At 54.4% G+C, this 97,589-nt stretch carries 81 protein-coding genes (1 of these 81 running past the window's edge); 34 read left to right on the plus strand and 47 right to left on the minus strand.

Annotation, left to right across the window (positions count from 1 at the left end):
- Positions 1 to 2,441 carry the 3' portion of an RNA polymerase-associated protein RapA gene (gene rapA / locus J7J49_RS03225; RefSeq protein WP_215090088.1) on the plus strand. 505 nt of this gene lie to the left of the window's left edge, so the window shows 2,441 of its 2,946 coding nt (coding positions 506-2,946); its start codon lies off the left edge, out of view; its stop codon occupies positions 2,439 to 2,441.
- Between the two features lie 11 nt (positions 2,442 to 2,452).
- On the opposite strand, the gene J7J49_RS03230 is transcribed toward rapA, so the two are convergent.
- The gene (locus tag J7J49_RS03230; protein WP_215090090.1) at positions 2,453 to 3,355 is read right to left on the minus strand and encodes a TIGR01777 family oxidoreductase; all 903 of its coding nucleotides are present in this window, start codon (positions 3,353 to 3,355) and stop codon (positions 2,453 to 2,455) included.
- Between the two features lie 184 nt (positions 3,356 to 3,539).
- On the opposite strand from J7J49_RS03230, the gene J7J49_RS03235 reads away from it, so the two are divergent.
- The 9 genes from J7J49_RS03235 (at position 3,540) to J7J49_RS03275 (ending at position 12,480) form a co-directional block, all read left to right on the plus strand.
- Positions 3,540 to 4,598, plus strand: a complete 1,059-nt coding sequence (locus J7J49_RS03235; protein WP_215090092.1) for an NAD(P)/FAD-dependent oxidoreductase — start codon at positions 3,540 to 3,542, stop codon at positions 4,596 to 4,598.
- 206 nt (positions 4,599 to 4,804) lie between these two features.
- Positions 4,805 to 5,725, plus strand: a complete 921-nt coding sequence (locus tag J7J49_RS03240) for a MerR family transcriptional regulator (RefSeq protein WP_215090261.1) — start codon at positions 4,805 to 4,807, stop codon at positions 5,723 to 5,725.
- A 100-nt stretch (positions 5,726 to 5,825) separates the two neighbouring features.
- Complete coding sequence (gene phrB / locus J7J49_RS03245; protein ID WP_215090263.1) at positions 5,826 to 7,238, plus strand: deoxyribodipyrimidine photo-lyase; 1,413 nt, start codon at positions 5,826 to 5,828, stop codon at positions 7,236 to 7,238.
- Positions 7,239 to 7,277: 39 nt separating this feature from the next.
- A complete protein-coding gene (locus J7J49_RS03250) occupies positions 7,278 to 7,709 on the plus strand; it encodes a nuclear transport factor 2 family protein (protein ID WP_215090094.1) in 432 nt (143 codons plus the stop codon).
- 61 nt (positions 7,710 to 7,770) lie between these two features.
- Positions 7,771 to 8,556 (plus strand): SDR family NAD(P)-dependent oxidoreductase, encoded by a 786-nt coding sequence (locus J7J49_RS03255; protein ID WP_215090096.1) that lies wholly within the window; start codon positions 7,771 to 7,773, stop codon positions 8,554 to 8,556.
- Positions 8,553 to 9,920 carry an NAD(P)/FAD-dependent oxidoreductase gene (locus J7J49_RS03260; protein WP_215090098.1) on the plus strand — a complete coding sequence of 456 codons (1,368 nt, stop codon included), beginning with the start codon at positions 8,553 to 8,555 and terminating at the stop codon, positions 9,918 to 9,920. The genes J7J49_RS03255 and J7J49_RS03260 overlap by 4 nt, the downstream gene beginning before the upstream one ends.
- On the plus strand, positions 9,920 to 10,717 hold the full coding sequence (locus tag J7J49_RS03265) for a DUF1365 domain-containing protein (RefSeq protein WP_251048110.1): 798 nt from the start codon (positions 9,920 to 9,922) through the stop codon (positions 10,715 to 10,717). The genes J7J49_RS03260 and J7J49_RS03265 overlap by 1 nt, the downstream gene beginning before the upstream one ends.
- Entirely contained in the window at positions 10,714 to 11,982 is a 1,269-nt protein-coding gene (locus J7J49_RS03270) for a class I SAM-dependent methyltransferase (protein ID WP_215090100.1), read from the plus strand. The genes J7J49_RS03265 and J7J49_RS03270 overlap by 4 nt, the downstream gene beginning before the upstream one ends.
- A gap of 3 nt (positions 11,983 to 11,985) precedes the next feature.
- Complete coding sequence (locus J7J49_RS03275) at positions 11,986 to 12,480, plus strand: DUF2878 domain-containing protein (RefSeq protein ID WP_215090102.1); 495 nt, start codon at positions 11,986 to 11,988, stop codon at positions 12,478 to 12,480.
- Here the strand turns inward: J7J49_RS03275 and J7J49_RS03280 are convergent.
- Complete coding sequence (locus J7J49_RS03280; protein ID WP_215090104.1) at positions 12,477 to 14,318, minus strand: putative bifunctional diguanylate cyclase/phosphodiesterase; 1,842 nt, start codon at positions 14,316 to 14,318, stop codon at positions 12,477 to 12,479. The genes J7J49_RS03275 and J7J49_RS03280 overlap by 4 nt on opposite strands.
- Positions 14,319 to 14,598: 280 nt before the next feature.
- Here J7J49_RS03280 and fabA point away from each other — a divergent pair, with 280 nt between their 5' ends.
- Both fabA and fabB read left to right on the plus strand, forming a co-directional pair.
- A complete protein-coding gene (gene fabA / locus J7J49_RS03285; protein ID WP_215090106.1) occupies positions 14,599 to 15,114 on the plus strand; it encodes a 3-hydroxyacyl-[acyl-carrier-protein] dehydratase FabA in 516 nt (171 codons plus the stop codon).
- A gap of 13 nt (positions 15,115 to 15,127) precedes the next feature.
- Positions 15,128 to 16,345 carry a beta-ketoacyl-ACP synthase I gene (fabB, locus tag J7J49_RS03290; RefSeq protein WP_215090107.1) on the plus strand — a complete coding sequence of 406 codons (1,218 nt, stop codon included), beginning with the start codon at positions 15,128 to 15,130 and terminating at the stop codon, positions 16,343 to 16,345.
- Between the two features lie 90 nt (positions 16,346 to 16,435).
- Here the strand turns inward: fabB and J7J49_RS03295 are convergent, their stop codons facing one another.
- Both J7J49_RS03295 and J7J49_RS03300 read right to left on the minus strand, forming a co-directional pair.
- On the minus strand, positions 16,436 to 17,170 hold the full coding sequence (locus J7J49_RS03295; protein ID WP_022520897.1) for a lysophospholipid acyltransferase family protein: 735 nt from the start codon (positions 17,168 to 17,170) through the stop codon (positions 16,436 to 16,438).
- The gene (locus J7J49_RS03300) at positions 17,167 to 18,057 is read right to left on the minus strand and encodes a sugar nucleotide-binding protein (RefSeq protein ID WP_215090110.1); all 891 of its coding nucleotides are present in this window, start codon (positions 18,055 to 18,057) and stop codon (positions 17,167 to 17,169) included. The genes J7J49_RS03295 and J7J49_RS03300 overlap by 4 nt, the downstream gene beginning before the upstream one ends.
- A gap of 733 nt (positions 18,058 to 18,790) precedes the next feature.
- Here J7J49_RS03300 and J7J49_RS03305 point away from each other — a divergent pair.
- Positions 18,791 to 31,141 (plus strand): carbohydrate-binding protein, encoded by a 12,351-nt coding sequence (locus tag J7J49_RS03305; protein WP_215090112.1) that lies wholly within the window; start codon positions 18,791 to 18,793, stop codon positions 31,139 to 31,141.
- Between the two features lie 87 nt (positions 31,142 to 31,228).
- Here the strand turns inward: J7J49_RS03305 and J7J49_RS03310 are convergent, their stop codons facing one another.
- The gene (locus tag J7J49_RS03310; RefSeq protein WP_215090114.1) at positions 31,229 to 31,876 is read right to left on the minus strand and encodes a single-stranded DNA-binding protein; all 648 of its coding nucleotides are present in this window, start codon (positions 31,874 to 31,876) and stop codon (positions 31,229 to 31,231) included.
- Between the two features lie 72 nt (positions 31,877 to 31,948).
- The gene (locus J7J49_RS03315; RefSeq protein ID WP_215090116.1) at positions 31,949 to 33,328 is read right to left on the minus strand and encodes an MFS transporter; all 1,380 of its coding nucleotides are present in this window, start codon (positions 33,326 to 33,328) and stop codon (positions 31,949 to 31,951) included.
- 193 nt (positions 33,329 to 33,521) lie between these two features.
- Here J7J49_RS03315 and uvrA point away from each other — a divergent pair, with 193 nt between their 5' ends.
- A complete protein-coding gene (gene uvrA / locus J7J49_RS03320; RefSeq protein WP_215090118.1) occupies positions 33,522 to 36,368 on the plus strand; it encodes an excinuclease ABC subunit UvrA in 2,847 nt (948 codons plus the stop codon).
- A gap of 154 nt (positions 36,369 to 36,522) precedes the next feature.
- On the plus strand, positions 36,523 to 37,266 hold the full coding sequence (locus J7J49_RS03325) for a Crp/Fnr family transcriptional regulator (protein WP_215090120.1): 744 nt from the start codon (positions 36,523 to 36,525) through the stop codon (positions 37,264 to 37,266).
- 3 nt (positions 37,267 to 37,269) lie between these two features.
- Here J7J49_RS03325 and J7J49_RS03330 read toward each other — a convergent pair whose 3' ends face one another.
- Together J7J49_RS03330 and J7J49_RS03335 are read right to left on the minus strand one after the other, a co-directional pair.
- Entirely contained in the window at positions 37,270 to 38,055 is a 786-nt protein-coding gene (locus J7J49_RS03330; RefSeq protein ID WP_215090122.1) for a ribonucleoside-diphosphate reductase, read from the minus strand.
- Between the two features lie 60 nt (positions 38,056 to 38,115).
- Entirely contained in the window at positions 38,116 to 40,227 is a 2,112-nt protein-coding gene (locus tag J7J49_RS03335) for an adenosylcobalamin-dependent ribonucleoside-diphosphate reductase (RefSeq protein WP_215090124.1), read from the minus strand.
- Positions 40,228 to 40,497: 270 nt separating this feature from the next.
- Here J7J49_RS03335 and J7J49_RS03340 point away from each other — a divergent pair, with 270 nt between their 5' ends.
- Positions 40,498 to 41,052, plus strand: a complete 555-nt coding sequence (locus J7J49_RS03340; protein WP_502793502.1) for a hypothetical protein — start codon at positions 40,498 to 40,500, stop codon at positions 41,050 to 41,052.
- 11 nt (positions 41,053 to 41,063) lie between these two features.
- Here the strand turns inward: J7J49_RS03340 and J7J49_RS03345 are convergent, their stop codons facing one another.
- The 27 genes from J7J49_RS03345 to J7J49_RS03475 all read right to left on the minus strand — a co-directional run bounded on the left by J7J49_RS03345 (position 41,064) and on the right by J7J49_RS03475 (position 70,805).
- On the minus strand, positions 41,064 to 43,067 hold the full coding sequence (locus tag J7J49_RS03345) for a sensor domain-containing diguanylate cyclase (RefSeq protein WP_251048111.1): 2,004 nt from the start codon (positions 43,065 to 43,067) through the stop codon (positions 41,064 to 41,066).
- A gap of 23 nt (positions 43,068 to 43,090) precedes the next feature.
- A complete protein-coding gene (locus J7J49_RS03350) occupies positions 43,091 to 43,765 on the minus strand; it encodes an OmpA/MotB family protein (RefSeq protein WP_215090131.1) in 675 nt (224 codons plus the stop codon).
- Between the two features lie 5 nt (positions 43,766 to 43,770).
- Positions 43,771 to 44,592, minus strand: coding sequence for a motility protein A (locus J7J49_RS03355; RefSeq protein WP_215090133.1), 822 nt, complete (start codon positions 44,590 to 44,592; stop codon positions 43,771 to 43,773).
- Positions 44,593 to 44,633: 41 nt separating this feature from the next.
- Positions 44,634 to 45,335 (minus strand): RNA polymerase sigma factor FliA, encoded by a 702-nt coding sequence (locus J7J49_RS03360; protein WP_215090135.1) that lies wholly within the window; start codon positions 45,333 to 45,335, stop codon positions 44,634 to 44,636.
- 26 nt (positions 45,336 to 45,361) lie between these two features.
- Entirely contained in the window at positions 45,362 to 45,793 is a 432-nt protein-coding gene (locus tag J7J49_RS03365; protein ID WP_215090137.1) for a flagellar protein FlhE, read from the minus strand.
- A gap of 25 nt (positions 45,794 to 45,818) precedes the next feature.
- Entirely contained in the window at positions 45,819 to 46,385 is a 567-nt protein-coding gene (locus tag J7J49_RS03370; RefSeq protein WP_215090139.1) for a C15 family peptidase, read from the minus strand.
- Positions 46,382 to 48,565, minus strand: a complete 2,184-nt coding sequence (gene flhF / locus J7J49_RS03375) for a flagellar biosynthesis GTPase FlhF (protein WP_215090141.1) — start codon at positions 48,563 to 48,565, stop codon at positions 46,382 to 46,384. Before flhF ends, J7J49_RS03370 begins: the two co-directional genes overlap by 4 nt.
- A 59-nt stretch (positions 48,566 to 48,624) precedes the next feature.
- A complete protein-coding gene (gene flhA / locus J7J49_RS03380; protein ID WP_215090143.1) occupies positions 48,625 to 50,712 on the minus strand; it encodes a flagellar biosynthesis protein FlhA in 2,088 nt (695 codons plus the stop codon).
- Entirely contained in the window at positions 50,709 to 51,875 is a 1,167-nt protein-coding gene (flhB, locus tag J7J49_RS03385) for a flagellar biosynthesis protein FlhB (RefSeq protein ID WP_215090145.1), read from the minus strand. The genes flhA and flhB overlap by 4 nt, the downstream gene beginning before the upstream one ends.
- 104 nt (positions 51,876 to 51,979) lie before the next feature.
- Entirely contained in the window at positions 51,980 to 52,687 is a 708-nt protein-coding gene (gene cheZ, locus J7J49_RS03390) for a protein phosphatase CheZ (protein WP_215090147.1), read from the minus strand.
- Between the two features lie 41 nt (positions 52,688 to 52,728).
- The gene (gene cheY, locus J7J49_RS03395) at positions 52,729 to 53,118 is read right to left on the minus strand and encodes a chemotaxis response regulator CheY (protein WP_215090149.1); all 390 of its coding nucleotides are present in this window, start codon (positions 53,116 to 53,118) and stop codon (positions 52,729 to 52,731) included.
- A 99-nt stretch (positions 53,119 to 53,217) separates the two neighbouring features.
- On the minus strand, positions 53,218 to 54,921 hold the full coding sequence (locus J7J49_RS03400) for a methyl-accepting chemotaxis protein (protein WP_215090151.1): 1,704 nt from the start codon (positions 54,919 to 54,921) through the stop codon (positions 53,218 to 53,220).
- Between the two features lie 59 nt (positions 54,922 to 54,980).
- Positions 54,981 to 56,042: a protein-glutamate methylesterase/protein-glutamine glutaminase gene (locus J7J49_RS03405; RefSeq protein ID WP_215090153.1), complete on the minus strand. Its 1,062-nt coding sequence runs from the start codon at positions 56,040 to 56,042 to the stop codon at positions 54,981 to 54,983.
- A gap of 91 nt (positions 56,043 to 56,133) precedes the next feature.
- Positions 56,134 to 57,006, minus strand: a complete 873-nt coding sequence (locus J7J49_RS03410; RefSeq protein WP_215090155.1) for a CheR family methyltransferase — start codon at positions 57,004 to 57,006, stop codon at positions 56,134 to 56,136.
- Positions 57,003 to 59,153 carry a methyl-accepting chemotaxis protein gene (locus J7J49_RS03415; protein WP_215090157.1) on the minus strand — a complete coding sequence of 717 codons (2,151 nt, stop codon included), beginning with the start codon at positions 59,151 to 59,153 and terminating at the stop codon, positions 57,003 to 57,005. The genes J7J49_RS03410 and J7J49_RS03415 overlap by 4 nt, the downstream gene beginning before the upstream one ends.
- Positions 59,154 to 59,214: 61 nt before the next feature.
- A complete protein-coding gene (locus J7J49_RS03420; RefSeq protein WP_251048112.1) occupies positions 59,215 to 60,486 on the minus strand; it encodes a methyl-accepting chemotaxis protein in 1,272 nt (423 codons plus the stop codon).
- Positions 60,487 to 60,619: 133 nt separating this feature from the next.
- On the minus strand, positions 60,620 to 61,117 hold the full coding sequence (gene cheW, locus J7J49_RS03425; protein ID WP_215090160.1) for a chemotaxis protein CheW: 498 nt from the start codon (positions 61,115 to 61,117) through the stop codon (positions 60,620 to 60,622).
- The gene (gene cheA, locus J7J49_RS03430; RefSeq protein ID WP_215090162.1) at positions 61,114 to 63,198 is read right to left on the minus strand and encodes a chemotaxis protein CheA; all 2,085 of its coding nucleotides are present in this window, start codon (positions 63,196 to 63,198) and stop codon (positions 61,114 to 61,116) included. The genes cheW and cheA overlap by 4 nt, the downstream gene beginning before the upstream one ends.
- A 53-nt stretch (positions 63,199 to 63,251) precedes the next feature.
- Positions 63,252 to 64,199: a flagellar motor protein MotB gene (gene motB / locus J7J49_RS03435; RefSeq protein WP_215090164.1), complete on the minus strand. Its 948-nt coding sequence runs from the start codon at positions 64,197 to 64,199 to the stop codon at positions 63,252 to 63,254.
- Positions 64,196 to 65,065 carry a flagellar motor stator protein MotA gene (gene motA / locus J7J49_RS03440; RefSeq protein ID WP_007112075.1) on the minus strand — a complete coding sequence of 290 codons (870 nt, stop codon included), beginning with the start codon at positions 65,063 to 65,065 and terminating at the stop codon, positions 64,196 to 64,198. The genes motB and motA overlap by 4 nt, the downstream gene beginning before the upstream one ends.
- Before the next feature lie 254 nt (positions 65,066 to 65,319).
- Positions 65,320 to 65,862, minus strand: a complete 543-nt coding sequence (gene flhC, locus J7J49_RS03445; protein ID WP_215090166.1) for a flagellar transcriptional regulator FlhC — start codon at positions 65,860 to 65,862, stop codon at positions 65,320 to 65,322.
- Complete coding sequence (gene flhD, locus J7J49_RS03450; protein WP_215090168.1) at positions 65,859 to 66,191, minus strand: flagellar transcriptional regulator FlhD; 333 nt, start codon at positions 66,189 to 66,191, stop codon at positions 65,859 to 65,861. The genes flhC and flhD overlap by 4 nt, the downstream gene beginning before the upstream one ends.
- A gap of 106 nt (positions 66,192 to 66,297) precedes the next feature.
- The gene (locus tag J7J49_RS03455) at positions 66,298 to 66,591 is read right to left on the minus strand and encodes an EscU/YscU/HrcU family type III secretion system export apparatus switch protein (protein WP_215090170.1); all 294 of its coding nucleotides are present in this window, start codon (positions 66,589 to 66,591) and stop codon (positions 66,298 to 66,300) included.
- Complete coding sequence (gene fliK / locus J7J49_RS22405) at positions 66,575 to 68,083, minus strand: flagellar hook-length control protein FliK (RefSeq protein ID WP_353048330.1); 1,509 nt, start codon at positions 68,081 to 68,083, stop codon at positions 66,575 to 66,577. Before fliK ends, J7J49_RS03455 begins: the two co-directional genes overlap by 17 nt.
- The gene (gene fliT / locus J7J49_RS03465; RefSeq protein WP_215090172.1) at positions 68,080 to 68,490 is read right to left on the minus strand and encodes a flagellar protein FliT; all 411 of its coding nucleotides are present in this window, start codon (positions 68,488 to 68,490) and stop codon (positions 68,080 to 68,082) included. Before fliT ends, fliK begins: the two co-directional genes overlap by 4 nt.
- A gap of 7 nt (positions 68,491 to 68,497) precedes the next feature.
- Complete coding sequence (fliS, locus tag J7J49_RS03470) at positions 68,498 to 68,914, minus strand: flagellar export chaperone FliS (RefSeq protein WP_215090174.1); 417 nt, start codon at positions 68,912 to 68,914, stop codon at positions 68,498 to 68,500.
- A gap of 202 nt (positions 68,915 to 69,116) precedes the next feature.
- On the minus strand, positions 69,117 to 70,805 hold the full coding sequence (locus J7J49_RS03475; protein WP_215090271.1) for an HD domain-containing phosphohydrolase: 1,689 nt from the start codon (positions 70,803 to 70,805) through the stop codon (positions 69,117 to 69,119).
- 345 nt (positions 70,806 to 71,150) lie between these two features.
- On the opposite strand from J7J49_RS03475, the gene J7J49_RS03480 reads away from it, so the two are divergent.
- Entirely contained in the window at positions 71,151 to 71,516 is a 366-nt protein-coding gene (locus J7J49_RS03480; RefSeq protein ID WP_215090175.1) for a flagellar protein FlaG, read from the plus strand.
- A 17-nt stretch (positions 71,517 to 71,533) separates the two neighbouring features.
- On the opposite strand, the gene fliE is transcribed toward J7J49_RS03480, so the two are convergent.
- On the minus strand, positions 71,534 to 71,866 hold the full coding sequence (fliE, locus tag J7J49_RS03485; RefSeq protein WP_215090177.1) for a flagellar hook-basal body complex protein FliE: 333 nt from the start codon (positions 71,864 to 71,866) through the stop codon (positions 71,534 to 71,536).
- A gap of 255 nt (positions 71,867 to 72,121) precedes the next feature.
- On the opposite strand from fliE, the gene fliF reads away from it, so the two are divergent.
- The 13 genes from fliF (at position 72,122) to fliR (ending at position 84,007) form a co-directional block, all read left to right on the plus strand.
- On the plus strand, positions 72,122 to 73,894 hold the full coding sequence (gene fliF / locus J7J49_RS03490; RefSeq protein WP_215090180.1) for a flagellar basal-body MS-ring/collar protein FliF: 1,773 nt from the start codon (positions 72,122 to 72,124) through the stop codon (positions 73,892 to 73,894).
- The gene (gene fliG, locus J7J49_RS03495) at positions 73,887 to 74,894 is read left to right on the plus strand and encodes a flagellar motor switch protein FliG (protein ID WP_215090182.1); all 1,008 of its coding nucleotides are present in this window, start codon (positions 73,887 to 73,889) and stop codon (positions 74,892 to 74,894) included. Before fliF ends, fliG begins: the two co-directional genes overlap by 8 nt.
- Positions 74,887 to 75,660 (plus strand): flagellar assembly protein FliH, encoded by a 774-nt coding sequence (locus tag J7J49_RS03500; protein WP_215090184.1) that lies wholly within the window; start codon positions 74,887 to 74,889, stop codon positions 75,658 to 75,660. Before fliG ends, J7J49_RS03500 begins: the two co-directional genes overlap by 8 nt.
- An 11-nt stretch (positions 75,661 to 75,671) precedes the next feature.
- A complete protein-coding gene (gene fliI, locus J7J49_RS03505; RefSeq protein ID WP_251048113.1) occupies positions 75,672 to 77,066 on the plus strand; it encodes a flagellar protein export ATPase FliI in 1,395 nt (464 codons plus the stop codon).
- Entirely contained in the window at positions 77,063 to 77,518 is a 456-nt protein-coding gene (gene fliJ / locus J7J49_RS03510) for a flagellar export protein FliJ (RefSeq protein WP_215090186.1), read from the plus strand. The genes fliI and fliJ overlap by 4 nt, the downstream gene beginning before the upstream one ends.
- A gap of 19 nt (positions 77,519 to 77,537) precedes the next feature.
- Positions 77,538 to 79,256, plus strand: a complete 1,719-nt coding sequence (locus J7J49_RS03515; RefSeq protein WP_215090187.1) for a flagellar hook-length control protein FliK — start codon at positions 77,538 to 77,540, stop codon at positions 79,254 to 79,256.
- Positions 79,257 to 79,417: 161 nt separating this feature from the next.
- Complete coding sequence (gene fliL, locus J7J49_RS03520; protein WP_215090189.1) at positions 79,418 to 79,894, plus strand: flagellar basal body-associated protein FliL; 477 nt, start codon at positions 79,418 to 79,420, stop codon at positions 79,892 to 79,894.
- 21 nt (positions 79,895 to 79,915) lie between these two features.
- On the plus strand, positions 79,916 to 80,971 hold the full coding sequence (gene fliM, locus J7J49_RS03525; RefSeq protein WP_215090191.1) for a flagellar motor switch protein FliM: 1,056 nt from the start codon (positions 79,916 to 79,918) through the stop codon (positions 80,969 to 80,971).
- Positions 80,968 to 81,549, plus strand: coding sequence for a flagellar motor switch protein FliN (fliN, locus tag J7J49_RS03530; protein WP_215090209.1), 582 nt, complete (start codon positions 80,968 to 80,970; stop codon positions 81,547 to 81,549). Before fliM ends, fliN begins: the two co-directional genes overlap by 4 nt.
- The gene (gene fliO, locus J7J49_RS03535; protein WP_215090211.1) at positions 81,546 to 81,986 is read left to right on the plus strand and encodes a flagellar biosynthetic protein FliO; all 441 of its coding nucleotides are present in this window, start codon (positions 81,546 to 81,548) and stop codon (positions 81,984 to 81,986) included. The genes fliN and fliO overlap by 4 nt, the downstream gene beginning before the upstream one ends.
- Before the next feature lie 146 nt (positions 81,987 to 82,132).
- A complete protein-coding gene (gene fliP / locus J7J49_RS03540; RefSeq protein WP_251040840.1) occupies positions 82,133 to 82,873 on the plus strand; it encodes a flagellar type III secretion system pore protein FliP in 741 nt (246 codons plus the stop codon).
- A gap of 68 nt (positions 82,874 to 82,941) precedes the next feature.
- On the plus strand, positions 82,942 to 83,211 hold the full coding sequence (gene fliQ / locus J7J49_RS03545) for a flagellar biosynthesis protein FliQ (protein WP_007112097.1): 270 nt from the start codon (positions 82,942 to 82,944) through the stop codon (positions 83,209 to 83,211).
- 4 nt (positions 83,212 to 83,215) lie between these two features.
- Complete coding sequence (gene fliR, locus J7J49_RS03550) at positions 83,216 to 84,007, plus strand: flagellar biosynthetic protein FliR (RefSeq protein ID WP_211594815.1); 792 nt, start codon at positions 83,216 to 83,218, stop codon at positions 84,005 to 84,007.
- Between the two features lie 63 nt (positions 84,008 to 84,070).
- Here the strand turns inward: fliR and flgL are convergent, their stop codons facing one another.
- The 11 genes from flgL to flgB all read right to left on the minus strand — a co-directional run bounded on the left by flgL (position 84,071) and on the right by flgB (position 94,822).
- A complete protein-coding gene (gene flgL / locus J7J49_RS03555) occupies positions 84,071 to 85,339 on the minus strand; it encodes a flagellar hook-associated protein FlgL (RefSeq protein WP_215090215.1) in 1,269 nt (422 codons plus the stop codon).
- A 16-nt stretch (positions 85,340 to 85,355) separates the two neighbouring features.
- Complete coding sequence (gene flgK, locus J7J49_RS03560) at positions 85,356 to 87,257, minus strand: flagellar hook-associated protein FlgK (protein WP_215090217.1); 1,902 nt, start codon at positions 87,255 to 87,257, stop codon at positions 85,356 to 85,358.
- A 73-nt stretch (positions 87,258 to 87,330) separates the two neighbouring features.
- Positions 87,331 to 88,359, minus strand: a complete 1,029-nt coding sequence (flgJ, locus tag J7J49_RS03565; RefSeq protein ID WP_215090220.1) for a flagellar assembly peptidoglycan hydrolase FlgJ — start codon at positions 88,357 to 88,359, stop codon at positions 87,331 to 87,333.
- Complete coding sequence (locus J7J49_RS03570; RefSeq protein WP_502793503.1) at positions 88,359 to 89,468, minus strand: flagellar basal body P-ring protein FlgI; 1,110 nt, start codon at positions 89,466 to 89,468, stop codon at positions 88,359 to 88,361. The genes flgJ and J7J49_RS03570 overlap by 1 nt, the downstream gene beginning before the upstream one ends.
- A gap of 141 nt (positions 89,469 to 89,609) precedes the next feature.
- Positions 89,610 to 90,299: a flagellar basal body L-ring protein FlgH gene (locus tag J7J49_RS03575; protein WP_215090222.1), complete on the minus strand. Its 690-nt coding sequence runs from the start codon at positions 90,297 to 90,299 to the stop codon at positions 89,610 to 89,612.
- Positions 90,300 to 90,337: 38 nt separating this feature from the next.
- Complete coding sequence (flgG, locus tag J7J49_RS03580; protein WP_007112104.1) at positions 90,338 to 91,120, minus strand: flagellar basal-body rod protein FlgG; 783 nt, start codon at positions 91,118 to 91,120, stop codon at positions 90,338 to 90,340.
- 50 nt (positions 91,121 to 91,170) lie between these two features.
- The gene (gene flgF, locus J7J49_RS03585; RefSeq protein ID WP_215090224.1) at positions 91,171 to 91,929 is read right to left on the minus strand and encodes a flagellar basal-body rod protein FlgF; all 759 of its coding nucleotides are present in this window, start codon (positions 91,927 to 91,929) and stop codon (positions 91,171 to 91,173) included.
- A gap of 31 nt (positions 91,930 to 91,960) precedes the next feature.
- The gene (gene flgE / locus J7J49_RS03590; protein ID WP_215090226.1) at positions 91,961 to 93,226 is read right to left on the minus strand and encodes a flagellar hook protein FlgE; all 1,266 of its coding nucleotides are present in this window, start codon (positions 93,224 to 93,226) and stop codon (positions 91,961 to 91,963) included.
- Between the two features lie 22 nt (positions 93,227 to 93,248).
- Positions 93,249 to 93,941 carry a flagellar hook assembly protein FlgD gene (locus J7J49_RS03595; RefSeq protein ID WP_215090228.1) on the minus strand — a complete coding sequence of 231 codons (693 nt, stop codon included), beginning with the start codon at positions 93,939 to 93,941 and terminating at the stop codon, positions 93,249 to 93,251.
- Positions 93,942 to 93,944: 3 nt separating this feature from the next.
- Complete coding sequence (flgC, locus tag J7J49_RS03600; protein ID WP_215090231.1) at positions 93,945 to 94,355, minus strand: flagellar basal body rod protein FlgC; 411 nt, start codon at positions 94,353 to 94,355, stop codon at positions 93,945 to 93,947.
- A gap of 32 nt (positions 94,356 to 94,387) precedes the next feature.
- Positions 94,388 to 94,822: a flagellar basal body rod protein FlgB gene (flgB, locus tag J7J49_RS03605; protein WP_215090233.1), complete on the minus strand. Its 435-nt coding sequence runs from the start codon at positions 94,820 to 94,822 to the stop codon at positions 94,388 to 94,390.
- 201 nt (positions 94,823 to 95,023) lie between these two features.
- Between flgB and flgA the strand changes: the two genes are divergently transcribed.
- From flgA to J7J49_RS03625, 4 genes are all read left to right on the plus strand, one after another.
- Positions 95,024 to 95,740, plus strand: a complete 717-nt coding sequence (gene flgA / locus J7J49_RS03610; RefSeq protein ID WP_215090235.1) for a flagellar basal body P-ring formation chaperone FlgA — start codon at positions 95,024 to 95,026, stop codon at positions 95,738 to 95,740.
- A 98-nt stretch (positions 95,741 to 95,838) separates the two neighbouring features.
- Positions 95,839 to 96,105 (plus strand): flagellar biosynthesis anti-sigma factor FlgM, encoded by a 267-nt coding sequence (gene flgM, locus J7J49_RS03615; RefSeq protein ID WP_215090237.1) that lies wholly within the window; start codon positions 95,839 to 95,841, stop codon positions 96,103 to 96,105.
- 15 nt (positions 96,106 to 96,120) lie between these two features.
- Complete coding sequence (locus tag J7J49_RS03620; RefSeq protein WP_215090239.1) at positions 96,121 to 96,570, plus strand: flagella synthesis protein FlgN; 450 nt, start codon at positions 96,121 to 96,123, stop codon at positions 96,568 to 96,570.
- A gap of 70 nt (positions 96,571 to 96,640) precedes the next feature.
- A complete protein-coding gene (locus J7J49_RS03625) occupies positions 96,641 to 97,381 on the plus strand; it encodes an SDR family NAD(P)-dependent oxidoreductase (RefSeq protein WP_215090241.1) in 741 nt (246 codons plus the stop codon).
- The last annotated feature ends 208 nt before the right edge of the window (positions 97,382 to 97,589 follow it).

A 97,589-nucleotide genomic window follows, 5' to 3' on the forward strand; every position in this document is an offset into this window, starting at 1 on the left:
CGCCCCGCGTGCTGCTGGCGGATGAAGTCGGCCTGGGTAAAACCATCGAAGCCGGGCTGATTCTGCACCGCCTACTTCTCAATGGCCGCGTGGAGCGGGCGCTGATTCTGGTACCCGACAGCCTCACCCACCAGTGGCTGGTCGAACTGCTGCGGCGCTTCTCACTCAACGTCTCGCTACTGGATGAAACCCAGAGCCAGGCCCACGGCAGTGAAAACCCCTTTGAGAGTGCCCAGTTGGTGCTGGCGAGCCAGGGCTGGCTATTTGCCAACCCCCAGCGTCAAGAGCAGGCGCTGGCCAGCCAGTTCGACCTGCTGATTGTGGACGAAGCACACCACCTCGACTGGAGCGAAGAGGGCAGCGGCCCCGGCTACCGCTGTGTCGAACAACTCTCGGCGGTGATTCCCGGCCTGCTGCTGCTCACCGCCACCCCCGAGCAGATGGGCATTAAGAGCCACTTTGCCCGCCTGCGGCTGCTGGATGGCGAGCGCTACCACGACCTGGAACGCTTTAAAGCCGAAGAGAGTCACTACACCGAGGTGGCCCGCGCCATTGATGCCCTGGAGGCGCTGCCCGGCAACCCGGATGCTCGCGGCCACGTTTCTGCCATTGCTGATGACCGCGACAGCCAAGCGCTGTTGGCCATCCTGTGTAACGAAGAAGCCGACAAAACGCAGCAAGACGCCGCGCGCGCTCAGCTCAGTGAAGCGTTGCTTGATCGCCACGGCACCGGGCGGGTGATGTTCCGCAATAGCCGCCGCCACGTAGGCGGCTTCCCGGAACGGCGTCTAAACCTCGCGCCGTTAGCGCTACCCTCGGCCTACCGCCGGGTGGTGCGCCGCCTGGAGCGCGACGACGACTACCTCGACGAGCTGCTTATCGAGACCGGCATGGATCACCCCGATGTGCTGATCTATCCTGATGCGGCCTACCGCGAGCTCAGCAATGATCCGCTCAACGGCGAAGACTGGTGGCACATCGACCCGCGGGTAAACTGGCTGTTGGAAAAGCTTAGCGACGACAGCGAGAGCGGTTTTGCCAACGAAAAAGTGCTGGTGATTGCCCACCACCGGGAAACCGCCGAAGGCCTTGCCGAAGGGCTGCGGGTGCTGGGCGGCTACCACGCGCCGGTGTTCCACGAAGACCTCTCGCTGATCGAGCGTGACCGCGCGGCGGCGGCCTTTGCCGATGAAGACGAAGGCGTACAGGTACTGGTGTGCTCGGAAATTGGCTCGGAGGGGCGCAACTTCCAGTTCTGCCGCCACCTGGTGATGTTCGATATGCCCCAGCACCCGGATCAGCTCGAACAGCGCATCGGCCGCCTGGATCGCATCGGCCAGCGCCACGCCATTGAGCTGCATATCCCCACCTTTGAAGGCAGCCCCGGCGAGCGTCTGCTGCGCTGGTACCACGAAGGTATGGATGCGTTCAGCGCCCCCCACGGGGTCGGCAACGACCTGTTTGATGCCTTTGGCGACGCCCTGGCTGACGCCCTGCTGGATGACGAGGCTCTTGAAGAGATCATCGCCGAAACCCGTACCATGTTTAGCGCCAAGCTGGCGGAACACGATGCGGGCCGCAACCGGCTGCTGGAGCTCAACGCCTGCCGTCCCGCTCGCGCTCAACAGGTGATCGATGCGGTGCGCGAACTCGATGAAGACGCCGCCCTGCCACGCTACCTGGAACGGGCGCTGGACATCTTCGGCGTGGATAGCCAGGAGATTGGCAAGGGCTTAATGCACCTGCAGCCCAGCCAACATATGCTCGATGGCCTGCCCGGCCTGGTCAAAGGCGAAGAGGGCTTTACCGCCACCTACAGCCGCGCCCAGGCGCTGGCCCGTGACGACGTCCAACGGCTCTCCTGGGAGCACCCGCTGCTGCGCGAGATGATGGGCCGCGTGCTGGATGGCACCATGGGCAATTCGGCGCTGGCCCTGCTGCGTCACGACGCCATTCCCAGCGGCCGTTTGATGGCCGAACTGGTGTTCCGCACCCACTGCCCAGCGCCCAAGAAACTGCACCTTAACCGCTTCTTGCCGCCTACCGCCGTGCGAATTTTGCTGGATGAATCGGGCGCCAACCTGACCAGCAAGATCTCCTTCACCGGCTTGGGCAAGAACCTGCAAAAGGTGAATAAATCACTGGCCCGGGATTTGATCAAAAGCCGCCACGACCAGCTGCGTGAGTTGCTCACTCAAGGTGAGGGCGAGGCCGAGCGCCAGCTGCCCAGCATTGTCGAAAACGCCGAAGCGCGCATGCGCGCCCAGCTGGATGCCGAGATTGCCCGCTTAACGGCACTTGCCGAGCACAACCCAGCGGTACGCAGTGCAGAAATCGACGCCTTGAAAGATGAACGCAAGGGGCTCAGCGAAGCGATTGAGAACACCCGCCTGCGGCTTGATTCCGTGCGGGTGATTATCACCGTTGATGCTGACCGCTAAGCTATTGTTGCTTAAAGTATGGCCTCAAGCGCCTTGTCGAGGGTGGGGTATTGGAAGCTGAATCCTGCCTCTTCCAGGCGCGCGGGGCGCATATCGGCCCCGGTCAGCAGTAGCCGCGACATTTCCCCGAAGCCCGCTTTTAAAACAAAAGCGGGTACTGGGAAAATGGCCGGACGATTGAGGTGGCTGGCCAAGGTTTTGCTAAAAGTGGCATTGGTCACCGGATGCGGGGCGCTGCCATTGAAGGCACCGCTCAACCCCTCTTGATCAATAAGAAACAGGATCGCCGCGACTAAATCGTCGCGGTGAATCCATGGCATAAACTGCTCCCCACTGCCAAAACGGCCACCTAACCCTAGCTTAAACGGTGGCAGCATCTTCTCCAGGCTACCACCGCCCGCCTCCAGCACCAGCCCAATGCGCACAATCGCCAACCGCACGCCCATGGCCTCAATCGGTCGGGCAGCTGCCTCCCACTGTTTGCACAAACGATGAGCGAACTCGTCGTTGGGCATTGTCTCCTCGCTCACCACCCGCTTACCCTGATCGCCGTAGTAACCCATCGCTGACCCCGAGACCATCACCTTGGGCAAAGGTTGACCGTTAGCTTTCAACTGCTCGCAAAGCGCCACCAACTGCTCAGTCGCCGCGACCCGGGAGTTAATCAGCTTGGCTTTCTGCTCATCGCTCCAGCGCTTGGCGGCAATCGGCTCACCGGCCAAGTTAACCAGGGCATCCGGCGGCGACTCAATAAACGCCTGGGCGCTATCACGAATGTCGCAATTGCTCGGCAAACGATCCCGCACCTGGTGCGGCGAGCGGGAAACCACCTGCACCTCGTGGCCTAATTCGACTAACTGCCGACACAGCCGCTGGCCGACAAAACCACTGCCTCCGGTGATTAATACGCGCATGGGGGTTTGCTCCTAGTTAGGTGACATCGTTTAGGTGACATCGTTGAAAGCCTTCATGGCGACGCGAACAGCATCGCAGCTTAATCAATAAAATGATGACTAAATTGTACGGCATTTATACACAACTGCTACAATGCGCTTATATAACACTTAATTCGACCTTTATTACCCGCCGCGAGGGTTCATGGCCAAACCGCTACCGCCGCTTTCCGCCCATCACTCGATCGCTATCATCGGCGCAGGCATCGCAGGACTTGCCTGCGGGCAGGTACTGGCCAGAAGCGGCGCCAGCGTTACCCTATTCGATAAAGCCCGCGGCCCCGGCGGCCGTATGTCGAGTAAACGCAGGCCCAATGCGACGCTTGATTTAGGCGCCCAGGCATTCAGCGTGCGCGATGCGGATTTTCAACGCGCCGTTGATGGGTGGATAGCCGCAGGCTGCCTAGCCGCCTGGCCGACATGTACTTATCAGGCTAGTTCACGCGGCTGGCAGGCGCACGATGATGGCCAAAAACGCTACACTGGCACCCCCAGAATGAGCGCTTTGACGCGGCATATGGCGGATGCGTTAACGGCCCTACCCAATACCGAGCTGTATACCGGCACGCCCATCGCGGCGCTTGAGCCCTCAACCAACGGTTGGCTGCTACTAGCGGCTGACGGGTCGCGCCACGGGCCTTATGGCCAGGTCGTTATTAGCGCCCCGCCGCCTCAGGCTCACCCGCTGGTCAAGCCTTGGGACGACGCTTTAGCGGTGGCGTGCCAGTCCCTCGAACAGCGGGCCTGCTGGGCGGGCTGGGCGATTTTTGACGGGCCGCTTCCGGCAATATCCGGTGTTGACCCGCAATGGCAGATGGCCCGTCTAGCCGATCCTGCCCTTAATATCGTATCGCGCAATCAAACCAAACCTGGCCGCGAAGCGCAGCCTGAAAGCATTAGTTTGCTAGCCCAACTTGATTGGAGCGAGGCCCATTTAGAGCAGCCTGCAGACGTCGTGGCTGAGCAACTTTTAAGCGCATTTAAACGCGTTTTGCCTTCTTCAGCAGTGTTGCCCCCATTAATTGAAATAGGCGCGCACCGCTGGCGCTATGCGCAACCGTCAACCCGTAGCGAACATGATTACTTATACAGTGCGAACGGGCTAGCGCTTTGCGGCGACAGCTTTCGCGACGGCCGAATTGAAGATGCCTGGCTATCCGGCCAGCGTTTAGGAGAGGCACTAATAGGTCGGTCGGTTCAATAAGCACGGAGCTTAAATGATTAAGAAGGATTCTTATAAAGGTTGTACCGGGTAGCGACAAGTTGTACAAATGGGCATACAGTATCGTGCTAATGTTTAGTTTTTAAATCAGGCAATCTTTAAATGGAACATGAATCACCTTGGCCGCGGCGAACAACGTCAGCTCCCTGCAGCGCCGCGCTGCAGCTAACGAAGAGGTACTGGCGCCCATGAGTCTTAAGGCGACCCACCCACCTGATACGCCACTCTATCCGATACGCGAGGTGTCTCGCTTAACAGGGGTGAATTCGGTCACGCTGCGCGCCTGGGAAAGACGCTACGGGCTCATTCGCCCCCAGCGCACGCCAAAAGGTCACCGTCTATACGCCCAGGACGACATCACCCGCATCGAACGCATTCTGCAGTGGCTCAATCGTGGTGTGCCGGTCAGTCAAGTCGCCGACTTGCTTGACCAGCCAGAAACAATTGAGACGCCGACGCCGGATGCTGGTGATTGGGCGAGCCAGCGCCAGCAGTTGCAGGCCATTATCGAAGCCTTGGATCTTGCCAAACTGGAGGCGTTTTATCACCAGAGCTTGGCCCTCTACCCACTAAGCATTGCTATCAACGAGCTCTGGCAGCCGGTTATCTTAACCTTAGAGGCCAAGTGGGCTGTTCAGGCAGATCAGCTAGTTCGCCGCACCTTGGAAGCGTTTCTACGCAGCCAGGTAGGCATTCGTTTGCACTATGCCAACCAGGCTACTCGGGGCCCGCTGATTCTGCTCAACGCCATGCCCGATGATCCCGGCCCGTTGTGGGTGCTGATGTCGGCGCTGATGGCCAGCGAACAGGGCTATCGGGTGCAGATGCTTGACCACTCGCTGCCGCTGGAGGATCTCCCCCAGGCCGTGGCGCGTCTGCACTCATCGATGGTGCTGCTCTCTAGCGGTCAGCGGGAAAGCGATAGCTATATTAACCAAGCGCTGCCTAAGGCGGCCGAGATGCTTAATGTACCCATCGGCGTATGCGGTGAGGTGGCGCGTCTGCGCGAAAGCGACCTGCGCGATGGCCCGGTACATATGCTGGGCGATGATTTGCCTCAGGCCATTGCCCGTTTGCGCCCGCTTTTACGCGAGTCAGGCGTACTCTAGCCAGCGCGCTTTCATACTGGCCGTTCACCCTCCGGTGGCCGGCCATTTTTTTGTGTCGCAGGAGCCCTTTATGACAGGAGAGCCTATGACGGGAGAGTCTATGAAACGTCAGTTGATATGGCTGCGCAGTGACCTGCGTATTGACGACAACAGCGCCCTCGCCGCCGCCGCGGCTAAGGGCCCTGTGATAGCGGTGTTTTTGCGTAGTATTCCCCAGTGGCAAGAGCATGGCCACGGCGCTAATAAGCTGGACTTCTGGGCACGCGGCGTTGCGGCCGTAAAAGTGGCGCTCAACGGCTTGAATATCCCGCTACTGCACCGCGATATTGAACGCTATGACCAGGCGCCCGAGGTGCTGCTCGACATCGCCCGTGAATACGCCGTTGAACAGTTGCACTTTAACTATGAGTACGCGCTCAATGAGCGCCACCGCGACCAGGCGGTGCAGAACGCCTTTACACAGGCCGGTATTGCCGCCCATGGTTACCACGACGCCGTAGCGTTTGCCCCTGGCAGCCTGCTAACCGGCAAAGGCGACTACTACGGGGTGTTTACACCATTTTCCAAAGCGTGGCATAGGCAGGTCAGTGCTGAACAACTAGCACTGCGTGATACCCCCAGTGTGCAAGCAGCGCTGGATATTAACAGCGATCCGCTGCCCGAATTACCCCAACTTGATAGCCCCCCTACCGATGGGCGGCTGTGGCCTGCCGGTGAAAGTGCCGCGGCAGATAACCTTGCCCGCTTTCTGCGCTTTCGTGGCCGCCACTACAACGCCCAGCGCGACCTACCCAAAGTACGCGGCACCAGCGAACTGTCGCCCTACCTGGCACTAGGCATGATCTCCTATCGCCAGTGTCTGCAAGCGGTGATGGCTGAGAATGGCGGCCATTTGGCCGATGGTGATATCGGCCTCTCCACCTGGGTCAACGAACTGGTGTGGCGGGAGTTTTATCAGCACGTAGCGGTTGGCTTTCCCCAAGTGTGTCGCTACCAACCCTTTCAGGAACACACTAAGCAGTTAGCCTGGCGCGACGATGACGAAGGCTTCCAAGCCTGGTGCGAGGGGCGCACGGGTTACCCGATTGTCGATGCCGCTATGCGCCAGCTAATGACGACAGGCTGGATGCACAACCGACTGCGCATGATCACAGCGATGTTTTTAAGCAAGCACCTGCTAATTGATTGGCGGCGCGGCGAGGCTTTCTTTATGCAACATTTGGTAGACGGTGAATTCTGCGCCAATAACGGCGGCTGGCAGTGGGCAGCCTCAACGGGTACCGATGCTGCCCCTTACTTTCGCATTTTCAACCCTACCACTCAGTCCTCGCGCTTTGACGCTGAGGGTGAGTTTATTGCCCATTGGCTTCCTGAACTTGCCGAGCTGCCCGCCAAGGCGCGCCATGCACCGCCACAAGATCTACTCACCGATATTAATTACCCGGCCCCCATTGTCGACCACAAAGCGGCACGCCAGCGCGCCTTAGAAGCGTTTAAATCACTGTCTAAATAAAGCGACTGCATGACCGCATAAAGTAAAGGAGACCCGTCCATGGCTGAGCCTGCGGCGCTGGAGGCGTTCTGTGCCTTTTTCAACAAACTAGACAATACCTGTACAGAAAAACTATACGAGGTATATACTGAGGATGTTGTTTTTAGCGATCCGCTGCATAAGATTGAAGGCCGCGAGGCGCTAGAGCGTTATTTTTTAAGCATGTATGAAAATGTTAAGCAGTGCCAATTTAGCTACCACACTCGCCAGCTGCAGAATAATCAGGCATTTGTTACCTGGACGATGGTATTTGTGCATCCAAAGTTGGCTGGCGGCCGTACCATAGAAGTAGAGGGATGTAGTGCATTGACGTTTAGCGAAGATGGGAGAGTAATGCGCCATCGCGACTACTTTGATGCGGGTGCCATGCTCTACGAACATTTGCCGTTAATGGGCAGCGTCATTCGCTGGTTAAAGAAACGCCTGGCCTAGGGTCTTTTGTCGGCTCTGTGTGCTGGTCAGGTGCAACATGAAGGGCTTGAGGAGAGGCTTGATGAGCACATGGAAAACGCCCCAACGCATCTGGTTAACCGGTGCCACGTCCGGCATTGGAGAAGCACTTGCGCGTAAGCTCATCGCCCAAGGCCATCAGGTAGTGCTTAGCGCACGCAACGCTGAGGCACTCGAAGCGCTGTGCCAGGGCCACCCCAACGCTCACCCTCTCCCGTTGGATATTAGTGACCGCCAAGCAGTGATCAAGGCGGGAGACTCACTTCGCGAGCTTTTAGGAGCGTTAGATTTGGCGCTATTTAACGCGGGTACCTGCGAATATCTTAACGCCCAGCAGTTCGATATGGATTTAGTCGAGCGGGTTTTTAAACCTAATCTATTCGGCACGCTGTACGGCGTTGAAGCCGCCCTACCACTGTTACGTGCAGCGCGCAAAGAGGGGCTGCCTGCCCGGTTAGCCGCCACCTCAAGCGCCTCGGCCTACTTACCACTCCCCAGGGCGGAAGCCTATGGGGCGTCTAAAGCGGCCGTTAGCTACTTCTTAGAATCCCTGCGTTTGGATTTAGACCAAGAAGGGATCGACGTCAGCCTGATTCATCCCGGCTTTGTGAAAACGCCGCTCACTGAGCGTAACGACTTTCCTATGCCCATGCAGGTCACCGCCGAGCAAGCGGCGGATGCCATTATTGCAGGCCTAGTAAAAGGAAGATTGGATATCCATTTCCCCCGCGGCTTTACCTACCTGGTCAAATTGCTGGGTATTTTGCCACCCGTTTTACGTCGTCAGGTGGGGTTGCGCATGACACGTGCCCAGAAGGCGTCATCATGAGTGCCCCGCTATCAATAAACGCTGGGGCCTCGCAACGTATTGCGATTGTCGGCAGTGGGATCAGCGGCATGGCCGCTGGCTGGTACCTCTCTGCCCAGCATGAAGTCACACTATTTGAAGCGGACTCACGCCTAGGTGGCCATACCGCCACCATGGATGTGAACGTTGAAGGGCGGCCTTACGCGATTGATACCGGCTTTATTGTCTTTAACGACTGGACCTACCCGCACTTTCAGCGCCTGATGGCCACCTTGGGCGTCGCCTCACAAGCCACCGAAATGAGTTTCTCGGTACATGAAACGGCGCGGGATTTTGAGTATAACGGACATACGCTAGGCTCGCTTTTTGCCCAGCGACGCAATCTGATCAATCCCTCATTTTATCGCCTGTTAAGCGATATCCTGCGCTTTAATAAACAAGCTACAAAAGCGCTTGAGAGCGAGCAACTGCCCACCCACATGACGTTGGGGGAGTATCTCGACCAACATCACTACAATCGTGACTTTCAGCAGCGCTACTTACTGCCTATGGGGGCCGCCATTTGGTCGGCAAGCATTAGCGATCTCCGCGCCTTCCCGCTGGCGTTTTTTGTGCGTTTTTTCCGTAATCATGGCCTGCTATCAGTCAACCACCGCCCTCAGTGGTACACCCTGGTGGGTGGCTCAAAGAGCTATATTCCCAGCCTAACAGCGCCCTACGCATCGCGTATTCAGCTCAATTCGCCGGTCACCCGGATTACCCGTGACAGCACCGGCGTTGATATCACTACGTCCTCTGGCTCCCAACGCTTTGACCAGGTGGTGCTCGCCTGCCACGCAGACCAGGCACTGGCCATGCTGGGCGATGCCAGCAGCGCCGAGCAGGAAATTCTTGGCGCCATGCCCTACCAGGACAACGAGGTGGTGCTGCATACCGACACCGCCCTGCTACCGCGCCGTAAGCGCGCCTGGGCGAGTTGGAATTATCGTCTTGATCAACGCGATAGCGAAGCACGGGTATCGGTCACTTATGATATGAATATCCTGCAGCGGATAGACAGTGATACCACGTTTTGCGTCACCCTAAACGACAGCGCCAGCATTGACCCCAGCAAGGTGCTCGGCCGCTATACCTACGCCCACCCGCAGTTCACTTTGGCAGGTCAAGCGGCCCAGGCGCGCCACGCCGACATTTCGTCGACAGCCCATCGTACCCACTATTGCGGCGCCTATTGGCGAAATGGCTTCCATGAAGACGGCGTGTGGAGCGCGCTGCGGGTAGCCCAGGCACTGGGCTGTGACGAAGCGGCCCCGCCGCCTGAGCAACCTTCCACGCTGCCTGCCCATGAACTGCTAACGCCCCAGAGCGTTGAGGGGTTGGGGTGATGACGGGAATGATGACGGAGACCACCGCTGGAATAACCGCCTGGCCGCGTTCACGTATCTACCGCGGCACCCTGCGCCACCGCCGATTTACGCCTAAATCCCACAGCTTTAGTTATCAGCTATGGATGGCTTGGCTGGATCTGGACGAATTGCCCGACCTGTTCGACAAGGTGCCCGGTTTTAGTGCCCGACGGCCTGCATTGGCGCGTTTTCGTCGCGAAGACTACTTGGGCCCGGTTGACCGACCGCTGAAAACCGCCGTGCGCGAAGAACTTATTCGTCAATTGGGCAGCGCCCCCAATGGCCGCATTTGCGTACTGACTCAACTACGCACGCTGGGCTGCATGTTTAACCCTATTTCCGTCTATTACGCCTACGACCACCTGGGGCGACTATCAGCCGTATTGAGTGAAGTTACCAACATGCCCTGGCGTGAACGCACCCGCTACGCCAGCGCGGTGGATCCTTCACGCCATAGTCACCAGGCGCATTTCGCTAAAGATCTCCACGTCTCGCCGTTTAACCCAATGGCGATGACCTACCGCTGGAAGTTTAATGCTCCCGGTGAAAAGCTCTTTTTGCATATGGAGAACTGGCAGGATCAGCAGTGCCATTTTGATGCGACGTTAACCCTTGACGCCTCGCCCGCCACCCGCGGGGCGTTGATAAAAACCTTGGCTCGCCAGCCATGGATGAGTCTAAAAACCATTGCGGGTATTCATTTTGAAGCGCTTCGCCTGTGGCTTAAGCGCGTCCCCGTTTATAACCACCCTAAGCGCAAGGAGACTTCAAAGTGACGACCCTGCGTTCCACGCCCCCTAACCTTCAACAGGTTTCCCAAGACCGCTTAACCAAGTGGCTAAAGCCACGACTGATGGCCCAGCTGGACGCCTTTCATGGCGGCCGCATCACCCTGATTGAGGGCAACCAGTGCCATCATTTAGGCCAGCAAGGCCCACTGCAAGTGACCGTGGTGATACGCCACTCCCGCGCCTGGAAACGTCTTGCCTTTGGTGGCACCGTGGGGGCTGCCGAATCGTATATGGACGGCGACTGGGACGCCGATGACCTGGTCGCCCTGGTGCGCCTGTTCGCCGTTAATCTTGAGCAGGTGAATACTAAGATGGAGAACGGCAGCGCCCGCTTTGCTCGTTGGTTACTGGGTGCCGCCTACCGCTTTCAGCGCAATAGCCTGAGCGGCTCGAAACGCAATATTGCCGCCCACTACGATATCGGTAACGACCTGTTTTCGACGTTTTTAGATCGCCACCACTGGATGTATTCAAGCGCCGTTTTCCCTTATCCGGAAGCCAGTTTGGAAGAGGCCTCCACCTATAAACTCGATTTGATGCTGGAAAAGCTCGACGTGCAGCCTGAGCACCATCTGTTAGAGATTGGCACCGGCTGGGGTGGGCTGGCAATTCATGCCGCCAAAACCCGCGGCTGCCGTGTCACCACCACGACCATTTCAGATGAACAGCATGCCCATACCGCTCAGCGCATCAAGGAAGAAGGCTTAGAAGATAAAATTACCCTGCTGAAGCAGGATTACCGTGAATTGACCGGCCAGTATGACCGGCTTATTTCGGTTGAGATGATTGAAGCGGTGGGGCATCAGTATCTCGATACCTACCTCAATAAACTGGATAGCCTGCTGAACGACAATGGGCAGGCCATGCTCCAAGCCATCACGATTCGCGACCAGCGCTTTGAAGAGGCTAAACGCGATATGGATTTTATCAAGCGCTACATTTTTCCAGGCGGCTTTCTGCCCTCGCACCACGCCATGTTAACCAGCGTGATGCGAAAAACGTCGCTGAACGTGGTCGCCCTGGATGAAATTGGCCCGCATTACGCGCGTACGTTACGCGAATGGCGCCACCGTTTTGAAGCCAGTTTGGAGCAGGTGCGAACGCTGGGCTACGACGAACGCTTTATCCGCATGTGGCGCTACTATCTGTGCTACTGCGAGGGCGGCTTTATCGAGCGCTCCATTGGCACCTGCCACTTACTGCTGGCTAAGCCGGCGGCGAAACCCATTCCGCTCACCGGCGCGCTCTAGAAGATGGCCCCCCCAAAGTGGCAGGCGCTGGTATTAAATGCGCTCCGTTTCGAAGCCGGGTGGCTATTGTGTGTATTAGGCGGTTCGTGGGTGGCAGTGGTGGCAGGCAGCAGCCTGTTGGCTTGGCATCTATGGCGCTGCGCGCGGCCCGGTGAGTGGCGGTTTATCGCCGGTTTTGCCTTGCTCGGGCTGGTGATTGATGGCGGTTTGCAGCTGCTGGGAGGCTTCGATTTTAACGATCAAACGCTGGTACTGGGGCTTCTACCGCTGTGGCTGTGGATGCTATGGCCGCTGTTTGCCACTCTGGTCTATCACTCACTGGCGTGGCTGTGGCGCTATCCGCTGCTAGCCGCTCTGTGTGGCGCCATTAGTGGCCCACTGTCTTATTATGGCGGCGCGCTACTGGCAGAGGTGACCCTTGCTGCCTGGTTACTCCCCGTCCAGGCGCTCATTTGGGCGCTGCTCTGTGTGGGTATTAGCCGTTTTCACCAACCTTAAGAGGCGGCGGGTGTGGTGATCGAGGTGGGCACCAGCCGTTTTTCCAACTCAGCGGCGGAGAGTGGCCGGGCAAAGTAGAACCCCTGTACGGCTGTGCACCCGGCGTTCACCAAGAATTGACACTGCTCTTTAGTCTCAACACCTTCGGCAATCACCCCTAATCCCATACCTTCCGCCATCGCTAAGACCGCCTTTACAATCGAGGCGTCTGCCTGATCGTGCGGCAACTCTTTTATAAACGCGCGATCGAGTTTGATTTTATCCACCGGTAAGCGCTTCAAGTAGCCGAGCGACGAATAGCCGGTACCAAAGTCGTCGATGGCAATCGCAAAACCCTGGTCGCGCAGCGCCTGCAGACGTGGCCCCATATCCCCCGCGCGCTCGTCAAGCAACACCGACTCCGTCAGTTCTAAACCAATTTGCGAAGGCGTCAACTGGTAACGCTTTAGACAGGTTGTCAGCTGGCTCTCCAGATCACCTTGAAACAGCTGCAGGGCCGAGATATTGACCCAAATCGTCAGTTTGGGCATGCCACTATTACGCCAGTGCGCCTGCTGTGCACAGGCCTTTTCGATCACCCAGGCGCCCAGTTGACTCATTAAACCGTGCCGCTCAGCCAGCGGAATAAAATCGCCTGGGGAAATCATGCCGTCCTTGGGGTGGCGCCAGCGCAGTAGCGCCTCCATACCTACCAGTTCACCGCTGCCGGGCTCATGCTGGGTTTGATAGTGCAGCTCCAACTGGTCACCGGAAATAAGCGCAGCGCGGAGATCACTGACCAGCGCCAGTTGAGGGTTATCCTGCTTATCCAGCGCCGGGCGAAAGCGCTGGCTTAAGTTACGCCCCAGCCGTTTGGCGCTGTAAAGCGCCGACTCTAAGCGTTGGAAGAGCACACCTGAGTCGTTACCATCTTCGGGCACGCGACAGCTGCCAATCGTCAGCCCTAAGCGCAGCGAGTGGTCGTTAATTTCAAATGGCCGACTCATATGTTCGCGCAGGGTCGCCACCCACTGGTCATGATCGTCAAAGGTGGTGGTGCGGATCACCATAAACTCGTCACCGCCCAGCCGTCCGACTACGCTGCCTGCCACGTAGCCGGTAAGCCGCTGGGCAAAGCGCGCCAATAGGCGATCACCCTGATCAACCCCCAGGCTATCGTTGACTGACTTCAACCCATCAATATCCACCAGCGCCATATCCAGGCTCTCACCCGCGCGTAAATGGCGCAGCCGTGAGGCCAGCAGATCATGAAGGCGCCGTCGATTGGGCAGACCAGTGAGAGGGTCTTCATAGCCGATACGGCGCAAATCGCGCTCACGGGCTTTTTGTGCCGAAATATCGGTAAACAGATTAATAAAATGGGTAATGTTGCCACGCTTGTCGGTCACCGCGCGGACTTTTAGCCACTCGGGGTACTCGTCGCCGTGTTTTCGGCGGCTCCACATTTCACCTTCCCAACGACCGGTACTTTTCAGCGTGCTCCAAAACGTTTGATAGAAGGCTTTATCATGGCGCTGGGCTGCCAGCGTTTCCAACTTCAGCCCCTGTATCTCCTGGCTGGCGTAGCCGGTAATTTCGGTAAACGCTGGATTAACCACTATCACGCGATTTTGCGCGTCGGTAATCACCACGGCGTCGCTCGCGAGCCTTAGCGTATCTTGCGACAGCCGCAGACGTAGCCGCTGTTGACGCATTTGTTTCCAGGCGTCCCACAGCCCAAGCGCGACCAGCGTGGCAGCTACCATGCGTAGCATCGCATCGGGTATCCAAACACAGGCGGGGAGTGCCGCCAGTGCGGCCCAAACTAACGGACGATTAAGAGAAACAGGAAGCCACATGGCGATTCGCTATACCCTATACAAATTAACCTAGATAAAAATTAGCGTTAGGTGCCATGCTGATCATGCCGCCTAAGAAGAAACTTCGATACTCTATATTACGGCAATGAAACATTTATTGTGCACAATCGGCAGCTGTTGAGCCAAGTGACCCACTATAGTGCTATCGGCCAATCCGCTAAAATCTCTAGTTATTAGCGATAAATAGCCAGTTACGTGCATTCAGCGGTTTCGGGAAGTAGACTAGCCCCACAACCTATTTGATATTCGGAACGATTCAGTGACCAAGCAACATTCCTTTGATCGCGAAGAACTGCTGGCTTGCTCGCGCGGCGAGCTATTCGGCCCCGGCAATGCACAGCTCCCGGCTCCTAACATGCTGATGCTTGATCGCATCAAGCACATTCACAAAGAAGGCGGTGAGCATGGCAAGGGCGAACTGATCGCCGAGCTGGATATCACGCCTGACTTGTGGTTCTTTGATTGCCACTTCCCGGGTGACCCCGTCATGCCTGGCTGTTTAGGATTAGACGCTATGTGGCAGCTAGTCGGGTTTTATTTGGGCTGGTTAGGTCACCCAGGTCGCGGACGTGCGCTTGGCTGCGGCGAGGTTAAATTCAGCGGACAGATTCTGCCGGATGCACAAAAAGTGACCTATAGCATTAATATTAAGCGTATTATTACCCGACGTCTTATCTTGGGTATCGCCGACGGCACAGTATCCGTTGACGGACGCGACATTTATCAGGCTAATGATCTGCGCGTTGGCCTATTTACCTCCACTGCGAATTTCTAAACAGGAGGCTCCCATGCGACGAGTGGTAGTCACCGGCCTTGGCATCGTATCGTGCCTTGGCAACGACCAACGACAGGTTCTGGATGCGCTCAAAACTGGGCGTAGCGGTATTCGTTTTAAGGAAGAGTATGCCGAGCGAGGCTTTCGTAGCCATGTAGCGGGCAGCGTCGATATTGATCTTGACGCACTCATTGACCGCAAACTGCGCCGTTTCATGGGCGACGCGGCTGCCTATGCGTATGTTTCTATGGCCCAGGCCATCGAAGACGCTGGGCTGAGCGAAGATCAGGTATCTAACGAGCGTACGGGGCTTATTGCCGGATCTGGCGGTGCTTCAAGCGCCAATCAGGTGGAAGCCGCTGACGTACTACGTGAAAAAGGTCTGCGCCGCGTTGGCCCTTATCGCGTCACCCGGACAATGGGTAGCACTGTTTCAGCGTGCTTGGCTACGCCGTTTAAAATCAAAGGCATCAATTACTCTATTTCTTCTGCCTGTGCGACGTCAGCGCACTGTATTGGCAGTGCCATGGAGCAAATTCAGCTTAACAAGCAGGATGTAGTGTTTGCCGGTGGCGGCGAAGAGGAACACTGGACGCTCTCTTGCCTGTTTGATGCCATGGGCGCGCTCTCTACCCACTACAACGACACCCCGGCGCAGGCCTCACGTCCTTACGACCAAGCCCGCGACGGCTTCGTTATCGCCGGTGGCGGTGGCATGCTGGTGTTGGAAGAGCTTGAACACGCTAAAGCCCGCGGCGCCAAGATTTACGGCGAACTGGTGGGTTACGGCGCCACCTCCGACGGCCATGATATGGTCGCCCCTTCGGGCGAAGGTGCTATGCGCTGCATGCGCCAGGCGATGGCAACGGTTGAGGGTGATATTGACTATATCAATACCCACGGCACCTCAACGCCCGTAGGCGATGTTGCCGAGCTCAAAGCCATACGCGAAGTGTTTGGTAATACAACGCCCGCCATGAGTTCGACTAAATCGCTCACCGGCCACTCCCTGGGGGCTACCGGTGTACAGGAAGCGATCTATTCGCTGCTGATGATGCAACACAACTTTGTTGCTGCTTCGGCGAACATCACCGATTTGGATGAGCAGGCCGACGGCTTTGATATTGTCACCGAACGCCGAGATGACGTGACGATAGAGCGCGCCTTATCAAATAGCTTCGGCTTTGGCGGCACCAATGCGTGTCTCGTGTTCCAGCGCTATAACGATTGAAGCTGTTGCAATGACAAGCATGTGAAAAAGCAGAATGAAAATGGCGCCCAAGGGCGCCATTTTCGTATTGCAAGAAGAAACATAACGCTGCTAGCGAGAGGTAGGCCGCGGTACGTCTGAAATTTCCTGTAGCTGGGCTTCAATCCACGCTTCGACATCTGCAAGCACTTCATCGGGCATACGTCCGGCTGTTTCAATCGGCTTACCAATACGCACACGCAGCACGCCTGGCCGCTTAACCCAGTGGCGCCCTGGCCAGCGCTCGCCAGCATTATGGGCCACCGGCAGCACCGGCACCCCCGCACGACACGCCACCACGCTGCCACTTTTGTTATAGCGTTTGCGGATGCCTGGATCTACCCGCGTCCCTTCAGGAAAAATAAGCACCGACAGCCCCGTACCCAAACGCTCAACACCTTGAGTCAGCACTTGCTTCATCGCCCGCGCCGGCTTGGAGCGATCCAAACTGATCGGGCGGAGCAGACGTAACCCCCAACCGAAAATCGGTAGGCGCAGTAATTCGCGTTTCAGTACGGTGCATACGGGTGGCTTCATTACCTGCAGAAACACGGTTTCCCACTCACACTGATGATTAGCTTGAATCACACAGGGGCCACTGGGCAGGTTTTCCCGCCCCTGAATGTCGTAACGCACCCCGCAGGCGATACGAAACCACACCATCAAAAAGTAGTTATACAAATTGAGTAAGCGGTAGCGGCCAGAGAGCGGAAGAAACGGCGCAATGGGCAGAAACAGGATGCCGATCATTAGCATGGCCAAAAAGTAGCCGGCATAAAAAACCAAACTGCGAACCACATTTATCAAGCCGACGCTCCTGTATCGCTGACACGATTATTTTCACGGATCAAACACCACGCATCCAGCATACGCCCCGCCTCTAACCGCCACGGTTTCTGATGAACGCCAAACACATCCAGCACACGGCGACAGTTTAAGACGCGCCGCAGCTTGGCATCATGGTGATGTTTAAGCGGCTGAACCTCGCCGAGTGTAATCTGCTCGCCGCGCCCCTCAAGGTGCGTTAACAGTTGGGTACGCACCATGGAGGTAAAGGTAAAGGCACTGACCGGTTCGGTGCCCGCAAGATGGTAGGCCCCCCAGGCCTCAGCCCCGCTGACCTGCTGCTGTAGCATGCCAATCAACGCCATGGCGACAGCGTCCGCGGAGGTCGGGCAAAAAATCACATCTTCTGCAGCGCGCACCGCCTTCCCGAGCACCAGATTATCGATGATGTCATTGAGCCACGCATGGCTGCCTTCCAGCGCAAATAGCGGGCCTAGGCGCACAATCAAATGGCGCTGAAACTCCGCACGGATGCGATCACCGGTTTGTACCAGACGGCGCAAGCTGTCATCCCGTGGCGCGGGCACCACATGCTCATCAATGGGGACTTCCAAACCATCTTCGTAAAGCTGATCAGAGACACACCATATCAACGCTACGTCCTGCGATTGACAGGCATCCAAGCAGGTATCTACCGCATCGGCATGGGCCGTCACATCCGCTGGCGCCATGTTCAGTGGATGTGCCAAGGGTGGAATAATCACGGCGTCCGGGGCAATCGCCTCAAGGCGCGACGGCGTGATGGTCGTCCCTTGCTCTATGACTAACTCTGTATCGGCGCGACGACTTGCTTCCCGGGCCAGTGCCAAGCTTAAGCAGTGTCCGGCATCCAATATCAAAAGTTTCACAACCATCCTCTGCACAATTTACAAACATCTATTAACAAACAGCCATTTACAAACAGCTATTTACAAACATCTGTGCCAGCAACCAACGTCAGCATTTTCGCACAAGCTAAGGCGCATTGGCTGCCGCTGAGCGGCAGCAGCGGTACACTTTACTGGTTCTAGCCCCCTGTAGGAAGCCTCCACTTGGCCCTCCCCTAGCTAATTTGCCAACGTTGCTCGCAAGGAAAAACAGCCTGAATGGCTAACTTTAAATCGCAATATAGAGAATCTTTAACTTTTAAACGTATTAGCAGCGATAAAAATCATTAGCAAAAACTGCCATACATTGCTTCAAAAATCAGAGACTCCTTACACTCAGAATGAAACAATTATTTTTCAAAAAGACTAAAACCTGTATTAAAAATGCAAACCCACAAGACTAAAAAAGCACTAATTTCTTATTATTTTATTAATCACTATACCGATCAAATTATAAAACATGCCAAAACCTTAATCTTAACTCTTTATTTTTTATACAAACCTAAAAAAAGCGATATCACAGCCTGCTAGCATTAGATATTTAAGTCTTGTGGGCCTTGCCAAAGCAACTAATTTAAATAGTTGTAGCAATAAGTTACAAAGCATGGCCATGCGTAGTTTAAGGGAATTAGATGCGCAGCACCTTCTCCATACCAATAAAACCTAATTCGTCAGGCGTTGCCTGCAATTAGCACATACATCGCAGGGGTGTCCTATGTTCTCTATTACTTGGATCAATGCAACAACGGGTGAAGTTCAGCGTGGCTTAAACAACGCACAAACAGTGACTGCAAATGAGATAGAAAACAGTGCTATTCGCATCATTCCTATTATCAATGACGCCCTTGATCCGCTTTACCTTACTAAAGCAATCGAACTGACCATTATTTATGATGAGGGAGAGCCCGTAACATTAGCCAGCACGACGCCACCTTTTATCTTTGAAGATCTCCCTAACTTTACCAATGGGGCTATCCAGTTAATCATCACTGCATTAGATGATGCGGGCAATGCTATCGAATCTGGTAGTGAGGCCGTGGCGTTTGAAGTTACCGATAGCATTTCCGTACCCGCCGTATTCACACCTATCCGTATTCAGGCGGAAGATACTGATAATACCGATGGTGATGGCAATTATGCTGTTATGACGGGCGGCGTGACCACGTCCGCTATCGGCGAGCCCAATGCCGTTAATGCCGATGGCAACGCCTATGCCGATTTTGTCGGGCCAAGTGGTGAGACCCTTACCTTCAATGTTGATGTCCCAGAAGCGGGAGAATATGAACTGGCGGTGAGCTATGCCTTAAGCCGTAACAACGATGCTGTCGCCAGCGAGCGTAACCGCCCACTGCGACTGGAAGTGAATGATCAGCTAGTTGATCGCATGTTTGACCTACGCAGTACTAGCCCCGAAGGCAATAATAATGCCAGCGACTTCACTACTTTCGCTGAACGCAGTGTGATCGTGCAGCTCCAGGAGGGAGCAAACAGTGTCAGCTTTACCTCTAATGGCATCAGCGGCCCCAATATTGACTACCTTGAGATCCGTAAGCCCGCGCTAGGCAGTCAGGTCATCCAGGGTGAAGAGCTAATTTTGTCGCCAACACCGATATTGTCCACGGCGGGAACCACTACCAACCGCCCGGTGACTACGGCAAATATTGTTGATCTCAATGATACTTTTCGGGTGGGCGCCGAAGGCGCCAGCTACCTGGATTGGGCACTTAACAATGCAAATGCCTATGGGGAATTCGTTTATCAAGCCCCCGCCGCTGGCACCTACTCCATGACCGTCACGTACGCCGGTTCCACCGACCGACCGCTCGACCTGTCGCTTGTAGAAGGCAGTGACTTAACCGCCATTGGCACCTTTGCATTTGCAAAAACGACGCCCGCCCTTTATATGCCCGATGACCTCAATGACCTGCCCAATGGCGTGGCGACTAGCACGCCCGCGGCCTCTGAATGGGAAGGTTGGACGACCGAAACACTCGAGTTCACGCTAGCCGCTGGGGAAAACTTACTGCGGCTGGGCGGCCGCGCCAACGGCCCCAATATCGATAAAATTGAGATGGCATTGGTGGCAGCAGAACCTTCTCCACCCACCGTCCTGCTGCTGGATAACGACAGCGTACTGGAAAACCAGCAAGGCGCCGTTATTGGTCAACTCATTGTGGAAGACCAGGATGACGACACCCATAGTTTTACTGTCAGCGACGAACGCTTCGAGGTAGATACCAGTGGCGTATTGCGCCTGAAAAGTGGCACTAGCCTTGATTTTGAAACAACCACTTCCGTTAGCCTTGAGGTCACTGCCACCGACCCGGCGGGTGCGAGCGTCAGCGATACCTTCTTAATTGCAGTGGGCGATGTCGAAGATAGCGTTACCCCCCCACCCATTCCCGTCGACCCCATTCGCTTACAGGCAGAAGACTTCGACAGCGCCACCACCTTCACCATCGAGAACATCGCCGCCGCCGATGGCGGTCAGGCAATCCGTCTACCCGGCAGCAGCGCGGGCAACGCCAGCTATGCGCTGGATGGCAAAGTGGCGGCCGGCACCTATACCGTCATCGTCGGCTATATCGACGAAAGCGATGGCGAAAGCACTGCCCAACTGAGTATCAGTGACGCCAATGGCGAGAGCTTCAGTGGCAATTGGATCTTCGACGACGATGCTAGCAGCGGCAACGGCGTTCAGCCGCAAAACTTCCGCACCGTTACCTTTACCGATGTGACCGTGGGCGATGGCGCTACCCTGTCGCTCAGCGCCATCTCGACGGCGCTGGAGTATGCACGCATCGACTATATCGAGTTTGTGCCCACCGGCAGTGTCGACCCAGATCCTGAGCCGGAACCCACCATCCTGCTAGGTATCGCCGATGCAGCCACCGTGGTGGAAAGTGGCGATGTGGGTGTCACCACGCTGAGCTTTGCGTTGAGCGCCTCGAATGCCTTTAGCGGTGACGTGGCACTCGCCTTAGACATTGACGGCGTTGCCGAGACGCGCACGGTCACTTTTGCTGGCGGGGTCGCTACCCTGGCGGTTGATGTCACCAACGACGACGAAGATAACGGTAGCGAAACCGTCACGGTCGCCCTTATCGGCGCCACCGGGGATAGCTTTGCTATCAACAGCGCCGCCGCGACAGCCACAGGCAGCGTGAGTGAGGATGACGAAGACGTCGTTGTCCCAGCAGACCCCATCCGCCTACAGGCAGAAGACTTCGACAGCGCTACCACCTTCACCATCGAGAACATCGCCGCCGCCGATGGCGGCCAAGCTATTCGCTTACCCGGCAGCAGCACAGGCACCGCCAGCTATGCGCTGGACGGCAAAGTGGCGGCCGGCAACTATACCGTCATCGTCGGCTATATCGACGAGAGCGATGGCGAAAGCACTGCCCAACTGAGTATCAGTGACGCCAATGGCGAGAGCTTCAGTGGCAATTGGATCTTCGATGACGATGCTAGCAGCGGCAACGGCGTTCAGCCGCAAAACTTCCGCACCGTTACCTTTACCGATATGACCGTGGGCGATGGCGCTACCCTGTCGCTCAGCGCCAGCTCGGCGGCGCTGGAGTATGCCCGCATCGACTATATCGAGTTTGTGCCCACGGGCAGCGTGGAGCCGGAGCCAACTATTCTGCTGGGCATCGCCGATGCCGACCCGATGATAGAGAGTGGCGACGAGGGCGTCACTACGCTGAGCTTTGCCCTAAGCGCCTCAAACGCTTTTAGCGGTGATGTGGAGCTTACCCTGGAAATTAATGGCGTTGCCGACACTCGCACGGTCACCTTTATCGACGGTGCCGCCGCCCTAGCGGTTGATGTCGCCAACGACGACGAAGATAACGGTAGCGAAACCGTCACGGTCGCCCTTATCGGCGCCATCGGTGACAGTTTCGCCATCGACAGCACCGCCGCGACGGCCAGCGGTAGCGTAAGCGAAGATGACGCCGTTCCAGACACTGTCGCGCCCATCGTTATCCAGGCAGAGGATGCTTCCCTGGTCACCGTCAATGATAGTGGCGTGCCCTCCAATGCCGATTTCACTCGGGTGGTAGATCCTAATAATCTCGATGCCTTCACTAATTACCGCGAAGGAGCCGTCGGTGATGCCTATATGGACTTTGGCACAAACCCCGGCGACGAAGTTATCTTCAACGTTGAAACCGAGGTGGCCGGCACCTACACCGCGGTAATTCGTTACGCCAACGGTAGCGCAGGGCCCCGCCCCCTTGACCTAATGATCAATGGAACGCCTGCTCCCCAAGCGGCTTTCCCGCCGGCATTTAATGATGGCGTCAACGACCCATGGGATAGCTGGCTTGAGCTTGAAGTGGAGATGGAGCTTCAAGCTGGCCCCAACAGCGTCTCATTTGCCATACCGGCAGTGGCCGATGGCGGTGTCAACAACGGCCCCAATATCGATCAGATTATCTTCAACTACCAGCAGGACGACGGCGGTGAAACACCCACCGAGCCCTTCCTGTTTGAGATTCAGGGCGAAGCGCTCACCATCGATGATGATGAGCCTACCCCGGACACAGTGGTTCGCGATGCTAGCAATCCCGAAACCAATGCAGCCGCTGGCCCGGACGGGCTATGGGATGGTTTCACCGGCAGCGGCTACCTCGATATGGGGGGCGAAGCCGGCGATGCGGCCTTCTTTGCAGTTGCCGTCGAAGAGGCGGGCACTTATACCCTGAGCGTACGCTATGCCAACGGTGATGGCGCCGGTGCTAGCCGTCCGATGACCATCCTGGTGGATGGCCAATCCCAGGGCGAGCTGGCCTTCCCCATCACTGGGGCTGGCAACGACGGCTGGGTGAGCTGGCAAGACGCCACCATTGAGCTGGAACTGATGCCGGGGAACAACACCATACGACTTGAGAATGTCGGTAACGCTGGCCCCAATATCGACAGCCTGAGTGTTAGCCGTGAGGGTGAAGTGGAGCCCCCCTTCGTTGAACCGGGTGAGCGCTTTGCCGTCAAGATCAACTTCGAGCCCGATGGTTTTGCCACCCCCGAGGGCTATATCGCCGATACCGGCTTAGCGTTTGGCGACCAATCCGTTGTGATCGATGGCCAAGTTTACCAGTACGGCTGGGTCACTGAGGCCTCTATCGCCGATGGTACCGAAAACGGCACGATACCGATGGCGATCAACACCCTCTCTGGTGTCGCTGTTAACGATCGTACCGACGATATTGCCGGGCTTGATCCTCGCCAGGGCACTTACGCCCACTTCGACCAGCCCGCAGAAGGCTATGTACGCGCCGGATGGGAAATGGAACTGGACGACGGCTACTACGAGGTAACGATTTCTATCGGCGATACCTCGGGGCCTTACGACAGCGTCAATCTGATCAACGCCGAAGGAGAGCAATTCAACACCCCCTTTACGCCCTTCCGGCCGGATGATTTTCCAGCGGACAACAACCCCAGCAACGACACCGACGGCTTCCGCTCCGAGCTGGTCACCCGCGTGGTACAGGTCACCGATGGTCGCCTGACCCTGGATTCGATTGGTCTTGGCGATAACACCGAGATCCAGTATATCGAGATCCAGTCGCTTCCCGACCTCACCCCGGATGATGACCGCGCGGCGCCGCAGGATTACGCTTTCTTCACCGATCCTCGCGCGATTGCCGGAGTGGGTGCAAACGAGATTCGCGTCGAGCTTGACCCCGAAGATGGCACAGCCCCCACTGGGGTTGACCCCGACTCAGATATTTTTGTCGGTATCTCGGTGGTCGATGGCCGTGGCGGCGCCCTGCTCGAAAGTCTGGGCGATGGCTCCGTACGGCTATTTGAAACCATCAGTGGCGAAGAAGTCACGCTCAACGTCAACACCACCGGCGGCTTCGATTCGTTGACCATTTCGCCCAACGGCATGCTCAAAGAGTTCACCAGCTACACCCTGGTCATCGAAGGCTTCCAGGATCGTGGCGCCAACGACGATCCTAACGCGCCAACCCGGGAGTTTCAGAAGTTCACCAACACCTTCGTCACCGGCGAAGCCTCTGAAATTGTGCCGAGAGAAGTGGCGTTCAACGATGTCATTGAGCTCAATGGCGCAGCCGACAACGCCTACCAGTTCACCTCGCTGGAGCTATCCCCGGATGGCAGCAAGATGTACGTCTCGAATATGCTGGGCGAGATCAAGCGTTACGACGTTAACCCACAAACCGGGGCACTCTCCAACGAGCAAGTATTGGCGCTCGACTACTTTGCGGGGGATTCAGCAGGGCCGCGGGGGATTATTGGCCTGACCTTCGACCCTACCGACCCGAACGTTTTATGGGTCAGCGATAACTTCCCGATTCCGCTGTCAGGACGCGATAACGGGGTGCCCGATTTCAGTGGGCGCATTTCCAAGATCACTCTGGATGAAGGGGATGCCTTTAGCGCCACGGCTGAAGCCTATATCACCGGACTGCCGCGCTCCAACGGCGACCACGTTACCAATAGCCTCGAATTCCGCGTCAACCCCGAATTTGATGCCAACACCAACCCAGACGTACCGAGCCACTTGCTCTACCTGCTGCAAGGGTCGAACTCGGCGATGGGGGCACCCGATAGTGCTTGGGGTAACCGTCCTGAGCGTCTGCTCAGCGCCGCTGTCATGGAAATAGATCCAACCCGCGAAGCGCCAGCAGGTGGCTTTGATGTAACCACCGAGCCCTTGCCTGGAGATGGTTTCAACCGCCGTTTTACCGACGATGATGGCGTTGATTTTAAGGCAGACCCGATAGCCATGGGCAATGACCGTTTCCTGGTCTTCGCGGCCAACGGTACCGCGACGGTAGAGAACTCCAATGGAGACTTGATCGAGAGCTATTATGACCCCTTCACCGAAGACGCCGTGGTCAAGATTTTTGCTACCGGCGTGCGCAACGCCTACGACTTGGTCTGGCACTCCAATGGCAACCTCTACGTACCCACCAACGGTTCGGCGGCAGGCGGCAATGTACCGGATGACCCTTCAACGCCGCAAAATGAATACGTAGGTAACGTCGAAAAACAAGACGACTACCTGTTTACAGTCAAGGAAGGCGGCTATTACGGCCATCCCAACCCCCTGCGCGATGAATTTATTCTTAATGGCGGTAACCCAACCCCTGGCAACGATGCCAACCAAGTGGGTAACTATCCGGTCGGCCAACAGCCTGACCCCAATTACGATATTGAGGGCGTCTATTCGCTAGGCGAGAACCGCTCGCCCAACGGTGTGACCGAGTACACCAGCGGTGTGTTCGGCGGCAACCTGCAGGGTAGCGTGCTGTTCACCGAATACTCCGGCGGTGACGATATACGCTCCATAACACTCGATGCCGCGGGGAATGTCGTGGGTGATGAAGTGCTGCGCAATGTTAATGGCAACGTCATCACCTATATAGACCCGCTGGATATTATCGAGAACCCCGCCACCGGCCAGCTCTACCTGCTAACGTTGAACCGCAATAACGGCCAGAGCCAGATCATTCGCCTCGACCCCGCGCCGGGAGGCGTAATCGTTGACCCAGAAGAGCCGGAAGAGCTTGTTTCGCTACTCACTATCCAGGCCGAAGACAATACCCCCAACGACGGCACCAGTGTATCGATTGCCCAAGGAGGTGGCGCGGAGATTCAGATTCGCACCACTGCAAACCCTGAACCTAACCAGCCAACCGGCGTGCGCCCCGGCGCCTTCGGTCTGGATGGCAACAACAACGATAATGATGGCGTACTGGGAGGGTATGTCGATTTTGGCAGCACCAACAATGACTTTATCACTTTCAGCTTCGAGCTCTCAGGCGCCGATGCGGGTGATTCAGTGCTGCGAGTCCGCTACGGCAACGGCGACACGGTGAACCGCCCACTGGAAGTGTTCGTTAATAACGTTAGCGTAGGCACCTTCGGTTTCAGCCCGCCAACAGGTATTACCGGCGACGCTGCTTGGAACGAGTGGCAAACGCTGGATATTCCTGCGGCGCTGGTCTCAGGCCTCAATACGGTACGCTTCCAGGCCGTCAATAATACCGGCCCCAATATCGACCAGTTGGAGATTCTGCAGGCTCCCGAAGACACATCGCCAGGCTACACCGACTACGAGGCTGAAAATGCCCAGCTTGATGGTCCGGTGGTGGTCACCAACAGCGTGGATGACCGCAACGCCTCAGGAGAGGGGTTTGTTGATTTCAACGGCACCGGTGATCAGAGTATTACCTGGACAGTGGTGGTCGGCGAAGCAGGCACCTACGACGTTGGCTTCCGCTATGCCCTGGCGGCCACTAAGGCCGACCGCCCTATGGTCGTCGCGGTCAATGGGGTGGCGATTGGGACACTTAATTTTCCAGGCCAGAGTAACGCCGCCGAGAATAACTGGTTCTTCCAATCCAGCTCATTAACTCTGGGCGCAGGTAGCAATACGATTACCGTCACGGCGCCGGATGCCAATGGTCCCAACGTCGACCTGTTGCGCATCGCAGATACCCCGCTGGATACCTTCGAGCCCATCTACGCCGACATTGATGGCAGTGGCCGTATTGAGCTGGAAAGCGGCGACAGCGCCCGGGCGGTTAATGAGCGTACCGCCGACTTCTACTTCACAGTCAATCAAGACGGCGCCTACAAACTTGACCTTGCGGCCAACGCAGGCGCACCGAATGGCGGTGAGCTAACGCTGCTACTCAATGGACAGCCCTTTGATGATATGAGCTTCCCCGGCGTTGGCGAGGCCGGTGAGCGGTCTGCTTATATCGAACTGCAGGCGGGGGTAAACTACAACCTGCGGGTTGTTTCCTCCGCGGATGGCGTTAATGAAATCGACTATCTCGATATCTCGCCCGCCCCCGGCGACCCCGATGCGGATATCGGTATCCAAAGTAATGATGCCGCCTACTTCTCTGACCGCCTGCACTTTAGCTATCTGGAGAACAATAGCGCCTCTAACCCTAACCGTGACTATAAGGAAGATGCCACGGTCACCATCAGTAATACCGGTACCAACACCCTGGTCATTATCGACGCGGATCTTGATGGCCCCTTCACTCTCGTCAATCCCACCATCTTTGATGGCCTGAGCCTAGCAGCGGGTGAGTCGATTGACGTGCAGGTGCTGTTTGACCGCGCGGCCTATACGCCGCCAGCTAACGATGCCGGTGACGGTGTATTTGAGGGCATGCTGCGCCTGGTCACCAACGACGCGGACACCCCCTTAGCCGAGGTGCACCTGGCCGGTTTCTGGCAAGCGCGCGATGAAGGCGGCTGGGAGCCCAACGTTAACGAAGTCTGGGAAGTCTTCGGTTTCGGCAACGTGATCGAGGGGCTCACTACCGTGGGCGGTGGCGAGAACTCGGTGCTCAATGACTTTGACCTCTACCGTCCCATCAACGATGACGAGGTTATGTCACGCTACTGGAAGATCGCCGATGGCTTTGAATCGGCCACCATTACCCAGCTGGCGGCCTACCATGGCGACGGGGGGGCCACGTTGGGTATTCATAATCCCGGCAATAAAAATCAGGACATTATACTTTCCAACCACGCGGGCAATAACAACCAGTCGCTACTGCCGATCAAGTCTAACGGCCAGTTTGCGACCGCCACGTTTACCCGCGAACAGATCCCCGATAGCTGGATCGGTAACGACATCTTTGGCATTGAAGTCGCTAATCTCTCCACCGATCCATCGCTCAATCCTGCTGGGGGAGGCACCGTCCCAGCGGGTGCAGAAGGCATTGAGCGCGGCTATACCGTGCGGGTCTTCCAGGCGCTGAATGCTAACGGCAGCGTGATCCCCAATACCTACCTGGGCATCATGGATTACACCGGCATTAACTACGATTACAACGATAATATGTTTGTCATCGAAGGGATCTCACCGGTTTCCGGCGGTGAGATAACGGTCACCAACCTGGATGGCGTACCGTCGGATGACCGCCTGGTGATGAGCCGAATCCAGAACCCTGCCAACGCCAACCAGGTATTCCATGATGAATCGACCTTTACCATCACCAACGATGGCTTCGCCAATCTGGAGATCAGCAGCCTTGTGGTCGCCGACCCGTCGCTGTTTGAAATCGTCGGAGCGACAGAGAACCTGGTGATTCCTGTCGGTGGATCGTTGAATGTCACGGTTCGCTTTATTGCCGAGGATTTCAACGACGCCACGCTATATGAGTCAACGCTGATCATTAACTCCAACGACGGAGACGAGGGGCAGAAAGTGATCCAACTGGCAGGGCTTGCCCAGGGCCAGTCGGAAAGTGGCCAGGAGCCGCTAGTCCAAGAGATCGTCGACGCCTTTGGTTTCTCGACCAATGTGGCTGAAGGTCAGATGAATAAAGGCGGGCTGGTGGAGGCCAACGGGGATGAAATCCTGTCACCTTACTTCCAGCGTGCCGATGGCAGCACGCCAATCAAGATTACCCAATTGGCGGCGTATCACACCCAGGGCGACGTAGCGCGGCTATTTATTCACGATGTGGATAGCCGTGCTCGCGACGAGATATTGGCCCACGACGAGCAGGACGGTCAGACGCTGCTGCCGCGGGCGCTCAATAGTGGCGACTTACTAACCACCACTACCCTAAATCGCGATGCGCCCTTCGGCTTCTTCGCGAATATTACCGGCCGCCAAGGCTACATCTCCTGGTCTGACCCCGACGCCAACCTCTACGAGGACACGATTGATGCCATCGGCAGCCCAGGTGCCAATCTCAACTGGGACGAAAACGACGGCCACCTGATTCGTGTTTATATAGCTAAGGACGCCGAAGGCAACGTTATCCCCAATACCTATATTGTGATTCAGGACTACGCGGGGGTGAACTACGATTACAACGACAATATCTTCCTGGTCGAGAACGTCCAGCCCTATGACCCCACCGGGGTCGAGGATGCCGATGGCAACGGCCGTGTGGATATTTATGACGACAGCGATGGCGATGGCATCCCCAACTTTCTTGATGGGGACACACCTGTGGAGCCGGATCAGCAGACCGCCTACAATGCCACCAAAACACCATGGGCGCTGGGGGCAAATGGATTAACGCTGGAAGCCAAACTGTTCGATAACGGCGGGCAAGGGGTGGCCTATAACGACACAACGACTGCCCACCAAGGCGCGGCCTTCCGCTCTGACGAAGCGGTGGATATCTCCAACGGCACCGAGGCGCTGGGCTACATCGCCAATGGCGAGTGGGTCGAGTACACACTCAATGTCGAAACAGCGGGCACCTATGCGCTGAGTTTCCTCACCTCTGCGGTGTCAAGCGGCAAATCCATCACCGCTGCTTTTGAGCAAGGCGGCAGCTTCCAAGGCAGTTCCTCGGTCAATTTGCCTAACACCGGTAGTTTCACTAGCTTCCAAACGGTGGGCCCACTGACGTTCGATCTTGAAGCAGGTGAGCAGGTATTGCGGCTAACCTTCAACGGTGGCCAGCTTGATCTGCAGTCGTTCAGTTTCGAGGCCATTGACCTGGGAGAGGAGGATGAGCAACAGCCCTTTAACACCAACCAAATACCCTGGCTGGTGGAGAACGACGGGCTGGTGCTGGCGGCCGTCAACTACGATACCGGCGGCCAGGATATTGCCTACAACGACAGCAGCGAAAACCAGGAGGGCAGCAACTTCCGCGGCGACGGCGTGGATATTGTCGGTAACGGGTCGGCCATCGGCTGGATCGAGAATAATGAGTGGGTTGAGTACACGATTAATGTTGCTCAGGCAGGCACTTACGAGCTGTCATTTCTCTCGGCACTAGGCAGTACCGGTGGCGCTGCGCGCTCCATCACCGCGTCATTTGCCCAAGGGGATAGCCCCTACACCACCACCTCACCGGTCAGCGTGGGCTTTAGCGGCAGTTGGACAACCTTTGTACCTACCGACAGCGTGCAGGTTGATCTGGAAGCCGGTGTTCAAGTGCTGCGTTTAACCTTCAACGGCGGCTCCCAGGATCTGGCCTCGTTCTCACTCGCCCCTATCACGACTACCGACAACCAAACACCCTTTAATGACAGTGGAACCCCCTGGGAGGTGGGCGACAGCTTCACGCTGGATGCCGCACTATTTGATGTCGGCGGTGAAGGCATCTCTTACAGCGATAGCGATCCTCAGCAAGAAGGTAGCAATTTCCGTGAAGGCGGCGTTGATATCGTCGGTAATGGCACAGCGATCGGCTGGGTTGATGCTGGAGAATGGGTTGAGTACACCATCGACGTGGCCCAATCCGGCACTTACAGCCTGTCGTTCCTCGCTTCGACTCCCTCAAGCGATGTCACCATCACTGCCGCCGTCGAAAAAGATGGGGCGTTTTATCTGCAAGCCAACTCACTGCCGCTGCCCAATACTGGCTCCTGGAGCAACCCTGTTGCCAGTGACGGTATGTTGCTCGACTTACAGGCCGGGGAGCAGACCCTGCGGTTAACCTTCAACGGGTCAGCGGGCAGCGACTTGATGGACTTCCAATCGTTCACCCTTGAACGTGAGAACGTACAGCAAGCCTTTAACGAGGAGGGCACCCCCTGGTTGATTGACGACGACGGCCTGTTTCTCGACGCCGTCAACTACGACCAGGGTGGCGCTGGCATAGCTTATAGCGACAGCAGCGAAGCGCAACTGGGTAACGCCAGCATTCGCGGCGAGGGTGTGGATATCGTTGGCAACGGTGAGGCTATCGGTTGGATCGCTAATAATGAGTGGGTAGAGTACACCGTCGATGTCGCTGAAGCTGGCGAACACACCTTCTCGTTTATTACCGCGACACCTTGGTCTGGTCGCAGCATAACCGTTGCCGCTGAGAAAGATGGCGTGTTCTACGCGCAAGCCTCCCCGCTTAGCGTGCCCAATAGCGGTGATTGGAAGAACTATGTCCAAGGGCCGGAAGTGACACTTAACTTGCAGGAAGGCGAGCAAGTGGTGCGGCTAACTTTTAATGGTGGCTCGATGGATCTTCAAGCACTGATTATTGAGCAAGAAGAGAGCCAGCCCTCAGCGCTCAACGTTGATGCTGGGGAAGATGCCCTGAGCGTCATGGGGGTTCAAGAGCCATTCACGAGTGAACAGCTGTTCTAATCACTGTGGCTAGACCGCTAGTGCAATATAGCCCGCTTTTTAGCGGGCTATATTGTTATCTAGTTAAGCGTTTTGGCACGCTGCGACTTAGAACGGGATTTCATCGTCGAAGTCGTCGAAATTACCCGGATCCGGGGCACCGTAGCTGCTGTTCTGCTGGTTCGGCGGTGGTGCTTGATTGCCCTGCTGCGGCGCTGGCTGAGCGGGACGAGGTGACTGCTGAGGGTTCTGCCCGCCGGGGTAGTTATTACCGCCCTGGGGGGCACCACCCTGCTGAGGATACCCACCGCCCTGATGAGGTGGAGCCGGTGCAGGCTGGGGAGCATTCTGAGGAGCGTTTTGAGGGGCGTTCTGAGGATAGCTATTTTGTGGCGCGCCGCCGCCCTGGTAATCACCGCTGCGACCATCCAGCATCTGCATGTCGTTGGCGACAATTTCTGTCGAGTAGCGATCCTGGCCGTTCTGATCCTGCCACTTGCGGGTTTGCAGGCGCCCCTCGATATAGACTTTAGAGCCTTTTTTCAGGTACTGCTGGGCGATTTCGGCGGTTTTATTAAACATCACCACACGATGCCATTCGGTGCGCTCTTGGCGCTGGCCGCTTTGACGATCCATCCAGGTATCGGTGGTGGCCAGGTTTAGGTTGGCCACGGCGGTACCGCTGGGGGTGAAACGCACCTCTGGATCCTGCCCGAGGTTGCCAATCAAAATGACCTTGTTAATGCCGCGAGCCATAAGACGCTCCTTTAATAGCTGCCTAGTAGAGTTTATTGCCAACCGTCGTCACACTTCATCGCCACGGCTGGATTAAGATTTTGGGGGTGCCATCAGTCTATTCAGCGCCGCCTGATCGAGCTGCTGTCGGTTGACCTTCAAATAGACCAAACGCTCTTCCGGCACCACCATGACGTCTTCGACGCCGACCACATCGGCCAAATGTTCCATCAGCAGGTCAAGCGCGTCTGCCTGGGTCTCGTGCAGCGCTACCACTTCGCTGGAGAGCGGTGGCGGTGCTGGCATCCGCCACATGGCAATCCACCAGCATAGCGCCAGCCCGGCACAGCCAATAAAGACCGCGTTGAGGCCGCCATAATGCGCCAACAAGCCGCCTAATGTACCGCCTAAAAAAGCGCCTAAAAACTGGCTGGTGGAGTAGACCCCCATGGCGGTACCTTTCGCCCCCGCCGGGGCCAGCTTACTGAGCATGGAAGGTAGCGTCGCTTCCAGCAAGTTAAAGCCGGTGAAAAACACAAACAGCCATACAAACAGCCAGTAGCTTGGCGAGAGAGGTAACCCTAGCCCCGCCAAACTCAGCACAATAGCGCCAATTGCCATCAGGCACATCAAGCGCATGCGCTGCTGCTTCTCGGCGACGATAATCAGCGGCACCATGGCCACAAACGATAACGCCATAATGCCAAGATATGCCAGCCCGTGATACTCAATCGCCACACCGGCGTTTAGCAGGCGAAAAGGTACCGCGACAAATATCGCCATCAACACTAAGTGCAGGGCAAAAATCGACATATCCAGCCGCCATAAATCGGGGCGGGTGATGACACTTTTAAACTGCTGACGATCCATGCCCACATCGCGGTGGCGTCGCCGCCGCGGCGCAGCGGGCACCCAGCGCCATAACACCAGGAGGCCTACAAGCGTGAGCAGTGCGGTAAACCAAAACACACCGGCAAGCCCCGCCCAGGCGGCAAGCCATGGCCCTAGCACCATGGCAATGGCAAACGAAACGCCAATAGAGAGGCCAATGGTCGCCATGGCGGCGGTGCGCACTTCCTCACGGGTTTGATCCGCCAGCAGCGCCATGATCGCCGCGGCCACGGCACCGCCGCCCTGCAGCGCCCGCCCAGCAATAATGCCCATAATGGTATCGGAGAGCGCCGCGACCACACTGCCGAGGGCAAATATCACCAGCCCCATGGCAATTACCCGCTTACGGCCAATGCGGTCAGAGAGTAACCCAAACGGAATTTGCAGCGTTGCCTGGGTTAACCCATAAACACCCAGCGCCACGCCCACTAATAGTGGGGTTGAACCCTCAAGGGTATCGGCATACAGCGCTAACACCGGCAGCACCATAAACAGGCCCAGCATGCGCGACGCATATAGCCCGGCCAAACCACTGATCGCACGACGTTCAGAGGCCAGCAATAGTGCGGAAACCTTACGCATAATGCCCTTTTATATGGTGGTTAAACATGGGGTGAATCAGTGTGGACTTAGACAATCGGCTATTCTAGCGGTTTGAGCTGGCGCTGGAAACGTCGCGAGTTGCCGCAGGTTATCTTGGGTTATGAAAGCTGTTTTGCCGGGAGGGTGCAGACAAACGTATAATCACGCTTTTGCCGCGCGATTCGAGGTGTTGATGGACAGCATTCTGGTCAGGGGTGCCCGCACCCACAACCTCAAGCAGATCGATGTGGAACTGCCCCGTAACAAGCTGATTGTGATTACCGGCCTCTCCGGCTCGGGTAAGTCGTCATTAGCGTTCGACACCCTTTACGCCGAGGGGCAACGCCGCTATGTGGAATCGCTCTCCACCTATGCGCGCCAGTTCTTGTCAATGATGGAAAAGCCCGATGTGGATCATATCGAAGGGCTTTCGCCTGCGATTTCCATTGAGCAGAAGTCCACCTCCCACAACCCACGCTCAACCGTGGGCACCATCACCGAAATTTACGACTACCTGCGCCTGCTGTTCGCCCGCGCAGGCACACCCCGCTGCCCGGAACACGGCGAAGACCTAGAGGCCCAGACCATTTCGCAGATGGTCGATCAGGTCATGAACCTTGCCGAAGGCACCAAGTTGATGCTGCTGGCGCCGGTGGTCAAAGGCCGCAAAGGCGAGCACTTACAGCTATTAGCCGAGCTACGGGCCCAGGGCTTTGTGCGCGCCCTGGTCGATGGCCAGGTGCTGGAGCTCGACGACATCGCTCCGCTGGATAAGCGCAAAAAGCACGATATCAGCGTGGTGGTCGACCGTTTCAAAGTTCGTGATGATCTCGCCCAACGCTTGGCGGAGTCCTTTGAAACCGCGTTGAACCTCGCCGACGGCACCGCCATGATTCACTTTATGGACGGTGAGCGCGACGATATTGCCTTCTCGTCACGCTTTGCCTGCCCGGTGTGCGGCTACTCGCTGGCGGAACTTGAGCCGCGCATGTTCTCGTTCAATAACCCGGCGGGCGCCTGCCCCACCTGCGACGGGCTGGGCGTACAGCAGTACTTCGACCCGGACAAACTGATCAGCCACCCGGAGCTATCGCTGGCCGAAGGCGTCATCAAAGGCTGGGATCGGCGCAATATCTACTACTTTACCCAGCTCCAGGCGCTGGCCAAGCACTATGGCTTTGAGCTAGAAACGCCCTGGCATGAGCTCGCCCGCCACCAGCAGGAGGTTATCCTCAACGGTAGCGGCAATGAGCAGATTCCGTTTGTCTACGTGGGCGACCGGGGTCGCAAGGTAACCCGCGAACACACCTTCGAGGGCGTGCTGCCCAATATGCAGCGTCGCTATCGGGAAACCGAGTCCAACATGGTGCGCGATGACCTGGTCAAATACATCGCCGTTCAGCCCTGCGCCACCTGTAACGGCTCGCGGCTGCGCAAAGAGTCGCGCCATGTTTATGTCGATGACCATAACATCGCCGAGATTGTGCGTTTCCCGATTGGCGATGCCTGGCGCTACTTTGCCGATCTAAGCCTGCCGGGGCGCAAAGGCGAAATTGCCGATAAAATCGTTCACGAGATCCACGCCCGGCTAGAGTTTCTGGTCAATGTGGGGCTGGACTATCTCAATCTGGAGCGCAGCGCCGACACCCTTTCCGGCGGTGAAGCCCAGCGTATCCGCTTAGCCAGCCAGATTGGCGCGGGCCTTGTTGGGGTGATGTATATTCTCGATGAGCCGTCTATTGGCTTACACCAGCGCGACAATGACCGACTACTGAAAACCCTCGAGCGGCTGCGCGATTTGGGCAATACCGTGATTGTGGTCGAGCACGACGAAGACGCCATTCGCGCCGCGGATCACGTGCTGGATATCGGCCCCGGTGCCGGCGTTCACGGGGGTGAGATTGTCGCCCAAGGCACGCCTCAGGACGTGATGGACAACCCCAATTCGCTGACCGGCCAGTATCTCTCCGGTACCCGGGAAATCGCCGTACCGCCCTACCGCATTCCTGGCAATCCAGAAAAGCAGCTGATAGTGCGTGGGGCTACCGGCAACAACCTGCAGAACGTAACGCTGAGCCTGCCACTAGGGCTGTTTATCGCCATCACCGGGGTGTCCGGCTCGGGTAAATCGACGTTGATCAACGGCACCTTGATGCCGATTGCCGCGCGCGAATTAAACCGCGCCACGACGCTAACCGCCGCGCCCTATGAGAAGATAGAAGGGCTCGACCAGCTCGATAAAGTCATCGATATTGATCAAAGCCCGATTGGCCGCACGCCGCGCTCCAATCCGGCCACCTACACGGGTATTTTCACCCCCATTCGCGAGCTGTTTGCAGGCACCCAAGAAGCGCGTTCACGGGGCTATAAACCCGGCCGCTTTAGCTTTAACGTCAAAGGCGGGCGTTGTGAGGCGTGCCAGGGCGAGGGCATGATCAAGGTAGAGATGCACTTCCTGCCCGATATCTACGTGCCCTGCGACGTGTGTAAAGGCAAGCGCTACAACCGCGAAACCCTGGATATCCACTACAAGGGTAAAACGATCCACGAAGTGCTGGCCATGACGGTAGAAGACGCGCTGGAATTCTTTAGCCCAGTGCCTGCCATCGCCCGTCGCCTGCAAACCTTGCTGGATGTGGGGCTTTCCTATATTCGCCTGGGGCAGAGCGCCACCACCCTCTCCGGCGGTGAAGCGCAGCGGGTTAAGCTCGCCCGCGAATTGGCCAAGCGCGATACCGGCAAAACACTGTATATCCTGGATGAGCCCACTACCGGTCTGCACTTTGAGGATATTCGCCAACTACTGACGGTACTTCACCGCCTGCGCGACCACGGCAACACCATTGTGGTGATTGAACACAACCTGGATGTGATTAAAACCGCCGACTGGATTGTCGATCTTGGCCCCGAAGGGGGTTCAGGTGGCGGGCAGATCATCGCCGAGGGCACGCCGGAACAGCTCGCCAAACAGGACGTTTCGCATACCGGCCGCTTCTTAGCGCCGCTGCTCGCGCGAGGCAAGCGTGCAACGAAGCGTTGACGCTGGTTTTCGAGGGGTGAGCAGCGCTCACCCCAGACTAAATAGCCATGCTAGTTGGTACCTTTGGGCAACGCAGTAGATGGCCACATTGTTTATAGTGTCGAGCAGATTATAGTTAGCAGTATTATGCAACCCTCTGCTAAAGGGATACGTCATGAATGAAGAAAATAGCTGTATTATCAAGCACTTCAGCCACTACTGCTCGTTGTCTGAAGAGGAGAAAAATTTACTCCTCTCGCTTGAAGAGAGCCCTTCTAACATTAAGTCAGGCTCACTACTCTGGGAGATGGGTGACGTGGCCAAAGAGTTTTGCACGCTGAAAAGCGGCTGGGCTTACTCTTACCGTCACATGGAAAATGGCGACAGACAAATTCTCGAAGTCTTTTTGCCAGGCGATATCATCGGGTTGCGCGAGTTTGCCTTCTCTCAGCGGCTTGAGAATGTGCGCATGATTGATGACGGTGTGGTATGCCACTTTCCCCATAAACGCATGCTGGACATATTCCGCCAGTCATTGCCCCTAACATCAATAATGTTTGCCATCAGTAGTCGTCAGCAGGCGCTTATGACCGAGCGGTTGGTCAATTTAGCAAGGCGTAGTGCCCGCCAGAAAATGGCGCATTATCTTTACGAGATGTATCTGCGGCTGCGTCAAACCAACCCCAATATTAGCAACCAGTTCCGCCTGCCGCTCTCACAGGAGCAGTTAGCCGATGTACTGGGGCTAAGCCCGGTGCACGTAAGCCGCACCTTTACTGCGCTTAGTGAAGACGGACTGGTATTTCGCGATCGACACCATGTCACCATCCCAGACTTACAGGCGCTATCTGCCGAAGGTGAGTTCGATGATTGCTACCTCACCGACAACGTCAGACCATTGCTAGGCGATCCAGACTAAAAACTAACCACACTTCGACCAACCGCAGCCGGCATAGCAGGTCGGGCAGCCATCCATCATGATCAGCTCGCCGCGGCACTCGGGGCAGTTACCCACCGTGGCGGGGCCACTGCCTTCAGGCTTTTTTTCCGTGGCTCCTGCTCCACCAATCGGTTCAACTGCCCCCTGTTCGACTGAATCCGCTTCTACGCTCTCTTCCGGCTGCCATGCATGGCCATGCTGCATACGGTGAGCATAGCGCTCCACCAACTGTTCAACCGGCACTTGGTTACCGTCCCGATCCAGAAAGCCGCGGCGATAGAGAATTTGCTGGATCGACCAGGCAATCGCCGCTACTTCCGAATCGTGGAACATCGGCTTGTTCCAGCGGTTCATGCCACAGCGCACCAGGCCTTTGTCCCAAGCCACTTTGCGTAGATCCGCCACCGCCTGGGTAACGTAACCACCACGAGCCGCCAGCGAGAGGCTACGCATGGTCGCGGTTATCCACTGGTGCTCGCTGGATAGCTGCCCTGACGGAAAAAAGAACTCTACCGGGCGCTCAATCACCACGCGCTTGCCGCCAATCACACCTTCCACCGGCATAAACGACACCAGCAGATAGACTTTCTTGCGCCCCTCCGCACCTACGTAGGAGATCTTTTCAGACACCGCTTCTAAAGTGCCTTCCGGACGGGAAGGAATACGCACCGTCAGCGGGTCTTCATCCTGGAGCTCAGGAGCGGGGGCGGCCTGCTCATGCTGCTTGATACGGTAGCCAACAATTTTCGAGGTAATTTCAACAGCCATTTGGATATCTCTCCGTTTAGCAAAGGTGTGCGTTAGTGAATAAAGGCGCTTAGCGCGGCATCACCATTTGCCGTAGGTGCCCTCTTTTAAGCCATCAAACAAGTTGGCAGCGTTATGCTCTTCACCGTCATAAATCACCGTCTCGTTGCCGTTTAGCTCTAGCGTTTCACCGTTTTCCAGCTCAAATACGTAGGTGGTGTTTTTAAGGTCATCTTCACGCACCAGCACACCCTGGAAGGCTTCGGGATTAAAGCGGAAGGTCGTGCAGCCTTTTAAACGGCTTTCGTAGGCCTGTAAATAGAGCCCCTGAAACTGCTCAAAGGGGAAATCGGTAGGCACGTTAACCGTTTTCGAGATCGCCGAATCGACCCAGTGCTGGGCAGCGGCCTGAACCGCCACATGTTGCTCAGGCGAGATCGCATCGGCGGTGACAAAATAGTCAGGCAAGTCGCTTTCTACCGCCTCTGCGGCGATAAAGTGACGGTAGGCGGCCAGCTCAAACGACACCACTTCGACCTGCTCTTTAGTCTTTTTACCCGACTGGATAATATTGCGGAAGTAGCGGTGCGAGAACGACGGCTCAATGCCGTTGGAGGCGTTGTTACCCATCGACAGACTGATGGTGCCGGTCGGCGCAATTGAGCTGTGGTGGGTAAAGCGCGCGCCGTGCTCGGCCAGTTGCGCTACCAGCTCCGGCTCAAGCTCGGCCACTTGGGCCATATACTGGCTGTAACGGGCATGCAGAATGCGCCCTGGCACTTGATCGCCCACTTCGTAGCCATCTTTGGCCAACTGAGGCCGTTCACGGAGCATTTTGGGGGTAATGGTGTGCTCCTGTTCGAGCACCGGCGCCATACCCTTCTCTTGAGAAAGCTCCAACGCCTGTTTCCAGCCCTCAATGGCTAAATGGCGGCTGACTTCATCGGTGAACACCAGCGACTGTTTGGAACCGTAAGGGATCTTGAGCATGGTGAGCGTTGAGCCTAAGCCCAGGAATCCCATGCCGTGGCGGCGCTTGGCTTCGATTTCACGCTGCTGTTGGGGCAGCGGCAGGCCAGCAATCTCGACCACGTTGTCAAGCATGCGGGTGAAGATCGCCACTACTTTACGATAGCGCTCCCAGTCGAAGCGCGGCTCTTCTCCAAAAGGGTCGATCACAAACTTGGTTAGATTGATAGAGCCAAGCAAACAGGCGCCTTCCGGCGGCAGGGGTTGCTCGCCACAGGGGTTAGTGGCGCGGATATCTTCGCAGAACCAGTTATTGTTCATGCGGTTCACTTGGTCGATCAGGATAAAACCTGGTTCGGCGTAGTCATAGGTGGAGGACATGATGGTATCCCACAACTCCCGCGCTTTAATCACTTCAACAATACGGCAGGCAACGCGGCCCTCCGCATCGACCGTGTAGCCCTCTTCAACCACCGGCCAGTCACGATAGAGCAAGTCTTGCGCATTCACGTCCTCTTTCTCACCAGGATGCAACGGAAAAGCCAGCGGCCAATCAGTGTTGTTCTTGACCGCTTCCATAAATTCATCGGTGATCAGCAGGCTAAGGTTGAACTGACGCAGGCGCCCCGCTTCGCGCTTAGCCTGGATAAACTCGCGCACGTCCGGGTGGCCCACATCAAAGGTACCCATCTGGGCGCCACGACGGCCACCAGCAGAGGCCACGGTGAAACACATCTTGTCGTAGATATCCATAAACGCCAGCGGGCCGTTAGTGCCCGCGCCAGCGCCAAATACAAAGGCGCCTTTATGGCGCAGTGTCGAAAAGTCGTAGCCGATACCGGCCCCGGATTTCAACGTCATGCCCGCATCGACCACCGAGTCGAGAATGTCGCGCATGGAGTCGCGAATCGTGCGCGAGACAGTGCAGTTGATCAGGCTCACTGCGGGCTTGTAAGCCTCAGCACCGGCGTTGGAGAGAATACGACCGGCAGGAATGGCGCCATTTTCCAGCGCCCAACGGAATTTCGGCAGCCACTCTTCCGCTTTGTCACCTTCTACCGCTGCGAGAGCGCGAGCAACCCGTTCAAAGGTAGCACCCACGTCCTGATCGACGGGTTGGCTATGACGATCTTTAAGACGGTATTTGGCGTCCCAGATTTCCCGCGAAGGGGCCTGCATCGGGACATCATTAGAGGTCTTCATAGCCTTAGCAGCGGTGCTCATGTCGCAAAACTCCTTCACAACGGGGTGAATATAGCGCTTAAATGGGGCGATTATACGTGGCACAGGGGTGAAGTATAGACGTGCCTCACCACCATATGAGGCACTTTTTTTAACTTTTTCTACCATATATAGAAAAATCAGCGTGTTACTCTTTTGACGTCCACCGACACGCTATAGACTGGCTTTTTGGTTAATAAAAGCAGGTTGAGTTAAATGCCTTTGATCATGTCAGTAATTCGCTCTCCACGCGTTCACTCCCCATCTCTTTATATGCTGACGCTAACCGTTATGGTGATAGCGACCATGTGGGTAGTCACTGCGCCCGCCGCGAGCGCGGCCACGTTTAATACCGACGATGTGGCCAACCACGACCATTGGCAGTCAATGACGCTCTCGCTGGGGGGCGAACGCCACTACCGAGCGGTGGAAACCCACAGCTACTCAGACGCGACGCTAAGCCTAAATGCTACCCCGGGAGTTTGTGACTTACCCTGGCTGGAGATGCGCGTCACCCTTGAGCAGCAGCAGGGTGAGAGCCGGACGGTGAACCTAGTGCCCACGCGTCTTCGCATCGATGAGCAGCCCGTTATCGACACCATGGCGGAATTTATTACCGAGCGCGGCGATGACGGATTTTATGCCCACTTTTACTTAACTGACTTGGAATCCCTGGTGGCCGATATGCGCCAGGGCGAGCAGTTGTTTATCGGCTTCAACCAGGAAAACCGCGAGCCTTGGTATATGACCTTTAGCCTGCAAGGCGCCGACGCGGCGATTAAGCGAATGCAGACTCAGTGTGAAAGCCGTGGGTCAGCCATTCAATAAAGCATGGATTTTTAAATCGACACCACAGGCTCTAACGCCATTTCAACGCGGTTGCGCCCGCCATGCTTAGCGCGATACATGGCATCATCAGCTCGTGAGATAATGGTTTTACAGCTGTCACCCACCTGCCAAATGGCGACTCCGATACTCACCGTAATCGTTTGTTCGAGCCCTTCGATACGCAGCTCTGCGACCAGCGAGCGCAGCCGCTCGGCCAGACCAATAGCGGCGTCAATATCAGAGTGGGTCGCCAGCACAATAAACTCTTCACCGCCCCAGCGACCCAAGTGGTCGCAGCCACGCAGCGAGTTTTCCACTAAGCGCGCCAGGGCTACCAACACATCGTCACCCACGCTATGGCCGTGGGCATCATTGATTTGCTTGAAGTTATCCACATCGAACAGTAATAGGGCAAAGCCGGCCGCGTAGCGCTTGGCGGCCACTAGCTCAGCATTAATCGCCTCTTCAATGCGGTACCGGTTCCACACCTGGGTAAGTGGATCAAAATGGGCTAATTGCTCCAGCCGCTGGTTGGCCTCAGCAAGGGCTTTACGCTCGTGCTCCAAGTGCATATTCAGCGAGCTAATTTCATGGGCTGAAATGGCCAGCGTCAGGTCTTCACCCAGGTCGACTGCCGCTAAGCGCTCTACCCGCTGCCAGGCTTCGCTCTTACCCACCACCTCCTCATGCCAAGCAACCGAAGGGATCATAAGCGCCATCGGTTGTGGGTTGGTTGTAGGCTGCATCGCCCAATAGAGCGTTTCTACCTGCTCGGGGCGAAAAAATATCAGCCAGGCGCGCTGGGTGGAGCTCATCGGTAGCGGCACCGCCAGGGCTCCGCACTGCTCGGGCATGGCCAGCGAAGAAGTCAACGTCTCTTTGCCGATTTCGCGCGTGTACCAAGGCCCGCTATGCACGTGGGCTCTTTCCAGACGCAGCACAAACTGGCTAATCGCTTCCGGGGTCGGCGTCACGCCTGTTTGATAAGCGCCGCCATTCACCCATAGTACTACGCCATGGGCGCGAAACAGCTTCATCCAGATAGCCGCCTGCTCTTGGAGTAACTGCTGGGGGCTTTTCGGCTCGCTACGCGCCCGTGCACTGAGCACCAGACTATCCTGAACCCGCTGAAGGTAGCGGGCTTCTTGGCGCGCCCGCAGCAACAGCATGCGCTGTGTGGCCATTTGCACGAGGGCTCGAACGGCATCACGTAAGGGGGGCTCAACAGAATGCGGTGCGGCCGAGTGGCAAAACACTAGCCCCCATAAGCCGGTGTCTCCCTGCATTGCCAAACTGAGTGAGCCGCGCACCCCCAAGCGGTTTAAATAGCGCTGCCGCTCCGGCGCAGGAGCGCGTAAAAGGCTGCCGCTAAGGCTCGCTGGATGGGTGGGGATCAAGGTTTCAGGCACCGCGCTAACGTCTTCAATTAACCGCACGGGGTAGTGTTGGTAACTTTTGCGTAGGGCGATAGGGAAGTCGCTGGCGGGAAAACGCTGGCCCAACAGCGAGGGCAGCTGCTTGCCCAGCGCTTCAGCGACCATCAAACCGTGCCAATCACTATCAAAATGGCACACGGTGACGCGATCATGGCCGGTAAGCTGTTGGATCGCATTAACCAAGCAGTCGAGTAACTCTTCCTGATGGGTAGCTTCAGCTAAGCGCATCAGCCGCTCATTGACGGTGCCGAGCAAGCGACGCCTGCCCTGGGGATTAAGTGGTTCAATCTCGACGATAACCTGCTCACCTGCCCGGTAAGCATGGAGCTGAAAACGCACGTTGCTGTGTTTGGAACGAATAAACACTAGCGGGCCGGAAAGCCGCTGCTGCCCCTGCATTTCGCGACGAATCCGCTGGCTTAGCCGTTTCCCCAACACACAGGCGAGGGTGAGCTGCCCATTTTCAGGGCGCTCAACACCGGTTAAACGGGTTAAGTTAGTGCTACTCGCTTGGATGCGTCGACAGTCAGCATCTAATACCAGCAGGGTACCAAACGACTGCAATCGCGGGTGGTACATGGACACAAACGTGGCCTCGCAATCTATTCACCCTCGCCCTGCTGTCTTAGCAGCAGCTCTACGCGCCGGTTGGCAGCTCGGCCATCCGCGGTTGCGTTAGGTTCCATGGGTTGGGTATCGGCATAACCGACGGCCCGCATACGAGAAATATTGAACCCTTGGCGCTCTAAATGCCTTACCACAGCGATAGCCCGCGCTGATGAAAGCTCCCAATTCGAGGGGAAGCGAGCCGTTGAAATAGGCACGCTGTCGGTATGGCCCTCCACCGATATCTGACCGTCAAAGTTGGTCAGCACACCGATAAGGCTTTCGACCACGCCTCGCCCTTGAGGGGTTAATACCGCTTGGCCGCTAGGGAATAGCAGGCTGGTATCAATTCGCAGCGTAACTCCTTCGCTCCCTTGCGAAACGCTGACGCCAGGGATATCTAGCCCGTCAAACTGCGGCTTCACCCCTGCGTGGCGGGGCTGAATGCCGGTGGCCAGTGACGCTAGCGGCAGTGATGATACCGCGCTGGCCGAGCGCATGAAAGCAGTATCAGCGGCTTCACCGCCGCCCGGAGGCGTCAGTGAAAGCAGCAATACAAAGAGCGTGAGCAGCAGCGTCAATACATCCAGATAGCTGGTTAACCAGCTATCTTCGCCATCGCCTGGCGACGGCGTCATTTCCAGCGCGTGGCGTGTATCGCGGTCTAGCATCGGGCCTACCCCTTGGCCGCCGAACTTACCGACGAATCAGGCCTGGGTTTGACACTGTTATCACGAATCTCATCGTGGTAATTAGCCACAAAGGAATTGAGGGTCTCTTCAATGAACGACGGCAAGCGGCGCTTGGTAATCAACGAAATACCTTCCAGCACCATGTTCATGGTAATCAGCCGCTCTTCGGTACGGCGCTCTAACTTCACCGCAATCGGTTTAAACACCAAGTTGGCAAGTAAAATGCCGTAGAAGGTAGTGAGCAGGGCCACTGCCATGCGCGGGCCAATGACCTGTAAGTCACCAGCGTCCATGACCTCCAGCATATTGACCAGCCCCACCAGGGTACCGATCATGCCAAAGGCAGGTGCATAGGTGGCCATGGTGCGAAATATTTGTGCCTCGGCATGCTCACGCGCTTTAAGGCGGGCAATGCGCCAGCGCAGCATGTCAAAAATTTCGTCCTCTTTGGTATTGGCGATCACCAGTTGGATCCCGGTGCGCAAAAAAGGATTGCGGGTATGCTCCAGCTCGCGCTCGACCGCACGCACATCGCCTTTAAACCATAACCGAGACATATCCACCAATTCGCGGATATCATCACGCATATAGGTGTTTTCACGCCGAAATACCAAGCCCACCAGCCGTACAACGCGGAGCACCTCTTTCAGCGGGTAGCTGATGAAGGTCGCCGCTAGCGTACCGGTCACCACAATGGCCAGTCCGGGTAAATTGATAAAACTTTCAGGGGACTCTGCAGTGAAAAACAGCACGCTCACCAGCAGCAGTATGCTGGCAAATATGCCTATCAGCGTCGAAGGATTCATCCACGGCTCCTTGCCGGTCACAAGTGAGTAAAATAGAGGTGTTATGCCGAGTCGTGTAAGCGAGCGCGTAAACGGCTGACGGCTTGGCTGTGCAGTTGAGAAACGCGTGACTCCGTTACGCCCAACACAGCGCCTACTTCCTTAAGGTTAAGTTCTTCTTGGTAGTACAACGCCATTAGCAGCTTTTCACGCTCAGGTAGCGCTTCAATCGCGTCAATCAGCGTTTGCCGCTGCTGACCATCCAACAACTGATCGAATGGGGAATTGCCCAGTTCGTTGCTGATCGGCTCACCGCCATCGGCCACTAGCTCTTCAAATGGCAACAGTTGGCCGCTGTTAGTGTCATTTAGAAGCTGCTGATACTCGCTGAGCGGCATCTCAAGGTGTTGAGCAATTTCGTTCTCTTCTGGTACTCGCCCTAGCAGTTGCTCTAATTGGCGCACGGCGCTATCCACTGCACGCGCCGAGCGGCGTACGCTGCGGGGCAGCCAGTCGCGGGTGCGTAACTCATCCACCATCGCGCCGCGAATACGTTGACTGGCAAAGGTGGCGAACGTCGCCCCCTGGGTGGCATCGAAACGACCCAGCGCTTCCAGCAGCCCCACCATCCCGGCCTGAATAAGGTCATCGAGCTCAATACTCGCTGGCAATCGAACCTGTAGCGTCAAGGCCTGACGTCGCACCAGTGGCATATATTGCGTCAACAGCTCATTTTGCTTGATCCTGCCCTGTGCTGTGTACATATTCTCGCCTCGCGGCTATCCAGCCTTCACTGATAGTTCACAATCAATTGCAACCCTTGCACACGAACAGGCCGTTGGCCTGGGCGTAAGGCGAAGCGAAAATGCAATGGCTCATCGGCGGTTCGCCCCTCCAGTGCGGTGGTAGAACCACGCATACCGGTTAATGCAACACACTGTTCAGGATGGCACAGCCAAGCGTTTAATAGTGCACCGGGGGGGTGCTGAAACTGCCAATGAATACGACCAAGCCGCCCCGACTGTAGGTTATTAGCGGAAGCGGGTGGGATAGCGTCTTGACTAGCGCTTGCCCGATCACTCATCGCCACCATCAGACCGGATATCTGGCTGCTCCAACTACCGGGTGCCGCCTGGGCACTCTCCGTGAATCCTGTTAGTAGGCACCCTGCCACTAGTACTAAGATCAGTGACAGTCTCCCCTTTAATAGCCAGCTTAGCATGCTTGCTCTCCTCGGCAGAGTGCGCTCATCGTGCAAGTACGAGTAACTCCATATTTAAGTAGTAATGAGCGGACTCGCGCAAGTTATTGAGCAACCCTTGGCGCGGCAAGTGCGGCTCATGGAGCGCCAGTAAACGACGCGGCCCGCCCCGCTCGTGTAGCTGACGCAACGTGCGGAACATGGCGGCAAACGTATCGGCATCGCTACTGATCCACAGCGCCCAACGATTGTATTGAGCGCGTAACTCAGCAAGATCGGAAGTGTCCGCCGTTACGATACGAATATCCCAATCATCAGGCTCCCCGGCCCAGCTTCTACCTAGCTCCGACCACTGTCCCAGTCGCGCTTTAACCTTGTTCAGCTGGGGTGTACCACTACCGGGTAGCCCGACCACAATAAGCGGAATTTTTGGCTTGGGCGGCGCCAACGTCGTTGGCTCTTCCACTGCCGCCACCGTAGGCGTTAATAAGGCAGGAGAGTGTTCGGGCACATGCTCTGCCGCCGCGACATCAACAGCTCCTTCGTTCTGCTGCTGTTGGCGCTGCAAACTTGCCCACTTGCGCAGTCCCGAGGCTTGATCTTGTTCGCTCACGCCACGCCCTCTCGACTCACACTGCCCATTTGACGAATCGCATCCCGCGCCATAAAGGCATAGACCAGCGCGTCGAGCATGCCGGTATCGCGGCGGCGACGGCTAGTGCCTAATAGGTTGAGTAGATCACCGCGTAGCGTCTGTGCCTCCTCATCATCGGCCACATCGAGATGTCCGGCGACTGACGCCACACCACTGGCCATTAACAGGCGAACTTCAGCGTTTAGATCACCACTATCAGCCTCTTTTAACTGCTGCCAAGCACGCCGTGTCAAGGCGGCCAAACCTTCGCTTTGCAGCTGTGTTAACAGTAGCGAGAGCACCTCTGCCCCCAACCTTGCCGGGGTCAGCCAGTAGCGGCGCACCACCACTTTGGCACTTTCCGGATCGCGTACCTCCCCGTACCAGGCGAGCAGCGCAGTGCCGCCGGCGTCCTCAACTTCAGCGTAGGCAGTCCACAGTTGCACCGGTTGGCCACGAAAACGCACGCCCACATGGTGCGTTAGCACACTGTCATTGAACAGCTGGCGAATAGTCTGACGCTCGTGGTGAAAGAGTACCCTATGACTGGGGGCTACTTGGCTGACCCAGGTCAAATGCTCGGCTTCCAGCCACGCTAGCGCATCCGATTCAGGAAAGCGCGGTAGCAGGTGCACCGCGACGCCACTTGATGAAGACAACGCAGCTAATCGCGGCTGCCATCCCGCGGCATGGCGATGCTGCAGCCAGGGAAGCGCCAGCCATGCGCCATCCGTGTCCAGCCCAATGTCCGGCATTGCCCAGTCACAGCCGCGCTCATTGCGCCGCGCTGACCACGCCATACCGAGGGTGGTTTCCGCCTTTGGGTAGCTGGCGAGCAGTGTATCCAAACGCTGTTCCTGCACACGGCTTGGCAGCGAGGCTAAGTTCCAGATCTCTTCTAATTCCGTAAATCCCGTAACGCGCTGACGCAGCCGCGCCAGTAGCGACGACAAACGACGCCCTTGGCCCAGCACATCCCGCGACCAGCGCGGCATCCCCATCGGGGCATCTGCACTTTGCGCCCGTTCACGCTGTGGTGTCGCTGTGCTCAGTGCTTGATCCACTAGCGCGGCAGGGGCAGCAATGGCCATATCTTCGGGCACTTGCTGACCATTTGAACCAAACAGCACGCGCATCCCGTGGCGCATAATAATGTCTAACACTGGCGCCAGACGACCCGCCTCATCCTGTTTGGTAATAATACAGTCATCTAACTCTGCGCCCGCCGCTCGCGCTGCCTGGCGATAACGCAGCACGACTTCCTCCAGGGTTTCTGGCTGGCTGGCGGCATTGAGCAGCAGTACCAAACGCACCCGCGAGCGTCCTCCCTGGAGGTGAGCAATCTGCTCAATCACCCGCTGGTCACGCTGACTCATACCCACGGTGTCGATAATCACCCACTGCTTGCCCTGCAGTCGGCCCAGCAAATCGTCGATGGGTTGCTCGGCATCCAGCGCGTACATCGGGGTATCCAGCAGGCGCGCATAGATGCGCAGCTGCTCGTGGGCACCAATCCGGAAACTGTCGGTGGTGACCAGCGCCACCGGGCGCGTGCCGTGGCGCATCACAAAACGCGCGGCTAGCTTGGCGGTGGTGGTGGTTTTACCCACCCCCGTCGGCCCCACCAGGGCGACAATACCGGTTTGATCAAAGAAGCTTGGCTCGTCGCTTAGCACGCTGAGGCGATCCATTAATTGCTGACGCAGCCACTTAAGCGGCGCTTCGCTATCGCTGTCTAATCTGATTAGCGGTTCGGGCATCCCCGCTAGCAGCTCATCGGCGAGCTCACTGCTAAAACCGACGTTCCATAGCAGTTGGCGCAGTCGCGCCGCCGTACCGGTGGGTGCTGTTGCCGCTTGGGCGGCGGGATTGGCTGGCTGGTTGTTTGCCAGCAGCGCGCGCATATCCTGCATTTCGCGCAGTAGGCGCTCGCTCATCGCCTGCATGGGGTCTTGCGGTGGAGGTGCTGACGACGTTTCAGGGGGAGTGGGTTGCGGTGAAGGTTCAAAGTGGTCGATGGCTTCGTCCGCCATGGCCAAGATTTCAACGCCCCCTTCGGTACGCCGATTCGCGACAATCAAGGCGTCTTCACCGAGCGTTTCGCGCACTTGGCGCATCACATCACGACTGTTGGCTCCCACGAAACGTCTAACGCTCATGATTTACCTTTTGCCTATTCTGGAAATGGTCGACGCTAGCCTATCACGGCGTGTCATCATTAACGTCCGCCTACTATTGTGGTCACTCTTAATGTGCGGTCATCGGGAATTTCAGCCTGGGAAAGCACCGACATATGGCGTAAACGGCGACGCAAGAAGCGCGAGAGTACCGCTCTCAACGAGTGCTGCACAACCAGTACCGGCGGCTCGCCGGAGCTTTCGTGACGCTCCAGCGCCTGCTGCGCCTGGGTCATCAATGTTTCTGCCAACCCGGGCTCCATGGCGCCGTTACCGTTCATGGCCTGTACCAGCACCTGTTCCAGTTGTGCATCTAGCCCCATGACATTAAGCGTCTCCTGCCCTGCAAACCACTGCTGGACAATCGCCCGCCCGAGAGAAACACGCACTAGCGCCGTCAACTCGTTAGGATCTTTTTGCTGGGTGGCGTACTCCGCCAAGGTATCCAGAATAGTACGCATATCGCGGATAGAGACATCTTCATCGAGCAGATTTTGCAAGATACGCTGCAAGACTGTCAGCGAAATAGCTTTGGGAATCACTTCTTCGACCAGTGCTTTCTGATCATCACCCATTTTATCCAGCAACTTCTGCACTTCCTGACGACCCAACATCTCGGGAGAGTGGCGGTGCAGTAGGTGGTTCAAGTGAGTCGCGATGACGGTGCTAGCGTCTACCACGGTATAGCCATACACCTGAGCATGTTCACGCTGGTTGCTATCAATCCAGACTGCGGGCAAACCAAAGGCAGGATCTTGGGTATGAGTGCCCTGCAGCTCGCCGGAGACCTGGCCTGGATTGATTGCCAGCCATTTGCCTGGCTGTGCCTCGGCGCGGCCAATTTCAGCGCCTTTCATGGAGAGAACATAGGCATTCGGCGGCAACTCCAGATTATCTCGGATATGCACCACTGGCGGCAGGAAGCCCACTTCCTGGGCAAACTTCTTCCGCACGCTCTTAATGCGCCCCAGCAGTTCGCCTTTTTGACGCGAGTCGACCAGCGGTATTAAGCGATGCCCCACTTCCAGGCCGAGGGTATCGACCAGTTGCACGTCTTCCCAGCTCGCTTCGGGGGTCTCTTGTAACGGCACAGGCGCAGTCGCAATTTCCTCTTTGACCAACGCCTGATCTTTTTGGCGCATAATAAACCACGCTAAACCAGCCAATAGACCGGTAAAGAGCAGAAACACGAAGTTGGGCATGCCAGGCACCATGCCCAATAGCCCCATTACTACGGCGGCCAAGATCAGCACCTGAGGATTAACGAACAGCTGGCTGAGCATTTGCTGGCCAATGTCTTCGTTCGTATCCATGCTGACCCGAGATACCGTGACACCCGCTGCGGTCGAGATCACCAGTGCCGGAATTTGCGCTACCAAGCCGTCGCCGATCGCCAACAGCATATAGGTTTGGCCTGCCGCGCCAAAGCTCATATCGTGCTGCAGCATACCAATCAACAGCCCGCCGATGATATTGACTACCATAATCACCAAACCGGCAATGGCATCGCCACGGACAAACTTACTTGCGCCGTCCATGGAGCCAAAGAAATCAGCCTCTTGAGAGACTTCCGCACGGCGCTTTTTGGCGTCATCTTCACCGATTAAGCCAGCATTCAAATCGGCATCAATGGCCATTTGCTTACCGGGCATCGCATCCAGCGTGAAGCGTGCACCGACTTCGGCAATACGGCCAGCACCTTTGGTGATAACCATAAAGTTGATGATGACAAGGATCAGAAAGACCACTAGGCCTACAGCGAAGTTACCGCCGACCAGGAACGCCCCGAACGCTTCAATGACCTTACCCGCGGACGCACCGCCTTGGTGGCCCTCCATGAGTACCACCCGGGTAGAGGCCACATTGAGCGACAGGCGCAGCAGCGTAGTAAATAGCAACACAGCAGGGAAAGCCGCAAAGTCCAGCGGCTTCTGGGTAAACATGCTGACCATTAACACCATAATGGCCAGCGCGATATTGAAGGTGAAGAGTAAATCCAGGGCAAAGGGGGGCAAGGGCACAATCATCATGCCCAAAATCATCAGGATGAGCAGCGGCCCGACCAGCAGCTTCATGCGCACATCACTCATCCAGTCGCGCCGTCCTACTAGCTGACTCAAGCCTTTCATGGTTGTGCCTCATTACCACCGGCGCCATGCCCGGGGTTTTCCATCTCCGGCGGTACCGGCAGGTTATCGGGGGTTGGGGGCACCTCGCCTCCTTGTTTTGCTACTTGCTTGAGGCGATAGGCCCAGGCCATTACTTCCGCCACCGCGGTATACAGCTCGGCAGGCACCTCCGCCTCTAGATCTACGTGATGATACAGGGCACGCGCCAGTGGCGCTGCTTCCAATCGTGGCACACCGGCCTCTTCAGCGATTTCGCGAATTCGCGCGGCCACCGCATCAGCGCCCTTTGCCACCAGCCGGGGAGCGCCCATACTGCCTTCCTGATAAGTCAGCGCTATCGCGTAGTGCGTGGGGTTGGTAATGATGACGTCCGCCTGGGGCACTTTGCTCATCATCCTGCCCCGCGCCATGGCCTGTTGCTGCTGGCGAATGCGCGCTTTCACGTGGGGGTCGCCTTCGGACTCTTTGTGCTCGCGCTTGACCTCTTCCTGACTCATGCGCAGCTTCTTGGCATTGTCCCAGAGCTGGAACGGCACATCGATCAAAATGACCACGATCAGCACCAGCACCATTAACCCAGCTGCCTGAGCCGCCATGGTGAGAGCATTGGTCAGCGCTTGCTGGATAGGCTGATCCATCAGCGCCATAAATTTGCCGATGTTGTAATACAAAAACGTTGCAGCGACACCCCCTACCAGAACCGACTTGGCAATCGCTTTTGCCAGTTCGATCAAAGCCTGGGTGGAGAAAATACGCTTTACGCCCTTAATAGGATCTAGTTTGGAAAACTTGGGCTGCATCGATTTCGCCGATATCAGCCAGCCTCCCATCAGCCCGGGGGCTACTAATGCAATCACGACTAGCAGTAAAAACAGCGGCATCATGGCAAATAGCGTGCGCTGACCAAGATCCAGTGCACTGACCAACATCGGCGTACTTTCCATTGCTTGGCGACGCTCAAACAAGAAAGCTTGCTCCATCACCGCACCCAACTGGTCGTAGAGCATTTTGCCCATGCTATAGAGGCCAATCACACCGCCCAGCAGAAGCAAAAACGTATTTAACTCGCGGGAACGGGGAACCTGGCCCTCTTCACGGGCTTTCTCTTTTCGCCTGGGCGTGGCCTCTTCAGTCTTTTCCTGGTCGCTATCGTTATCTGCCATACGGGTATCCGGCCAGGTGAAGCGAAGCTTATCACGTATTCAGCCGCCCATAGGGACGGCTGAATAGCGTGCTTGCGTGCCCAGAGGGCGTTTAATAACGCGCGTTAAAAGCCTAATTCATCCAGTAAGTCGTCTACTTGATCTTGCCCAGAGACGGTATCGGGGACATTATCCTTCACTTGCGGCCCATTCAAAAGCTCTTCGTTACGCCGTGCATTGTCGCTTTTCCACTGATCCTCGGCCTTGCGTTGTAGCGTTTCTCGTGCATGATCCCCCGGCGCGTTATCAATAAGCACCTGAACCAGCTGATGTTCGATCTCATGGATCACGTCCATCATCTTCTTAATCACTTGGCCAGTCAGGTCTTGAAAGTCCTGGGCCATCATGATTTCCATCAGTTCTTTATTAGTGGCTGACACCACATCAGGCACATCGCTGAGATAAGTGCGGGTCTCAACCACGAGTGCCTTGGCTTCATCCAGCTCTTTCGGCGCTTCAAACCACTCGGCCCAACGCTTATCCAGCGCTTCTGCTCGGTCTGACAACTGATCCTGCAGCGGCTGCGCACGATCAACGGCATTGAGCGCCCGATCTGCTGCCTGCTCGGTCATGGTGGCGACGTAGTGCAGGCGGTCGCGTGCATCGGGGATGGCTACAGCCGCTTTCTCGATTTCTTTATCCAGACCCAGCTCGCGCATGTTTTCGCGCAACATGCGCGTCAACTTGCCAATGCGATGAATTAGGTCTTCAGCGGCTTGCTCAGACGTTTGTTCAGACGATTGCTCAGAATCGGACTGCTCATTCTGGCTCATAATGTTGTCTCCTCGTTACCCAAGCACATAGGCTCAGTCACTCACATACCCAATTTATCGAAGATCTTATTGAGTTTTTCTTCTAGGGTAGCGGCAGTGAACGGCTTGACGACATAGCCGTTAGCGCCCGCCTGAGCGGCCGCTATAATGTTCTCTTTCTTCGCTTCTGCGGTCACCATCAGCACGGGAAGGTTTTTCAAGGCGTCATCCTGACGGATTTCCTTGAGCATCTCCAAGCCATCCAGGTTCGGCATGTTCCAATCGGAAACGACGAATTCAAACTTGCCGGCGCGCAGTTTATTGAGCGCATCTTGACCATCTTCGGCTTCATCCACGTTGGTGAAGCCCAGCTCCTTAAGCAGACTACGTACGATCCGACGCATGGTAGGAAAGTCGTCTACAACCAGGAAACTCATATTCTTATCTGCCATGGGTCATCCTCTAATCAATCAGTATATGGCTCAGGGGTGACTGAAAAGTACAGTCAGGGATTTAAAACTGTTTCTAAGAGCAGTTCCTAAAACTGTTCTTCAAAATTCTTCCCACTCTTCGTGGTCACTACGCTTGGCGGCCGGTCGACCCGCTTGCTGCTGACCGGCCCTGGGTGCAGGCATCGTATTTGTAGACATAGTATTCGTTGCTGGTGAAGCGGAGGGCAGCACCGGCGCTCCTTGCACACCTAACAATTTAAATACGGCTACTGCTTGTTCCAACCGGTTGGCCTGCTCCTCAAGCGAGGCAGCTGCCGCAGTGGCTTGCTGCACCAGCGCGGCGTTTTGCTGGGTGACTTGATCCATCTGGCCCACGGCCTGACTAACCTGCTCAATGCCGTCGCTCTGCTCTTGGGAAGCGGCAGAAATTTCATCCATGATATCGGTGACTCGACGCACCGCGGTGACTACATCCGACATCGTGGTGCCCGCCTGCTCAACCAGGGTGGAACCTTGCTGAATCTGCGTTACCGAGGCATCAATCAGGGTTTTAATCTCTTTGGCCGCATCCGCACTACGGCTAGCCAAGTTGCGCACTTCTCCTGCCACCACCGCAAAGCCTCGGCCTTGCTCGCCAGCCCGTGCGGCTTCTACTGAGGCGTTAAGCGCCAAGATATTGGTTTGAAAGGCAATCGAATCAATCACGCTGGTAATGTCGGCGACTTTTTTCGAGCTAGTGGAGATGCCGTGCATCGTCTGCACCACCTGTTCCACCACTTTTCCACCGCGCTCGGCCGTGGTGGAAGCGTCTGCTGCCAATGTGCTGGCCTGGCGGGCGTTGTCGGCATTCTGTTTTACCGTCGCGGTCATCTCTTCCATGCTGGCCGCGGTTTCTTGAATCGATGCGGCCTGCTGTTCCGTGCGCGATGAGAGATCAGCGTTACCGCTGGCAATTTCACGCGTGCCGTGATGAATCTCGTTGCTGCCTTCGCGTACGCGGCTAACGATATTGGTGAGGTTCTGCTGCATGGTGCCCATGGCGCCAAACAGACGTCCTATTTCATTTTTACCCGCTTCCGGCAATGGATCGGTTAGGTCGGCCTCGGCAATCGCGTCTAGGCGTTGAATGGCGCCTCTTAGCGGCGCAATCACCGTGCTGCGTAAACCGATGTAGATCACTAAGGTCATCAACAGGGCAAAGACCACTACCGCCACTTTGATAATGTTAAATAGATTGCTCTGGGCCTCCGCGTCGGCCCCAATGGTATCTACCCGCTGGAAGCCGTAATCAACGAATGCCGTCATACTTTCAGACAAACTACTTAACGGTTCGTCCAACTCATCACGCAGGTCGTTATAGCTGGTTAAATCCATATACTCGAAGGTTTCATGCTGCTGTTTAACCAACACCATGACAGCATTAAAATCTTCGATCAGGGCATTTGCCATCGCCTCACCTTGCGGAGAGAATGAATTTGACGCAAAACGCTCGAAACGATCCTCGGCACGCGTAATGCGATCACCAGCGATGGCGACCTGCTCATTGGATTGCCGAGTCTGTCCCACCATTAAATAGTTCGAGGCCGTTTCCATCGCCAGCATGGCTTGGTTTAGCAGTGAGTCGGCGCGATTAATCTCATTTAACTGCGCACCGCTAATATTATTCAGCGTTGCCATATTAGTTCGCGCATCGCGGTCAGCCACAACCCCCAAACCCGCAATCACCAAAATCAGCACGACAAAGCAGCTAAGTGCCGCGACCACAGCGGCGTGAATACTCAAGTTGCGCAGTAAACGATTCATTGTGATTTCCCTTGCGAGCTTATTACGTTTTTATGATTGCTAACTTTTGATGAATGGCACTACACACGTTGGGCGCGGCCTGAGGCAGCGACCAGTGCCATCATCCGCGAGGGAATATCGTCCAAAGCCACCACTTCCACCGCTCCCCCCATCGCAATGGCTTCTCGCGGCATACCGAAAACAACGCAGGACTGCTCATTTTGAGCAATGGTGGGCGCGCCCGCTTCACGCATCTCAAGCAGCCCTGCCGCGCCGTCCTTGCCCATACCGGTCAGAATCACGCCGATGGAGTTCTTACCTGCGTACTGAGCTGCTGAGTGAAACAGCACGTCTACCGATGGGCGGTGTCTGTTTACCGGCGGGCCGTCATCTAATCGTGCTACGTAGTTAGCGCCACTACGTGCCAACTTGAGGTGCTGATCCCCTGGAGCAATATAGGCGTGCCCAGGTAGAATCCGCTCGCCATCCGTGGCTTCTTTAACTGTAATACGGCACAGCCGATCTAGCCGCTCAGCAAACGAACGCGTAAAACCACCGGGCATATGCTGGGTAATCAAAATAGCCGGAGCATTTGCCGGTAACGGTTCAAGCACCGCCCGAATCGCCTCAGTGCCGCCGGTGGACGCGCCGATGATAATCAATTTTTCACTCGACACCAGCGGGGCTTTCAAGGCTGCAGGCGGCGGTGTGTTTTTATGCCGTGCTTGGCGGGGGCGTGAGCGCGCCGCAGCACGCAGCTTTTCGGCAATTTCGTCGGCGTACTCCATCATTCCATTGCGGATTCCGAGGCTCGGCTTGGCGACAAAATCCAGCGCACCCAGCTCAAGCGCACGCAAGGTGATTTCTGAACCGCTTTGGGTTAGCGACGACACCATTAATACCGGCATAGGACGCAGGCGCATTAAACGCTCGAGAAAATCCAAGCCATCCATCCGCGGCATTTCCACGTCAAGCGTTAACACATCAGGATTGTGCTGCTTTATCAAATCCCTGGCAGCTATGGGGTCAGGCGCTACCGCAACGACTTCCATATCGGGCTGGGAATTAATAATTTCTGTTAACAAATCGCGAATTAGTGCCGAATCATCGACACACAATACTTTGATCTTGGCTGCGCTCAAAGCACGCCTCCTCTTGCTGTAGACGCCTGATGTGTGATTGCAACCGCCGGAGCCACAGCGCCTAAAGCGATCATAAAGACACGATAATTGTTCATTTTTTAGCCAGGTTATAAACGGTCTGGCCACGCAGTTTGAACGCATCACTGATATACGAGAAGTTTTCTGAATGTCCTGCAAACAGCAAACCATCGGGCTTCATCAGTGGCGCAAACCGCTTAAGAATTTTTGATTGAGTATCTTTATCAAAATAAATCATGATGTTTCGGCAGAACACCGCATCAAAAGGGCCTTTAATTGGCCATTGCGGCGCTAGCAAGTTGAGCGGCAGAAACTCCACCAGGGCAGATACTTCTGGGCGCACTCGTGCAAAGCCCGCATGGTTACCCGTGCCTTTCTGAAAAAACCGTTTGACCCGCACGTCATCGAGCTTACGCACCTGCTCCAAGGGATAAACCCCAGCGCGAGCCCTGGCCAACGCATCGGTATCTATATCGGTGGCAATCACTTTGGCTTGCGACGCTTTAGCGCCCAGCGTTTCCAACAACGTCATGGCAAGCGAGTAAGGCTCCTCCCCGGTGGAGGCGGCCGAACACCAAATAGTGACCGGGTCTTGCTTGTTCTTTATATGCTCAGCCAGCAGCGGAAAATGGTGCGCTTCACGAAAGAAGGCCGTCAGGTTAGTGGTCAGTGCATTGGTAAATGCCTCCCACTCTTTGGCTTCTGGCTGGCGCTCCAGGCGTACCAAATAATCGGTAAAGCGCGTCATGCCATGGTGGCGTAGCCGCTTTGCTAAGCGGCTATAGACCATTTCACGCTTATGCTCAGCCAACACAATACCGGCGCGCTGATAGATCAGCTCGCGAATACGCGTAAAGTCCGCATCAGTCAGTATCAGATCACGTTCAATCTGGCTGCTTGATGTCCACTGACCAGCGTCTACACCCCGTTCACGTTGTTCGGTCAAAACTCTTCCCACTCCTCTATTGAGGCTGTTTGCCGTTTAACGGGCGGATTATTCGACGGCGCGGTGCTAGGCAGTTGAGCAGCGTGCTTGGGTGCTGTCACCGCTGGCGGACGTAGCGCCCCCTGACTGTTTAATCGAAACGCTTCCACCGATAGCGCTAATAGCCCTGCCTGTTTCTCTAGTGAAACCGCAGCACGCGCTGTTTCTTGAACCCGCACAGCATTACGCTGGGTGCCTTGATCCATTTCTGCTACTGCCTGGTTAACCTGGGTAATACCATGGCTCTGCTCTTCGGAGGCAGCCGATATTTCGTGCATAATTTGGGTCACACTACGCGCAGCTTCTGCCACTTCGCTAATCGCGGCTTCGGCTTTAGTGACCAAATTAGCCCCCGCGCTTACCTCACGGTTAGACCCATCAATCAGGCCTCGAATTTCTTGAGCCGCGCCTGCGCTGCGGCCCGCCAAATTACGCACTTCTTCAGCTACAACGGCAAAACCACGCCCATGCTCGCCTGCACGTGCCGCTTCAACCGATGCATTCAGCGCAAGAATATTGGTCTGAAACGCGATTGAATCAATCACATTGATAATATCTGCCATCTGCTGGGAGCTTTGCGTAATCCGCTGCATATTGTCGACCAACTGTGCCATCAACTCGCCGGTATTCGTTACCTGGATAGCATTGTTATCGGCTAGACGGCGGGCTTCTTGAGCGTTTTCGCTGTTTTGCCGCACGGTAGCGGTCATTTCTTCCATGCTGGAAGCGGTTTGCTGCAAAGAGGCCGCCTGCTGCTCGGTACGCGACGATAGCTCTTCGTTACCGCTAGCGATGTCACGGGCCGCTGGCGTAACCACATCAATGCCGCTTTTAACATCGCCAATGATGCTGCTGAGGCTTTTGCGCATGGTGTTCAGCGAGTCCATCAATTGACCTACTTCATCACGCCGCTGGGCGGGCACTTTAGCGGCTAAATTACCGCCAGCAATTTGTAGCGTAAAACCTGCGGCACTTTTTAGCGGCCTAGTAATCGCCCGCGAGGTAACCACGCCAATCAAAATTAGCAGTAGTAAACCAATCCCAAGGACAATGGCCTGCGCACCTAGCATAGTGGTTTGGCCCTGCTGCGCATCAACGGCCATTACTTCAGCTGCCTGCTGTTTCTGGGCAATCAGCTGGTTGACCATGCCTGACAGGCGACGGCCTTCGTTGGTCATCACGCTGATCACCGCATCCAGGCCGGTAAAGGCTTGATAGGTTTCTTCGGCTTGAAGAACGCTGGCCGCTTGGCCCATACCGTTTTGCAGGAACGCCTGTAACTGTTGATCAAATTCAGCAGCAAGCTGCGTCGCGTTGACTCCCCGGGAATAGTACTCCTGCCAAACTGCGGCGACCTCGGCGGCGCTTTCCTGAATACTTTCACCCATCTCAAATCGTTGATTGATCAGCTCCATACGCTCCGGCTCAATCATCGCTTGGCGGGTTTGGGCAATGGTTTGATCGATTTGCTGCAGGCGAATAACGTCACGCAGGCCATCGTTGTTCAGTTGGCCCAAACGCTCGCCAGAGACATTCAAGCCATACAAACCCAGGCCACCGCTAATGAGCAGCAGCAGCCCTGCCACGACAATCATGCCGACCAACTTGGCTCGAATGGTATCGAGTCGTACCCGGGCCAAACGTTTGATCATCCCTTTCTGGCGTAACCGGCCTTTATCCAAGTAGAGTCGCTTGCCCCGGCCTTCACGTATTTCTGCGTACGCCTGTTCTGCCTGGGCAATAGCTTCGCGGCTTGCCTGAACGCGCACAGAGGTGTAGCCCACGACTTGTCCATCTTCGACAATCGGCGTCACACTGGCGTTGACCCAGTAGTGGTCGCCATTTTTGCAGCGGTTTTTAACCAGCCCGCGCCACGTTTCACCCGTTTTAACAGTTTGCCAAAGGTTTTCAAAAGCCGCTGGCGGCATATCCGGATGGCGTATTAGGTTGTGCGGCGCACCTATCAGCTCTGCGTGCTCAAAGCCGCTAATATCGATAAACGCAGGGTTGGCATAGGTGATGCGGCCCTTCGTATCGGTACGCGAGACTAAGAAATCGTCCTCTTTTAGCTCAACTTCACGCTGAGAGACTGGCTGGTTATTACGCATGATCTGCCTTTTTTTAGTGTTTTATTTTTAAAAGTGATGTTTGCCTGCCCTACCAAGCAAATTAAAACGATGCCCACTCCTCTGCCTCTTTCGCTGGCTGGTTGTGGCGCGCCGGAAGCTTTGGCGTTGCCGAAGGCATAAGAGCCGATGTTATTGGCCTGCGCTGGGCGGGCGCCTCAGTGACACGAAAGCGCTCCACAGCCTCACGTAAGCGAGCCGCTTCACTTTCAAGCTCATTGGCACTTCGCGCGGCCTGCTGAACCAACTGGGCATTTTGTTGCACCACCTGATCCATTTGCGCCACGGCCTGGTTCACTTGACCTATGCCACTACTCTGCTGCTCAGAAGCGGCGGCGATTTCATCCATAATATCGCTGACGCGTTGAACAGCGATCACCAGGTCTTGCATTGTTTGGCCGGCTTGATTGACGCGCTGGGTGCCGGTATCTACCTTGCTGAGCGATGCGTCGATCAGTGTGCGAATCTCTTTTGCGGCAGCGGCACTTCGACTGGCTAAACTGCGCACTTCCTGTGCCACCACGGCGAACCCTCTACCATGCTCCCCAGCACGTGCCGCTTCCACCGAGGCATTTAGCGCCAGGATATTGGTCTGGAATGCGATATTATCGATAACAGTAATAATATCAGCAACTTGGTGAGAGCTTGCGCTAATATCCTGCATGGTACTGACGATCTCACCCACCTCCTCACCGCTGCGGCGTGCGGTCTGGGTAGCGCTTCCGGCCAGTTGGCTAGCCTGACGTGCATTTTCAGCGTTATGGCCTACTGTGGAGGCTAGCTGTTCCATGCTAGAAGCCGTCTCTTCTAACGAAGTCGCCTGCTGCTCTGTGCGTGAAGAGAGATCGTTATTACCACTGGCAATTTGCTGTGAGCGCTCATAAATCGATGTACCGCTGGTACGCACCGTGCCTACCGTCTGCGAGAGAGAGCCCTGCATGTGCGCCATGGCGCTATAAAGCCGCCCGATCTCATTGTTACCCGGCGAGGAGATCGCCTGGCTTAAATCCCCCTGCGCCATACGCTCAAAATAGCCCACCAGTCGGTCTAACGGGCGCAACACATTGGCCGTCACTCCCCAGATAACGACGATAACCGTGGCGATGGTCATCAATACAATGCCGAGTAGCGCCCAGCGAATCGTCGCGGCAAAAGCACCGAACGCGGCTTGTTGCGCCTGAATATCGCCAGACGCCTGCACGATTGCCGCGCCATGATGCAGGGCATAAAGGCCGATACCACTGGCAATTAAGACAAGTACCGAAAGCGTCGCTAATACCAAGCCCCAACTTAAGCGCACCGTCATATTATTCATTAATTGCCGCATTCGCTGTGTCACGCCTTTTTCTCCACGCACAACCATCACTCGCAAGCACTTTCCATAGCGCACGAATGCATCATTAGGTGAAATGAGTCTGGCACGCTCCTTGTGCCACGCTTGGATCGCCCTACTGGTTGCTGGTACTTTCTACTAGCGCCATTTCGTCGCTGGTGAGCAACTTATCAATATCTACGAGTACCAGCATGCGGTCATCTAGACTGCCCAATCCGCTGAGGAAATCAGACGAGAGGGTGACGCCAAATTCCGGTGCTGGTTTAATCTGATCGGGGGTCAATGTCATCACATCGGAAACGCCATCTACAACGATACCGACCACGCGGTCTGCAACATTGACGACGATCACCACTGTCTGGCCACCGTATTCGACCTTATCAAAGTGAAACTTAATGCGTAGGTCAACGATCGGTACAATCACGCCACGTAGATTGGTGACGCCTTTGATAAAATCTGGTGCATTGGCAATTCGCGTTACGTTTTCGTAACCACGGATCTCCTGCACTTTCAAAATATCAATGGCGTACTCTTCATCGCCTAATGAGAACACTAGGAATTCGCGATTTTCTGCTTCTGCGGCTAGCACCGCACCACTGTTGGATTGACTCATGACGGCTCAGCCTCCTTAAAAGATGAAAGGTTTTGATTGTTTACTACTTTTTTGCCTGCCTCTTTTTTATATCGGCTCAGGCGGTGTAAACCAGTAATATCCAGAATCAACGCAACGCTGCCATCGCCTAAAATGGTCGCGGCCGAGATCCCTGGTACTTTGCGGTAATTGTCTTCCAGGTTCTTGACCACGACCTGTTGCTGTCCGATCAACTCATCGACCAGCATGGCGTAACGGCGTCCTTCGCCCTGCACAATGACAGCGATGCTTTTGGTAGGGTCGGTAATCGCGTTCTCGACGTTTAGCACTTCGTGAATGGCGATCACGGGCAGATACTCGTCGCGCACTTTGATCACAACGTCGTCACCCGCCATGGCGTACATATCGTCTTTTGCAGGTTGAAGTGACTCAAGTACTGTGGAGAGAGGCAGAATAAACGTTTCACCACCCACTTTAATGGACATGCCGTCCAAAATAGCCAGCGTCAACGGGAGTACGATACGCGTATTGGTGCCTTCGCCTAGCTTTGATTGAATTTCAACACGGCCGCCCATTTTCTGAATGTTACGTTTCACCACATCCATGCCCACACCACGACCCGATACGTCGGTCACTTCTTTCGCGGTTGAAAAACCGGGGGCAAAAATAAGCTGAAAAACCTCTTCGTCAGACATGGTATCGGACACGTTCATGCCGTTTTCACGCGCTTTGGCAAGCAGACGATCACGATCCATACCGGCACCATCATCGCGCACTTCAATCAAAATATTGCCGCCCTGATGACGCGCCGATAACGTTAGTTTACCAATGCGTGGCTTACCAATGGCTTCGCGTACATCTGGCATCTCTACGCCATGATCAAGGCTATTACGCACCAAGTGCGTTAACGGGTCGGTGATCCGTTCCACCAAGCTCTTATCTAGCTCGGTAGACTTGCCTTCGGTAATGAGCTCTATCTCTTTGCCCAGCTTACCAGCAGTGTCACGCACAACGCGGGGGAAACGACTAAATACAAACTCCATGGGGATCATTCGAATCGACATGACCGCTTCTTGGAGATCGCGAGCGTTACGCTGCAGCAAGCTCATGCCATTTTGCAATGAGGCATTACCAACGGACTGGTCTTCTAAGTCGCTAACCGTTTGGTCGAGCATCGACTGAGTGATGATCAGCTCACCCACCAAATTGATGATTTGGTCGACTTTATCCACAGATACGCGGATCGACGAAGTCTCGGCGGCGGCTTTTTTAGGTTTTTCTTTAGCAGCTTCTTTCTCTGGAGCTTTCTTCGCAGCGGGTTTTTCCAATTTAATTTCTGGTGCAGATGGCGCTGGCGCTTCGGTCCCTACCTTGCTATCAACAGCGTCCTCGACAGCCGAAATTTCAATCTGATCTGGCTCAATAATAAAGCACATGACGGCTTCAATATCGTCAGCACTGTCGCTGCTTTTGAGGATAACTTCGTAGCGCTTTGCGTCGCCGGATTGAGACTGCACTTCGCCGAGCTGCTCCAACTCTTCAACCAGCAAGATGCGGTCTTTATCTGCTACGTTAAGCAGTGCCACTAGCAGATGGCCGCCCGCACCACTCTCTTCGCTAGTTTTTGCTTCTGCACTGTTTTCCGCACTGGCGTCAGGCGCTGGTGAAGCCTTGGGTTTAGCTGCTGGAGTAGCCGGGCCATCTAGCTGCTGACCGATTTCATCCAGGGCAATTTGTTGCAGCGTCTGGCAAATGCGCTCAAATGCCTCTTGGTTGGGCTCCTCTTCGCTGCGGTAGGCATCGAGTTGCTCATGCATGATGTCTTTAGCCTCTAAAAAGGTATCCACAAGATCGGCTCGCAGCGTCAGTTCGCCTTTACGTGCGTAATCGAGGAGATTTTCCAAAATATGCGTGGTTTTCTGCAGCACAGTAAAACCAAAGGTTCCCGCTCCCCCCTTAATCGAGTGGGCGGCACGGAAAATAGCATTGAGCTGCTCGCTGTCGGGATCATCAACATCCAATTCCAACAAATGCTGTTCCATATCCGACAGCAGCTCTTCAGCCTCTTCAAAAAAGGTGTCAAAAAAATCCGCTATATCCATGCACCGCTCCACCTTAACGTCGCTTTTATGTGAAAGGCTATGACAGGCTCAGATCACTCTGGCGCTTGCACCTGAGGCTCGTCTTGTTGTGTTGATTCAATTTGCGCTTCTGCTGACGCTTCTACTGCTTCGATTGAAGCTTCCGGAGTTGCAGCCCCCGAATCCATCACAGCAGGATTGCGAATCGCATCTGCAATTTCAGGAAAGAGCACAACCAGCTCTATGCGTCGGTTGATCGGATTGGTTGGCTCAGTCTCGGGCAACAACACGCGATCCGCAAAGCCTGATACGCGCAATAACTGATCTGGATCAAAGCCACCCGCAATAAGCTCACGACGCGACGCATTCGCGCGGTCATTTGAGAGTTCCCAGTTACTGTAACCGCGATAGCCACCCGCATAGGGAACGCTATCGGTATGCCCACTGATACTTAGCTCATTGGGAAGCTCGTTTAACAGCGGTGCAATAGTGCGTAACAAACTACGCATATAGGGGGCGACTTGGTCGCTACCTAACTCAAACATGGGCCGTTGGTCGGTATCCAAAAGTTGTATACGTAACCCCTCGCGGGTTAAGTCAAAACGCATCTGACTGCGTAATTGGCGTAACTCGGGATCTTGCTCAATCGCCCGCTCAATACGCTCTTGCAAATTCCTGAAAAAGTTTCGCTCCTGCATGCTTGGGCGAGTGCGCTGAGAGCTATCAATGCGTGCCCGCTCCCCATCGCTATGGGTTGGGTCCGGTCCGCCGCCTGGAATCGCACTGGTACTACCAGAGCGATCCCCACCGGTGATGGCATTAACGAGCGGAGTGCTAAAGTACTCCGCTACTCCGCGCCGCTCATCTTCGCTGGCGATACTTAAAATCCACAACACTAAAAAGAAGGCCATCAAAGCGGTCATAAAATCCGCTAGGGCAATTTTCCAAGCGCCACCATGATGGGCATGGACGACTTTTTTGCGCCGAATAACGATCGGACGCTTGTCACCACCCTTACTCATGCGTTACCGGCCTTTTTTGCGTCCCTTACGTACTCTTCAAGCTCGGTAAAGCTTGGGCGTTCGGCAGCAAAGAGCGCTTTGCGACCAAACTCTACGGCCAACTGTGGCGCGTACCCATGCAAACTTGCCAGCAGCGTTATGCGAATACACTGGAGCATTTTTTCAGCTTCTTTGGCCTGCCGGTCAATGTAACTTGCAAGGGGGCTGACAAAACCATAACCCAACAAAATACCCAGGAAGGTACCCACCAGCGCGTGAGCGATCATTTCGCCCATCTGGCTCGGTGATGCGTCAGCATAGGTCAGTGTTTTAACCACCCCCATCACCGCCGCCACGATACCGAAAGCGGGCATTGCATCACCCACTTTGGCAATGGCATCAATGGGCACGTGCGCCTCCTGCTCAAAGACCTCAATCTCATGTAGCATCAGCTCATCGATTTCCATAGGTTCCATACCACCACTAACCATCAAGCGCAGATAATCGGTCAGGAAATTCATGATATGCGGGTCGGCCAGCACCGTTGGGTGCTCCTGAAACAGTGGGCTCTCTTGCGGGTTATCAATATCCCGCTCAATGCCTAACATCCCCTCGCGGCGAATTTTGGACAGTAACTTGAACTGCAGGGCCATTAGCTCCATATAGAGTGCTTTATTATATTTTTTTGCGCGCTTGAGCCGGGGAAGAATTTTAAATGTCGCTTTAATCGCCTTGCCATTGTTCGCTGCGATAAATGCACCAACACCCGCGCCGCCAATGATGAGGAGCTCAAGAGGCTGGTACAGGGGGCCTAAGCTGCCACCTGCCAGCACATAGCCACCAAATACAGACAGCAATACGATTACATAGCCTAGAGGTATCAGCACAAGCAGAGTCCTTGCGATATTCAGTATTAATGTAAGGGAACCAAAACTTAGCCACCTGTTCTGATGTTTAAGAGATGTTCCATCCCAAGCATAACTTACGCCCTATCGTACTAGGGCTAAGCTGTTGTCTAATTAAAAAGCAGCGCTGGCTTTTGCGGCTATCTACGCCAATACACTCATATTTTATGACTAAGCGCTCATCACTACGTCTTATACCCTACTTCGTGCTTTGGGTGGCGAGATCGATGAGGTTGTTACATTTTTTCACTATTCTGCTGCTGTGCTTTGCGCGTTTTCCCTGCCCGTGAAGGCGGCTGACATATGCCACACACGTAGTGCTGAGCAGGGCTATGGGCATGCGCCACAAACTGTCCTTTGCAACGTGTACATTGATTGAGCTGAAGCAAATCACTTTCAAAAAACCGTACCAGCGTCCAAGCGCGAGTAAGCCCAAGAACCGGCTCCACCTTTTCCAGCGCCATTTGCTCGTCATAAAGCCGATACGCTTTGACAAAGGCATCAATTCGATCGCAACCAGCCGCTTCCTTAAGGCTCAAATAAATATTATAAAACAGTGATGAATGTACATTAGGAAGCCAGGTAATAAACCAGTCCGTAGAAAAAGGTAGCATCCCCTTTGGCGGTGACATCCCGCGCACTTCTTTATACAGCTTGATCAAACGCGTACGGCTTAATTCCGTTTCTGTTTCCAGCACCTGAAGCCGTGCACCCAGCTCAATCAATTCGATTGCCAACTGAACTTGGTGCATTTCATCAATCAAGCTTTTCTGGCTCACTTCGCCTCTCCTGACGGCATTGGCTCAAATGTTTCTCCAGCCAACAACAGCGAGGCATGTAAACCCGCCAACCCCTGATCGCGCGGGTTGTCAGTGAGTTGACGAAGGCACTCAGCACTCATCTGACTAAACCGACACAACAGTTGGCTAGTTCGCGCCAGCTTAGTAAGTTGGCGAGCGCTAAGAGACACAATCAGATCGGCGACATCGCTGTCTATTTTTAAGCGAAACATAGCAGCCTCACGATCTTCATCAAGCAAGCGCTGCGCCAGAAGCAAATAAGCTAAATTTAATTCCTGAATTTCATCGAGAAAGTTGGTTTGACTCATGATGTCCCATTGAACGACTCAGGCGCGATGTTGTGACCATTATACTGGCGCCGTTAATGACTTTTTATTACCTGTCCTCATGGTTGCACACAACGTCTGTAATTGGCTACTCAGGGATTTCACGATGGCTCAGCCCTTCTTCTGACAACTCGAACACCCACACCAGGAGTTCTGCGACAATTTGATAGAGGCCTGCGGGGATTTCCGCGTCCAAATCTAGCTGCATTAAAAGCGCCACCAGCTCTGGCGCATCGTGTACATAAATGCCCTGGCGATGAGCTTCAGCCATAATTCGCTCAGCCAAATCGCCATAACCTTTGGCCACAACTCGGGGCGCACGGTCGTTCTCTTGATAAGCCAGCGCAACCGCTTGGCGGCGGCGCTCACCCGGCGTTACCATGCATGACCTCCGCTTCTATATAGCGTGCGCGAAGCTGCACTTTTTGTAAGTCCAAGGCGCTCAGACGTTTTTCAAGGGCGGGCAACCCAGCGTCAATGCGCTGATAAGCCTCTGTGCTTTCGGTGGAGAAATCGATACTCAACACATTTCGATAGAGCCAGATTGATGCATTAAATGCACCCAGGCTGGGGACATCTAGCTGCATTTCAGAGCGCCATCCGCCATCTGGCTCACCCTCTTGCTGCTTACCTTCTGTCCCCTCCTCACGAGCTGGCAGGTTAATGACTAAAGCCATAAAAATTCCTGCCCAGACATCGCCTTCCCAGCGGATAGTCGGCATCACTAGCATTTCAAGCTGCTGGCGCACCAGGCTCTGTAAGCTTTCGTGAACGACTTCGCGAACAGGGCGATTGGCCATCAACTCTGTAATTTCCCTCGCATGACTTAACTCTACCCTTGCCTGGTTAATATCTCGCGCCTCGCCAGGCGTAGAAACAGGAGCAGCTTGGTTAGGCTGCGAAGTAGCAGCGGGAGTAAGAGTAGAAGTAGCCGACGCGGTCGACGAACCTGTTGCTAAAGAATAGGGCACACCCATCAACCGAGCAGCTGAACCTTGCTCATGGCTAACAGGCATTAGCGGCACATTAGGTAATATAGTCACCCCCCCCTGCCCTACTGGTGGCAGTGCCACCCCCAGCTGCGCAGATGGGTACACTGAAGCTGAGGTTGCTGCAGTAGGGTTCGCTGCAGTAGGGTTCGCTGCAGTGGGGTTCGCTGCAGTGGGGTTCGCTGCAGTAGGGTTCGCTGCAGTGGGGGTCGCTGCAGTAGGGGTCGCTGCAGTGGGGGTCGCTGCAGTAGGGGTCGCTGCAGTGGGGTACACTACAGTAGAGTTGGCTACCGTTAGATTCGCTGCAGCTGGAGGCGCCGAAGTTGTGGGCGCCCCACTCAAGCCTGTCGGTAAAAGAGGAGCAAGCGGGCGAGGGCCAGTCTGCATTTGCGGTTGGTTCATTAGCTGCTGGCGGGTTCCCTCCCCCTGAAACCAGCGCTTTAGATGCGACTCATAAAACAAACCACTATCGCGAATACTTGCCTCTAAGCGTGTTGCTACCGTACTAGCCGTCGGCGTTTCCTGACTGGTGATAAGAGGCGCTTCTGGTCGCATTACCGAGGGGGGCGCGGGAAAACGCAACAGCACATCGGCGATTGTCCTTGCAGCAGGGCTGAAATGCGTCTGCGTTGACCCAGGCGGAGATGTCGGCGCCTCACCGCGGGGTATTGTTCGCCCCCCATCTGCAGGAAGTGGTAACCGTTTTAAATCGCTTAATGGTGACGCTCGCCCATCTAAATTAGCATCACCCATCACTGCACGCGGCCCTTGGCCGGGAGGAATAGGCTTTACAGGTTGGTCTAACGCCCGCTGCAACGATAACTCCCCTTGCCGCCCTAGCACCTGGTGCAAGAGCGTATCAATAAGAGGAGTAATACCGCTCACGACGACCTCGTGGAATCAGCATCATCCGCTTCATACGCTACCGCAGGGCCTTGCTGGGGCGCATAAGCGCGATGCAAGTCTCGCTGGCGTTGAGAAACCTCAATTAACTTGCCCAACTCATCACGACGCGATACTAGGCGACGCCGAATATCCACATCATGCTCAAGAATGCGCTCAAGTAGCTCTGCTTTGCGCTGAAGAGCAGCGGCATCAAGCGATACGGTCGTATCCAGCTCACGCAGTTGCTCCACCAACACCACATAACTTGTACGCTGATCGATCAGCTCTGCCCACTGCTCGGCATTAGCAAGTTCGTGCATGTATTCAACGCGACTCAATAGCGTTTCATAGCTAGTAAGCAACGCCTGTTGAGCACTCTTATCATGAGCAGGTGTAGGTGCTGACATTATTGCCTCACGCGCTCTGCTGTTGGCCAATATCACGCCAGGCTGAGGCGATATCTTCGAGAAGGCGCTCGGCCTGATTTAAGCTATTTTCATCGTTACGCAGATTCGCCGCCAACAGCAGGCGAGCAATATAGTCATATAACGATGCTAAACGCTCGGCAATTTCGCCACCTTTCTCTTGATCAAGAGCAGCGGCAAGGCCGTTATTAACGATATCCAGCGCTTTCGCTATCGACTTGCCCTTCTCGGCCGTATTGCCCGCCTGAATATGAATACGCGCAGCACGAATAGCGGCTTGGGCGCCGTCAAACAACATCACAATAAGCTGATGAGGGTCTGCCGACATCACTCCGCTTTCTACGCCGACACGCGCATAAGCGTTAGCTCCCCGCCCGTAGGCGGCGCCACCGCGAGAGTAAGTCATAAGCGGAACTCCTTTGCGTGGTTTTATGCTCACTTTATACAGAGAGAGACCACGGATATTAAAAGACAAAAACAAACAACGAATTACACTACTAGTATCTATCGGCGCGAGCCTAGGGGACTTTAACGACTAACGACGCTTTTTTTAGTGTTGATATGACAGCAAATAGCTACTTACCACTCACTAACACCTCGCCATCCCCTCAGGTAGACACGGCAATCTCACTTACGGTTCGCCCAAGACGCTCAGTAATATTGTTTTGCACGACCACTCCCACATTGTCACGCATGGGCGGTTCAACCTGTGGCGCAAGCAACACCTCGGTGGGGTTGCCCTTAGCATCGATGCGCAATATCCAGCCCTGCTGCTGGCTGGAAAAACGTGCCAACGAGCCTACTGGCAGCCCCTTGAAATGATCGATGTAGCGCTTAATCCAGCGCATATCAAAGTGGTGCGGGTGCTGCAATAAATGACGATATATTTGCTGCGCTGTTTTAGCAGGCCGATCTGCACGGTCACGCCTCATTGCCTCGACTACGTCGACAACAGCACTTGCTTTAGCTAACTCACTAAGGTCAGCTCCACTCACCCCTCCTGGATACCCACTGCCATCCATACGCTCATTAATCCCCCCGATCACCGCCTGAGCAACGCCTGCCGACAGCCACTGACAGCTATGCAAACGATCAAGCAGCAATTGAACATGCTCACTGATTGCTTCTCGATGACTCGCTTCAAAGTGCGGCGCTTTAAATAAGACTTGAGGAACCAGCGCTTTGCCAAGGTCATGGACAAGACCGCTGGCCACTATTGCCTTGCGCAGCTCACGGGGCATGCTAGCACCCACAAAATCGAGCAAATGAATGGCGACAGCAATACCATGGCGCACTATCAACGGCTCGGGAAACAGGCAGCGAGAGGCGAAGAGCAGTGCTTCACGATCCTCTTCATGAAAATCCAATATTCGATCTGCATAGCGGGAGAGTTGGCGCCCATCGATATCGCTACCTTGTTGCAACGACAGCAGCTGTGCATCCAAATAGGCAGCGACTTTTACCAGCCGACGAGCCATGGGAGTAGCATAGCGCTTGACATCACGCCGCCCAAGCAGCTCTCCAGCACCTGATCGCTTGCTTGGCAGCGCGAACAACGGAGAAGGCTGGCGCTCGCCTTGTTCTTCTTTTTTATAGCGGGCCGCTTCGCGCTCTATTTCACACACGAAATACCAAATTTGTCGCTCTTGCTCCGCGCTACACTCAACGAAGTTGAAACCGACGCGCAGCAGATGGCGCTCAGCCTCTGTTTTTTGATGGCGAGCTTTTCCAAACACCTCAAAATAGGTGCCGTCAGGGAAGGTAAACGCCAACTTCAAGGGAGTAGCCGTCTCCGCCAACAGCCCACTAGCCGCCAACGGCAGTTCAAGCAGGCAGCCGTCTTGGGATAAATCCCGCAACTCACCTTCTATTTCAGCATCGCCACCATACAAGCCTGCCGACACCACCATCCCCATGCGCAGTTCAGCGCGAAAGGACTCACGGCGATGCAACACTTCCAGCGATGCAGGATAATCACTGCAACACAGAAAGCGCCCTCCAGCCTGGCGCGTCTCCGTCAGGTGCAGCAGTGGCGTTTTCACCACCTTACCTTGCGCCTGCCCACGCAAGTAAAAAGCGGCACCGCCCTGAAGATGGTGAAGCAAATAATCAATTGATGAGAGATCCATCACCAATGTTTGCCCCAGGTGCTGCTCCATCAAGACAATGGGCTCTGGACGAGCACCAGCCGCGGCAAGGCAGAGCGACACACCGCCCGTTTCGATCAAGGTATTCAGCAGAGACTCGATCACTGTTGTGCTTACTATTGTTTCAAACTCATCCTGCTGCGCCACGATTCTCGCCTCACTTGCTCTTACGCGTTAATTAGCTCACCGCAAAGTGGAGAAGCATATCAGATGCCAACAGCGTGGCGTATGCACAAAAAGACAACATTCTTAGGCTTATTAGCAAGGCTGTAGCAAGCAGACACAGGTGGTTAAATAGCTGGCGCTATCAATAACAAACAATCACAAACCGTGCCGATGAGTGTAAAGTTTTTCAGCATACTGCCGATAACAGTGTAGAAACGCTTATTAACTAGCAAAAACCCGAGCTATGGCTGCCGTTTCACGCTATTGCAGTTTCACGCTATTGCACCGCTAACTGGCTGCCAAAGCTGACTTTAAAAAGGAACGTGCCCCATGAGCTCACTACCCACAGAAGTAATAGCACCGCTGTCATCAGCCCTGACCCACTTAAACCCACGTCAACGGCTAGAAAATACACTGGCTCAGCTAGCGACAACGAACACACAGCTTAAAAATACAGACACTGCCGAGCGGAAAATCTCTACCGAAGAGCTTGTCGAGCCTATTCAGCGGATTAACGAGATAATGCGCCCACATGGGTTAGAGTTCGAATTAAGCGAAGAGACCTCACGCGTGATTACGCGGGTCGTAGACAGGGAGTCCGGGGAAGTAATACGCCAAATTCCAGCTGAAGAAGTTCTCGACATTGCTAAACGACTAGAAGAAATGCAAGGACGAATAATCTCAATTGAAGCCTGATGCTCAACGCTGAAGCCCTAGACTTGCATGTTCATAACATCACGATATGCAGAAACTAAGCGATTGCGAACCTGCAGCCCCATTTGAAACGCAACGCTAGCCTTCTGCATGTCGACCATCACATCGTTGAGCTGCAAATTAGGATCACCTGCCTGAAAAGCCATCGCCTGGCTATTAGCCGCCTGCTGAAGCCGGTTAATACGCTGAATTGAGGCCTGCAGCTCACTGCCAAAACCACCTTGCCCTACAGCAGCTGACGCCTGAGCACCACTAAGGGGCTGCGTGGATGCCGCCTGGGTCGCCATGCCTTGCATCTGCTGTAGCGCAGCCTGTATTGCGGGAGTACTCATACGCTCACCTCAATTCGCAAAAAATATCTAATGCGAAAAGCCTAACACCAAAGCAACCCGCCTCATACGGACAAATGCGCATAAAAAGCGAAGCTTATCGTTCCTTTAGGCTCGACTAGCCACCGGATAATGGCGGTCATCACAATTCCGCCTCATCTTTTAGGCGGATAACCGCGATTGACGGATATAGCCTATGCCTTCTTTGGTGATGAGCCTGGGCCGACGCCAGCTTTGCCTGCCCCTTTGGAGGGTCGCATGAGCGAAACTGGTGCAACGGCAGGCCGTCAAAACAGTACGAATCAAGCCGCTCCCCGTAGTGGAAGTTCAGGTAGTGGAAATACAGAACGCGATACCGCCAGCGGTTCGGCTTTCGAGCGAACGCTGAAGCAGTTGCGTGGCAATCCACTAGTCGCACTGCTTATTGCTGGTGCCGCCTCAATTGCTATTGTGGCGGCTCTCTTTATGTGGGCCAGCAGCCCTGAGTACCGCGTGCTTTACAGCAACCTAAGCGAAGCTGATGGTGGCAGCATCATCAATGAGCTCGATACACGCGGTATCCCTTACCAGTTCAGTGAAGGTGGACAGGCGTTAATGGTTCCTAGCGACCAAGTCCACACACTACGCCTACAGCTTGCTGAACAGGGTCTTCCCCGCGGCGGCAATCTTGGCCTGGAGTTAATGGATAGCCAGGCGTTTGGGATTAGCCAGTTTGCTGAGCAGATTAATTATCAGCGGGGCTTGGAAGGCGAGCTTGCGCGTTCAATTGAATCGCTTGGGCCGGTGGAAGGCGTGAGGGTTCACCTCTCCATGGCCAAACCATCGGTCTTTATTCGTGATCGTGAGCCGGCTAAAGCATCCGTTGTGCTGACTCTTTTACCTGGCCGCGTGCTGGGTGAAGGCCAAGTCAGCGCAATCGTCCATATGGTCTCGGGCAGTGTGCCTGAGCTTGCCGCTGAAGATGTCACCGTAGTGAATCAGGATGGCCGACTGCTATCTGCCGAGACAAGCAATGGAAACGACCTGGATGGATCGCAGCTTGATTATATTGCCCAGGTTGAGCGCTCTTACCAGCAGCGCATTGAGCATATTTTAACGCCCATTTTGGGTCGCGATAACGTGCGCGCCCAAGTTGCAGCGCAAATCGACTTCTCACGGCGCGAACAAACCTCTGAACGCTACGGGCCCAATCAACCGCCCAACGAAGCGGCGGTACGTAGTCGTCAGTTAAGCCTTGCTTTTGATGGCGAAGACCCGCTGGCCACAGGCATCCCTGGCGCACTTACCAATACACCGCCAGGCTTCATGCCCTCCCCGATCAACCAACAGGAAGGAGAGGAAGACGGCGACCAAGAAGAAGACGTGCCCCCAGAAGCGTTGCGTAACTTGCGTCAAGATGATGTTATCAATTACGAAGTTGATCGCAGTATCGAGCACGTCCAGCATCGTCTCGGCCAAATAGAGCGTCTCTCTGCGGCAGTCGTCGTGAACTACCGCACAGAAGTTAACGATGAGGGCGAACCCGTCGAGGTTGCCCTAACAGATAACGAAGTGGCTCAAATTGAGCGCCTGGTTCGTCAAGCAATGGGCTTTTCACAACTGCGCGGCGACGAAGTTGAAGTCGTCAACTCACCCTTCGCGCGCAGTGTTGAGGAAGCCGTTGAGGTCGAGTGGTGGAAAGACCCCAGCATTCTTTCACTTGCAGGCAAGGTGGGTCGCTACCTACTGGTTGCGCTAGCGATTCTATTACTTTACCTGCTGATTCTGCGCCCTCTAATCAAGCGTTACACTCAGCCACCGGTAATGGCGGCCACAACGCCAGGCGGTACGCTGTCTGCTAGCGTCGGCGAGGATGACGAAGAAGAGGGTCAAGAGCCATCAGACGAGACCGATGAGACCTACGCCAAGCCTAAGCGTCGGCGTAAAACCTCACTCTACGAGCATAACCTCAACGACCTGCGTGAAATGGCGCAGGAAGATCCCCGCATGGTCGCGATGATCATTCGTAGCTGGATGAATGCCAATGAGTAGTTTAATTGCTGAAATGAGCGGAGCCCGCAAGAGCGCCATCTTGTTGCTCGCACTCGATGAAGACAGTGCTGCCGAGGTGTTTAAATACCTCGGGGCCACTGAGGTACAAGCAATAAGTATGGAGATGGCCAAGCTGAATCAGGTCTCTCATGAAGACATGAAAGCGGTGCTCGAAGCGTTCCACAAAGAAACCGAAGAGTTTGTCGCGCTTAACCTTAACTCCAGCGATCACATCCGCTCGGTGTTGACCAAAGCACTAGGTAGCGAGCGCGCAACTAGCTTAATTGAAGATATTCTTGAGACCACGGGTAGCAACTCGGGCATTGACGCACTCAACCTCATGGAAGCGTCCATGGTCTCCGAGCTAATCCGCGACGAGCACCCGCAAATTATTGCCACAATTCTGGTTCACTTGGATCGCCATCAAGCATCGGATATTCTCGAGCTGTTTGAAGAAAAATTGCGCAATGACGTGGTACTGCGTATCGCCACCTTTAGCGGCGTTCAGCCCGCTGCGTTACAAGAGCTGACCGAAGTACTCACCAGCATGCTGGATGGCCAGAACCTCAAGCGCAGCAAAATGGGCGGCGTAAGAACAGCTGCCGAGATTCTCAACTTGATGAACTCCTCCCAAGAGGAGACTGCAATCGAGACCGTGCGTGCGCACAGCGAAGATTTGGCCCAGAAGATTATCGACGAAATGTTTCTTTTCGAGAATCTGCTGGATCTCGACAACCGCGCTATTCAGATGGTGCTACAGGAAGTCGATACCAACTCACTGGTGGTGGCACTCAAGGGGGCTCAGGACGCCTTGGTCGACAAGTTCCTGCGCAACATGTCTCAGCGCGCTGCCGATTTAGTCCGCGAAGATATGGAAGCCCGTGGCCCTATCCGGGTCTCCCAAGTCGAAACAGAACAGAAAGCTATCTTGCAGGTTGTACGGCGTTTAGCTGACTCAGGGGAAATCGTCCTAGCAGGCGGAGACGACGAGTATGTCTAATACTCACTCGCCTAAATTTGATCGCCATGGCGATTGGCGTCGCTGGCAAATGGATGAGTTGGCAACCACGAAGAGCAGCCACGTCCCTGATGGCGGTGTACCAACAGCTCACCAGCGCAAAGTACAGGCGGCACAAAAAGCTGCAGAGCTGGCACGTCAGCGAGAAGAGAGTGAACGTCAGGCACTGCATGAGCGTATTCGTCAGCAAGCCGAACAAGAAGGCTATGAGGCTGGCTTTGAAAAGGGCCATAAAGAAGGGCTCGAAAAGGGCTTAGAGGAAGCTGCCGAACAGGCAAAAACTGAGTTAGAAGCACAAATTCGCAAAACCGTTGCGCCGCTAGAAACGCTGGGCAAACAGTTTGCAGATGCGCTTGAACGCCTTGACGATACTATCGCCTATGACTTGGTCGAGTTAGCACTCGCCACCGGCAAACAGCTTGCTAGCGATGCCCTTCAGGACGCACCTGAACAAATTTTGGCCATTGTCCGCGAGCTTCTGCACACCGAACCTCCTTTAGTAGGCCAGCAGCGTCTTTGGCTCAACCCCGATGATCACGCTCTAGTAGAAGAACACCTAGGTAATGAGCTCAGGGCCGCTAACTGGAAACTGCAGCCTGATGATCAGCTTGCCCGTGGCGGCTGTCGGGTGACCAGTGCTCAAGGTGAAATTGACGCAACCTTCGAAAGCCGCTGGCATGCCATCCAAGCCCAGTCGCGCAAACGCGGCCTCAATTCACAACCTTCATCTAATGCTCCTTCATCGTAGGCGGATACGCTATGGCAGATACCACCTGTCCCCATCAACATCGCTGGAATAAGGCATTGCGACGCACGCAGCAACGTGTCAATCACCTGCCTCGCTACCGCAATAGCGGCCGCGTTATTCGTGCGACGGGTATGGTGATTGAGGTGGTAGGGTTGCGTGTGGCGGTGGGCAGCGCCTGCCGGATTGAATTGCCAGGCAGCGATGGTCGTCTGACAGATAGCGATAGGCATGCCGAGGCGGAGGTTGTCGGCTTTTCTGGTGACAAGCTATTCCTGATGCCTCTGGAAGAGGTCATTGGGCTAATGCCTGGCGCTCGCGTCGCGCCTCTTGATGAAAGCGGCAACAACAGTGCCCGCCGCTTTCCTATGGGCGATAGCCTGCTTGGCCGAGTACTGGATGGCAATGGCAATCCGCTTGACGATCGGGAGGGCATCGATGAGATTCCCCGGGCAACACTCAGTTCGCCGCCGCTCAACCCGCTTTCTCGCGCGCCAATTGATGCGCAAATCGACGTCGGCATTCGTGCTATTAATGCACTGCTCTGCGTAGGGCGGGGTCAGCGAATGGGGCTTTTTGCAGGCTCGGGGGTAGGTAAATCAGTACTGCTAGGCATGATGGCACGCTACACCAAAGCCGACGTGATTGTAGTTGGCTTGATTGGTGAACGGGGTCGTGAAGTGCAGGATTTTATCGATAACATCTTAGGCCCAGAAGGTCGGCGTCGTGCTGTGGTCGTCGCCGCTCCCGCTGATACATCACCGCTGCAGCGCTTACAGGGTGCTGCCTATGCGACGCGCCTGGCGGAAGGCTTTCGTGACGAAGGCCGCGACGTTCTACTGATTATGGACTCCCTGACACGCTATGCCATGGCGCAGCGGGAAATAGCCTTGGCGATTGGAGAGCCACCCGCTACTAAAGGTTATCCGCCGTCGGTTTTTGCCAAGCTTCCTGGATTAGTAGAGCGTGCAGGTAACGCTGAGCGTGGTGGCGGCTCCATTACGGCGTTTTATACCGTTCTAACAGAGGGCGATGACCAACAGGATCCTATTGCAGATTCAGCTCGCGCCATTCTAGACGGGCACATCGTACTGTCGAGAACATTAGCGGAAGCAGGGCATTATCCGGCCATCGATATTGAAGCCTCAATTAGCCGTGCCATGACCGCCATTGCTTCACCCGATCAGCTTCAAGAAGCGCGGGTTTTCAAGCAACTGTTCTCGCGCTACCAGCGGAACCGGGATCTTATCAGCGTGGGGGCCTACAGCCCTGGTCATGACCCTCAACTCGACGAGGCAGTGAAACGCTTTCCATCGTTAGAAAACTTCCTTCAACAAAATATTGATGAGTGTGCAACGCTTGCGGATGCTCGCCAAGCCCTGCACGCACTGGTAGGAGGGCGCGCATGAGCACTTCACAGCTCGAAATGTTGACCGACCTAGCCAGAGGCGCCCGCGACCAAGCGGGCAAGATACTGGCTCAAGAGCGACAAACAGAACAGCAAACGACCGCTCAGCTACAGTCGCTGCTGAGCTACCGAGCGGAGTACGCCGAGCGCTTGCAAAAAGCGATGAGTGACGGTATTGACCCTGCCACCATGTACAACTATCAACAGTTCCTAGCCTCTCTGGATGCGGCCCTTAACCGAGCTCGACAAGCGTTAGCCGCTCAACAGGCAAGCGTTGAACAAAGCAAAAAGAACTGGCAACAAGAGCAGCGAAAGCTCTCATCCTACGATACACTGGCATCGCGTCGACTGTTAGAAGAGCACCGCCGCAGTGAGCGTCAGGAACAAAAAACCAATGATGATCTGGTGACAAGCCGCGCGGCTCGTCGTCAGCATAACGACACTCCGCATTAGCGGTGCCAGGGAACTGAATATGAACATTCACCAGTTGCTTTCGGTCAGCCAAAGTTCACCTCAGACACAGTCTCCAGGTGCTTTTAACCGACAAGACCCAGTCAACGGCCTGTTTCACCAGGCGCTGTTACAAGCCTCTGACACCCAACGCTTATCAGCAGGATTAGAAGTCGACGTTGAAAATTTGAGCGCGGCTCTTGAAAGATTGGGGCTTGATGTCAGTGAGAGCGATTTTTCTAAACTTCTCGCTCAACTTCAGCTGCCGAACTCAGGCATCAGCGCGGACACGCTAGGCCTAAATGATGGGCAAGTTTCGACATCTCTTGACGAAATTGCCGGCCGTCTTACACTTATGGCTTCATTTTCTGATGGCAACGCATCGTTGACAGCAAAGCAGTTGACCGACTCGGGTTCATTGCAATTGATTGCGGAACAGCTAAACATCAACACAAACTCACCAGCAACGCCTATCGACCCAGCAACGTTGGAAGCAATCGCTGAACAGTTAAATATTAGTCAAGCGGAAGCTGCGCAACTAGTCGATACACCGGCACTCAAAGCAATCACCCAATATCTAAGCACCCATAAGAGCGGGCCTGTGCAGCCTATCGACCCAGCAGCGCTGAATGCAATCGCTGAACAGTTAAATATTAGTCAAGCGGAAGCTGCGCAGCTGGTCGATACATCGGCATTCGAGGCAATTGCCCAGTATCTAAGTTCGGATAGTAGCGAGCCAGCATTGCCTATCGACCCAGCAGCGCTAAATGCAATCGCTGAACAGCTAAATATTACCCAGTCGGAAGCTGAGCAGTTGATCAATACACCGACGATTAGAACAATCATCCAGACTTTAGGTATGAATAAAAATGGATCTGGGCAATCTATCGACCCAGCAGCGCTGGTAGCTATTGCTGAACAATTGAATATTAGTCAAACGGAAGCTGAGCAGTTGGTCTCCGCGTTAAATATCTTGGCCGGGCAGCAACAGAGACCTCAGCCATTGCCTGTTGATTCGGCTCGCTTAAACGATACACGCTCGCCTGCTGTTGAACTCCAGACAGCCCCTAAGCCGCCGCATGATACTTTTGTTTCTCAAATCAACACCACCGTCAGCACCTCTCCCCAAATCAATAGTGAGACTCTCATGGGTGCTCTATTGACACTAGAGGGAGCAACCAAAGGAAAACAAACTGGCGAGCACTTACTCTCTGGATTCCCGTTAAGCACCGGTGGCCCCGTCACACAATCGCAATCTACACAAGCGTTTGCTCCCACGGCCACCCCGACAGCTGCTACTTTAGCGACGCCGGTTATGAGCCCTGCCTGGTCACAACAGCTAAGCCAGCAGTTAGTACAGATTACACAGCGTGGCGGCGAGCAACACATCCAAATGCAGCTAAATCCAGCGGAGTTAGGCCCACTTTCCATCTCACTAAAATTTGGTGAGCAAGGAGCTCAAGCACACTTTTTGTCAGCCCACGCTCAGGTACGACAGGTGCTCGAACAAGCCATTCCCCAGCTAAGAGAAGCGCTGGCTGAGCAAGGCATATCACTAGGTGAGACGTCAGTTGGCGAACAGCGAGACCCTAACGCTCAAGCCTTTGCTCAATCAGGCGGCAAAAAGGGTGCTGAAGTGGATAGTGACAACGGCGAGATCGGTTCAGATGAGACACATAATAACCAAAGCATTGGAAGCAGTCTGCTGACACTGGATGGGCGAGTCGATCTTTACGCGTAAGTGGTGGCACCTGAATTTGTATGAGCTTTCTGGTAATACGTACACAAAATAGCTAAACCAAAAGATAGGCTTGCCAATTGAGCCTGTTCATTTCATCACAAGCATGCGCTTTAGGCATAATACATTGTTAGTGATACGCATGGAGTTCACAGGAATCGCAAATGGCTGAAAAAAGCGGCGGGTCAAAAAAACTGCTCTGGATAATGATTATCCTTGTGTTGCTGTCGTCAATAGGCGCAGCGGCAGCTATTTATATGGTAATCGACCAGCGTGATGCCGGTTCTGAAGACGCAGAGATGCAACAGGCGATGGAGCGCGAGCCGCCTATTTTTATGCGTATCGAACCTTTTACCGTCAACCTTGCCGATGACAGCTATGGCTCACGCTTACTTTATACAGGTGTGACTTTGCGTGTGGGTAATGAAGAAAGTAAAGCAATTTTAGAAGAACATATGCCTCAAGTGCGTAGCCGTTTGCTGATGCTGTTATCTGGCAAGCAGGCTGATGAGCTTACTTCTTCTGAAGGTAAGCAGCAGCTTGCACAAGCGATTGTTGATCGACTCAACGTCCCGCTAACGGAAAATCAGCCGCCGCTTGATTTGCGTGAAGTTTTATTCACCGAATTTATTGTGCAATAACCTCGGGAACTGGAGCCGTTCATGTCACAGGACGATCTACTGTCCCAGGAAGAAATTGACGCCCTGCTAAAGGGCGTTAGCGGAGATGATGAGCCATCGGTTTCATCGTCCCAAGCGCAAGATGAAGCTCGCGTTCGACCTTATGACCCGTCGACCCAGCATCGCGTTATTCGTGAACGTCTGCATGCGCTTGATTTTATCAACGAGCGCTTTGCGCGCTATTTCCGTACTGGGCTGTTCAACCTATTACGGCGTAGCGCAGACATTACCGTCGAGTCAGTGCGTTATCAGAGCTTCAGCGAGTTCTCGCGCAATGTTCCAGTACCCACAAACCTGAACATTGTGTCGATGAAGCCATTACGTGGTTCTGCTCTGGTAGTATTTCCACCTAACCTCGTTTTTATGGTGGTAGACAACCTCTTCGGTGGTGATGGTCGTTTTGTCACCAAATCCGATGGACGAGAATTCACCAACACTGAACAGCGTATTATCCAGCGCCTGCTTAATCTGGCCCTTGATGCTTATCAGGAGGCTTGGAAAGTCGTTTATCCGCTGGAGATTAGTTTTTTACGCTCAGAAGTGCAGTCAAAGTTTGCCAACATCACCAATTCACCTAATGAAATTGTGGTGAATACCAAGTTCAATATCGAAGTAGGCAACCTTTCGAGCAATTTTCAAATATGTATGCCCTACGCCATGATCGAACCGTTGCGTGATTTACTGGCCAATCCGATCAATGATAGCAACCACGACCAAGACGGCACTTGGTCCCGCCGCATGGCGAGTGAGCTACGTCAGTCAGAAGTAGAATTGGTCGCTGAATTTGCTCAAATACCCAGCCGTATTGCCCATGTAATGGGATTGAAAAAAGGCGACGTGCTACCGTTAGACATTCCGAGCTCTATCACAGCAAGTGTTGACGGTGTTCCCGTCATGGAGTGTGAGTACGGTAGTCAACGCCAGCAGCATGCACTGCGGGTGCTACATATGATTGACCATGCCGCTATGAATAACGCATCGTCCAAAGACTTTATTAAAGGGTCTACGCGACAGAAAGCCAAGGAATCCAAAGCATGACTGATCCCAATAAGCCTGATCAGAACGTCTCTGACGACGATTCAGCGGATGCCATGTCTGAGCAGGAAGAAACTTCTTCAAGTGCCGATGCCGCTAGCGAAGAAGAAGATCCGTGGGCAGCCGCTATGGCTGAGCAAGAAGAAGCTTCTTCAAGCGAAGATGAAGAAGACCCATGGGCATCAGCTATGGCCGAGCAGGAGGCCGTTGAGGAAAGTGAACAACAGGCATCAGAGCCTGAGCGGAAGGCACCTGTTGCGAAAGCCGCAAGTGAAGATATCTTCCGGCCACTAAGCCCCGATAGCGGCTCTTCACAGGCTCGCGAACTTGAAATGATTATGGATATCCCGGTGAAACTCACCGTGGAGCTAGGCCGTACAAAGCTAACCATTAAGCAGTTACTGGAGTTAGCCCAAGGCTCTGTCATTGAGCTCGAAGGCCTCGCCGGTGAGCCGATGGATATATTAATTAATGGCTACTTGATTGCTCAAGGCGAAGTTGTCGTGATCGAAGATAAGTACGGTATTCGTATTACCGAAATCATCACACCTTCTGAACGTATTCATAAATTGAACCGATGAGCGTTGTATCAACTTCAACGCAGAACGGCTCTCTCGATGCACTGAGTAACGGTGGCGAGTCCTTGATAGGCATGGCTGTTCTGGGCAAGACAGCCGCAGCTTTAGCTCTCGTCATAGCAATCATTTTAATCTGCACGGCGCTTTTAAAGCGCTGGGGTAACCATACCACTCGCCATGGAGCCCATCTCCGAATTGTCGGCAGTACTGCCGTGGGCAATCGTGAGCGTGTAGTAATTGTTGAAGTGGAGGATACCTGGTTGGTGGTGGGCGTAGGTGGAGGGCGAATTACTAAATTGCACGAACGCCCAGCCCCCGAAAACCGCACGCCAACGACGCCGCCCCCTTCATCGCGCTTTTCCCGGCATTTATCAAAAGCGCTGACTGCTACCCGTCGCAGTGACTCATCCGCGCCCTCCGATCCACATCAGAAGCCATGAGGCAACGGATGCATTTTCCTTGGCCCGTTTTTTTTCAAGGCAGTGTTACTAAAGAAATTGTTTCTAAAAACATTGTTTCTAAAAGCAATGTATCCAAGTTCAGTGTGTTTAATAACAAGGAAGTAGGCTTTGATAGTCAGCGCTGGCTGTGGCTAGCATTGGCCCTTGGTGTTTGTTTAATACTGGTGGCAGGCCCAGCCCAGGCTCAGCAGATCCCAGGGATTACTTCGCAGCCACTAGAAGGTGGTGGTCAGCAGTGGTCGCTCTCGCTGCAAACACTGCTCTTTTTAAGCTCGCTAGCGTTTTTACCCTCCATGCTGCTGATGATGACGAGCTTCACTCGCATCATCATTGTGCTTAGCCTATTGCGTACGGCAATGGGCACCCAGGCAACGCCACCGAACCAAGTACTCTTGGGCGTAGCGCTATTCCTAACTTTTTTTATAATGTCCCCAGTCTTGGCACAGGTGTACGACAACGCCTGGGTACCACTGACAAATGAAACGATCAATTTTGAAGAATTTTTGTTACTTGCTCAGGAACCATTTCGCGAATTCATGCTCGCCCAAACTCGCGAGCCTGACTTAGCCCTGTTCGTTCGTTTGGCGGATGTAGGGCCGATGCAAGGCCCAGAAGAGTTACCCATGAGAGTGTTGTTGCCCGCTTACGTCACTAGTGAGCTTAAGACTGCATTTCAAATTGGCTTTACTATTTTTATCCCGTTTTTAATCATCGACCTCGTAGTCGCCAGTACGCTGATGGCGCTAGGTATGATGATGGTTCCGCCCATTACGATCTCGTTGCCCTTTAAGCTAATGCTGTTCATTTTAGTGGATGGGTGGCAGCTTATTATTGGCTCGATGGCAGAAAGCTTTTACATGATATAGCGCTTCATTGAGTTATTTTTGTACATGCAAAATGCCGCGACATTTTATTTGGCACACAGGATTCCGCGATGACCCCTGAAATGGTGATGAGTATTGCCTACCAAGGTATGCGAGTAACCCTTCTCCTTGCTGGCCCAATGCTGCTTGCAGCGCTGTTCACTGGTCTTATCATCAGCCTGTTCCAAGCCGCAACGCAAATTAATGAAATGACGCTCACGTTTATTCCTAAAATTTTGGCCGTGTTTACAGTGTTAGTATTAGCAGGCCCCTGGCTGATTGGATTGATTACCGATTTTACTCACCGCTTATTTACTAACATCCCTAGTATGGTGATGTAGCGCTATGGTGGAAGTCACTTTCGCACAGCTACAGGGGTGGTTGGTGGCTTTTTTATGGCCGTTTGCGCGCATTACTGCTTTTATGGCGGCGTCACCGCTATGGGGCCACTCCAGTGTACCTAACCAAGCCAAAGTAGGTTTGGCTGCTCTAATTTCCATTGTCATTGCGCCGATCTTACCGGCCATGCCTGATATTGCCATTATGTCATGGGCTGGGATGGGGGTTATGATCGAGCAGATCCTAATCGGCTTAGCGATGGGCCTCGTCATGCACATCATGTTTGCGGTCGTTCAAGCCGCAGGGGATTTCATCGGTCTGCAAATGGGCCTGGCGTTTGCGAGCTTTTTTGATACGTCGAGTGGTACCAACATCATGGTGCTATCACGCATTCTCTATATGATAACGCTGCTCATGTTCCTGGCACTGAATGGCCACCTGATGGTGCTTGAAACCCTGATTATGAGCTTCCAAACCTTGCCAATTGGCATTGGAACCTTTAACCCAGGGGCTTTTGAGTTACTCGCCAGGTATGCGGGAACAATCTTTGCCTCGGGAATGTTGTTGGCGTTACCGCTGGTTGGCTCCCTACTGACTATTAACCTAGCTCTCGGCATATTGAACCGCTCGGCTCCACAGCTCACGGTGTTTAATATCGGCTTCCCTACCTCTCTCATCGTGGGCCTTATACTGATGATGGTGCTAATGACCGACATTAATCGCTTTTTGCAGCGATTATTTACCCAAGGGCTGGGATTTATGCAGGGACTCATCGAAACGATGGCACCTTTGAATTAAAAAAGCTCATGCTTCACGAAGAAGCATGAGCTGATAATTAAATTCAATTGAGACAAACTAATCCTACATATAATTAAGTAGCGACATTCCTTTCATGTCCACGAACGTTTTTTGCGCGGCCTGTAAGCCCACCTGACGCAAACTGTACTCAGTGATAGCTTCAGCATAATCGAGGTCTACTAAATCTGACAGCGTCTGGGTGTAGTTCAGCATACGATTATCCGCGACTGCATCAATAACCTTAAGCTCATTCAAACGGGCTCCGGCTGAGGCGCGCACGGTAAGAACGTTGTCTAGGCTATTGTCCAGATCGCGCATAGCGGTAATCAAAGTATTGCGCTGATCGGCTTTTTTGGTGGCATTGTCAGCAGGATTTTCTAATACGCGGATAGCTTCTTCCATAGTTCGGAAGAGATCAGGTTGGCGCTGCTCGCCATCAGCTTGCGCGACCAGAATTGAATCACCAGCAACAGGCGTTCCTTCTAAGTTAACCGAAACCCCACCAAAGCTTACCTGCTGAGCAGAGCCATCGAGATTCCCCGTGTACTCAACATCCGTTAAAGTTGGATCAGCGGGATCGGCAGGCACCCAGCCAGTACCATCAAATGTTTCGATATTAAATGTATCAGCGGGATCGTTAAAGGTTATACGGAAATCTGTTCCATAGTCATCATCATTTACATTGTTTATTTGCGGCCCACGAAATGTCAGAGTGCCTTCATTGAGATCACCACCTACACGCTTTGCTTCAGCCACGTAGCCAGCACCGCTGGGAACGCTCTGGAAGATAGTCACGCCATTATCCGCTACCGGCATTAAACGCGTAGCATCGACACGCTGCTCGCGAGAATTCGTATCGCCTCTATATTCCACACTACCGTCGGCAGACTTCACAAAGGGCGGGGTATTATCTTTGTAGCCGCCGAACAAATAACGACCATTACCATCAGTTGAATTGGCTTGGCCCAGCATGGTTTCGTAAACACCTTTGAGCTCGCTAGCGATGGACTCGCGTTGTTCGTCAGTCAGCGTGTCACTAGACGCCTGAATCAACAATCCTTTCGCACTTGTTATGGCATCACTAACGCTATTGATAATGCTTTCAGACTGCGACAGAGAATTACGCGCCGATATACGTGAATCTGAATATTGTTCAGTCACTGCCTTTGCCTGATCAACACCAATTGCCCGCGAGGCGGCCTGAGGATCGTCGGAAGGGTTAACCACGCGCCGTCCACTGGCCATCTGCTGACTAACCCTCATCAAGTCGCTCTGCTGGCGGTTCATAGACGCCGTGCTTTGCTCGAACATGGTAACGGTACTAATACGCATAACTTAAGCTCCCGAGTTAACCGCGCAGGTTCAAGATGGTGTCCATTATCGTGCCAGCCGTATCGATGACTCTCGCGTTAGCCATATAGTATTGCTGGTAACGCATCAAATTCGCCATTTCTTCATCAATACTTACGCCTGATTCCGACTGTTGCACGGCACGCAGTTGATCGGTAAGGCCCTGTCGAGCATCTAAATTAACTTCTGTGATATTGGTACGGTTACCGACATCGCTGACCATTGATGCATACGCACCGGTAAGGGTGGCGCTAGCGCCAACAATCGACTTAGCCTGCAGTTCTTGCATTGCCAAGGCGTTGCGGTTATCACCCGCATTAGCGTCGCTAAGGCTGATATCAAGACTGGCGGTTTCACCTGCTACAGGTAATGTGTCCAGGGTGAAACTAAGGCCATCAATACTGATACGATCGCCCTCTTGCAGTGTGTCTGTGGCCGGGTTGAAGGCATTCCCGTTCACTGAAATCACTGTTGCAGGTGTAACAGTCAACGCACCATTCTCATCGACTTCCAGCTCATAATCTTCATTGGCGGAGAAGGCGCCGCTTGCGGCAGCTAATTTGCTGATGTCCAGATTTCCTTCGCTTTCAATTAAGCTACTCGCTGCAATTTTGTCCACATCAGCAATATTCGTTTCCATACCATTAGCCGCACGACGCACTGGTTGGATTTCAAATCGGTCACCATTTTGGGGCGCCCCACTGAACTCAAGGATGACACCTCCAAATTTTAGTTGGCCATCGTCATCCCACGCATCCTGATCAAACTCAACTTCTTGGCCGTTATCGTTGCGCGTCACGATAGGAGCCGAAGGCGCTGCACCTTCAAAACGGACGGTATAATCTGTAGCCCTAAGGGCATCAATCTGCTCAGTGTCAAATTGAGCGCTCGTAATATTAACGCCGCTATTTCCTTCATACCCATAGGTTTGCGGTGCGCGTACAGCAAAAAAGTCTTCGCCCTGATCACCGCCCAAATCCACACCCAGCTTGTGCTGCGCATTGAATGCAGTCGACAGGGATACAGCTAGCTGACCAATTTGGTTCTGTGTTTTATCTAGGGTTTCTGAACGAAAACTCATTAAACCGCCCAGCGCCCCTCCTTTGATGGTGGACTCGTCTAGCTGAACGACATTACCACCACCATCGCGATAACCCACTACCGTGCGCTGAGGATCGTAATCGGCTTGAACTGCTTCTAGTTGGAACGAGCTGGTGCCTGTCACCAGCGGCTGACCATTCGGCAAGCTAAGACTGTAGCTTTTGCCATCCTGAATATTTAGGCGCAAATCCATACGCTCATTAAGGTCAGATACCAATTGATCACGCTGGTTGAGCAGACTATTGGGAGCCTCCCCACTGCGAGCGCGGGCCAGGGCAATCTCTTTATTTAAGCCGGCGATCTGCTCGGTGGTGTTATTAATCTGGGTAATTTCATCCTTGATCTGGCCATTAATATTGCCTTGCATATCTTGCAGGTAGCCATCAAAGGAACGGAATTGTGAACTCAGCGTATTTGCGGTACCCAGAACGCCCTGACGCGCCGCTGGATCAGAGGGTGAGGACGCCAGATCTTCTAATGAGGAGAAAAAATTCTGCATCAGAGGGGCTAAACCAGCTTCGCGGTCTGCCAGCAAATTATCAATTTGCGTTACTTGGCTATAGTAAGTGGAAAGCGCACTAGACTGTGTTTTGGCACTATTTAACTGGTCAGCTACATACGCATTGAACTGGCGCTCGATATCATTGACACGAACTCCTCCACTCGCGCGCCCCTGGCCTAACTGTGTAATCTCACGGTTATAACCAGGAGTGTTGATATTACTAACATTATTGCTAACGGTGTTGAGGGCATTCTGCGCCGCATTGAGGCCGCTTAAGCCGATCGAAAACATGCTCATGGTTCAATTCCTTAGGCCGATACCTATATATTCTTTAAGTATCGGCACTGCGCAGAAAAACTTGAGGAAAGGGCTAGCGAGAATCGGCTAAAAAATTGCTAGCAGCGTTCAGTGGCCCCATAGTATTCATCACCGCTACCAGCTTGTCGGCATAGCGCGGATCAGTAGCATACCCCCCGCGCTGAAGCTCTCTCGCCGCCTGTTCCGCGTTAGGGGCCTGCACCACACCGGCATAGCGAGGATTATTGCCGATTAGGCTGGCATAGTCAGTAAAGGCATGTTCGAACGAGTCATAGACGCGGAAGGTATCGACCACCTGCGTCCGTCTCCCATTGATATATTCGTGAGTCACGATATCAGTGGTTTCGCCCTTCCAATGACTGCCAGCTTTGATGCCAAAAAGGTTGTGGCTATTACTGCCATTGCGCGTAGTAATTTCATGTCGCCCCCAGCCTGTTTCTAGCGCGGCCTGAGCCAGAATTAATTCAGCAGGAACCCCAGTGGTCGCACTAGCGGCCTGGGCAGGAGCTGACAGCGTTTGCATAAACTGACCGACATGCCCTGTCCCATGTTGCTCTCGCTGCGTTAGCGGGGGAGCATCGACTACACTCCCTCTATTCACGCCTTGGCGAATAGCCTCTAGCTCGGCTAAGAAGCGTCCGTTGCTCTGCTCTTTGGAAGCTCCATCCACTCCGGAACTAACCGCATATGAATCGTCAAGCGTGCGTGGCGTGCCACGGGGGATACCAGCGATTAATGCTTGTAGCTCTTGATCGGCATTAGGTTGCGCTTTTGAGATGGCACCTTGGCGCTCCAACTGCTCAACCAAGACCTCAGCAAGCCCCATTCCACGCGAAGCCATCACCTGTGACCACTGCTGATCCAGCATCGATTGATAAGTATCTGTCGCGCTGCTGTTCATCAGCTGTGAACTGGGCGTAGCGTCGCGCATACTTTTCATCATCATTTGAATAAAAAGCGCCTCAAACTGCTGGGCTGCGCCATTAACGCCCGCTTCAGGGTCGATGCGTGCGGTGTGTTGAAGACGCTGAAACCCATTCATATCCAGGGCAAACTGACTGGTCATATCACTCGCACTCATTAAATGACCTCCAGCTCAGCACGCAGTGAACCCGACGCTTTTAACGCTTCCAGAATCGACATTAAGTCTTGTGGGGTCGCACCTAAGGCATTCAAGGCATTAACCACTTCGTTGAGCTGTGCGCCCTCTACGATTTGCAGATAAGCCTCTTGCTGCTCAATCTCAATATCCGCGTCAGGTACCACGACCGTCTCACCCTCTCCAAAGGGATTAGGCTGGCTAACTCCAAATTGGGTGTCAATCATGATCGACAGACTACCGTGGGCCACCGCCGCCTCTCGCAATGTGACAGCACTATTCATCACTACCGAACCGGTACGTGAATTCAGTACAACGCGAGCAGGAGCTTCCGTAGGCGTTACCTGAACATTCTCGACACGGGCCATAAAGTTGACCCTTGCATTGTCGTCATTAGGTCCATCCAGAGCAATTACCCGACCATTACGAGCATAGGCTACCGACTGACCAAACTCGTTATTAATCGCCGTCACCATGCGCTGAACGGTGCCAAAATCGGCATCGTTGAGCTGTAATTCAAGCATGCCACCATTACCGCCCAGGTTAAGCGGTACTTCCCTTTCAACCAGCGCGCCATTGGGAATACGCCCCGATGCCTGCTGATTGATCTGCACGCTGCTGCCTCCCGCTTGGGCGCCTGCACCACCTACCAACATGTTGCCCTGGGCAATCGCATAGGTATCGCCATCGGCACCTTTTAACGGTGTCATTAAAAGCGTACCGCCTCGCAAGCTGCGTGCATTAGCAATCGATGAAACCACTATATCTAAGCGCTGGCCTGGCCTCGAAAATGGCGGGAGATCAGCTGTCACCATCACTGCAGCCACATTGCGTAATTGTAGATTCGTACCGGAAGGGACGGTTACCCCCAGTTGAGAGAGCATGTTGGTCAGGCTTTGACTGGTAAAAGGCGCTTGTGTCGTTTGGTCACCGGTACTATCAAGACCAACCACTAGGCCGTAGCCAACCAACTGGTTATCACGAACACCGGCAAAGCTTGCCAGTTCACGCACACTTTCCGCCTGGGCGGGTAACGCCAATAGGCTTATGAACACTAAGGCGCACAGCTGGAGTGCCCAGGTGTTGGCTATTCGGCGGTTAATTACTCCCAGGCTGCTTCTCCAAAAACTACTTAATCGCATCGCTGTTAGCCGCTGTCGTTCTTTCATGGAAGGGCCTTTTATTGCCGGGCCGGTCAAGAGTAGCTCTGTCATTGATGGCTCCCCATAGAGCTAGAACGGCGAGACGTTTAAGAAGAAACGTTGTAGCCAACCCATGTGCTGCGCTTCGTTAATATAACCGTCACCCACATATTCGATACGCGCATCCGCGACCTGGGTAGAAGGAACTGAGTTCTGCGCGGTAATTGTGCGAGGGTTAACCACACCAGAAAAACGAATGAACTCGGTACCCTGATTAATGGCAATTTGTTTTTCGCCACGCACGCGTAAATTACCGTTATTCATCACCTCTAACACTGATACAGTAATGGTACCAGTAAAGGAGTTATTGGCCTGCGACCCACCACTTCCAGCGAAGTCATTCTCACCTGAAATATCAAAGCCATACTCGGCAAGCGTATCCAGAACATCAGGCAACTGTGCCAGTTCCAGACTGGCGCTGCCGCTGCGTCCCGCGTTGGATTGCGAGTTTTTGCTCGCACTGACCTCTTCATCCAGCACAATGGTCAAAATATCGCCAATAGCACGCGGCCTACGGTCTTCAAAGAGCGGCTGATAACCTTGCCTAGCTTGATAAATAGAGCCATTGGGGATAGGCGGCGGTCGATCAACAATGCTGATCTGCTCTTGCTCACCCACGACAGAGGCCCTCGGAATCTGAGCGCACCCGGCAACTACTAGCATTAAAAGCACCAGCCCCGCTAGCGCAATACGACGTGACATGTGGTGCAACTCCAGCATAACGCAACCTGTAAAGTAAGCACGGTGAGTAATAACCGTTACAGCTGGCTTAAGCGTGCCAACATTTCATCGCTGGTGGACACCGCTTTGCTATTAATTTCATAGGCACGCTGGGTCTGGATCATATTGACCATCTCTTCAACGACGTTGACGTTGGAGGTTTCAACGTAGCCTTGGAACAGACGACCAGCACCATTCATGCCTGGCATGTTTTCATTGGGCGCACCTGAAGCCCCCGTTTCTAAGTAAAGATTTCCTCCAATACTCTGAAGGCCAGCTGGATTAATAAAGGTACTGACAGTGATTTGCCCCACCTCATTATCAAGCGCAACACCCGGCTGACGAACGCTCACGGTGCCATCTTCACCTACATTCACTGATAGCGCATTGGCCGGTAAGAAAATAGCAGGCTCAACAGGGTAACCATTGGCGGTCACCATCTGGCCATTTTCATTTAGCTGAAAACTACCGTCACGGGTGTAGGCCGTCGTACCATCTGGCATTAGCACCTGAAAGAACCCTTCGCCATTGATCGCGAGATCGCGTGAGTTTTCAGTCTGTTCTAACCCACCTTGGGTATGCAGACGCTCAGTCGCCACGGCACGTACGCCGGTACCCACCTGCATGCCGGACGGTAGCCGATCCTGAATATTGTTCTGAGCGCCGGGCTGACGCATGTTCTGATACAGCAAATCTTCAAAAACGGGGCGTGAGCGCTTAAAACCATTGGTACTCACGTTAGCTAGGTTGTTTGAGATCACGTCTAGCTTGGTTTGCTGAGACTCTAAACCAGTTTTTGCTGTCCACAACGACTTAATCATAATTATACTCCCTTGACCGACTGACGAACATCAGCTTTGAATGGCCAACATCAACCTTGAATAGATAGAATCCCGTTAGCGCGCTGAGCATTTTCGTCAGCCGTACTCAGCACTTTCATCTGCATGTCATAGCGGCGTGCCACATCTATCATCGAGACCATGGCATCGATTGCGCTGACATTACTGCCTTCCAGGGCTCCACTAACCAACTTGGCGTTTTCGTCAGCGGGCAAGACCCCTGGTTCACCCTCTTCATTAGGGGGTGCACGAAACAGGCCATCTTCGCCGCGCGTTAACTCACCACCCTCGGGCGTCACTAATTTAATACGCCCTACCTCGACCAGCGCTTCCGGACCTACGCCTTCGGGGATAGCACTAATCGTGCCGTCGGCACCGATGGAAATTTGCGCCCCTTGCGGGACGGCAATGGGGCCGCCTTCGCCCATCACGGGTCGTCCAACGCTGAGCAGCACGCCATCATTGTCAATCTGCAGGTCACCACGGCGTGTATAAGTTTCAGTACCGTCATCGGCCTGCACCGCCATCCACGCATCATCTTGCATCGCGACATCAAGCGTGCGGCCCGTATACTCAACGGGCCCTTGAGAAAAGTCACTGCCAGGCGTGGTGGTCACCGCAGAGGTACGCGTTGCCAGTAACGCTTCACCTTGTACGGGCACAGAACGAGCGGCCTGCAGCTGTGCACGAAAACCAGTGGTGGTTACATTCGACAGGTTATTACTCACCACCGACTGCTGATCCATACTGTTCTTTGCGCCACTCATGGCGGTATAGAGCATTCGATCCAAGGTACTTACTCCTTACAAATATGACCGATCATTAAAGATTAATAACGGTCTGCAGGAGCTCGTCCTGGGTACTGATGGTGTTGGAGTTTGCCTGGTAAGCACGTTGCGAGACAATCATATCCACAAGCTCTTTGGCCAAATCCACATTAGAAGCTTCGACAGCACCTGACTCAATTTGACCATACTGTCCAGAGCCGGGCGCACCCGTGTTAGCTACACCTGAACTATTCGTTGCTGCCCACAGGTTGTTGCCTAACGCCCTCAGCCCCTCTTCATTGCGAAAAGTATCTAATACAATCTGACCTGCAGGACGAGATTGCTCATTAGAGAAGTTACGCATTACGGTACCATCAGCAAGCACTTCGACACCCACTAAAGCGCCTGATGTGTAACCATTTTGATTAAACTCTCTCCGCGAAGAGGTGTCTGCAAACTGAGTGCTTCCATCAAACATTAAATCAAATGAAACGTCTTCCGCGTCAGTACCGCCTGGGAAAGTAATTGTAGCGCTATCATCGCCTCCATTTACTCCGGTTACGTTACCATCAGCATCTGTTAGCAATCGCCCGCTAGTAGTAAAGTTAAGTGTGAAAGTGCCTCTTTCTACACCATTGGTAACCGCTGTCGCATTCCACAGATTGTCCGCACCTCTCTCAAAATAAGTCGACACGTTTATCGCATTACCTAACGAATCATAAGCCGTAAAACTGTTTGAAAAGTGGTACGGCAACTCAGTTCCATCATTTAATTCGACAGTGCTTAAACCCTGTCCTTGAACAGTCGTGGCGTCCAGATTAAGAAGGATGTTAGCTTCTGAGGTAGCCCTCGCTGGTATGTCATTCGCAGCCACATTTAAAGGAACCGGATCACTTCCCACTAACACGTCAGAAAAAGGAAATGCTAACTGCTCGGCCGTATCTTCAGTAATTTGGGTATCCAGACCATATCCCATCAGTCTGGCGCCTTGCGCATTAACAATATCGCCATTAGCAGCCAAGCTGAACTCGCCATTTCTTGAGTAGGCTACTTCACCTGAAGACTGTTCCATACGATAGAAACCACTACCAGAAATAGCCAAGTCAAGATTGCGGTTTGTGCTTTCGATACTACCTTGTGAGAAGTTTTGACGAGTATCAGATACCTTGACACCAATTCCTTGGGAATTAGCGAATACGTCGGCAAAACGAACGCTTGAACTTTTGTAACCCACGGTTTGTGAGTTGGCGATATTATTGCCTGCAGAATTAAGCTTTTCTGACTGTGCGTTAATACCAGAGAGAGCAGTTGTAAATGACATAGTAGATCCTCAGATATCCGATTTATAGAATTTGTTTAACATCGTTCAGGTTGACTTGGCCATAGATAGCGCCTAGATCCAGCCGAACACTGCCACTGCCATCATTCGGCGTCACACGGTTGACCACCGCATACTGCAAGGCTGTGGATTCAATCTTTTCACCTTCGGCGTTGGTCGCCTCTAGCTGTACGGTATACCGGCCACTGGCAGCCGCCTCGTTTTGATCATTGAACCCCGGCCAGTCGAACGAATGAACACCAGCTTTCAGTGGACCGAGATCATCGTAACGTTTTATGATTTGCCCGCCTTCACCCACGATAGTCGCTTTAACATTCTTCGCTGGCTCGGCCAACTCTATGCCAAAGGGTGTTGTATACGTATTCCCATCGCTATCTTGCTCCAGCAAAACATCCTTACCAGGCACCATAACGCCTTTGCCAATTAGGCCGCTGGCTTGAAGTGCCTGATTGGCATCCATCTGGCTGGTAATGCCCTCTAGCGTGCTATTCAACTCTTCAATACCGCTGACCGTGTTAATTTGCGCTAACTGGGAGGTCATCTCCGAGTTTTCCATCGGATTGAGCGGATCCTGGTTCTGCAGCTGCGTAATCAGTAGCGTCATAAAGCTTTCACGCAGCTCATCGGATTGGCGAGCTGAGAGACCATTCGAGCCGCCGCCGTTTATGTTATTTAGTACACTCGTATCGACATTCATGGCTTACCCCTCACCCAGCGACAGCGTCTGCATCAGCATCTGTTTAGTGGTGTTAAATACTTCGACGTTAGCTTGATAGGAACGTGAGGCAGAAATCATATTGACCATTTCATGTACCGGCTCTACGTTCGGCTTTGCCACGTAACCCTCTTCGTCCGCCGCCGGATGGTTAGGCATATATTCCATACGCAGCGGCGAATCGTCTTCTACTACTTCGGTGACGCGGACACCGCCAACACCATAGCGATTACCTTGTGCTTGAGTCTCAAACATTACCTGCTTGGCTCGATAGGTTTCACCATCCGGCCCAGCAACACTGTCGGCATTGGCCATATTGCTAGCGGTAACATTCATACGCTGGGCTTGGGCGCTCATTGCCGAACTGGCAATATCAAACGTAGAGAACATCGACATGGTTGGTTAGCTCCTCACTAATTTGGCCTGGATTATTCGGGCTGCATGGCATTTTTCAGTCCTTGAATACGACTGTTGAGCATCGTGATCCCGACCTGATAACGCACAGCGTTATCAGCGAACTGCGTGCGCTCACGATCCATATCAACCGTATTTCCATCCAAACTAGGCTGGTCGGGAATGCGGTAAAGTAAATCTGCGTGGCCCGTTCCACGCCATGCAGGGCCTTCTCCAGCAATATGGTTTCCAGCAGTGCGCGCCAGTGTCAGACCGCCGCCAGTATTACTCGATGCATTCTGAGTACCGTCTACTGCTTTTTTTAGCTCACTAGCAAAATCAATGTCTCGCGCTTTATAGTTAGGCGTATCGGCATTGGCAATGTTCGCCGCCAACACATCGTGACGTGCTTGGCGTAAACCCACTGCTTGCTGATGAAAATTAAAGGCAGATTCCAGTTGATCAATCATGCCGACCCTCGCTTTGAGGCAAAAAATAAAATGGATTTTGTTGATGATGAAGAATACGTCTGGAACTGTCAGCCTAAAGCATGGAACAGCTGGCGTTTCTGCCAGCATTTCGCGTGATACGGCTGCTACCTTTTCGCTACACTGAGCAATGAATCCACTTCTTTGCTCTCCTCCCTAAGCTCCCAAGCAAGTGACCTTTCCATGCTACAACAGCACTTTACTAAGCCAAGCACGCTTCGCTTCTGGCAAGTGATTATTTTTACGGCAATTCTATGCATAGCTGCATCAACCAAAGCTCAGGCTGATGACGATGCCCTTCTTCAACAAGTGCATCAGTTTTTATACGAGGAGACACGAGCATTAGGCGAAGAAGTGGTCATTGATTTACGGCCACCGTCTCCCCATTTACCGGAATGCGTCCAACCGGAGCCCTTTTTACCCAACGCCAATCAAGCCCCCTTGGGCCGAGTCTCCGTAGGGGTACGTTGCGGTGAAGACAGCCGACAAGTCCGTTATTTGCAAGCCCAAATTGATGTCATCGGCAATTACGTAGTGGCAGCGAGAGATATTGAACGAGGCACACTGATCACCTCAAGCATGCTCAGCGTACGCGGTGGCAATCTTGGTGACCTGTCGGCTCAGGCGTTGACTACTGAAGAAGATATTGTGGGTAAAATAGCTCAGCGTCCCATTCGCAGTGGTAGCGCCTTTTTAGCCCATTACTTACAAGCGCCTCATTTAGTTGAACGCGGGCAGCGCGTTACTGTCATAGCCCAAGGCTCTGCTTTCCGAGTTTCACGCGAAGGCGAAGCGCTTGAAAATGGCGCTCTTGGTGAGCGGGTTAGGGTTCGCTTTGGTTCACGGGAAATCATGACTGCTCGCGTCACAGACCGAGGGGTTTTGGTGGTGGATTTTTAACTTGCCACCTAAAGTTATACCCAGCCCTGCCGATAGTTACTTTTATACAAGCTATACTAAACGCAAAGCGCATCGACGCTGACGATGAGGCAGACGACGTGAATATTGATAACATTAATCCGCTGTTACGCTCTAACCAAGCCCAGCAGCGCGATGAAACGCAAAAAACTAACAGCGTAACACCGGCCACACCGGGCGGTACAACGCGCGAATCGACTCAGTTGAGCCAATCAAGTATCGATGAATCTCAGGATATCGATAGCGCCAAAGTTGAAGAGATTCGTGACGCTATTCGCGAGGGTCGCCTTGAAATGAGTGCTGACCGCATCGCAGATGGCCTAATTGCAAATCTTAAAGATTTTTAAAGGGGGACGCTTTAAATGAGCCTTGCATCCTTGCTTGCCGACCAACAACAGCGGCTTGACGAGTTAATCTCGTTGTTGTCTCACGAGCAAAATTTATTGACGCAAGGTGACATTGACGGTGATGCACTCTCTAAGGTTGCACTAGATAAGCAGTCCTTATTGGCCGAGCTAGAGCGCATTGAAATTGTGCGCCGCAATGTACAAAAGCGTCTTGGATATGCAGAAGGCGCTAACGGCGCTAAAGCGGCAGCTCAAGATGCAGGTTGTCAGATAGCTTGGAATAGCTTACTGGAGAAGAGTGAGCGAGCTTCACGTAAAAATGAGCTAACGGGGCAAATGCTGTCAGTTCGGATGAAGCATAATCAGGCAATGCTCGATTACATTCGGCAAATCGCAGAAAAAACGCTCTACAAGCCAGATGGACGTAATAGCCCCCAACCAGGCAAAATTAACGCTTCCGCCTGATCTCTCTCGACAAGCCATCTTCATAGCGTTTCAATGAAAGCCTTCACTAGCAGGATTAAAAAGGCTTCTCATGTTTAGTTTACTGCCTCATCATTACACAGCGCTGGTTGTCGGCGCATCGGGGGGGATAGGTGCTGCCATTATTAAACAGTTACTCTCTTCCTCTCAGGTCGGCCACATTATTGCGGTAAGCAGGCAACCACCACGAATTGACAATCCCCGCCTTACTTACCTAATGCTCGATGTTTCCCAAGAGCGGGGAAGGCAGGCACTTAAGAAAGAACTAGCTGCCCAGCCAATCCACTTCTTTTTCAATGCCATCGGCATCCTTCATGATGACGCCCACCGACTGGTGCCCGAGAAGCGCCTCGATCAGCTTAGCGCCGAAAGCCTAGTGCACACAATGAACATCAATGCCTTTGTGCCGATCTTATTGCTAGCGGCACTGAAAGATTCTTTCAAAGGATCACACCCTGCAGTAATTGCCAGCCTTTCAGCTCGCGTTGGTTCAATTGAAGATAATCAGTTAGGGGGCTGGTACAGCTATCGTGCCAGCAAAGCAGCGCATAACATGTTGCTTAAAACAGCATCTATTGAGCTCAAGCGCCTTAATAAGCAGTCTACCGTCTTATGCCTGCACCCTGGCACAACTGATACGGCACTCTCCAAGCCCTTTCAAGCCAGGGTTTCTGACGACAAGTTATTCACACCCGCGTTTGTAGCAGAACAGCTGTTGGCCGTCATCGCCCGGCGAACGCCCGATGATAGCGGTACATTTTGGGCTTGGGACGGCCAGCCTATTGATTGGTGATTTTCCGTTCAAAACGCAAAAAAAATCCCCCAGCGCATTTAGCCCTGAGGGATTTTTCACAATAAGTGCCTGACGATGACTAGGCCGGCCATCCGGGACTCTCCATGGGGAGACCCCTTGGTTTTCTTCCATACAAACAAAAAACCCAGCCGATTGGCTGGGTTCTTCGTTTAATAAGTGCCTGACAATGACCTACTCTCGCATGGGG

Origin of the sequence: Halomonas sp. ISL-56, from assembly GCF_018612805.1 — a bacterium.
Lineage (GTDB): Bacteria > Pseudomonadota > Gammaproteobacteria > Pseudomonadales > Halomonadaceae > Vreelandella.

What these genes read in the sequence shown, in the direction of transcription:
- J7J49_RS03230 (WP_215090090.1), bottom strand. Translation starts at nt 3,355, where the DNA reads ATGCGCGTATTAATCACCGGAGGCAGTGGTTTTGTCGGCCAGCGGCTG.
- J7J49_RS03235 (WP_215090092.1), top strand. Translation starts at nt 3,540, where the DNA reads ATGGCCAAACCGCTACCGCCGCTTTCCGCCCATCACTCGATCGCTATC.
- J7J49_RS03240 (WP_215090261.1), top strand. Translation starts at nt 4,805, where the DNA reads ATGAGTCTTAAGGCGACCCACCCACCTGATACGCCACTCTATCCGATA.
- phrB (WP_215090263.1), top strand. Translation starts at nt 5,826, where the DNA reads ATGAAACGTCAGTTGATATGGCTGCGCAGTGACCTGCGTATTGACGAC.
- J7J49_RS03250 (WP_215090094.1), top strand. Translation starts at nt 7,278, where the DNA reads ATGGCTGAGCCTGCGGCGCTGGAGGCGTTCTGTGCCTTTTTCAACAAA.
- J7J49_RS03255 (WP_215090096.1), top strand. Translation starts at nt 7,771, where the DNA reads ATGAGCACATGGAAAACGCCCCAACGCATCTGGTTAACCGGTGCCACG.
- J7J49_RS03260 (WP_215090098.1), top strand. Translation starts at nt 8,553, where the DNA reads ATGAGTGCCCCGCTATCAATAAACGCTGGGGCCTCGCAACGTATTGCG.
- J7J49_RS03265 (WP_251048110.1), top strand. Translation starts at nt 9,920, where the DNA reads ATGACGGGAATGATGACGGAGACCACCGCTGGAATAACCGCCTGGCCG.
- J7J49_RS03275 (WP_215090102.1), top strand. Translation starts at nt 11,986, where the DNA reads ATGGCCCCCCCAAAGTGGCAGGCGCTGGTATTAAATGCGCTCCGTTTC.
- J7J49_RS03280 (WP_215090104.1), bottom strand. Translation starts at nt 14,318, where the DNA reads ATGTGGCTTCCTGTTTCTCTTAATCGTCCGTTAGTTTGGGCCGCACTG.
- fabB (WP_215090107.1), top strand. Translation starts at nt 15,128, where the DNA reads ATGCGACGAGTGGTAGTCACCGGCCTTGGCATCGTATCGTGCCTTGGC.
- J7J49_RS03305 (WP_215090112.1), top strand. Translation starts at nt 18,791, where the DNA reads ATGTTCTCTATTACTTGGATCAATGCAACAACGGGTGAAGTTCAGCGT.
- J7J49_RS03310 (WP_215090114.1), bottom strand. Translation starts at nt 31,876, where the DNA reads ATGGCTCGCGGCATTAACAAGGTCATTTTGATTGGCAACCTCGGGCAG.
- J7J49_RS03315 (WP_215090116.1), bottom strand. Translation starts at nt 33,328, where the DNA reads ATGCGTAAGGTTTCCGCACTATTGCTGGCCTCTGAACGTCGTGCGATC.
- uvrA (WP_215090118.1), top strand. Translation starts at nt 33,522, where the DNA reads ATGGACAGCATTCTGGTCAGGGGTGCCCGCACCCACAACCTCAAGCAG.
- J7J49_RS03325 (WP_215090120.1), top strand. Translation starts at nt 36,523, where the DNA reads ATGAATGAAGAAAATAGCTGTATTATCAAGCACTTCAGCCACTACTGC.
- J7J49_RS03330 (WP_215090122.1), bottom strand. Translation starts at nt 38,055, where the DNA reads ATGGCTGTTGAAATTACCTCGAAAATTGTTGGCTACCGTATCAAGCAG.
- J7J49_RS03335 (WP_215090124.1), bottom strand. Translation starts at nt 40,227, where the DNA reads ATGAGCACCGCTGCTAAGGCTATGAAGACCTCTAATGATGTCCCGATG.
- J7J49_RS03340 (WP_502793502.1), top strand. Translation starts at nt 40,498, where the DNA reads ATGCTGACGCTAACCGTTATGGTGATAGCGACCATGTGGGTAGTCACT.
- J7J49_RS03345 (WP_251048111.1), bottom strand. Translation starts at nt 43,067, where the DNA reads ATGTACCACCCGCGATTGCAGTCGTTTGGTACCCTGCTGGTATTAGAT.
- J7J49_RS03350 (WP_215090131.1), bottom strand. Translation starts at nt 43,765, where the DNA reads ATGCTAGACCGCGATACACGCCACGCGCTGGAAATGACGCCGTCGCCA.
- J7J49_RS03355 (WP_215090133.1), bottom strand. Translation starts at nt 44,592, where the DNA reads ATGAATCCTTCGACGCTGATAGGCATATTTGCCAGCATACTGCTGCTG.
- J7J49_RS03360 (WP_215090135.1), bottom strand. Translation starts at nt 45,335, where the DNA reads ATGTACACAGCACAGGGCAGGATCAAGCAAAATGAGCTGTTGACGCAA.
- J7J49_RS03365 (WP_215090137.1), bottom strand. Translation starts at nt 45,793, where the DNA reads ATGCTAAGCTGGCTATTAAAGGGGAGACTGTCACTGATCTTAGTACTA.
- flhF (WP_215090141.1), bottom strand. Translation starts at nt 48,565, where the DNA reads ATGAGCGTTAGACGTTTCGTGGGAGCCAACAGTCGTGATGTGATGCGC.
- flhA (WP_215090143.1), bottom strand. Translation starts at nt 50,712, where the DNA reads ATGAAAGGCTTGAGTCAGCTAGTAGGACGGCGCGACTGGATGAGTGAT.
- flhB (WP_215090145.1), bottom strand. Translation starts at nt 51,875, where the DNA reads ATGGCAGATAACGATAGCGACCAGGAAAAGACTGAAGAGGCCACGCCC.
- cheZ (WP_215090147.1), bottom strand. Translation starts at nt 52,687, where the DNA reads ATGAGCCAGAATGAGCAGTCCGATTCTGAGCAATCGTCTGAACAAACG.
- cheY (WP_215090149.1), bottom strand. Translation starts at nt 53,118, where the DNA reads ATGGCAGATAAGAATATGAGTTTCCTGGTTGTAGACGACTTTCCTACC.
- J7J49_RS03400 (WP_215090151.1), bottom strand. Translation starts at nt 54,921, where the DNA reads ATGAATCGTTTACTGCGCAACTTGAGTATTCACGCCGCTGTGGTCGCG.
- J7J49_RS03415 (WP_215090157.1), bottom strand. Translation starts at nt 59,153, where the DNA reads ATGCGTAATAACCAGCCAGTCTCTCAGCGTGAAGTTGAGCTAAAAGAG.
- J7J49_RS03420 (WP_251048112.1), bottom strand. Translation starts at nt 60,486, where the DNA reads ATGAATAATATGACGGTGCGCTTAAGTTGGGGCTTGGTATTAGCGACG.
- cheW (WP_215090160.1), bottom strand. Translation starts at nt 61,117, where the DNA reads ATGAGTCAATCCAACAGTGGTGCGGTGCTAGCCGCAGAAGCAGAAAAT.
- cheA (WP_215090162.1), bottom strand. Translation starts at nt 63,198, where the DNA reads ATGGATATAGCGGATTTTTTTGACACCTTTTTTGAAGAGGCTGAAGAG.
- motB (WP_215090164.1), bottom strand. Translation starts at nt 64,199, where the DNA reads ATGAGTAAGGGTGGTGACAAGCGTCCGATCGTTATTCGGCGCAAAAAA.
- flhD (WP_215090168.1), bottom strand. Translation starts at nt 66,191, where the DNA reads ATGAGTCAAACCAACTTTCTCGATGAAATTCAGGAATTAAATTTAGCT.
- J7J49_RS03455 (WP_215090170.1), bottom strand. Translation starts at nt 66,591, where the DNA reads ATGGTAACGCCGGGTGAGCGCCGCCGCCAAGCGGTTGCGCTGGCTTAT.
- fliT (WP_215090172.1), bottom strand. Translation starts at nt 68,490, where the DNA reads ATGTCAGCACCTACACCTGCTCATGATAAGAGTGCTCAACAGGCGTTG.
- fliS (WP_215090174.1), bottom strand. Translation starts at nt 68,914, where the DNA reads ATGACTTACTCTCGCGGTGGCGCCGCCTACGGGCGGGGAGCTAACGCT.
- J7J49_RS03480 (WP_215090175.1), top strand. Translation starts at nt 71,151, where the DNA reads ATGAGCTCACTACCCACAGAAGTAATAGCACCGCTGTCATCAGCCCTG.
- fliE (WP_215090177.1), bottom strand. Translation starts at nt 71,866, where the DNA reads ATGAGTACTCCCGCAATACAGGCTGCGCTACAGCAGATGCAAGGCATG.
- fliF (WP_215090180.1), top strand. Translation starts at nt 72,122, where the DNA reads ATGAGCGAAACTGGTGCAACGGCAGGCCGTCAAAACAGTACGAATCAA.
- fliG (WP_215090182.1), top strand. Translation starts at nt 73,887, where the DNA reads ATGAGTAGTTTAATTGCTGAAATGAGCGGAGCCCGCAAGAGCGCCATC.
- J7J49_RS03500 (WP_215090184.1), top strand. Translation starts at nt 74,887, where the DNA reads ATGTCTAATACTCACTCGCCTAAATTTGATCGCCATGGCGATTGGCGT.
- fliI (WP_251048113.1), top strand. Translation starts at nt 75,672, where the DNA reads ATGGCAGATACCACCTGTCCCCATCAACATCGCTGGAATAAGGCATTG.
- fliJ (WP_215090186.1), top strand. Translation starts at nt 77,063, where the DNA reads ATGAGCACTTCACAGCTCGAAATGTTGACCGACCTAGCCAGAGGCGCC.
- J7J49_RS03515 (WP_215090187.1), top strand. Translation starts at nt 77,538, where the DNA reads ATGAACATTCACCAGTTGCTTTCGGTCAGCCAAAGTTCACCTCAGACA.
- fliL (WP_215090189.1), top strand. Translation starts at nt 79,418, where the DNA reads ATGGCTGAAAAAAGCGGCGGGTCAAAAAAACTGCTCTGGATAATGATT.
- fliM (WP_215090191.1), top strand. Translation starts at nt 79,916, where the DNA reads ATGTCACAGGACGATCTACTGTCCCAGGAAGAAATTGACGCCCTGCTA.
- fliN (WP_215090209.1), top strand. Translation starts at nt 80,968, where the DNA reads ATGACTGATCCCAATAAGCCTGATCAGAACGTCTCTGACGACGATTCA.
- fliO (WP_215090211.1), top strand. Translation starts at nt 81,546, where the DNA reads ATGAGCGTTGTATCAACTTCAACGCAGAACGGCTCTCTCGATGCACTG.
- fliQ (WP_007112097.1), top strand. Translation starts at nt 82,942, where the DNA reads ATGACCCCTGAAATGGTGATGAGTATTGCCTACCAAGGTATGCGAGTA.
- fliR (WP_211594815.1), top strand. Translation starts at nt 83,216, where the DNA reads ATGGTGGAAGTCACTTTCGCACAGCTACAGGGGTGGTTGGTGGCTTTT.
- flgL (WP_215090215.1), bottom strand. Translation starts at nt 85,339, where the DNA reads ATGCGTATTAGTACCGTTACCATGTTCGAGCAAAGCACGGCGTCTATG.
- flgK (WP_215090217.1), bottom strand. Translation starts at nt 87,257, where the DNA reads ATGAGCATGTTTTCGATCGGCTTAAGCGGCCTCAATGCGGCGCAGAAT.
- flgJ (WP_215090220.1), bottom strand. Translation starts at nt 88,359, where the DNA reads ATGAGTGCGAGTGATATGACCAGTCAGTTTGCCCTGGATATGAATGGG.
- J7J49_RS03575 (WP_215090222.1), bottom strand. Translation starts at nt 90,299, where the DNA reads ATGCTGGAGTTGCACCACATGTCACGTCGTATTGCGCTAGCGGGGCTG.
- flgG (WP_007112104.1), bottom strand. Translation starts at nt 91,120, where the DNA reads ATGATTAAGTCGTTGTGGACAGCAAAAACTGGTTTAGAGTCTCAGCAA.
- flgE (WP_215090226.1), bottom strand. Translation starts at nt 93,226, where the DNA reads ATGTCATTTACAACTGCTCTCTCTGGTATTAACGCACAGTCAGAAAAG.
- J7J49_RS03595 (WP_215090228.1), bottom strand. Translation starts at nt 93,941, where the DNA reads ATGAATGTCGATACGAGTGTACTAAATAACATAAACGGCGGCGGCTCG.
- flgC (WP_215090231.1), bottom strand. Translation starts at nt 94,355, where the DNA reads ATGTCGATGTTCTCTACGTTTGATATTGCCAGTTCGGCAATGAGCGCC.
- flgB (WP_215090233.1), bottom strand. Translation starts at nt 94,822, where the DNA reads ATGATTGATCAACTGGAATCTGCCTTTAATTTTCATCAGCAAGCAGTG.
- flgA (WP_215090235.1), top strand. Translation starts at nt 95,024, where the DNA reads ATGCTACAACAGCACTTTACTAAGCCAAGCACGCTTCGCTTCTGGCAA.
- J7J49_RS03620 (WP_215090239.1), top strand. Translation starts at nt 96,121, where the DNA reads ATGAGCCTTGCATCCTTGCTTGCCGACCAACAACAGCGGCTTGACGAG.
- J7J49_RS03625 (WP_215090241.1), top strand. Translation starts at nt 96,641, where the DNA reads ATGTTTAGTTTACTGCCTCATCATTACACAGCGCTGGTTGTCGGCGCA.